This window comes from Paraburkholderia sp. RL17-381-BIF-C (genome assembly GCF_046026435.1).
Classification (GTDB): Bacteria; Pseudomonadota; Gammaproteobacteria; order Burkholderiales; family Burkholderiaceae; genus Paraburkholderia.
Genome location: NZ_JARESX010000012.1, coordinates 1 through 115343, shown reverse-complemented (window position 1 = coordinate 115343; position 115343 = coordinate 1). Strand labels below are relative to the sequence as shown.

The following is a 115343-nucleotide window of genomic DNA, read 5'->3' as shown; positions in this document are numbered from 1 at the left end:
GGATGAAACTGCACGGTAAGGCATGCGAACAGCAACCCAACTTGCGATGGACCTTCAAACCCGAGCCGGAGAAACGTATGCGAACCAGCGCGCGCAATCATTTCGCAGGTCATATCGCAGACGGCGAAAAAATCGTTTCAATCATCACCAACGAAAGCGTGGATCGCCTTGGTCTCGCCGTCGGCAAGCCCGCGACTGCCATCTTCAAAGCCTCGGGCGTCATTGTCGGGGTCGAATGAGGTTGGACGTTCGCGGTCCAGCGTGAACGAGAGTAAACAAGCGAGGAGCAGCCATGAAGCGAGAATCATCCAGTCGACATATGGGTTTCCTAAGCGACCTGAAGTGGATGTTGATCCTCTGGTGCGTAGGAGTCGGAGCCACCGCACTGCTCGTATTACCAATTCGCCTGCTAATAGCAGCGATGATGCGGAAATAGCAGACGCCGGCTCCCGCGCTCGCTGACTCCAATAGATGCTATCGGGCAGACAGACGTTAACAGTGGTTCGACTTATCCATAGAATCAAATCAACCTTACACCTCTGTGCTCTTGATGACATGGCTCCGAACGGCGCTGGAAAAGATCGGCATCGTAGCAGATGCCCTCATCCATCCGCAACGACGACTCAGACCTGTCATTTTCAGCGCGCGTGGACTACTTTGATAGGGATGTCGCGGTCGACAAGGCCCGGGACTCGTATCTGGGATGGATAAGCGAGGAGAGACTTCGGCTTATCTCGATCCGCTACCGTACCAGGTCACGGAGTATGTTTTTGTAGGACGAATTAGCCCAAGAGCTGATCCGCACGAGACCGCCCATTAAGCGCCGGATATTTGCGAGAGAATCATATCCACTTCCATCCGCATAAATACATTATTCTTTGTCACACTGAATACAGAAGCTTTATTTAACCTCCGCTATATACGGCCAAACCTATCGCAATTTTAGTTAGCCCACATGCACGATTATTTTTGCCTTGCGCACCCGATTTGATTAACTAGACTGATTCGCAGAAGTAGCCATATCGCAAGCCGCCAGGCGGCGCAATCCCAGAGCCATACAGGCTATCCCGTCCCTAGCAGGACTACGCTCGTTCATTGGAGGTTCATGTGGCCAAGCTACGCGACGTGCCAGGCATCAGGCCGTACGAAGGTCCCGCCGGCGGTTGGGGCGCACTTAGGGCAACTGCTCAGGCCATTCACGATCAGATGGAGAGCATAGAGGCACCGATCACGCTGCTTCGCACGAATCAGCCAACCGGTTTCGATTGCCCGGGCTGCGCCTGGCCCGACAAGGAGCACCGCTCCACATTTCAGTTCTGCGAGAACGGGGCGAAAGCTGTCACGTGGGAAGCGACTACTAAACGCGTGCCACCGGAATTTTTCGCAAGCAATACCGTCAGCTCGCTTCTCAAGATGTCCGACTATGAACTCGAGGACAAGGGACGGCTCACGCATCCACTCGCATACGACCGCGCGACTGATACGTATCGCGCTGTCGAATGGGAAGATGCGTTCGCGCGCATCGGCGAGATCCTGCGCTCGCTGACACCGGATCAGGTCGAGTTTTATACGTCGGGCCGCGCTTCGAACGAAGCTGCATACCTTTACCAGTTGTTCGCGCGCGAATACGGCACGAACAATTTCCCTGATTGCTCGAACATGTGCCACGAGCCAACCAGCGTGGGATTACCGCAGTCGATTGGAGTTGGCAAGGGTACGGTATCGCTCGATGATTTCGATTCGGCGGAGCTCATCATTGCGATCGGCCACAATCCCGGCACCAATCACCCACGCATGATGGGCACGCTCCACGAAGCCGCCCGGCGAAACGTGCCGATCATCGTGTTCAATCCGTTGCGGGAGCGCGCGCTGGAGCGTTTTGCCGACCCGCAGAGCATGCTGGAAATGGCAACCTTTGGATCGACGCGGATTGCGTCGACCTATTTCCAGGTCGACGCAGGCGGCGACGCGGCGGCGCTAAAAGGTGTCATGAAAGCGTTGCTCCAGATGGAAGCCGAGCAGGGAAACATCCTTGACCGGGAATTCATTGCAACACATACCGAAGGGTTCGATGCCTTCGCGGCGGATCTCGAGGCAACGTCGTGGGACGACATCGAAAAGGCAAGCGGCCTCACTCGCGCCGATCTTGAGCACGTGGCCATCGCTTATGCCAAATCCAATGCGACGATCGTGACGTATGGCATGGGCGTCACGCAGCATAACAAGGGAACCGCCACGGTCCGGCTGATTGCCGACCTGTTGCTTCTACGCGGTAACTTCGGAAAGCCCGGCGCGGGCATCTGCCCGCTGCGCGGACACTCCAATGTCCAGGGGAACCGTACCGTCGGCATTACTGAGAAGCCTTCTCAGGAGTTCCTCAAATTGATCGAAACAGCGTGTGGCTTTACACCGCCCTCCGAGCATGGACACGACGCGGTTCAGGCCATGCAGGCCATGATCGATGGCAAGGCGAAGGCGCTCCTTTGCCTCGGCGGAAATTTTGCCGTTGCGTTGCCGGACCCCGAACAGTCCTTTCCCGCCATGGCCAAACTCGATCTGGCCGTGCATATCGGCACCAAGCTCAACCGTACGCATCTGCTGGTCTCGAAGGAAACGTATCTATTCCCCTGTCTCGGGCGAACCGAGCTCGACATGCAGACTGGCGGACGACAATCGATCACCGTCGAGGACTCGATGTCGATGGTCCACGCGTCGTCGGGCAAGCTCACGCCCGCGTCGGAACACTTGCGCTCGGAGCCCGCAATCGTCGCGGGTATCGCGCGTGCCACGCTACCCAATACGAAATTGCCGTGGATGGAACTCATCGCCGACTACGACAAGATCCGGGATCTGATTGAACAGACCGTTGCCGGCTTCGAGGATTTCAACACCCGTATCAGAGTTCCGGGCGGTTTCCGGCTGCCGCTTCCGCCAACCGAGCGGCAGTGGCATACCCCAACCGGAAAGGCGATGTTCTCCGTGTACAGCGGTGTGAAGGAAGATGCCGACGTGCTCGGTGCTGAAAACGTGCTTCGCCTCATCACGATCCGTAGCCACGATCAGTACAACACCACAATCTACGCGATGGACGACCGCTATCGGGGCGTATTCGGCAGACGAGACGTCCTCTTTATGAACCAGGAGGACATGGCCGCACACGGCATCGAACATGGGGACCTGGTGGACATCGAAACGCTCACTTCTGGCAGGCCGCTCAAACTGAAGAACATTACCGCGATCATCTACAACATCGCGAAAGGTTCGGTCGCGGCTTATTACCCGGAAGCCAATGTTCTGGTTCCACTCGACTATATCGACAAGGAAAGCGGCACGCCCTCATACAAATCGGTGCCGGTTCGGGTAGAACGCGTAGCGACGAGCTGACTTTGTGCGGGCCTGCAGATCCGGTATGCCGGTGCGTTGTCGCCGGCTTATCGGCAATCAGGCGGCCCGATCGCGACTTCGTGCAGCGATAGACAAGAACCGCGCGATAGAGCGTTGCCCCGGCGGGCCGCCTTGTTGGTTTTACCGTCACAAGTAAATACCTTCTAGCAGAGATTAAAATCAGCCACATTGTCGTAGCACCGCCGCATTCCGTTCGTCTGCATACGCTTGCTGTTATCACCTGGAGCTATTGACCGATCATGGAAATCTTCGACGCCTTTCATCTCGCCAGGTTGCAGTTCGCGTTCACGGTGTCATTTCATATCGTCTTCCCGGCGATCAGCATAGGCATGGCCAGCTTCCTCGCCGTTCTGGAATGGCGTTTTTTGCTGACGGGCGACAAAGCCTACAAGGACATGTACCTGTTCTGGTCGCGGATCTTTGCGGTCGGCTTCGGCATGGGTGTCGTCTCCGGGGTCGTCATGGCCTATGAGTTCGGCACCAACTGGAGCGGGTTTTCGTTGATTGCCGGCAATATCACGGGCCCGCTATTGACCTATGAAGTTCTCACCGCTTTCTTCCTTGAGGCCGGCTTTCTCGGGATCATGTTGTTCGGCTGGCATCGCGTGAGTCCTCGTGCTCACTTCTTCGCCACCTTCATGGTTGCCGTGGGGACGCTGATTTCGACGTTCTGGATTCTGGCTTCGAACAGCTTCATGCAAACGCCGCAGGGATTCGCCATGGAAAATGGCCGTATTGTCCCTGTCGACTGGTTCAAAGTCATTTTCAATCCGTCATTTCCCTTCAGGCTCGCCCACATGACCATTGCTGCGTTCATCGTCGCAGCCTTCATCGTGGCCGCCTGCGGCGCCTGGCACCTGCTTCATGGGCGGCGTGACGTGCCGGTCAAGCGCAGCTTTTCAATGGCGCTGTGGATGCTGCTGGTGCTCACACCGATACAGATTCTTGTGGGCGACGCACATGGCCTGAATACACGCAAGTATCAACCGGTGAAGATCGCGGCGATCGAAGGCCTGTGGGAAACCGAGCATGGTGGCACCGCCCTGAACCTGGTCGGCCTGCCCGATATGAACGCGGAGGTCACACGATACGCGATCCAGGTGCCTCATCTCGGCAGCCTGATCCTGACGCACAGTTGGGATGGAGAGATTCGCGGAATGAAAGAGTTTCCGCCAGAGGACCGCCCATATTCTCCCATCCTGTTCTGGACGTTCCGCATCATGGCCGGTCTAGGCATGTTGATGTTATTGACCGCCGTGGTCGGCCTGCTGCTAAGGCGCAATGGCCGGCTCTATGAAACCCGTTGGTATCAATGGTTTGTGTTGTGCATGGGGCCATCCGGCATCGTGGCGCTGCTGGCCGGGTGGATTACGACGGAAGTTGGCCGACAGCCTTGGACAGTTTATGGCGTGGTGCGCACCGTGGACTCCGTGTCGCCAATCGGCAGCCAGCAAGCAGGCGTCACCTTGTTGATATTGGTCATCGTCTATTTCCTTGTGTTCGGCACCGGCGTCTATTACATGCTGAAGATGATGAAGGCAGGTCCTTCTGCAGGCCTCGAAACACGCGAGTCGTTGAAGTATCCCGAACTGCACAATCGTGCCATGGACGCGCTGGAAGGAGAATAACGTCATGCAAATCGATCTTCCTGTTGTCTGGGCGTTCATTATTGGACTCGGCGTTTTTATCTATGTGATGCTCGACGGCTTCGATCTGGGCATCGGCTTGCTGTTTCCATTCTTTGAAGACAAAGGCGAGCGTCACGTCATGCTCAATACGGTCGCCCCGGTTTGGGACGGCAATGAAACGTTTCTGGTGTTGGGCGGAGCCGGGCTCTACGGTGCTTTTCCCGTTGTCTACTCCACGCTCCTACCTGCCAACTATATGCCGCTGATCCTGATGGTGGTGGGTCTGATTTTTCGTGGCGCGGCGTTCGAACTTCGCTCCAAGGCCAAGCGCACGCAGCACGCATGGGATCTCGCATTTATCGGTGGCTCGGCGCTCGCGGCGCTCTGCCAGGGCATCACGCTAGGCTCGCTGCTACAGGGCATCAAGATTGTCGACTCCCGCTTCGTCGGCGATCCGTTCGACTGGCTCTCACCTTTCAGCCTGTTCTGTGGCATAGGCGTATTGATGACCTACGCGACGCTAGGGTGTGGCTGGCTCATCCTCAAGACGGACGGCGAATTGCAGCGCAAGATGCGGGAATTGATGCGGCCTCTCGTCCTCGTGCTGCTGGCAACCATTGGAATCGTCAGCCTGTGGACCGTGATCGGATTGCCCGCGGTAGAAAAACGCTGGTTTGGAAGCGGCCAGCTTGGATGGTTTCTGCCCGTGCCGATACTGGTCGTTCTCTGCGTCTGGGGCATCCTCCGCTCGGTGCGGCTACAACACGAGGCAATGCCATTCCTTCTCACGCTAGCCATCTGTTTTCTCGGCTACACCGGCCTCGTGATCAGTATCTGGCCGTACATCATTCCGCCATCGCTGACGATCTGGGAAGCTTCGTCGAGTCACTCCAGCCAGCTCTTTGCGCTCATCGGCACCGTCATCGTGCTGCCGATCATCCTCGTCTATAACGCCATGCAATATCGCGTGTTCCGTGGGAAGGTACGTGAAGGAGACCCGGGCTACCACTGATTCGCAGCACGCAAGCAGGCGGTCGCCTTCCGCGGGGCTGAGCGGCATTCATACCATTGGGATGGCGCCTCGCGCGGTCGCCTGATATCTGGATGCGCCATTCGGCACATAACAAGAGCACATCATGATCGTAAGGCCAAGTGAAAACTGGCTCCGCCTGCTGTTTGTGTGGAACGGTTCTGTTCTTCAATCGATTATCCCTCAGCTGGTCTTCATGGCGGCCGTCAGCACGCTGGCGGTCTTTACACAGGGGCGGATCTTTGGGGAAAAGATTCCGCTCAACACCGCCCCTTTCACGTTGTTCGGCCTCGCCCTTGCTATCTTCCTCGCGTTCCGCAACAACGCGAGCTACGGGCGGTTCAATGAAGCACGTCATTTATGGGGTAGTTTGCTCATCTCCACGCGAGCGCTGACCTCACAAATACTCTGCTACGTTCCGGAGCAAGCGAACAAGTTTCAGATCGCCCAGACGATGATCGCCTTCATCTACGCGCTCAAGCATGAGTTACGGAACACCGATCCGATGCCGGATCTCGTGCGCTTGCTCGGTCGAGACCAGGCCGAGCTGTTACGCGTGAAGCAGTACAAACCCACGGCGCTTCTAAATGAAATTCGCCGCGAACTCGCGCAAGCAAAACAGCACGCACGAATAGGTGAGACAACGCTCTGGATGCTGGATGCACAGATCAACGAATTAGGCGCAGCCGTCGGAGGCTGCGAGCGCATCGCCTCCACGCCAATCCCGTTTTCGTATAGTGTTCTGCTACACCGAACGGTCTACGCTTACTGCATCATGTTGCCGTTTGGGTTGGTCGATTCGACTGAATTTTTCACGCCTCTGCTGTGCGTTTTCATCTCCTACACACTGATCGCGCTCGAAGCGATCGCCAGTGAAGTGGCCGAGCCGTTTACCGTCGCGCCCAACGCGCTCGCCCTCGATGCCATGTCCCGCAATATCGAACGCTCTATTCTCGAGTTGTGTGGACGACCATTACCGGACGCAGTCACTCCGATTCGCCTTTACCACCTGACCTGAGCGTGGCAAATGCGAGCCTTATGCACCGGTTCGCGTGATAAGGCCCGCTATACGCGACCATCAACCTCGCACCGTGTGGCGTAAAAATCGCCCCCAATCGACAGCGTGTGCAGTTACTCAATCCGCTCAAACTGTACTCTGAGTCGCGACGACGAAGTGTGCGTATGTCAGGGCCGCAAGTACGCGTAACCTTTGGATTCGCGCCTTGAGTGGAAGCCGATGTGAGATACAGCGCATATCGCGTCTCCGCACATTTACCCTTGAAAACTCAAATGCGCTTTCCTATAGCCGTTTGACAGCGACTCTCCATGATCATTCGCCCCGCGCCCAACTGGTTCCGCATGCTGTTCGTCTGGCATGGGTCCGTACTGAAGGCAATCATTCCGCAACTAGTCTTCATGACGCTGATAAGCCTGCTCGCCATGGTCACGCACGGCCGCATTCTCGGCGAAAAAATCCCCTTAAATACCACGCCGTTCACACTGTGCGGTGTTGCCTTGACGATCTTTCTCGCGTTTCGGAACAACGCAAGCTATGAGCGCTATTGGGAGGCGCGCCGACTCTGGGGCAATATGTTGATTGGAGCGCGTGCAATCATTTCGCAGTTCCGCAGTTACATGCCCTCTCCTACCGCTGCGCCGTTCGAGAGCCGCCATCTGCCACGGTTGCTCATCGCGTATGCGTACGCCGTGAAACACCAGCTACGCCGCTCGGACGGCTCTGCCGATCTCGTCCGGCTGCTCGGGCCCGGCCGTGCGGCCGCGTTAGCCCCACGTGTCTTCAAGCCGATCGCGCTGCTCGACGAATTGCGCCATCATCTGGCCGCACTGAATCGCAACCGCGTGCTATCCGACACCCAGCTCTGGATGATGGATCATCAACTGAACGAACTCGGCGCAGCTGTCGGCGGTTGCGAGCGCATCCTCGCGACGCCGATTCCTTTCGCTTATGGTGTGCTTCTGCATCGGACCGTGTACGCATATTGTGCGCTTCTCCCATTCGGTCTGATCGACTCGATCGGATTTGCCACCCCGCTTGTTTGTGTGTTCGTCTCCTATACGTTGCTGGCACTGGAGGCGATTGCCAGCGAGATTTCTGACCCGTTCGGGCTCGCGCCGAACAATCTCGCGCTCGACGCGATGACCCGCAATATCGAGCGATCCGTACTCGAGTTGTGCAACGAAGAGTTGCCGCCGGCGACGCAGCCCGGCCAATTTTTTCAACTTACCTGACCCCACGGTGAGGATCTTATGATGTCTTGTTCAGACGCCAAGGAGAGCAACGGCAGCGTGGTTCGCAACATTGTGCGTCACAAGCGCGGCGAATCGAGCACGACAGTCGATCAAGTGGTGGAAGAGCTGCCTGTCGCGCTTGTCTTCAACGGCATTTCCCATGCGGTGATGATGGTTACCCGAAACAGCCGTGCGCATAAGCAACGACGCTATCGAACGCGCGGCCCGCGAGTTGCCCGTGCATCAGCGGCTCATGCGTGAGACCGGCGGCATCCACGCGGCGGCGTGGTGCGGCACGAGCGGCGAGGTGCTCCATGTTTTCGAGGACGTCGGTCGTCACAATGCGCTAGACAAACTCATCGGCCTGCTCGCGCGTGAGCACATCGACTCGTGGTCGGGATTCGTGTTTCTTTCGAGCCGCGCGAGCTACGAACTGGTGCGCAAGGCCGCCCGCATGCAGATTCATACGCTTGCGACGATCTCCGCACCAACATCGCTTGCAATTTCGATCGCACAGCAGGCGGGAATCCGCCTACTGAGCTTTTGCCGAGGCGACGGCTTCGTCGAGTACCTTGCTGACGACAGCGTGGCCAAAGACAAACAGGCCGCATGAACCGCGCTCGAACCACCTGTTTTTTCAATCCCTATTGCCCGGCATTACGGACAAATCCGCGCAGAGATGCAAACTGCCATGGTCCGCGTCAGGATCAGCGGGCACACGTTGCCGCCAGCTTGCCGACAGTGATGATCGCCTGCTCGAGTTCGCTCGACCACGGGCTGCTGTAGTTGAGCCGGATATAGTTCTGGTAGTTGTCTGGTGAGATTGAGAACATGCATCCGGGGCCAATCGTAATGCCTCGATCCAGCGCCATCTGATAGAGCTTCATCGAATCGACCTTGGCCGGCAGTTCAATCCATAGCACATAGCCACCCGCCGGACTCGACATACGTGTGCCAGCCGGGAAGAACCGCGTGACCATCGCCTTCATCAGATTGGCCTGCTGCGCGTAGCTCTTGCGAAGACGCCTTAAATGGTGCTCGTAACCGTCGCGTTCGAGAAACTCCGCAATGGCCAGTTGGGGAATGAGGGATGTTGTCAGCGTGTTGAGAAACTTCAACTTCTCAACTTGATCGCGATAGCGTCCGGGCAGCGCCCAGCCGATCCGGTAGGCGGCCGTAAGGCTCTTGGAAAAAGAACCGCAGTGCAGCACCATGCCATTCTTATCATACGATTTCAGCGTGGTGGGATGCGAGTCCCCAAAATACAGTTCGTTATAAACGCCGTTTTCAATCACCGGAATCTGCGCCTTGGCGAGCAGTTCGACGAGTTCGCGCTTACGCTCATCGGGCATCTGGAAACCCAGCGGATTCTGGAAGTTCGGCATCACCATGCACGCGGCGATAGACTCGGATTGAATGATCTTTGCGAGCGCGTCGATGTCCATGCCGTATTCCGGATGCGTCGCCACCTCGATGGCTCGCATACCCGAACGCTCAATTGCGTGCAGCATGGCGTAGAACGTCGGTGATTCGACGGCGATCACATCACCCGGTTTCGCAACCGCCTGCAGGCACAGGTTGATCGCCTCCGTGGCGCCCACGGTGACGATGATCTCATTAGGATCCACCGACATTCCGTTTTCCAGGTGACGCCGCGCGATCTGTCGCACGAGTTCAGGCCGGCCCGGCGGCAACGCATTCGTCACGCCCCAGAGCGCCTTGTTGCGACCCACGGCTGACGCATAGCGGTTGAGCTTTTCATACGGGAAAAGCTGTGGATCGGGATACGGCGAGCCGAGCGGCACAGCGTCGTCGGCGCTGATCGACCGCAAAGTGGAGAGCACGAGCCGGCTTATATCGACGGTGGCCGAGACTGCGATTGGCCGGCTCGGCCGCAGTTCGCCCGCGTGACGATTACCTTCGGCCATGCGCAGGCTCACGAAATAGCCGGACTGTGGACGGCTCTCCAACACACCCCGGCTTTCCAGTAGCAGATAGGCGCGAATGACCGTTGTGATACTGATGCGGTGTTGCTGACTTGCCTGCCGAACCGACGGAACACGGTCACCTGGCCGATAGACACCGTTGCGGATCACTGTTTCGATGTCGTCCGCAAGTTTTTCGTAGAGTGTCAATTTTTTCTCCCCAAATGTCCGCGCAGCACACCGATGCCGGCCAACTGTACTGCGCGTAGCGAAACTGTACTCTAAGCAGCACGCGAATTCTGTGTGTCATGGCGACACCCCATAGCTTTTACTCTTGCGCATAACCAAGCACAGCGTCACACCGTCCGGAACAGACCGGGCGGCCGCGCAACGTCAACGGAGCCAAGGGTCATGGACAAAGCGAAGCCGAAGGGCAAAATCGAGGCATATCACCACCCCGCCGCGGGCTGGGGTGCCTTGAAATACGTCGCCATCAATCTCATCAAGGAGCGCGTCTCGGGCGGCAACTATCGGGCGCTGTTCAAGCAGAATCAACCGGACGGCTTCGACTGTCCGGGTTGCGCATGGCCAGATCGTGAGCACGCGTCGACATTCGAATTTTGTGAAAACGGCGTGAAGGCCGTCGCCGCCGAAGCCACCACCAAGCGCGTGACGCCGGCCTTCTTCGAGGCGAATACCGTCGAGTCGCTGATGAAGCAGACAGACTACGAACTTGAACAGCACGGCCGCCTGACCGACCCGATGGTCTACGACGCCGTGACCGACCGCTACAAGCCCATTGCCTGGGACGATGCCTTCGCGCTAGTCGCGAAGCACCTCAACCAGCTCGATTCGCCCGACGAAGCCGCGTTCTACACCTCGGGTCGCGCCAGCAACGAAGCGGCGTTCCTCTACCAGCTGTTCGTACGCATGTACGGCACGAACAATTTCCCCGACTGCTCGAACATGTGCCACGAAGCGACCAGCCGCGGCCTGCCGGCCACCGTGGGTGTCGGCAAGGGCACGGTGACGCTGGAGGATTTCGAACTCGCGGACACCATCATCATCTTCGGGCAGAACCCGGCGACCAACCATCCGCGCATGCTGGGCGAACTGCGCGAGGCGGCCCGCCGCGGCGCGACGATCGTCTCGGTGAATCCGCTGCGCGAACGCGGTCTCGAACGTTTCACCAGTCCGCAGCATCCGGTCGAAATGATCACGTTCGGCAGCACGAAAATCGCTTCGACGTTCATTCAGCCAAAACTGGGCGGCGACTTCGCGCTCATCAAGGGTGTCGCCAAGCATCTCATCGAACTCGACGACGAGGCGCTCGAGAACGGCACGGAGCGGCTGCTCGATCTCGACTTCATCAACCAGCACACGCTCGGCTTCAGCGCCTTCGCCGATGATTTGCGCAACGAAAGCTGGAGTCTTCTGGAGGCGGAGTCCGGCGTGGCGCGCGAGGACATAGAAGGACTCACGCGCATCTATGCGAACGGCAAGCGCGTGATCGCCACCTGGGGCATGGGCATCACCCAGCACAAGCACTCGGTTCAAACCGTGCACATGCTTTCCAACCTGCTGTTGATGCGCGGCAATATTGGGCGCGAAGGCGCCGGTCTGTGCCCCGTGCGCGGCCACTCGAATGTGCAGGGAAACCGCACCGTGGGAATCGAGGAGCAGCCCTCGCAGGCGTTTCTCGATCAGCTCGGCAAGGTGTTCGACTTCGAGCCGCCGCGCGAACACGGCCTCGATGTCGTCGAAACGGTGCACCACATGATCGAGGGGAAAGTGAAGGTGTTCATGGGCCTCGGCGGCAACTTCGCCATGGCGACTCCCGATACGTTGCGCACTTTCGATGCACTCCGCTCGTGCAAGCTGACCCTTCACATCACCACCAAGCTTAACCGCAGCCACCTGGTGCACGGCCAGGAGGCGCTGATCCTGCCGACGCTCGGCCGCACCGAGATCGACGCGCAGAACGGTATCGCGCAAGGCATCACGGTCGAGGACTCGATGAGCATGGTGCATATCTCGTACGGCATGAGCAAGCCAGCCTCGCCGAACCTGATGTCGGAAACAGCCATCGTGGCGAACATTGCGCACGCCACGCTCGGCGACGGCAAGGTGGACTGGCTCGCCTACGCACGCGACTACGCGAAGATCCGCGACGCCATCGAACAGACGATCGAAGGTTTCGACGACTACAACGAACGCATCAAGCGCCCTGGCGGCTTTCATTTGCGTGTCGCCTCGCGCGAACGCGACTGGAAGACCGAGACAGGTAAGGCTAACTTCATGGTGCACGCGGTGCAACAGGACACGCCGATCGTGCGCGCCAAGGCGCAGCATGGCGAGCGCCTGATGACGCTGATGACCACACGGTCCCACGACCAGTACAACACCACCATCTATGCGCTCGACGACCGCTATCGCGGCGTGTTCGGTCAACGCCGCGTCGTGTTCATCAACCCCGCCGACATCGCCATGCTCGGCTTCAAGGACGGCGACTGGGTCGACATGACCACCGTGTGGGACGATGGGATCGAGCGTCGCGCGGATCACTTCCGCCTTGTCGAGTACGACATTCCCCGTGGCTGCATTGGCGCCTATTACCCCGAAACGAACCCGCTCGTGCCGCTCGCGAGCGTGGGCGACGTCTGCAATACGCCGACCTCGAAGTCGATTCCGGTGTTGCTGCACCGCTCCTCCGAGCCACTGGCGCTGCCCGCATTCTGATTATTTCCCAACCAGCCGGAACGCGCCCCTAGCGGGCGCCCGACCGTTTTCAAACCCTGCCTGGTGATCACCATGTCTGTCGAAGCCTTGAATCTGGCGCGCGGTCAATTTGCCATGACCGCGATTTTCCACATACTCTGGCCGATCCTCACGATCAGCCTGTCCGCTTTTCTGCTTGTCGTCGAAACGCTTTGGGTCAAGACGAGCGACGTGGTCTGGTACCGCCACGCGCGGTTCTGGAGCAAGCTGCTCATCCTCAACTTCGCCGTCGGCGTGGTGAGCGGCATTCCGATGGAGTTCCAGTTCGGCACGAACTGGGGGCCGTTTTCGCAGTACACCGGCCAGTTCTTCGGCAACATTCTCGGCTTTGAAGGCGCTATGGCCTTCATGCTGGAGGCCGGCTTCGTGGGCATCATGATGCTCGGCTGGGACCGCGTGCCGAAGGGCGTTCACCTGTTCGCCACCGGGATGGTCGCGCTCGGTTCGTCGATCTCGGCGTTCTGGATCATGGTCGCCAACTCGTGGCTGCAGACGCCGACCGGCGTGGCGCTGGTGGATGGCAAACTCATGGTCACCGACTACGTCAAGGCCATCTTCAATCCCGACATGGCCTGGGGCGTTTCGCACATGTGGTTTGCCGCGCTGGAAACGGGTCTGGTGGTGATCGCGGGCATCTCGGCGTACTACCTGCTCAAGCGCCGCAACCCCGAATTTTTCGTGCGCTCGTTCAAGCTCGCCTTGCTGATCCTCGCCTTCGTTGCCCCCGTACAGATCTGGCTCGGCGACTCGAGCGGTGTGGATGTGTTCGAGACCCAGCCGGCCAAAGGCGCGGCAATCGAAGGTCATTGGGAAACCAACGCTCCGGGTACTGGCGCAAGCTGGTCGCTCCTCGCCTGGCCCAATGCCGCGAAGCAGGATAACGACTGGTCGCTGGAAGTGCCGGGCATGCTGAGCATTCTGGGCACCCATAGCCTGCACGGCAAGGTGACGGGCATGCGCGACATCCCCCGCGCGGATCAACCGCCTATGCTGCCGCTGCTCTATTACGCGTTCCGCGTGATGGCCGGCGTCGGTTTCCTGTTCATGCTGCTCGCCTTCTGGACTCTCCACGCGCTGCGCAAAGCGCGCGGCCGGCTCGACGCATTGCTCGCGCAACGCAAGTTGCTCCTCGCCTGGGTGCTGGCGATCCCGCTGCCGTATATCGCTGTGGAATGCGGCTGGATCGTGCGTGAAGTGGGACGCCAACCGTGGGTCGTGTACGGCCTGCTGCGCACCGACCACGCTGCATCGGCGATTCCGGCCGGCGCAATTACGGGCAGCATGATCATGTTCCTGACGTTCTTCGTCGTATTGATCACATCGTTCTTCGTGTTTGCGCGCCGCTGGCTGCGCCGTGGTCCCGATCTTTCGCTGATGCCGCCGGTCGAGCCGGCTCGCCATACGGCTTCGCACGCGGTCGACTACTAAGCGCCGCACTCCCCGATTTGTACTCATTCCAAGGAAGTCAACATGACCCCCGCATCAACTCAGGACCTGTTGAACCACGCGTGGTTCGGGCTCATTGGCCTGATGCTCGTGCTATACGTCGTCACCGACGGCTTCGATCTCGGCGTCGGCATTCTCACGTTGCTGCGCCCTCGCGAAGCCGACCGTGATCTGATGATCCAGTCCATCGGCCACGTGTGGGACGCCAACGAAACCTGGCTCGTCGCGCTCGGCGGTGCGCTGTTCGGCGCGTTTCCGCAGGCTTACGCGATGATCCTGTCGGATCTCTATGTGCCCGTCATGGTTCTGATCGCAAGCTTCATCATGCGCGGCGCCGCCATTGAATTTCGCCACGCGGCACACACCAGCAAGACCGCATGGGACCGCGTGTTCGGTCTCGGCAGCCTGCTTGCCGCGGTGTCGCAGGGCATCGTGCTCGGCAAGATTCTGACGGGTTTCGTGCCGGGTCTGGCAAATACCGGCTTCGTGGCCATCACGGCATTGGGCGTGGTGTCCGGTTACTGCCTGCTCGGCGCAACCTGGCTTGTGAAGAAGACCACCGGCGCGATAGAAAGCTCGTCACGCCGTCAAGCGATTGTCGCCGTCTTCACCACAGCCGTCGCGGCGCTCGTGGTGTCGTTTGCCACGCTGAAACTGAGCCCGGTCGGCATCACCCGCTGGCAGGAACACGGCGTGTTTCATTTGCTGATCGCGCTCGCCGTACTCGCCGTACTCGCCTTCATCTATGTGCTCTACTCCGTTCACCTGCGCGGCGAACATGGCCCGTTCTTCGGCGCAACGCTGCTGTTCGTGTTTTCGTTTGCCGGGCTGGCGATCAGCATGTTCCCGTATATCGTGCCTGGTCAACTGACTGTTGCAGCCGCAGCGTCAGACAGCGCGACGCTCACATTCATGCTGTTCGGGATCGGCATCGTGTTTCCGATCATGATTGGCTACAACCTCTACCAGTATCACCTCTTCCGCGGAAAAGTAGTGGCGGTCAAGCACTGACACCTTAGCTGTCATTCCGGCGGCAATTATGGCATTCCGCGTCTACAACGATGCGGAATGCTTCTTTGCAGTGTGGCAGCCGCCAGAGTATGTGCACATTCGAATCAGTTTCTCCGGCAACTTTATAGAAAATGGCACGCTTCAAAAGACGCATCGCCTTGCGGCACGCGAATGTTCAGCACCGATAGTGAGCAGTGCGTTCTCGAAGCCCTCCAGGGCCGCTACGTCGGCACACCACGACATGACCGAATTGATTAGCTTCAATGAAGCCCAGCAGCGCTTCATTCAAACCTTCGAATCTGCCGGTGCGCCTGTGCGCGTTCCGCTAGGTGACGCAATAGGCCGCGTGCTGGCCACGCCGATTCAGGCAACGTTCGATCAGCCGCCCGCCAATCAGAGCGCAATGGATGGTTATGCGATCCGCTACGCCGACGCGGCTCCAGGCGTGGCATTACCTATCCAGCAGCGCTGCTATGCCGGGGATGAACCCTTTCCGCTCGAACCTGGCTGCGCGACCCGTATCTTTACGGGCAGCATGATTCCATCCGGCGCGGATACTGTCGTGATACAGGAAGACGCGCGCGAGACCGGCGAATGCGTGATGTTCGAAACGCCGGTTCGGCCGGGTACGCATATCCGTCGTAGAGGCGAAGAATTGCGCATGGGCGAAACGCTCGTTAATGCCGGCACGCGTCTTCAGGCAGCCCATATCGGACTGATTGCGTCACAAGGGATCGCCACGCTCGACGTTCATCCCATGCTGAAGGTCGGTATTCTGACAACCGGCGATGAACTGGCGCCGATTGGCGGAAGTCGTGGCGCAACGCAAATCTATAACAGCAACGGGCCGATGTTGGCGGCGCTCGTAGCCGGCCTGGGTGCGTCCGTCACGCGTGTGGTGCATGCAAAAGACAACGAAGGGGCACTCACGCAACTTCTGAGCGAGTTGCACGACGCATGCGACCTGATTTTGACGACCGGTGGCGCTTCAGTCGGAGAGCGAGATCTGGTGCGCCCTGCGTTGACTTCGCTCGGCGTATCGTTCGTGGTCAGCGGCGTGAGCATGAAGCCCGGCAAGCCAATCTCGCTCGCGCGTTACGGCACTACGCCCGTGGTGCTTCTGCCGGGCAATCCGGGCGCAGTGTTCACCACGTTTGCGCTCCTCGCGACGCCGCTGATCCGACGCCTGCAATGGCGAGCCGAATGTCTGCCGCCGGTAACGCGTTTGCCGATCGATTTCGACGCGAGGCCAGACGAGGCGCGTGAGCGCTTCCTGCGCGTTCGCCTCGATACATCGTCAGGACAGGGGTCTGTGCTCCGCGTTGCCGCCGAACAAGGCGCCGGAAATCTGCTTACGCTGGCCGACGCCAGTGGGTTGAGTCAGCTGGCGCGCGGCCAGTCCATCGCACGGCACGCAACCGTGCCGTACTACGACTTCGCCCAATGGCTAGTCTGAAGGCGCCACCCCGCAAAGCGATTTCGCGCAACTGTACTGCAACCTTCAGGCGCTGACTGTGCATCCGGTGCGTCCGTGCAGCGCTCTATCCTAAGCACGTGCCTGCGACATCGCCCAGTCCGCTGGGCGTCGAGCAGGAAAGGGCCAAGGCCCCTACTTTTTCCGCTTGCTGCTGCTTATTCCACGATCGTGAACGCTACCGCTCAAGCCGTCATCGCCTACCTCGAATCGCCCGGGCACACCCTATCAGGCGCCGCTGCATCCGTCACGGATCGGCTCGGCCGGCCGCTGCGCGATCTCCGTCTATCCGTTATCGACCAATGCAACTTCCGCTGCGCCTATTGCATGCCGCGCGAAGTCTTTGGCGCCGATTATCGTTTCCTGCGCGCGTCGGAGCGGCTTTCGTTCGATCAGATGATGAAGATCGTTCGGGCGTTCGTGGCGCTCGGCGTCGAGAAGGTCCGTATCACGGGTGGAGAGCCTCTTCTGCGCCGCGGGCTCGAATCGTTCATCGAACGGCTTGCCTCGCTGACGAGCCTGAGCGGTCAACCGCTCGACATTGCGCTGACGACGAACGGTTCGCTGCTCGCCGCGCGTGCGCGCGCATTGCGCGACGCCGGTCTGCGCCGCGTCACGGTCAGCCTCGATGCGCTGGACGATCCGGTCTTCCGCCGTATGAGCGATGTCGACATTCCTGTGGCACGCATTCTCGACGGTATCGAGCAAGCGCATGCGGTGGGCCTCGCGCCTGTCAAGGTGAATGCCGTTATTGAGCGCGGCGTAAATGACTGTCAGATTCTCCCGCTTGTCCGCCACTTCAGAGGGACCGATACCGCCGTGCGTTTCATTGAGTACATGGACGTTGGCGGCGCAACCGGCTGGTCGAAGTCGACCGTGCTCACCGCGCGAGAGATCCGCGCGATCGTCGAAAGCGAATATCCCCTCGTAGCGAACGATAGGGCAAACAACGCGGCCACGTCGGTAAGCTATCGCCATGCGGACGGCACGGGCGAGGTCGGCTTTATCGCCAGCATGTCAGAACCGTTTTGTGGGGAATGCTCTCGCGCGCGCGTCTCTGCGGACGGACATCTCTACACCTGCCTCTTTGCCACGCAGGGCGCCGATCTAAAACCTTGGCTAGGCGATGCGGTGCCGACAGCACGCCTGATTGACGAGCTCCATTCACACTGGCAGGCACGCGACGACCGTTACTCGGAATTGCACGCCGACCGACGTCGAACAGGAACGGGAAAAAGCTATCCGACAGTGCGCATGTCGCTGGTCGGCGGCTGAGCTGTTTCCGGTCTCACGAGGAAACCATCAAGGACAGGACATGACGACACCCCATTCAGTCCAGAACGCAAAGCTCGACATTGAATTACCTGCTGGCGCCGAAGGCGGCGCATCAGGCCCGTTGCCCGACGGCTCCATACCCGCGGGTTTCGAAGTTCGGGTCCAGCAGTCGCCTATCGATGCTTTCGCCGAAGTCACGCCGATCATGCGTAATCCGAGAGTCGGAGCGATCGTGGATTTCGTCGGCATTGTGCGCAATAGCGGCGACGGTGACGATATCGTCGCGCTGGAACTCGAACATTATCCCGGCATGACCGAGCATTCGCTCTGGAGCATCGTGGAAGAGGCTTCCGCGCGCTGGGTGCTCGACGCGGTCAAGATCGTGCATCGGGTCGGACGCGTGGCACTCGGTCATCCAGTCGTCCTGGTTGCCGTGGCCGCGCCGCATCGCGCGGCTGCTTTCGAGGCGTGCGAATTCATCATGGATTTCCTGAAGACGCACGCGCCGTTCTGGAAAAAGGAAGTCCGGCGCGACGGCACGGCGCGGTGGGTCGAAGCGAAATCACGCGACGAGCAAGCCATGCTCCGTTGGGGCTAAAGCAAAACGGAACAGACACATGAAACTCACCATCAAATATTTTGCGAGCATTCGCGAGCAACTCGGTGTTGCGCAGGAAATTGTCGACATAGACGCGCAGCACATCAACGTTGAAAGCTTGCGCAAACGGCTCATTGCAAGTAGTCCACGGTTCGCCGAGGCACTTCATGAAGAAAAGCCAGTACGAGTGGCCGTCAATCAGGAAATGGTTACAGGTAGCTTCGTCATTCGCCAGGACAGCGAAATTGCATTCTTCCCGCCTGTGACTGGCGGCTAGCGCTTTCTGACACCCTCTCTCGAATCGAGGCTATACAGCGCCGGTCGGCGCGCGTCGAATACAGTGACTTGAGACGGCAACGGTAGCGTCCTGTTCCCGCATAGCTCGCGCCAGAAGGCAGGAAGGCTATCGCGGGTGTGGTTGTGCAGTTGCGCTACGATCCACTAACCGCCGCGCAAAGCCGCGATAACCAGGCGAACCGCAAGCGATGACTGGCGCCGCGTCGCATAGTACGCGTGATGCCCAGTCAACGTAGGAAACCAGTCTTCAAGAATCCAGCAAAGTCGTCCCGCCTGGACACTCGGTTCCGCGAGCGCCTTTGGAAGGTAAGCGACTCCGAATCCCTTCAAAGCCGCGTCCAGCATCTGGTACGAGTTATTGAAAACGAGCTGGCCGCTCACTTTCACCTCCAGCCGGCGTCTGCCTTTTCTGAGCTCCCACGGCATGAGCGTGCCCCTCGTGGGCAACCTCAAATTGATGCAGTTATGGGTGGTGAGTTCGTGCGGTGCGCTCGGCGGTGGCGTTTCGCGAAGGTATTCCGGTGCCGCGACTATCGCCAGCGTTTCATCCGGCGCAATCCGTACAGCGATCATGTCCTTCTCCACCTGATCCCCCAAACGCACCCCTATGTCAAAACGCTCCGCGACAATGTCCGACAGGCCGTAGTCGTTGATCAGTTCAATGTGCAGCTCTCGATGTTCGCGCAACAACCCTTGCAGCTTGGGCCAGATGTACTGGTTCGCGGCGTAGTCTGTCGCGGAGATCCGCACCGTCCCTACCGGTCGTTCTCGAAGTTCGGCGACCGCCTGCAACTCCGCTTCGATCTCTTCAAGTTTCGGAGCAACGGAGTCGAGAAGGCGTTGACCGGCTTCTGTCGTGGAAACACTGCGAGTCGTGCGATTGAGCAGGAGCATTCCAAGCTTCGTTTCAAGCGAAGTCACCGTTCTACTGAGAGATGACTGCGATACGCCTAGTTGCGCGGCAGCGCGCGTAAAACTCCGCTCGCGTGCCACGGCTAGAAGCGCGACCAGATCATTCAGGTCCGGAGTAGGCATTTATGCACCTGTGCATGAGTGTATGCTCATTTTGCCACCTAGTCGGGAGCCGGCTGAAGAACTAAATTATCTGTCATCGCGCTCCCTGGCCGCACGTGCATCGCGGTCACGCCCCAATACGTCAAAGGATCAGAACCATGACCCAGGAAGCTCAGACCATCGTCCGTAACGGCACCAAGCCGTCCATCAAAGGCCCTGAAAGCTGGTTTACCGGCGCCGTTCGTATCGACAGCCTCTTCCAGGCCGATGCCCCGGCGCGCCTTGGCGGCGCCATCGTCACATTCGAGCCGGGCGCACGCACCTTCTGGCATACGCACCCGCTCGGGCAGACGCTGGTCGTGCTTTCAGGTGTAGGTTGGACGCAGTGCGAAGGCGGCTCGCGAACTGAAATTCGCGCTGGAGACGTCGTCTCGTGTTCGTGCGGCAAGCGGCACTGGCATGGCGCTGCTGCGACAACGGCAATGTCGCATCTTGCGGTCACCGAAATGCTCGATGGCAAAAACGTCGAGTGGATGGAGCCGGTGACTGATGAGCAGTATCACGCGGGCCCGCTCGTCACCGAGTAACTCGGCGTTTTTCGTTTTTATCGTTCTGGGGAAAGCGGAATGAGCTTCATGGGACGCGCTGCACGCAGCTGCAAGTCCCCTTCCCGGTTGAACGGTCGACAGACGCTATACCAAACTCGACATTTCGAGAACTGCCGCCTCTGGGTGTGAACCCGACCTCACACAAAGCAAGTGCGGGCAATTCTCGGAGATACCCGGGTGCCCGCTCTCGCATGAGTGAAAAATGAAACCTTCGTGGTCTCCTGCCAACGCTTCTGGATCTACATTTGCATAACGTCGATCAGTGTCTTCTCGCCCTTCTTGTAGTAGAACAACGAGATCACGCCATGTTGCAAGTCACCCTTTGAATCGAAAGCCGTTTCGCCAATGACGCCCTTGTAGTGGGTCGACGGCATTGCCGCCAAAATCTTCGCGGGGTTGGTCGAGTTTGCCCGCTTCATTGCGTCCACGATGATGTACACGGAGTCGTAAGCGTAGGGCGCGTAGATCTGAATGGGTTGCGCGAAACGCGTCTTATACTTTTCGACAAACGCTGCGCCACCCGGCATCTTCGAGAGTGCCATTCCTGCTTCGGAGCAGACAACGTTATCGGTTGCCGTGCCGGCCAATTGCGCCAGCGACTCCGTGCAGACGCCATCCCCGGCTAGAATCCGCGCGCGAATGCCGAGTTGCGCGGCTTGTTTCGCAAACGGGCCACCGGTTGCATCCTCGCCACCGTACATGATCACATCAGGATGCTCGCCTTTGATTCGGGTAAGGATGGAACGAAAATCGACTGCTTTGTCACTCGTTGCCTCGTGCGAAAGCACCGTCGCGCCTTGTGCTTTCGCACCCTTCTCGAACTGACTGGCGAGACCCTGACCATAGGAAGTCGAATCATCCACGATTGCTACGGTCCGCGCTTTCAGCACCTTGACGGCATAGTTCGCTAGCGCCGGTCCTTGCTGTGCATCGGTTCCGACCACACGGAATGCGGTCTTGTAGCCGAGCAGCGTGTAGTCCGGATTGGTCGCGCCCGGCGAAATCTGCACGATGCCTGCGTCGCTGAAGATCTTGGCGGCGGGAATGGACGTACTCGACATATCGCTGCCGACCACAGCGACCACGCCGTCATCAACCATTTTCTGCGCAACCACTGTCCCCGTCTTTGGGTCGGCCGCGTCGTCCTGCCCATCCAACTCCAACGTGACTTTCTGACCGTCAATGACCAGATGTTTTGCGTTGATCTCTTCGATCGCAAGGCGAGCGCCGTTCTCGTCGTCCTTTCCCACGTGAGCGCTCATGCCGGTCAACGGCGCGAAGTGACCTATCTTGACAACCTGATCGGCCGACGCCGTCGACGCCATCGTGGCAAACAGAAGGGTTGCGGCACTCATGGGGCTCAACTTGCGAAGCACTGCGTCCATATCAATCTCCCGTACTGGTTCATCGAACTTCTTCATTTAGTAACGTCACCGGGCAGCGCGCCTGCTTATACCTTCGCGCCAGAAGACCAGCGACATGTTCGTGTTTATACCGCCGCAATCCACCCTCTCTATTTGCATTCCTTATGTTTCAATTAGCATTATGAGCAGACGAATCACCCTGAAATGGGTAGAAGATCGCGTGTCTGATTCATTGCTCACTCGCGGCATCGAACTGATTCGCCCCAAGGCTTCGTCGAGTTGCAAGGCGTAGAAAAAGTATATCGACGCGCATTGATATCCAAAACGCGCAACGGCCTTTATTTCGCGCATTTTTATCGAAATAACGCCTCGTTCCGCAACAATTTTCATTCGGCGCGCAGCCTCGCCAATTCCGCAATCAAGGTCACGCTGACGACCTCGACCTCGAGCACCCACCGCGAGCACGACTGCGCAGCGTCAGATGCTCAGTTGGCTCACCGTGCATCCGGATCGGATTCGCCCCTGGCGCCATAAGAGGCTCTTCGCGTCAACGGCAAGAATTCTCGTATTCTGCTAATGATCTGCAACGGCGTTGCAAAAGGTTCAGGCATTTTGCGCGAAAAGATAAGGTTGCCCGTACTACCATTTACGCACCACGTTCAGACGCCTATCGCCTGAATGCAAATAAATGGTTCATCAGTTGCTCCGCCTCAACTATTGTCTGGATCGACATTAAATGTTCACATCAAACGAGAATGTTCTGCACTTGCCATATCCCGATGGTCTGAAGGCCATATTGAACATAGCGTCGGCGGCGCAAAGTCGTGAGTGGCTTTCGCACTGGCAGAGCATCAACATGGCCGGGACGCGATTATGGAATCTGCCAGGGCTCGCCCAACAGCTTGGCGTCGCACAGATCAGCCTCAAGGATGAATCCACCCGCTCGCCTCTCGGTAGCTTCAAGGCGCTTGGCGCTCCCATTGCGCTGGTGCGGTTGATCATGCGTCGTTGGCCCGAACACCGGTTGACCGCAAAGGATCTGTTCGAAGGGCGTCACCGCGATCTGCTTGGACACTTCACCGTGATCAGCGCCACTGACGGCAACCACGGCAAGGCGCTGGCCGCAGCAGCACAAGCCGTTGGGTGTGAATGCGTGATCGTGATCCACGCGAACGTGAACGAGGAGCGCGAACGGGCTATCGCCCGTTTCGGCGCGCGGATCATTCGTACCTCCGGCAATTACGACGAGTCGGTCGAGGAGGCCGCCCGGCTGGCAACGAAGAACGGGTGGAACGTGGTGTCGGATACGTCTTACGAGGGATATGAGGACATTCCGCGCGACGTGATGCAAGGCTACAGTGCCATCGCAGCAGAAGTGATCGAGCAGTCAGACTCCACCGTCGACGAATGCGCATTTACCCATGTGTTCGTGCAAGGGGGAGTGGGCGGTCTCGCGGCAGGCATCGTCGGTTATCTTTGGGAGTTCCACCAACTCAACCGCCCGCGTTTTATTGTGGTCGAACCGAACCAGGCGGACTGCTTGTATCAAAGCGCGGCGGCCGGTCGAGTGACAAAGGCCACAGGATCGGTCGACTCCTTAATGGCGGGCCTAGCCTGTGGAGAAGCATCGCCAATCGCATGGAAGATCCTGCAAGCAGGCGCGGATTATTTTATGACTGTGAGCGACACCGCCGCTACAGAGGCGATGCGCGTGGCCGCAACCGGCAACGCTTGCGACGCACCGCTTCTCGTCGGCGAGTCAGGTGCCGCTGGTCTCGCTGGTCTTATTGCGCTGCTTCAACAACCCGCCTGGAAGGCCGAAGCCGGATTGAATGCCGAATCGCGCGTGCTGCTCATCAGCACCGAAGGTGCCACAGCGCCATCCGTTTACAAAGAGTGTGTTGGCGAGACGGCGGAGTCGGTTCTATCAAGGCAAGCCGCCTGGCTTAAACGTGGAGGCTGATTCACTTTCGCGCCGTCGCGCCATCTATGGGCGCGGCGGTGCCGGCAACGTGGACAGCAAAACCGCAGACAGTTTTGCTCTTCGCCCGGAGGCGAATCTCAGGGTTCGACATGAACCGGAACATTCTGCCCGGTCTTCACGCGGTCCATGACCACCAGCGTCTTGAAGCGCTTTACGTTATTGTTGCCGAAGAACAGTTGTCGAGTCAGATCGTTGTACTGGTCCATATTGCGCACGACAAGTACCAACACAAAATCCCATTCGCCGGCAATGTAATAGCACTGCTGGATTTGCGGACAAGCCTCGAACGTTCGCTTCATTGAATCAAGCAGGTCGATCTGCTCGCGTTCGATCTCCACCGTCACAACAATCGTCAACGGATAGCCCACGGCCGCCGGTTCAACCACTGCGGTGTAGCGTTCTATCACGCTGTCATCGCACAAGCGCTTCAGACGCCGGTTGACGGCCGCAGTCGACAGGTTGACGCGCGCACCTAATTCATTCTGCGGAATCCGCGCATCCTTCTGTACCTCAGTGAGCAGCTTCCGATCGTAGTCGTCGAGATGTGCGGTCATTGTTGGAGATATCCATCGTGGCGGCCCTTTCTTGCAATAAATTTGCACCCTTGGGCAAAAGAATCAAAAAATACAAACTCGACGCGAAACATATTGTATCTGGGTATTTGCCACACTGAATGGACGAAACGCTCGCAATGGATGACTCGATTGCTTCAAGTTCGTCGCTTCCCAGCGCATGTCACGCGAAAGAGACTCAATTTTGCCTGGCCATGTCGTTCAGTGCGTGCGCACTGCGGGCGTAACGCCTCGGAGCCATCCCTGACCACCGATGAAATGCTCGCGCAAACGCTTTCTCGGAGGTATAGCCAACCGTTTCCGCGATCTCGATCAGCGTGCGTTTGCCTCGCTTCAATTCACCGCTCGCGAGATACATCCGATAGGCGGTCAGATGGCCGATTGGCGTGTCGCCGACCACGTCCATAAAACGCGCGCTGAAGCGCGAGCGCGACATGCCCGCCGCCGCCGCGAGCCCCGCGACACTCCATTCCCGACACGGCTCCCGATGAATCAGCGCCACCGCGCGTCCGATCTGAGGATCGGCTAGACCGCGCAGCCAGCCGGAATGATTCGCGGTCGACTGCAGATGCGCGCGCAGCAACTGAACGAACAGCACGTCCGAAAGCCTCGAGGCCGCGATCGCCCAGCCGGGTTGGCAGGCCATCGATTCCTGAATGAAGCTTTGCAGTGTGCTGGCGAGCCAGGGCGCCACGGCCGGATCGTCCGCGCGCACGTGGATCAACGTCTGCAACACTGAGAAAAGCGGACTGCGAATGATGTCGCGATAGACCACGATGCCCGTATAGAGTTCGCTGGTCGCGCCGCCGCCGCCCGCGGTGAATTCGAGCGGCGTATCGAAGCGTGGATAAATGCCCTTGTCGGCCATCAGCGAATCGAACGGGACCGGCGGTTCGTCGGGCGCCGATGCCATGATGTGTTCGTTGCCATGCGGCAGCAACACGAAATCCCCCGGTTTCACGTATACCGGTGGCTCGCCTTCGACCATCAGATAAAACGGACTGCCGGTGCACATGCGAAATGCGGCGCCAGACACGGCGGGTTTGCGGATCGCCCACGGCGCACTCAACGTGAACCTCCCGGTGACGACCGCGTCCGCACGCAGGTCAGCAAGAATGTCGCTCAGCAGATCTGTTGCCATAGTGATACTCCGTGGATCGCACCGTGATGCCGACTGCGCGGTGGATCCAGCGGTCAGGTCCTCGCGAAGCGCCGCGCGCTCAGAAACGCTGCTGGATGCCGGCCATCACGCCGAGCTGGTTTTGCCCCGCGCCGACCGACCCGCCCGCGGCGACGGCAGCCGCGCCGCGCGAGCTATTCGTCACGTAGCCGACCGACGTGTACACCGTGGTGCGCTTCGACAGCAGGTAATTCACGCGCCCAACGAATAACGTGGAGTCCGATGTCTCGCGCAGCAAATAACGCAGCGCCTGGGCATCAAATGATAACGCCGGTGTCGCATAGTACGAAGCGCCGAGAAAATAAATATCGGACTGGCTGTGCGCAGCCGCCGACGTATTGCGGCGAATCCAGCCGCCGCCCACTTTTGCGGAACCGAACTTCGCGTACGCATCCACAATCGTGCGCGTATCGGTGTACGCCGCGCTCGACAGTGGCGCGGACGCGCCCGTGCCGCCGCGCATCACGTCATATGAAGCGGCAGCGCCGAATTGCGGCGCGTCGTACGCGAGCATCACGGTGTATTGCCGGCATGCGACCGGGTCGCCCGCCACATTGCCGGCGCAGTTGGTCGCGGACGGACCGGCGGGGCCCGCTGCGTCACGCCCGGTGCTATAAGTTCCACCCAAGGTAAAGCCGTTGAACTTGCCCAGGTAACCCGCTGCATTGTCGCTGCGCGCGTTCGGCAAATAGCTGTCGAAGCTCGCCATGGAATGGATCGACGGGCCGATCACGTCCGCGTTCAACAGCACGTACATCGACATGTTCATCTGCCGGCCGAGCGTCAACGCGCCGTACGGAGAACTGACGCCGACGTTCGCCTGACGCCCGAACAGGCGTCCGCCGTAGTTGAGCGCACCGCTATTGAGCGCAAAGCCATTTTCGAGCACGAAGAACGTCTTGTAGCCGCCGCCGAGATCCTCGGTGCCGCGCAGTCCGAAGCGCGACGGCACTTCACCCGTTAGCGAAGGCATGCCGATGACAGAACCGCCGCTCGCTGCTTTGTTGTAGTACTGGACGCCTGTGTCGACAATGCCGTACAGCGTCACGCCGCTTTGCGCCTGTGCGCCGCCGCTGGCGAATGCTGTCACTGCTGCGAGCCATGTCGCGGAGAGAACCGATCGTGTCACCTTCATTTTTCACCAAGCCTTTTATGCAGCAATGCTTATCATTGTGGGTTTGGAGTCAGTCACGACAACCGGCCTCCCCGAAAATGCGCGACTCGAACAGCTGTGTGTTCTTATGGCCGCACATCGCGCATCGGCCGCCGGCGGTTCGACACGAACCGGCGAGCAGATGGGGGGATTCTTGGCGACGCAAAAAAGCACGCCAAGGACCGTGGCTCCCGAAAAAGTATCCGATCGTCTCGTTTTGAAATTAAGCAACGGCTCCATGGCGGAGCCTGATCCGCATACGGAACAAGGGCTACAGACTCGAACGGGAGAGCGCGTCTGCGGCGGCTTTCACGCTGGCTTCGGCGGTGGCGCGCAGCGTCTCATCGGCGGAAAAAGCGCTGTTCGGGCCCGCGACGCTCAATGCCGCGACCACGATGCCCCGGCTGTCCCTGACCGCCGCCGCGCACGAATCGATGCCCGCTTCGAGGCCGGAGAAACTCCAGGCGCAGCCGTTCGCGCGCACGGTGTCGAGCGCTGCGGCCAGTGTGTCCCAGTCGGGCCGGTCCTCGTCTTCGGGATAGCTCGCGTAGAGCGCGTCGAGCGCCGCCGGCGCGAGGCCGGCGAGCATCGCGAGCCCAGGCGTCGCGCGATGTGCGGGAATCCGGCTACCCACGCGAATCCGGCTCACGAGTGGCATGTCCGGCGTCTCGCAGAGCAGATAGACGATCCGAGGTCCTTCGAGCACCGCGAGATACGCTGACAGGCCGGTTTTCTCCACCAGTCCGGGCAGTATCTGGCGCGCTCGCGCCGTCAGGTCAGAGCCGCCGAGCGCGCTCGCCGCGAGCGTCAGAAACGGCATGCCGAGACGATGTGATCCACCCTGCGGGTTCGCCTCGATCAGCTCTGCGGCCTTGAGCGACTCGAGCAGGCGCATCACCGTCACGCGGTTCACGTTGATCTGTCGCGCCACGTCGCTCAGATTGGCGGTCGAGCCACCTTCGGCGATGAACCGCAGCAAACGGAACGCGCGTTCCACCGGCGAAGCGGAATTGTCGGCGGGCTTTGGGGTGTCGGGTGTCTCTGTCATCGAGGCATGTTCAGTGGTGAGCGGCTACGCCAGTTCGCGAGCCTGTTCCGGCAGCGGTACGGTCCACGCATCGTAGCCGTACACCCAGTCGGCGTTGCCGCCGGCCTTGAGCCAATTATTGCCGCGCGACCCGATCTGGATTTGCGCCGTGCGCGACTGACGCGCCTCGGCATAGCGCGCCAGCGCCGCGCCGAGGCCGTCCGGGCCGATGTCCTTCAGTGCGCGCGAGAGCACTACGGCATCTTCGATAGCCATGCCCGCGCCTTGCGCCATGAACGGCATCATCGGATGGCAGGCGTCGCCGAGCAGCGCCATACGTTGACCGGTCCACTTCGGCAGCGGATCGCGAATATACAACGCCGACGCGAGCACGGTGTCACACGCGGCGAGCAACGCGCGGGCTTCCGGATGAAACGCCGCGTACGCCTCGCGCAACGCGTCCGGGTCGCCGGGCGTGGTCCACGATTCGTGGGTCCAGTCGGCCTGCGACGTGGTCGCGAAGATGAACACGTCGCGGCCACGGTTCAGCGGGAATGTGACGATCTGCAGATCGTCGGTCGGCCCCCACCATTTGACGAACGCGCCAAGATCGCCACCCGAGAGCCGGTCGGCCGGCACGACCGCGCGGTACGACACGATGCCGGTGAACTGCGGGCGTTCGTCGCCGAACAGGAACTTGCGCACACCCGAATGGATGCCGTCCGCACCGATCAGCAGGTCGAATACGTGGGTCGAGCCGTCCGCGAGCCTGACCGTCGCACTGTTCCCGGTTTCGCCGAACGTCTCCGTGCGCTTGCCGAGGTGAAGTTCGCCGGGCAATAGCGCCTGCTCGAGCGCCGCCATCACGTCCGCGCGATGCATGGTCAGTTGCGGCGCGCCGTATTTGCGTTCTGCCTCGTCCGACATCGCCAGCCGCGAGGTTTCCTCGCCGGTGTCCCACATCCGGCTGATCCGCGCACTCGGACGCGCCGCCGTCTCGCGCAACTGCGCGCCGACGCCGAGTCCGTCGAGCGCGCGCACCGCGTTGGGCGTCAGGTTGATGTCCGCGCCGACGCGCCCGAAGCGCTCCGCCTGTTCAAACACGGTGACCTGATGCCCCGCCTTGCGCAATGCGATTGCCGCGGCCAGCCCGCCAATTCCGCCACCGATGATCCCGATCTTCAGCATGTCCATCCTCACGTTATGACGTTCTATATGTTCAATATTGAACATATAGAACGTAAATGAACAGTCATTCTGAGGCGGATTGTTTTTGACAGCAAGCGGGAAAGACCAGGAAAAACCCGCCCCTCGGCGTCAGGCAAGCGGATAGGCACGCGAGACGAACGGCAACCTTTTTGGATTTTGGAGAGGTTGTGCAACGCCGGGCCCGTCGCGAAGAATTCACACATCGCCGGCAGTGCATGGCTCATGCGCCAAGCCGCGTTTCCAACGTTCGAGGACACAGGACATGTTGAGTCAGGAAAAAAACAATCTACTCACCCAGGTGGGTCCGGGCACGCCGATGGGTGACTACTTGCGCCGCTACTGGCACCCGGTCGCGGGCGTCAGCGAGTTCGATCAGAAATCGGTGCGACCGATCCGGTTGTTCGGCGAGGACCTCGTGCTCTTCAAGGACCTGAGCGGCACGTTCGGCCTCGTGCAGCGCCGTTGCCCGCATCGCAACGCCGATCTCGCGTTCGGTTTCGTCGAGCAATGCGGCTTGCGCTGCGCGTATCACGGCTGGGAATTCGATGCGAGCGGCCAATGCACGCACCAGCCGTATGAAGAGATCGTGGACGTCGACGCGCGGCTGCGTCAGAAGACAAAGATCACCGCGTACGAAGTGCGCGCGAAGGCCGGCATGATCTGGGCCTACATGGGCCCCGCGCCCGCGCCGGAATTGCCGGACTGGGAGCCGTTCAACTACACGAATGGCTTCGCGCAGGTCGTGATGGCGGAGGTTCCGTGCAACTGGTTTCAGTGCCAGGAGAATTCGATCGATCCGATCCACTTCGAATGGACGCACAACAACTGGACCGAGCGGCAACAGGACAGCCAGTCCGAACACGTGCCGACGCACTTGCGCACGCTGTACGAAGAGTTCGATTACGGCTTCATCTACAAACGTCTGCGCGCGCACGAAAACGAGGAGAACCCGATGTGGACCACGGGCCGCGTGACTCTGTGGCCGAACGGCTTTTACCTTGGACACCATTTCGAATGGCGCGTGCCTATCGACGATGAAAACACGTTGAGCCTGCTGTGGGTATTCAACAAGGTGCCGAAGGAACAGGAGCCCTATGTTCAGCAACACATTCCTTCGTGGTATGGGCCAGTGCGCGACGAAAACGGCGAGTGGATCACGAGCCACGTGGCAAACCAGGACTTCGCCGCATGGGTCGGCCAGGGCGCGATCACCGACCGCACCAAAGAGACGCTGGGCGCGAGCGATCGCGGCATTGTGATGTTGCGCCGGCGCTTCTTCGAGGAACTCGAAGCGGTGGCCGAGGGCAAGACGCCGAAGGGTTTGATTACCGACAGCGCCGCGAATCACAACGTCTATTTGCCGTCGGCGTGCCGCGACGAAATGCTGAACGGCATGACGCGCGAAGCGCTCGCCGCGCATCCGCTGCTCGGCGCCTATCTGCGCGATTTCATCGGACAGTACGGACAACCCGAAGAAGTTCGGGAAGCGTATGAGGCGGCGATCGGACAGAAGGTCAATCGCGCGCGCTTTTTCTCGGTGCACGGTGCGCGTCAGAAAGACGAGCGCGAAACCGAGACGTCCTGATTGCGCGGCGCAGTCATCTATCGAGAGTATGAACACATGGACGAACAATCAGTTGCCGGCGGCGCGGCGCGCCCTGGCGCGAGCCTCAGTGCACGGGTTCGCACGATCCGCCATGAAGCCGCGCGGGTTCTGAGTATCGAACTCGTACCGGTGGAAGGCACCGTGTTTCCGCCTTTCACACCGGGTGCGCATATCGATCTGCATTTGCCGAACGGCATCACGCGCAGCTATTCGCTCGTCAACTCGCCGGACGAAAGCGCTCGCTATGTAATCGGCGTGCTGGACGATGCAAAGAGTCGCGGCGGTTCGCGCTACGTGCATGAGCAATTGCGTTGCGGCACGACGATCCAGATCGGCAAGCCGCGCAACAACTTCGCGCTCGATGAGCAGGCAAGTGGGACCGTGCTGGTTGCGGGCGGCATCGGCATCACGCCGATGCTGTGCATGTACCGCCGTTTGCGTCAGACGCGCAAGAACGCGTGTCTCGTGTATTGCGCGCGCACTCGTGCGCAAGCGGCGTTTCTCGACGAACTGGCGGCGCTGCGCGGCGACGTGCTTCTGCATTTCGACGACGAACACGACGGACGCCCATTCGATCTCGCCGCATTCCTCGCGCAACAACCGGCTGGCGTTCACGCCTACTGTTGCGGACCGGGCGCGATGCTGAGCGCGTTCGAAGCGGGCTGCGCCGTTGCCGGCATTCGCAACGTGCATATCGAGCGCTTTGCCGCGAGCCTTCCTGTCGCCGATACGCAGCAGCCGGGCTACTCGGTGACGCTCGCGCGCAGCGGCAGAGAGCTCGTCGTACCGGCGGGCAAAGCGCTGCTGGACGTGTTGCTAGAAGCCGGCGTCGATGTCGAATACAGCTGCCGCGAAGGACTGTGCGGCGCATGCGAAACCCGCGTGCTGAGTGGTTGCCCGGACCACCACGATTCCGTACTGACGCAATCCGAGCGAGCCGCCGGCAAGGTAATGATGATCTGCGTCTCCCGCGCGAAGAGCGAATCGCTGACTCTCGACCTGGCCTGAATTTCATCTAAAGCCGCGTTCTTCCCCGCAGTATCCCTTTCGAGGACATGATGGAAATCTCAAGCACAATGAAACAGAACGACGCTGACGTCGTCACGCGCGCAAGCGGTCTGCATGACGCGGCGACCATCTCGGCGAGAATCGAACGTTTGCCGCTCACACGCTGGCATACACGGGTGCTGGGAGTCATCGGCTTCGTCCACATGACCGATGCGTTCGACGCGTTGACGATCGCTTTCGTCATGCCGGTGCTGATCGGCCTGTGGCATTTGACGCCCGCGGACGCGGGTTGGCTGGTCTCGGGCGGCTATGTCGGGCAGACCATCGGCGCACTGTTTTTCAGCGCCGCCGCCGAACGCTTTGGGCGCTTGCGCGTGCTGCGCTGGATTCTCGTGATTCTGGCGCTGGGCAGTCTCGCATCGGCGTATGCGCCCAGCTATGCGGTATTTATCGCGTTGCGGTTCTTCCAGGGCATTGGGCTCGGTGGCGAGTCGCCCGTCTCGGCCACTTACATGAACGAACTGTGCCCCGCGAAAACACGCGGCCGGTTGATTTTCATTCTTCAATCGACGTTTGCGGTCGGCAATCTGATTGCCGCGATTGCCGCGATGTGGCTGATTCCCACCTATGGATGGCAGGCGATGTTCGTGGTCGGCGCGCTGCCTATCGTGCTTGCGGCGATCCTGCCGCGCACCGCGCCTGAATCGCCGCGCTGGCTTGCGATCAACGGACGCGCTGCCGAAGCAAATCAGATCGTCGAACGCATCGAACAATCCATGCCCGCTTCCGACTATGCGCGCCTGCCCGCTTTGCAAATTGTCGAAACCCAACCCGACGGAAAGAAGGAGTCGTTTCGCGCGCTATTCAAGGCTGGTTTTGCGGCGCGCACGTTGGTGGTGTGGGTGATGGCCTGCTGCGCGAGTCTGACGACGTACGGCATTCTGGTCTGGCTGCCGTCGCTGTACCGGACGGTTTATCACTTGCCGCTCAATGTCGCATTGCGCTATGGAATGGTGAGCATGATCGCGACGTTCATCGGCACGGTGATCGGCGTATTCGTGATCGACTATCTCGGCCGCAGAAAGACTTTCGCCATCGCCTTTCTCGGCGCGGCGGTCCCGATGCTCTATCTCGCCTTCAGCGGTGCGCGCGTACCCGCCGAACAGGTATTGGTCCTGGCGTCGATCAGCGTTGCCATGATTGCGATCGTCCAGTGCGGAGTCTATGTCTATGCGCCCGAAGTGTATCCGACCCGAATCCGCGCCAGCGGCGCCGGGGCTGCGTCCGCCATCACAAGGCTTTCGTCGGTGGTCGGTCCGGTCATTATCGGCGGACTGCTGACGTATCTGAGCATTGAAGCGGTATTTGGCTATTTCGCCATCGTCTCGGTGCTCGGGTCGATTGTGGTCGGCGCCTTCGCGATGGAAACGGGCGGCCGCATGCTCGACGAGATTTCAAAGTAGGCGTCGGCCGTTTCGGTCGCTCTCCGACGTCGAAAAAAAAATGGCGCCGCAGGCCTTTCAGCCTGCGGCGCCACTCTGCAGCGCTACGACCCAGAACAACACGTCGTAGCCCGACAGCACGCTTACATCTGCACGGTGTCGGCCACTTCCTTGAAGTCCTCGATCTGGTCGAAGTTCATGTATTGGTAGATCTTGTCGCCGTTGGCGGTGAGCACGCCCATGTCTGCCATGTACTCTTCCTTGCTCGGGATCTTGCCCAGACGCGAGCAAATCGCCGCCAGTTCCGCCGAGCCGAGATACACGTTCGTGTTCTTGCCCAGACGGTTCGGGAAGTTACGGGTCGAGGTCGACATGACCGTCGCGCCTTCGCGCACCTGAGCCTGGTTGCCCATGCACAGCGAGCAGCCCGGCATTTCGGTACGGGCGCCGGCTGTACCGAAGACGCCGTAGTGGCCTTCCTCGGTCAACTGCTTCTGGTCCATCTTGGTCGGCGGGGCCACCCACAGCTTGACGGGGATGTCGCGCTTACCTTCAAGCAGCTTCGATGCGGCACGGAAGTGACCGATGTTGGTCATGCACGACCCGATGAACACTTCGTCGATTTTCGCACCGGCCACGTCCGAGAGCGTCTTCACGTCGTCCGGATCATTCGGGCAGGCCACGATCGGCTCGTGAATGTCGGCGAGATCGATCTCGATCACGGCTGCGTACTCGGCGTCGGCATCCGGCGACAGCAGTTGCGGGTCAGCCAGCCACTGTTCCATTGCCTTGATACGGCGCTGCAGGCTGCGCGGGTCCTGGTAGCCCTCGGCGATCATCCACTTCAGCAGCGTGACGTTGCTGTTGAGGTATTCGATGATCGGTTCCTTGTTCAGGTGGACCGTGCAACCGGCGGCCGAGCGCTCTGCAGAAGCATCCGACAATTCGAACGCTTGCTCGACCTTCAGTTCGGGCAGGCCTTCGATTTCGAGAATCCGGCCCGAGAAGATGTTCTTCTTGCCTTGCTTGGCCACCGTCAGCATGCCTTGCTTGATGGCGTAGAGCGGAATCGCGTTGACCAGATCGCGCAGGGTCACACCCGGCTGCATTTTGCCCTTGAAGCGGACCAGCACCGATTCCGGCATGTCCAGCGGCATCGTGCCGGTGGCGGCGGCAAACGCGACCAGGCCCGAACCGGCCGGGAAGCTGATACCGATCGGGAAGCGCGTGTGCGAGTCGCCGCCGGTGCCCACGGTGTCGGGCAGCAACATGCGATTCAGCCACGAGTGGATCACGCCGTCACCCGGGCGCAGCGCGATGCCGCCACGGGTGCTGATGAAATTCGGCAGGGTATGGTGGGTCTTCACGTCCACCGGCTTCGGATAAGCCGCGGTGTGGCAGAACGACTGCATGACGAGGTCGGCCGAAAAGCCCAGGCACGCCAGGTCCTTGAGTTCGTCGCGGGTCATGGGGCCCGTGGTGTCCTGCGAACCGACCGAGGTCATTTTCGGTTCGCAGTACGCGCCCGGACGGACGCCCTGGCCTTCCGGCAGGCCGCAGGCGCGGCCGACCATTTTCTGGGCCAGCGAGAAGCCTTTGCCGCTGTTGACCGGCTGCTGCGGCAGGCGGAACAGGGTCGACGGGGGCAAGCCCAGCGCTTCACGCGCCTTGCTGGTCAATCCACGGCCGATGATCAGCGGAATGCGGCCGCCGGCGCGCACTTCATCGAACAGCACGTCGGACTTGACCTGAAATTCGGCGATCACTTCGCCGTTCTTCAGCGCTTTGCCTTCGTACGGGCGCAGTTCGACCACGTCGCCCATTTCCATCTTCGACACATCGAGTTCGATCGGCAGGGCGCCGGCGTCTTCCATGGTGTTGTAGAAGATCGGGGCGATCTTACCGCCCAGGCACACGCCGCCGAAGCGCTTGTTCGGGATGAAGGGAATGTCTTCACCCGTGAACCACAGCACCGAGTTGGTGGCCGACTTGCGCGAGGAGCCGGTGCCGACCACGTCGCCCACGTACGCGACCAGGTGGCCCTTTTCCTTCAGCGACTCGATGAACTTGATCGGGCCACGCTTGCCGTCTTCTTCCGGCGTGATACCGGGACGCGCGTTCTTCAGCATGGCCAGCGCGTGCAGCGGGATGTCCGGGCGGGTGGTGGCATCCGGGGCCGGCGACAGGTCGTCGGTATTGGTTTCGCCCGTCACCTTGAAGACGGTGATGGTCAGGCTTTGCGGCACTTCCGGACGGCTGGTGAACCATTCGGCCTCGGCCCAGCTTTGCATCACGGCCTGGGCGTGCGCGTTGCCCTTGTCGGCCAGTTCCTTGACGTCGTGGAACTGGTCGAACATCAGGAGGGTTTTCTTCAGCGCGTCGGCAGCTACGGCGGCCACTTCGGCGTCGGACAGCAACTCGATCAGCGGCTGGATGTTGTAGCCGCCCAGCATCGTGCCCAGCAGTTCGGTGGCGCGGGCGCGCGAAATCAGTGCGCAGGCGGTCTGGCCTTTGGCCACGGCGGCGAGGAAACCTGCCTTCACGCGGGCCGCTTCGTCCACGCCGGCGGGCACGCGGTGGGTGAGCAGGTCGAGCAGGGTCTGCTCTTCACCGGCCGGCGGATTCGCCAGAAGCTCGACCAACTCGGCGGTCTGCTGAGCCGTCAGCGGCAGGGGAGGAATGCCGAGCGCGGCGCGTGCGGCCGCGTGAACACGATAGTTTTCAAGCATGGGGAACCTGCTGGTATTTGCGTTTCAGGGGATAGCTTGCAAGGCACGCCGAGACTGTGCCGGGCACTGTTTTCGGCACGATTTTAATAGGATCCGGCGGCAAGGTCAAATGTCTTATGTCTTATATAAGAGTTGAAAATGCGGGCAGCGGGAAGATGATGTTGGCGGAGTCGCCGAATGGACTGTCAAAACGCCGGTTGCGCGACGGCAGCATGCAACCACTCCGGCCCATCCATGGACACAGACACAATCAGCATCATGAATGCGCTCAAGATGCTCCGCCAATTGCGGCACCGCCTCAATCCGCTCCGCATCAGGCGGGAATCGCGCGAGCACAATGACCGTTTGTATTGCAATGTATCTTTAGAACAGGTTGATACAGCCGTACACAAAAAGCACCGTTCCCGACACATGCGGGATATATCCGTGCGCTCGAATACGGACATCGGGCGTTGGGCTCGTGCGGCAATGCATCTGCGCGTGCCACATCAGGTTGAGCGTGACTCTACGCATGCTTTTGGACCGACTTGCAGGAAGCCGAAGAAGTACCTCCGCGAACCCCAACGCGTCCGTGTCGAGCGCTCTGTGCGTCGAGTGATGCCAGCAGTGGCTCGCAGGAACCACGTCGCCATTGATCAGCAACCTGTCTTCGTCACGATTTAGAGGCCCTATGTCAGACAACACCTCTCCCCAATCGCCGTCTCGCCGTCATTTCGTCGGCGTCGTGGCGGCTACCGTCGCGGCCGGCTCATTGAGCCAGTTCGCGGTTGCAGAAACGAACCCGGCTATCGCTCAGGTCGCTCAAGCGGCCGACGGCGACAAAACAGCTATTCGTCGACTTCGTGTACACGTACCTGAATCGCAGCTTGTCGATTTGCGAAGGCGCATCAACGCAACGCGGTGGCCTGAACGGGAGACGGTTACCGACGACTCTCAAGGCGTGCCGCTCGCGATGGTGCAGGAACTCGCGCGCCATTGGGCAACGGACTACGACTGGCGCAAATGTGAAGCGAAGCTGAATTCCCTGCCGCAGTTCGTAACCGAGATCGATGGGCTGGACATTCATTTCATCCACGTTCGGTCGAAGCACGAGAATGCGATGCCGCTCATCGTCACGCACGGGTGGCCCGGGTCGGTCATCGAGCAGTTCAAGATCATCGATCCGTTGACCAATCCAACGGCCTATGGCGCGAGTGCGTCGGATGCGTTCCATCTGGTCATTCCGTCGCTGCCCGGCTACGGTTTTTCAGGCAAACCGGCCACGACCGGTTGGGGGCCGGAGAAGACAGCGCGCGCCTGGGTCGTGCTGATGAAACGCCTTGGTTACGAGAAATTCGCCGCACAAGGCGGCGACCTGGGCGGCGTTGTCTGCAACGTAATGGGTAAGCAGGCGCCACCGGAATTGTTGGGCATTCATGTCAACTTTCCCGCCACCGTTCCCGCTGAAATAGCAAAGGCGCTTCAGGCCGGCGATCCGACGCCCTCCGGCCTCCCGGATGACGAAAGGCACGCTTATGAGCAGCTGGCCAGTGCGGCCAGGAAGAGACGCGCCTACGCGCTGGAGATGGGGACGCGTCCACAAACGCTATACGGATTGTCCGACTCGCCCGTGGCGCTGGCGAGCTGGCTTCTCGATCACGGCGACGGCTATGTTCAGCCAGCGGCGGCGTTGACCTCGGCCGTGTTTGGGCATCCCGTCAATGGTGAGTCCGCGGGCGAATTGACCCGCAACGATGTCCTCGACGACATCACGCTCTATTGGTTGACGAACACGGGCATTTCCGCCGCGCGCTTTTATTGGGAGTCTCATTTCAACTTTCTGGCCAGCGCCGATGTATCGGTTCCCACTGCCGTGAGCGTTTTTCCTCGCGAGAACTATCAGGCCCCGCGGAGTTGGACCGAGCGTGCGTATCACAACCTTGTCTATTACAACCGGCTCGACAAGGGCGGACACTTTGCGGCCTGGGAACAGCCGCAGTTGTTCGCAGAGGAGGTTCGTGCAGGGTTGAGGCCGCTGCGGCAATAGCGGAGATGTCAGCAAAGGGCGACCGTAGCCGCGCGCTTGAGTTATTCTCCATGAGACCTGAACCGCAGAATTTCGCTCGCTGTGTTTGCGATTCAACCGAACCGTCTCGAGACTCCATGACTACGCTCGTCAATCGCCCGAATACCGCCCTCATCGTCATCGATCTTCAGAACGGCGTCGTCGCTCAAGCCTATCGCCGCCAGGAAGTGCTGCGCGCAGTCAACATGCTCGTCGAGAAAGCGCGCAGCGCGAACGTACCGCTCGTTTGGGTCCGCCACGGTGACGAAGAGCTGGAACCTGGCAGCGGCCCGTGGCAGATCGTCGACGAGCTGTCGCCACGACACTCGGAGGCGATTATTGAAAAGAGCTACCGCGACGCGTTCGAAGGCACTGACCTCGAGCATGTGCTATCGACGCTTGCTGTCGGTAAGCTCATCGTGACCGGCGCGCAAACTGACATGTGTATTCGTTCGACGCTGCACGGCGCGCTCGTGCGTGGCTATGACGCGATTCTGGTCAGCGACGCTCATACGACGGTCGACATGACGCCATGGGGCGCGCCTCCACCGGACGGAGTGATCGCACACACGAATCTCTATTGGAGCAATCAACGCGCGCCGGGGCGTACGGGCGGCGTGGTCGAGAGCAAAGACGTGGATTTCGCGCTCCTGGCAGGCTCCTGAATCCACATAGTGTGTGGCCTGAGCCCAAACACGAGACGGAAATGCCAACCCGCATTTCACGCCGCTATTTGAATGCAAGCGATAAAAGCTAGCGGATCACAGCTCCCGACAAACAGACTCAAGAAAACAGCGACAAAGATTCGACCGCCGTCTGGCGCTGACGCCGCGGATGCGTAGTCCGACTGCATCGTCTCGGCGCTGTCTCGCCGACCGAGCCGAGCGCCCGGTTCAGATCCAGCAGTGCTTTGCAAACCGATTTGCGATCGGGCATTCCCACCAATGCCAGTTCAAGCCGGCTCAGCAGTTCCGGCAGACTCGATCCTCCGCCCATCTTTGCTGCGACCTTCCGTTTCCGCATAAGACCGCTCCCTGATTCTGCTGACACCCGCTCCGGCGTCCGGATCAGAACAACTGCGCGCCGAGTTCACACAGGCTAGCCCACTTCACGGTACTGACGAATGCCCTGCCCGTGGTGTCGAGCGATTCGATCATTGCCCGCTGCCCGCGCGCTTCTGCAACGACGCGGACGATGCGTGTCTGGTAGCGCAGCAGCGCACCGATCGGCGGACACAATATTTGACGGCGAACCCGCGATCGTTTCGTTTCCATACCACCATTGCTATTCGTAGAGATATCCAAACCGCTTGCAGACTCGCGACACATGACGGCATCCGGGCACCCTATTTTGCCAGGTCAACGGCCCTGAGTCCAGGCATACGACGAGAACTTACTCTACTGCCGCCCGCAACCGGCACGACATCACGGCAACGTAATCGGCACGGGTCGCGTCAGCAGATCAACATAAAGGCTGAAAAACCGGTTGTTATCGAACTGCGTCACGTAGGTGATTTTCTGCGGAGAAGCTCCCGCTGCCGGCTGATCGGGATACACCATCACATGCCCCTGATCTTCGCCGCTCGCCGTGTCGATATCGAGGTAGGCGCTTTTGGTTTGCGTGGCGTAACCAGGATCGAGAAAGTACGCAATAGTCAGCGTATCGAACAGATCGGTATGACTCGCGAATGCACCCGCATTGGCAATCCCATACGCCTTCGTCACCGCGGTCTGCCTGTTCGGGTCATTGACGATCTGGTCATACACGCTTTGCGTCAGCGGCACCGTATTCGTCACGTCGAGGGGAATCACGGCTTGGGGAATCGGCGTTTGCAACACCGTGCGTACCGCGAGCGGATCGAACCACCAGTTCAACTCCCCGACGGCGTTAGCATTGCCCGGCACAGCCATCGCGCCGCCCATATAGACGATCCGCTTGATCAGCGGCACGATCTCCGGCGCTTTCATGATCGCTGTGGCGAGGTTGGTAGGGGGTCCCACTTCGAGAATGGTGACCTGGTTCGGATAACGCTTGATGGTCTGAATCATGAAATCCGCAGCGCTCTGCGTCTGCAGTTTCGTCGACACCGCAAAGCCATCCGGCGGAGCCACTAGCTGCGACTGCTGGGTAGGCTCTGGGCGGCTCCATGCCCCAAAATAGCCTTGCGGGTTAGCCGCCTGCTGGGCGCGAATACTGGCCACATCGTAGTGCAACGGATAATCCGCGCCGCCGTAGACACCCACCACGTTCTGCACGCCCATGCGCTCCACTGCCTTGAGCGCATCCGATTCTTCCTGAAGCAGCCAGTCGTTGCCGGTAACGACAGTGAGCCCGAGCAGATTGACCTTGCCCTGTCCCATCAACTGCGTGGTCATGGCGAACAACTGGCCGTCGTCCCCCATCGTATTGAAGTCTGAATCGATGATGATCTTCGGCGCGTTAGCGAGAGGATCCGTGGTCGATATACTTCCTCCGCACGCAGCGAGACCCAACGACATCATCAGTATGCCTATACATTGTGATCTCATGTTTCGTCCATTCGAGAGCGTGATTGATAAGGGAACACCATCGCGAGATGGTGCCGATAAATCAACGTCGAGCCACCGAAAGTGGCAGTACGGACCGCCTCATGTCACAACCGGCATCCGTGTCAGGCGGCGCTATCCACTTCCGCGCGAGTGGGTATTGAAGGCTGCGCGCCGGCACGCGTCACGGAAATCGCCGCCGCGCGTTGCGCGAGGTTGATCGCGCCTTCCAGCGGCTGCCGTGAGGCGAGTTGCGCGGCAAAGACGCCGATAAACGTGTCGCCGGCCGCCGTGGTGTCGACTGCTTGCACTTGCGGCGCGGGAAAATGCATGCCCTCGCCGCCTTCCACGAGGAGGTAAGCCCCCTGCGCGCCGAGCGTGACGATCACATTGCGCGCGCCGCCTCTTTGCAGCTCCGTCGCCGCGCGGCGGGCGCCGCTTTGCGATTCGACCGGCAGGCCGGCCAGGATCGCGGCCTCGACCTCGTTCGGCACGAGGTAATCGACGAGCGGCAGCCATTCCGCCGGCAAGGGCCCCGTTGCCGGCGCCGGGTTCAACACGGTGATCGTGCCGAGCCGCCGAGCCAGTGCGAGCGTCGCATGAACGGAATCCCACGGCGTTTCGAGCTGGCAGACCACGACATCGCACGCCTTGATGGCCGCCTCATGGCGAGCCACGCTCTGTGGCGTGAGTTCGCCGTTGCTACCCGCGACCACGACGATCGTATTCTGTCCGTCGTCCGACACCGTTACCATGGCAACGCCGGTGGGCTGGGTCGGATGAACCTCAACGCCGCTGCAGTCGATACCTTCCGCTTCCAGATCCTTGACCCGCTGCGCGCCGTTCGCGTCTTTCCCGACACATCCGACCATGGCCACCTGCGCGCCGATGCGCGCGGCCGCGACAGCCTGGTTCCCGCCCTTGCCGCCGGCAACCTGCGAGAACTCGTGCCCGCCGATCGTCTCGCCTGGGCGCGGCAAATGCGGCGCACGAGCGACCAGATCCGTATTGATGCTGCCTACCACCAGAACACGACCCTGCTTAGTTTCTTTTGACACTTTTAATTACTCCCATCCCACGCAAGACGATTGCGGCCCACCATTCACCGAATGATCCGATTATGCGGCGCGACGCCGGCTTCGATAAGTATCCAGCACGACCGCGACAACAATGACGGCTCCCGTAATAATGCGCTTGGTCGGCTCAGTCGCGCCGATCTGCGCGAGCCCCGCAGCAAGCACCGAGATGATCAACACGCCAAAGAAGGTACTCGTCACCGAACCGCGCCCGCCCATCAAACTCGTTCCGCCGATAACCACCGCCGCGATCACCTGCAATTCAATACCCTGCCCGGCATTCGGGTCGGCGGCCTCGAGCCGCGAAATCTGGAACAGCGAAGCAAGGCCGGCCAACAGACCCATCATCGCGAATACCGCGATCTTGTAGGGCCTCGGATTGACGCCCGCAAGACGCACCGCCTCCTCATTCGTGCCGATGCCGACCAGATAGCGGCCGAACACCGTGCGCGTGAGCACGAACTGCGCGGCGACCATCACCACAATGGCAATGATGAACGCAGGCGAAATACCGAACGCGATGGGGTTGGAGAGAAAATCGAACGCTTCGCCGATATAGGCCGTGCGCGAGTTGGTCAACTGATACGCGAGACCCCGCGCCGCTTCCAGCACGCCGAGCGACACGATGAACGACGGAATCCGCCAGGCCACCGTGATCGCGCCGGTCACGCAGCCCGTCAGGGTCGCGCCAGCCATGCCGAGCAAGGCCGCGGGCAACGCCGCCCAATGCCACTGCAAGGCCGCGACGCTCGTGAGCGCCGCGCCGAGCGCCAGCACCGAGCCGACCGACAGATCGATGCCGGCAATGATCAGCACGAAGGTCATGCCGATCGACATCACAACGAGATCGGGAATCTGGTTCGCGATCGTGCTGAATGTATCGTAGGTCAGGAAGTGCGAACTCAGCAGCGAGAACAGTACGATCATCCCGAGGAGCGCGCCGAGCAGTCCGATGTAGTTCGAAAAGCCGAGGCGCGCGCCGAGCGGCTTTGCGTGCTTGGGTGGTTCGTTCTGCAACGTAGGCAGGCTGGTTTCTACGGTCATGCTCAATACTCCACAAATTTGCTTTCGTCGGGCGCTTTGGCGTCGGGTTCGATCGGCTCGTGCAGCAGGTCCTCGCGCTTCGCGTAGCCGGCGAATGCCGCGGCCAGCAGCGCGTCCTGGGTCCAGTTGCCGCGTTCGAACAGGCCCGTCATCCGTCCCGCCGACATCACGCCGATCCGGTCGCAAATCGCCATCAATTCGCGCAGATCGCTCGATACGACCACGAGAGCACGGCCTTCGCGAGCCAGCGCGCCCATCAATGCATAAATATCGAACTTCGCGCCGACGTCGATGCCGCGCGTGGGTTCGTCAAATAGCAGCACCGCGCAATCGCGCGCGAGCCACCGGCCGATCACCACCTTCTGCTGGTTGCCGCCGGACAGCTCCGACACCGGCTGCGACGGCCCGGCGCTGCGAATGCGCATGGCGTCGATCTGCTGGTGCGCCAAGGCCGCCTCGCGACGGCCGTCCACCACACCCTTGCTCGACACGGCGCGCAGGTGGCCCAGCGAGATGTTGGCGGCGATCGGCTGGGTCAGCAGAAGCCCCTCGCCTTTGCGATCTTCGGTGATCAGTGCGATGCCGTGCTTCACGGCGTCCGCGGGCGAGGCGATCGCCACGGGTACGGGCGAACCGCCTTCACGTCCGATCGAGACGCTGCCGGCGTCCGCGCGGTCCGCGCCATAAATGAGCCGCATCAGCTCCGTGCGGCCTGCGCCAATCAGGCCGCTGATGCCGAATATTTCGCCGGCCTTGACCTCGAAGGACACGTCGCGCACCACCGGCTCGCGCGTCATGCCGCTGACCTTGAACGCCACCTCGCCGATGCGCCGCTCGCCGAGATCGATCCTGTCGCCGATATCGCGGCCCACCATCAGCGTCACGAGACGATCGGTCGTGAGGTTGGCCATCTCGTCGACATGCACGAGGCGGCCGTCGCGCAACACGGCAGCGTGCCGCGCGATTCGCTTCAATTCTTCGAGCCGGTGCGAGATATACACCAACGCCACGCCGCGCGCCTTGAGCCGCTCGACCTGCTCGAACAGCAGATCGACTTCGCGGGCGGTCAACATCGCGGTCGGTTCGTCGAGAATCAACACGCGGCAGTCGCCGATCAGATTGCGCGCGATCTCGACCATCTGCTGATGCCCGATCCCGAGCGTGCCAACCAACGTGTCGGGATCGATCGCGTCGAGCCCGACTTGCGCCATGGCGTGCCGCGCGTCCTCGCGCAGTTTGGCGCGGTCGATCCAGCCGAACATGCCGCGCCGCGGCAAGCGGTTCAGAAACAGATTCTCCGCCACCGTGAGCGTCGGCAACAGGTTCAACTCCTGCATGACCATGCGCACGCCGAGCGCCTCGGCGTCCTTGCGGCTGGCCGGCGCGTACGCCGCGCCGCCGAGAGTCATCGAGCCGGTAGTCGGCGTGACGAGGCCGCCTATGATTTTGGACAAGGTGCTCTTGCCCGCGCCGTTCTCGCCGGTCAGCGCGAGCACTTCGCCCGCGCGCAGTTCCAGTGATACGTCGGCGAGCACGGGTTCGGCATAGGTCTTGCCGATGCCCTGAACACGCAGCACGGGCGGGGCATCGGCAAGGGAGGGAATGGGAATGGACATCGGATAGATCGAGCTGGACAGAAATCAGTCAGCGTGGCCCCTTGACGCAGCGGGCCACGCGTTGCACCACGCTTACTTGGTGACCAGATCGACGGGCGTTTCGACGACGCCGGACAATTCAGACTGTTTCTTGTGTGCGGAGAGTGCTTTCAAAGCCGTGTCGATACCGAACACAGCCTGCTTCGCGGCGTACTGATTGGCGGTGGCGAGAACGCGGCCGTCGGCGAGCATGGGCTTGATCGCATTGATGTCGTCGTAGCCGACCACCTGCACCTTGCCGGCCTTGCCGGCCGCGCGCACGGCCGATACGGCGCCGATCGCCATGTTGTCGTTGCCGCACAGCAAGGCCTTGACGTCCGGATTCGCGTTGAGGATCTGGCTCGCCACGGCGTTGCCCTTGTCGATTTCCCACTCGCCCGATTGCAGCGAGACGACCTTCATGCCGCCCGACGCCATGGCCTGCTTGAAGCCGGCAGTGCGTTGCTGCGCATTGGTCGTGGTCGAGACGCCTTCGATAATGCCGACGTTGTCACCCGACTTCAGGTGCTTGGCCAGGTAGTCGCCGACCTTCTGTGCGCCCTTCGCGTTATCCGGCCCGACGAACGGGATATTCAGGTCTTTCGATTTGAGGACGTCGCCGTCCAGCTTGTTGTCGATATTGACCACGATGATGCCGGCGTCGACCGCTTTCTTCAGGACCGGCACGAGCGCCTTCGAGTCGGCCGGTGCAATCACCAGCGCGTCGACCTTCGAGACGATCATCTGCTCGACGATGCGGATCTGGTTCGCGGTGTCCGTCTCGTCCTTGATGCCGTTGGTGACCAGGTCGAATTTCGCCGGATTCTGCTTCTGATAATCCTTGGCGCCCGTTTCCATGGTCAGGAAAAATTCGTTCGCCAGCGACTTCATGACAAGCGCGACTTTCGGCTTATGCGCGGCCTGGGCGAATGCCGCCGGCATCGGCAAAATCGACACGGCGAGGAAGGCCGCGCCAGCTGCGATGGCGCGACGCCGCGCCGGTAGAAAATGGCGAATCATTGATGTCTCCGTATCGCTCGTTCGGTCTACTGAGAGCCGATGAGTCGTGTGATGGGCAGGAACGCCGCACTTGCCACGCCGTGCCGGACCTTGCAGGTCTCGTCGTGTGATGCCGGGCAAGTATGGCCAGCTCCAATCCTATCCTCGCGAACTGCGTTATGCTATGCCAAATTTCAAAACCTATCGTTTCAAAAATGGAACACGTCGATTGGGACGACCTTCGAATTCTGGTCGCAATCGCCCGCGAGGGAACGATGCGATCCGCCGCGGCGGCGTGCGACCTGAGCGCGCCAACCTTGTCGCGCCGCCTCACCGAGCTGGAAAGGCGGCTGGGCGAACCGCTCATCGACCGGGTGCCGTCCGGCTGTACCATGACCGCGTTCGGCGCGCGGGTGCTGGCCTGGGCGGAGCAGATGGAGGACCTGGCTCACCAGATCGAACGCGCCGCGGACGTGAACGGCGGCGCGGCCGCGCACGGCACGGTGCGGATCAACGCCGTCGAGTGGCCGTCGTACATTCTGCTGAAGCTGCTCGGCTCGTTTCAGGACAGGCTGCCCGGGCTCGCGATCGAAGTGCTCACTTCGCGCCGCCCCTATAGCCTTGCGCGGCGCGAGGCGGACATCGCCCTGTGGTCCGAGTGCCCGGAAGAAGGTGACCTGTATGTTCGGCGGATCGGGCGGATCCGCTTCGGGCTCTACGGCTCGCGCGACTACTATCTTCGCCACCGCGCGGCGATCGTGAAGAAGGAGTGGGACAAGCTGTCGTTCGTCGGCTACGACGACCGGCAGCCCGATCACCCGGCCACGCAATGGCTGAAAACGCTGCCGGGCGCCCCGGCGCCGTCGCTGCGCAGCAGCTACGGCATGGGCGTATTCGACGGCGTTCTGGGCGGCTCAGGACTCGGCGTCCTTGCCCAACTGGCCGGTGACACGACGAGCGACCTCGTCTGCGTGGAGAAGCATATCAAGTCGCTCGATCAGGACGTGTGGATGGTGCTGCATCCGGCATTGCGCGACAGCGAGCGGATCCGGACCGTGGCTAACCTGATTGCGGAGATTTTCCGCTAGCGTCACTTTATTCCGGCAAGCGCGAGTCGCGCCCTGCCTCAACGCATCGCGTTCTTGCGACCCTCGGCGTTGGTCGCCACGGCGATCTCGTCGAGGTTCTGCGGGTAGGGGAAATTGAGGCCGAGCAACTGACGCATGGTCGGACTCGCCCGTTTGACGAACTCTTCGCCGACCATTGCGCGCAGGTCTTCCATCGGCTTCACGAACTTGGGCAAGTACTGGATCAGCACGGCGCTGCGATCCTGCGTGCTGCGATTGGGCATCGCGCAATGCCAGGTCGCGCCGAAGAACACGATGGCATCGCCCGGCTCGGCCGTCACGCGTTGGCAACGCTCGAAGAACCGGTCGCCTTCCGCCGGATAGCGCAATTCGTGCTGCGTGTGCGGCACGAACGCCGTCGCGCCGGTCTCGGCCGTAAAGGGGTCGAGCGGAATCGTCACCTGTGCATTGAGCGGGAACGACGTGTTGATGCCGAGCGGAAACGTGTCCGGCATGTGGTAGTCCCAGTATGGATAGTCGATGTGCGGTTCCTGGCCGGGCCCGCCGGGCAGAATACGGTTGGCCGCGATCGAGCCCATGATGAAGTCGTCGCCGAGAAAGCGGCGCATCGCATCCACGATCACAGGCTGCTCCGACATCTCGGAGAATACGTCGCCCTTGGCGAGCAGATTCCACACGCGCCGCTGCAAGTGAAGCCGCTGTTCTTCCGCGGCCTGCCCCTGAAAATGCGTGACGGTTTGCGCGCGATCTTCCGAATGAGCCATCACCACGCCGCGTGCCTCCGCCACCTGGCTTTCGCTGAACAGTCCGCGTAGGCATATCGCGCCGGGACCACGCGTCAGAGCCTCGACTACCACGCCCGGTGTCGCGTCATTCGTTTCGATCCTGTCCACGACTGTCTCCTGTGAGCCTCACCGCGTTGCAGCGGCGTTCGAGGTCAAGCATAGAAGACAATCCGGCGCATCTGCAAGAATAATTGCCAAATAAATAATAATAGAATTTATTTTCCATTTCGATGGCGTATTGCGCTCGGTTCCCATGCTGTCGCGCACGCTGTCGACCGTTGTCCGCCATGCCTTTCCGAACATACGTATAACCGACACAACCGGTCGAATTTCACGGATGATGAGGTCCATCGCTTCCCTGTCACATCACAACACGAGCGCCTCACGCTCGTCCGTTTTCAGGAGATACGCATGTCCCGCACCGTCGTCGAGAAGCGCGCCGCTTTCAAGGCATTGCACACCTCCGGCTGTTTCGTCCTGCCCAATCCGTGGGATGCCGGCAGCGCGCGCTATCTGCAATCCCTCGGCTTCCAGGCGCTCGCCACGACCAGTTCCGGCTTTGCATGGTCGACCGGACACGCCGACAACACACTGCCCCGCGATGCCATCCTCGCGCACTTGCGCGAGATCGTCGAAGCAACGGATCTGCCGGTCAACGCCGACTTCGAGAACGGCTTCGGCCGCGATCCGGCGGAGGTCGCAGAAAGTGTCAGGCTTGCCGTCGAGACCGGCGTTGCCGGACTGTCGATTGAAGACTCCACCGGCAATGCCGCCGCGCCGCTGTTTTCAATCGAAGCCGCCGTGGAACGGATCAGCGCGGCGCGCCGAGCCATCGACGAAACCGGCGGCGAGACACTGTTGGTCGGCCGGGCCGAGAACTTCCTCGCCGGCTCGCCCGATCTGGACGATACGATTGCGCGCCTCAAGGCGTATGCCGCGGCCGGCGCGGACTGCCTGTACGCGCCTGGCATCCAGACGCGCGAACAGATCGAAGCCGTGGTGGCGGCGGTGGCGCCGAAGCCCGTCAATCTGCTGATCGGTTCGACGTCGGCGCTCACGGTGCAGGACGTGGCCGCGCTCGGCGTGCGGCGCATCAGTGTCGGCGGGGCGCTGGCGCGTGCGGCATGGGGCGGTTTCATGCAGGCCGCGCAGTCGCTGGTTCAGGGACGCTTCGACGGCTTCGCCGGCGCGGCGCCCGGCTCGCAACTCAATGCTCTGTTCCAGGACCGCACATAGAATGATGACAACGCGGTGACTGACGCGTCGAGCGGTACGCAGACCGAGCGCCGGTGCGAACCGGCCCCCGACGCCACCATGGTTCGCTGACGCACGTACGCTAAAGGCAAGGACGTGAGAGACTGATGACTAGCGAGCGTCCGGCCTGTCGACGCTCGCAGTTCAGGCATGTTAGCCATGGCACCTCGTCCTCTCACCGCAGTTGCAGCTCTACTCGCCTCGAGCGTCGGCTTATATACGCCGGCCTCGCACGCGTACGCGCTCGACGCGCAATTCGACTGCCAGGCGCGTCCCCACGATTTCATCGGGCAGCTCATCGAAGACAAGTACATCGAGCCGAATCCAATGCGGATCGACACGAATTCGGTCAACGCGTTTCGACCGGTGCATGGCAGCGACATGACCGCGTTCGGGTTTCGCGTCTATGCCGTGCTCGGCTACGAACCGGACGACGAGATGTTCAAGAAAGGCCGCGGCCAGGCACTCGCCGGCCCGCTGTACGGCGCCGTGTTATCCGCACCGAGCGAGTCGGTCGAAAAGCGCTTGCGCGCGGCCGGAAGCACCGCCGTTGTACACATGGTCATTCCGTTACTGCTGACGGCGGTGATCTGCACGCATTGACGCAGCGCGTCTGAACATCGCGGTGCTATGCTTTTCGCTCCGCTTCGTTCATGCCGCCCAGGACTTTACGCCGATGCCTTCGTCTGTCCGCAACTCGCTCGTCTGGATCTTCGACGCGTTCGAGCGCGATTCGACCTTCTTCAGCAAGCGTATGTTCGGCAGCGACGCCGCCTATATCGACGGCCTCTTGTGCCTCGTGGCCGCCGATCGCGACGCGCCCTGGAATGGCCTGCTGGTGTGCACATCGCAGGAGCGCCACGCCGCGCTCATCAATGAAATGCCTGCTTTGCGGCCGCATCCGGTGCTCGGCAAGTGGCTCTATGTTCCGCAGGAAGATCCGGCGTTTGAGATCGTCGCCGAAAAACTGACGGCGCTCGTGCTCGCACGCGATCCACGCGTGGGAGTCGAGCCGAAACCGCGCAATCGCGGAAGGAAATCGACTCTGCCGAAGGCGTAGGGCATCGCCACCAGCGGTGGATGTCCAAATCGCCAGGTTGTCCGTATCTGACGCGACGTTCTGAACCATTGCGAAAAAGAAGCGCGCCTATCGGCGCTGCGCGCGCTCTCCAGGATTAAGGAGAGGTTGACCCAGTTCGTCGTTGGTCGGACACGGATTATCTCCGCCGTCACGCCGGCCATACCGTGGCAAAATCAGCGGCACCGCAGCACGTGTCCCGGAGACTTGTCATGGGTAACAAGACGCACGTCGAACGCCAGAGCAACGCAGAAAACGGCCCGGACGGCGTACCGGACATTCCCGGCCAGATCGTCCTGGTCTTTCAGGGGGGCGGTGCCCTTGGTGCTTACCAGGCCGGGGTATATCAGGCACTTCATGACGGCAAAGTCGAACCTCACTGGGTAATCGGCACGTCGATCGGCGCGATCAATGGCGCGATCATCGCCGGCAATCTTCCGGAAAACCGCATGGCGCGCCTGACGCAGTTCTGGAACGGCGTGGCCTGTCATGGCGTCGAGGCGGCAAACTGGTTGCCCGGACTTGCCACCTGGTTGCGCGACGTCGCCACGGTCACTCAAGGCGTGCCGTCGTTTTTCACGCCACAGTGGCAGAGCTGGGCGGGAATTCAGGCACGTGTTCGCTCCGATCAGGCCGCGTTCTATTCGACCGGACCGCTGCGCGACACCTTGTCGTCGCTGATCGATTTCGACTACCTGAATCAGAAAACAACGCGGTTGACCGTGGGCACCGTCAATGTCCGCAGTGGCCGCATGCGGTACTTCACCAATCGCGACGATCTGCTCGACGTCGAACACGTCATGGCCTCCGCCGCTTTTCCACCTGGCTTTCCGGCGGTGCGGCTGGAAGGCGAATCGTACTGGGATGGCGGCATCTATTCGAATACGCCGCTCGAAGCCGTGCTCGACGACCGGCCGCGCCGCGACTCGGTGATTTTTTCGGTGCAGTTGTGGCCCTCCAGCGGTCCGGAACCCGAATCGATCTTGCAGGTAATGAGCCGGCAACGCGACATTCAGTATTCGAGTCGCGCGGAAAGCCATCTCGATCGGCAGAAGCAGATTCACCGGCTTCGTCATGTGATTCGTGAACTCGGCCAGCACCTGCCCGAAGAGCAACGCAACGCGCCGGAAGTGCGGGAACTGCTCGATTGGGGCTGCGGCACGACGATGCAAGTGCTGGAACTCGACGCACCGGCATTCGATAACGATGACCTGAACCGGGACATCGATTTTTCGTCGGCGGGAATCAAGCGGCGCTGGCTCGCGGGCTACGAGGACACGGCCCGTCTGTTGAAGCGCGCACCCTGGCGGGAAACGCTGGACCCGATGGAAGGCATCTCGGTCTTTCGCATGAACTCGGCGGACAGCCAGAAATAAATCGACTCAGCACCGCAAGCGGCAACGCCGGCGCGACGCCGGCCGCAACGCACGCCCGGCGCGGCCGCTCACCGCCCAATCCATTTGTACCTTGCAGGCAAGACTGTTTGTCCATGGCGGGTGTTCGAAATCGGCGCCAATGCGCCTAGATTTCATACCCATCGGAGCCGCTGGCCCGATCAGCATCTGATCAAATCACTTATCTGGAGATTTAGCCATGAGCACCTCACAAAAAGTCGTTGTCGTTACGGGCGCATCACAAGGCATTGGCGCCGAAATCGTCAACGCATTTCGCAAGCTCGACTATCGCGTCGTTGCAACCGCACGTTCGGTCAAGCCGTCGGAAGATCCCAACGTCCTGACCGTGGCAGGCGACATCGCCGACCCGGCCACCGCGCAGCGCGTGGTCTCCGAAGCCGTCGCCCGTTTTGGCCGCATCGACACACTGGTCAACAACGCCGGCATTTTCGTCGCCAAGCCCTTCACCCAATACACGGCCGAAGACTACGCAACCGTCACCGCCGTGAACCTCTCGGGATTTTTCTACATCACGCAACTCGCTATTGCCCAGATGGAAAAGCAGGGTAGCGGTCACGTGGTGAGCGTCACGACGAGCCTGACCGACCACGCAATCGACGGCGTGCCCTCGGTGCTGGCCTCGCTGACCAAGGGCGGCCTGAACTCGGCCACGAAGTCGCTCGCCATCGAATATGCGAAGAAGGGCATTCGCGCAAACGCCGTTTCGCCGGGCATCATCAAGTCGCCGATGCACCCGCAAGAGACCCATGCGGCGCTCGGCGCACTGCATCCGGTCGGGCATATGGGCGAAATGAGCGATATCGTGGGTGCGGTCCTGTATCTGGATTCGGCGCCGTTCGTGACAGGTGAAATCCTGCACGTCGACGGCGGCCAGAGCGCAGGCCACTGATCGCGCCCAGGGCGCCGCTGGCCGGCGCCCTTCACGTCAACCGAGGACAACGGAGAACGACATGCCTATCGTCACGATTCAGGTGACCCGCGAGGGTTCCAAACCCGGCAACGATGCCGTCACGGCCGACGAAAAAGCCCAACTCATCGCGGGCGTCAGTCAGTTGCTGCTGGACGTGTTGCACAAACCGCTCGAATCGACCTTCGTGGTCATCGAAGAGGTGAACACCGAGAACTGGGGTTGGGGCGGATTGCCGGTTCTAGCGTATCGCAAGCAGCTGAGCCAGAAGCCGGGTTGAGCGACAGCACCTCGATCGCTCAATCCGTATAGTCCGTCGGCCCGCAGTTCGCGGATCCATTACTCCGCGAACTGCCGCAAGCGCTGAACGCTCTCCTTCAGTTCGCGCTCCAACTGGGCCACCAGTTCGGCAGCGGGCAACGACCTCGCCAGAGCGGCCGCCTGACCGGCCCACTGCGCGCCGTAGCCGAACTCCCCTTTGGCTTTCGCGGCGGCGTGAAGGGCTTTTCCCGCATCGTAGGCGATCGGATACGCGGGCGGCTCGGGTGAGCGCGCGTCGGCGCCGAGGGCCGTGAAGCGGTTCGCCATGCTTCTCGCGGTCCGCCCGGAGATTGCCGCCGTGAAGGTCGTGCGGCGCGCCGCCTCGCCCAGCATTGCGCGGCGGTAACCGTCGTCGATCGAGCTTTCGGGGCAGGTCACGAATGCCGTGCCAAGCTGCGCGGCCTGGGCGCCGAGTGCGAGCGCCGCAGCAATACCGGCACCGTCCATGATGCCGCCGGAAGCGATCACCGGCAGCCGGCATCGGCTGACCAGCAAACGGGTCAGCGCGAAGGTGCCCAGCCCATCGTCATACGCTTCGGGATCGAAGACACCGCGATGCCCGCCGGCCTCGATGCCTTGCGCCACAATCGCATCGACGCCCGCCTCCTCAACCTGCGCCGCCTCCTCCAGGTTTGTCGCGCTGGCAAGCAGCTTGATACCCGCCGTCTTCAGTTCGGCGATGACATTGGCGGAAGGCAAGCCGAAGTGGAAACTGACGATCGCCGGTTTCTCTTCGAGAAAAACCGCCAGCATGGCCGGATCCGCCGCGAAGCTCGTGTAGATCTCCGAGAGCTTTGCCGGCGGCATCACCCCATACTTTTCGAAATGCGGCGCGAGCCAGTTCAACCATTGCTGCTCGCGTGCCGCGTCCGCTTGCGCCGGTTGATGGCAAAAGACGTTGATATTGAACGGCTTGCCCGTCAGCGCGCGGGTCTCCCGGATCACCTTGCGAGCGCCTTCAGCGTTCATCGCTCCCACACCTAGCGAGCCGAGGCCGCCTGCATTGGAGACAGCCGCAGCCATGGCGGGCGTGCTCACGCCGGCCATGGGCGCCTGAATGATTGGCTTGTCGATACCCAGCAGGTGCAGCAAGGCACGATTGTCTGTCTGGTCGGTCATGTCGCTTCCCCATCGAGTCTCACTACAATATAGTCCTGATATTCCATACGAAGCTCTATCGCGCACCGGACGCGGCCACACCGTCGTTGTGTTCGCGTTGCGGTCGTTCCGGGCGACATTCTGCCTGGACAAGACAGCACGATCAGACAAGTCGCCGAGAGACCATGCAGCGTCAATTTGAAGACGTCCTTCTGGGCAGTATCGAACTGTTCTGTCTCGCGGCCGAACTCGAGAGTTTCACCGAGGCCGCGAACGCGGCGAGCGTCACGCCGGCCGCCGTCAGTCGCACTGTCGCACGTCTGGAGGAACGCCTCGGCGTGCGCCTGTTTGTGCGGACCACACGGCAGATCCGGCTGACGGATGCGGGAAGACGGTACGCCGAACAATGCCGGCAGGCGCTCGCCCAACTCGCCGAAGCCGAACGCGAAGCGACCGGACAACAGACGGCGCCCACCGGCGCGCTGCGAATCAGCATGCCGACGCCATATGGCCACTATCGCGTGCTTCCCCTGCTGGCCGAGTTTCGCAAGCGCTATCCGGGCGTCACGGTCGAAACGCATCTCAGCAACCGCAACATCGACTTTGGCGAAGAAGGCTTCGACCTGGCCATTCGCGGCAGTGCGCCGGGCGACTCCGGTCTGATCGCGCGCAAGATCGAAGACGCGGAACTGGTGGTCGTTGCTTCGCCGGCCTATCTGCGGGGCACAGCCAAACTGAAAACGCCCGACGATCTGGTCCATCACGACTGCATCCAGTTCGCGTTGCCGAGCACCGGCCGCAACATCCCGTGGCTGTTCAAACACGAAGGCGCGGTGGTCGAGACGATGACGCGCGGCGCTTACACGTCTTCGGGCGATGTACTTGCCGGGGCCACGCTCGCGCGTCACGGCGCAGGCCTTTTTCAAACCTATCGATTTATCGTCGAGAAGGATATCGCCGAGGGCACGCTGAAGGAGTTGCTCATTCCTTATGGCGGTTGTTCGCGGCCGTTTGTCCTGCTCTATCCGCATGCGCGACACCTGTCGTCACGCGTGCGCAGTTTCGTCGACTTCCTGATGGAAAGGCTCGGATCGTAGGCGTGGAGGTGTTCGCGCGATGGTCACGGTGTCAGGATCGCAGCGGAAAAATGAACTTCGCGGCGAGCAGTCCGAGCGCTCCGCCGAGAAGCGTCTCCCAGGCGCGCGCGCCAAGAAACGAAACAGAGTGCACGCCGCCGATCGCCAGCGTCACGATCAACGTGAAGGCAAACGCCGCGCAGGCGATATCGTAACGATTGGGCAATGCCATCGCGTAGACGATCATCGCGACCGCCGCGGCGGCCCAGGCGAGCAGCGGAGCATGCTCGACGAGCGGCAGGCAAGCGAGCCCCAGCGGCACGCCGATCAAGGTGCCCACAATCCGTCGACGCACCCGCTCCACCGTCCCGCTTGCCGAGCCGGCCACGACGTACGTGCATGCCGTGATGGCCCAGGCCGACTCCTCGAGTCCTATCGCGCCGTTCAACGCAACGACGGCCAGCGCGCCGCTTGCCGCCTGCAGGCCCATGATCAGTTCAGCCGGGAGTTTCCAGCGATCCGGCACGTCGGCGGGCGCAAGCACCATGGTGGCCGGACGTTCCGCCGGCCCGCTGAGCAGACGCGGCACGACTGACGCGAGCATGGCGATCAATCCGGCGACCGCGACCGCCGGTAGATCGACGGCCGTCAGATGCGCACTGTAGGCCAGCAACTGGCCAATGTAGACCTGCGAGCCGGTTCCCGCACCCAGAATGCCGAAGCGCTTGAGGTAGCCGACGAGAAACGCGCCCGTCACGAGCGTCAGTTCGGGACCTGCGTTGCCGATCGTCTGCAGAAGCGGGGCGAATCCGATAAACATGGCCGCACCGAGCGCAGCGGCCACGCACAGGAGCACCAGATCGCGGCTGGATTCCGCCCGCGAGACGCGCGCTTCCGAGACGCTGGCCCAGAGGGCGAAGCTGCTGGCCAGCGACCCGACCACCGTGGCGCCGGGCAGACCATGCGTGACGTCCTGCAAGGTTCCGAGCGCGGCGGCGATGCCGTAGGCGGTGACGAGTCGCAGCCCCTTGATCCGGCGATGCGTGCCGGGGTCGATCCGTTCCAGCCATGCCCATAGCAACCGGCAGGCGCCGCACCGACCCTTGTCTGTCCGTCCGCCCCCCATGCCGCCGCTCGCCTCGCGATCTTGCGCGTCGGCGCCGACACCCTTGTCGTCGTCCTCGAGGATCACTTCTGGCTTCACGGCGTTGTGCGCTGTCGAATCGGGGTAGCTCGTAGTCTAGTCGAAAGGAACGCAGCGGCTCCGGTCGAAAATCGTCCTCAGCGGCTTGCCGCGCCGGCCTGCCCTGCCTTGGCGCGAGCGCCACTTGCTGAGCGCCATCCGCGAGTCGTGGCTTTCTACCACCCAAAATCGCATGCGATTTAATCGCATACGCTTGACAAAGCCAAACTTCTCGACCATTATTCGACGCATGCGATTACATCGCATGCGATTTAAAGCGATTCGACACCCTGCACTCTTCAAGGAATTCATCATGACCAAGATCGAAACTGTCCTCTCCACCGGCAAAACCCATACGAAAGTCAACGGCCGTGGCGGTCGCGTCGACCTGCAACTCTCCTCGTCCGAAGGCCCTGCCGACAACCTCGCGTTCACGGCCGTTGAGGCCCATCCGACCGCGGAAAAACTGTTCGCGGGCGCATGGTCGTCCTGCTACATCCTGGCGATCGGCCTCGTGGCTCAGGAGAAGAAGGTGAAGCTTCCGGCCGATCTGTCGGTCGAGGTCGAGGTCGATCTGGGCATGACCGGCAACGCCTATTTCCTTCAGGCGCGCTTTAACGTCAGCGTGCCGGGCGTGGCGCGCGAGCTCGCCGAGGCCATCGCGCACGAAGCGCACGAAGTCTGCCCGTATTCGAAAGCCGTGCGGGGAAACATCGACGTCGTCGTCAACGTAGCCTGATCCTGATCGGCCGCTCAACGAATCCGGGGCGCGATCCGGCATGGACTGCGCCTCTCACTCCCCACTTTTCACGGAGCTTCATCATGAAATCCAAACTCATTGCCGCACTGCTCGTCGCCCTGTCTGCTTCCGCCGCCGCGCCCGCGTTCGCGAGCGGCTATGGTCCGGCGCCCTTCTATCGGCCCTCGGCCGGCGCACCGGCGTCGCAACGTGGGCAAAGCGCGCAAACCGTCGCGGCGAGCGCCGATGAAGCGCCCGGCTCGCAAGCGGCATACGGCGGCGTGGTCGCCGGTCATTCCGAATCAGCGGGTGGTGCCGCCGTTGCGCCGCGCGGCGGTCTCTACGCACGTCATTAGGCCGCGTCGCCGACCGCGGCACGGTCCCAGCCGGCTCGGCATGACAATGCCGGCATGATGGGCTTTAGCCGCCGGCCGACCGGCCAGGCCGATCTCTGGCATGCTTGTGGGATCGCATCCGACAACGGCAAACCAACCCACCTGCGAGTGGCGCGGCGCCACTGACAAAAAGGATTGAAATGACGACGCAAACCGAAACCGCCATTCTGGCCGGCGGCTGCTTCTGGGGCATGCAAGACCTGCTGCGGCGTTACCCCGGCGTGCTGTCCACGCGGGTGGGCTACACCGGCGGCGACGTGCCCAACGCCACGTACCGCAACCACGGCACGCATGCAGAAGCGCTCGAGGTCGTGTTCGACCCTGCCCAGATCAGCTATCGTCAGATCCTGGAGTTTTTCTTCCAGATTCACGATCCGACGACCAGGAACCGCCAGGGCAACGACGTCGGAATGAGCTACCGCTCGGCGATTTTCTATCTCGACGACGAGCAGAAGCGAGTCGCCGAAAAAACCATTGCCGACGTCGAAGCATCCGATCTGTGGCCAGGCAAGGTTGTGACCGAGATCGCTCCCGCAGGCCCGTTCTGGGAAGCCGAACCGGAACATCAGGATTATCTGGAGCGTATTCCCAACGGATACACGTGCCACTTCGTCCGGCCGGACTGGAAGCTGCCCAAGCGCGGCTGATGGTGAACCCGGGCGCCCACGGTCGAGCAACACCGCGGCGCAAAAGCGAAAGCCCATAGACGGCGACGTCTATGGGCTTCTTTCATGGGCAAAGCGCTTGAAGAGTCCTTGGATCGCGCGGTCATGGCAACCGCGAGCGACCGCCCCGCTCATTCCCCGTCGTGAACCGCTTTGACGAGATTGTTGCGCAGCGTCACGATCGCCTTCTGCACTTTCGCGAACTCGTCCGGCGCGAGACCGGTCGCTTCGACGAGGTCCATGCTCAGGCCTTTCTCACGCAGCCGCCGGCCGCTTTTCGTCAGGCCGACCAGCACCTGGCGTTCGTCGTTGGGATCGCGCTGCCTTTCCACATAACCCGCCGCTTCCAGCTTCTTCAGGATCGGCGTGAGCGTGTTGGATTCGAGAAAGAGCTTCTCGCCCAGACTGCTGACGGTCTGGTTGTCTTCCTCCCACAGCGCAATGATCGTGATGTATTGCGTATAGGTCAGACCGAGCTCTTCGAGAATGGGCTTGTATGCCTTGCCGAACGCCAGATTCGCGGAATAAACCGCAAAGCACAGGAAGTCGGACAGCTTCACATTCGCGGCGGCTGACGGGTCGGTCGATTTCATCTGCGTCCTCGTTGGGCATAGGCAAGTGCCTCGTAGACGCGATTATATATCGCATGCGATCAAATCGCAATCGCTCTAAAATCGCGCACGGCAATGCTCCGCGATTCAGCGAGCCCAGTTTGGTCAGCCGAGCGATGCCGCCGCGATGGAGGTTCGAGAGTTCTGGCTTATCAACGTCAATGGCGAACGAGCCGGCACGACATCAGGCCGCCGCGCTGACTTGCGCCCGCTGCGTGCCGACCGCCTCCAGAACCGCTTGCACGACCCGCTCGACGCTCGGCCAGTTCCGCGCGTGCTCGCCCGCGACATACTGCTCGGGCGACACGCTGCGATACGGCGGCGGATAGCCCCAGATGGCATCGTGCCGTTCGGGTTTGGTCACGCTGCCGCCGATCACGGCGACAGTCGGACGGCGAAACGCGGCCGCGACGTGCATCAGCATCGTCGAGTTTGTCAGCACGACGCCGGCCTGTTCCGTGAGGGCGAACATGATGCGCATCGGCACCTCGCCTGCCACCGAGCGGACCGGCACGCGCGGCCCCGCCGCGGCGATCGCCTCGGCGGCGCGCGCTTGATCGGCTTTGCTGCCGACGATCACGATATCGCACGCATCGCCGGCTTGTTCGAGCGTCTGCGTGATCTGCGCGAGTGCGGCGCCGACCTGGCGAGCGTCCCACGCCTTGGTCGGAACACCCGCCCCGACACCGACGATCAATCGCACGGTGCGACGGCCCGGCACGCTAGCCGTATTCCAGATCCGCGCGGCGGTTGCGCGCTCGTCGTCGGTCAAAAACAGTTGGGGGCGTGCTTCCGGCAGCGCCGTTGCGCCCAGCAGCTCTCCCTGCGCGAGTGCCGCGCGTCCGCATTGCCGGGCAGCGAATTCGATATGCGCCTGACACCCGCTCCAGCCGCCGCGATAACCGCGCACGCCGATGCGATAACGCACACCGGCGCGCATCAGCAGCAGCGCGCCCATGTAGCTGCCGAGCACATCGATACCGACATCGAAGCCGCCGCGCGCGCGCAGCGCGGCGACTTGCGGCGACTTCCACAGAAAACGCAACACGTTGCGGTGCGAGCGGTCCTCGACCAGCTTGTTATTCCAGGGCGCGTCGATCTCCACGATCTCGTCGACGAAAGGATTGTTCTCGAGAATCGGACGCCCCCAACTGCCGACGCCCGCGATCAGGCGTGTGGTCGGAAAGCGCGTGCGCAGCGCTTCGAAGAGCGGCGTGGTGGTGAGCAGCTCGCCGAAATCGTTCGGACGCAGCACGAGAATCTCGCGCGGCGTGTCGCGATGCGGGTCGAACCGTGGACGGTGAAACCGGCCCATCAACCAGACCGGCGATTCAATCAGCAGGCTTTTCCAACCCATTGCGTCTCCAATCGGCAGAGGGTTATCGCCGTCGCCGTGCATCGACGCGCGGCGGCAGGCGGCCCGGGCGCGCATGGCGCCGGTGCGCCGCAGGCGCCGCCCGGATCTCGCTCCGATTGTGCATGGTTGCCGCAGTGCGCTCTGTGGCCGGGCGTACAGAGCCGTGGACTGCGTGAGGTCCGTCTGCTAGCGGCTCTCTTCTCGCGGACGAGACGAGGCTGGCACAGTCGATCGAAGCCTCACCGTCAGCAGCTCTCGATCGCCTGGCGCCTGGCACGGCCGGCGAACACCAGCAGCAGCCCGGCCGCTGCCAGCACCGCGCCGGCAATCGGCACCGCCGAATAACCCAGCCCCGCTGAAATCACCGCGCCGCCGGCGGCGGCGCCCAGCGCGTTGCCGAGATTGAACGCCCCCACGTTCACCGACGACGCGAGCCCCGGCGCCTCGGCCGCCGCGTGCATCACGCGAATCTGCACCGGCGGCACGATCGCAAACGTGGCCGCGCCCCACACGAGCATGCCGATCAACGCGCCCACGTGGCTGGTGAGAACGAACGGCAACGCCACCATGATGACCGCCAGCGCGCCGAGAAACAGCTTCGTGCTGCCGTCGAGCGACCAGTCGGCGAGCCGTCCGCCCAGGCCGTTGCCGATCGTGAAGCCGATGCCGATCAGCACCAGCGCGATCGTGACGAAGCCCGCGGAGGCGCCCGTCAAATTGTCGAGCACCGGCGCCACATAGGTGTAAAGCGTGAACATCGCGCCGGCGCCCATCACGGTGGTGGCCAGCGCCATCAGCACTTCAGGCCGCGCCAGCACCCGCAACTCGCGGCGGACGTCCGGCATCTTGCCCGCATCGCCTCGCGGCAGCGCAACGGCCAGTGCGGCAATCGCCAGCACGCCGAGCCCCGCGGTGCCGGCGAACGCCATGCGCCAGCCGATCTGCTGACCGATCCAGGTCGCGGCCGGCACGCCGCCAATATTGGCGATCGTGAGTCCCATGAACATGGTGGCGACCGCGCTCGCGCGCTTCTCGCGCGGCACGAGATTCGCCGCGACCACGGAGCCGATGCCGAAAAACGCACCGTGGTTCAGGCTCGTGACAAGCCGTGCGGCGAGCAGCGTCCAGTAGCCGGGCGCCATGGCCGACAGCAGATTGCCGATCACGAAGATCGACATGAGCGCGATCAGCGCTTTCTTTGCGCGCAGTCTGCCGAAGGCGAGCGTCATCAACGGCGCGCCCAGCATGACGCCGAGAGCATAGGCGCTGATCAGCAGGCCGGCGGCGGGAATGGAGACGCCCACGCCGTTCGCGATCACGGGCAACAAGCCCATTGGGGCGAATTCGGTCGTGCCGATGCCGAATGCGCCGACAGCCAGCGCCAACAGTGCCCACGTTGGTTTCATACCCGGTTTCATACCTGGTTTCATACTTATTCTCCCTGCAAATATCGCAATCGACGGATTGTCGGGCAGTGGGCACCTGACAAACACCCTTCGGGCGGCAATTAAGTATTGACGGAGAAGCACGAATGCCGGTTCGCGCCGCCCCGGGCACATGGCGTGCTTCCTCTTGCCTTGGTACGAAGCTGACTGTTCGATAGATAACAAGGAGCCAAAATGAAAGCAAAAACACTCATCTGCGCGACCGCTCTCGCCGCAATCTGTGCGTCGCAAAGCGCCTACGCGCAAATTGCCGGACTGCAGCCGCTCGGCGGCACGGTCGAGCAAACCAATGCGCTGCTAAAAGGCTGGAGCGTGCGGCGCGCCCTGGTCGACGAGCCTGTCTACAACGATCTGAACGACAAGATCGGCAGCATCTATGACGTGATCATTTCGCCGGACCGCAAGGCAACGTATGCCGTCGTGTCGGTGGGTGGCTTCCTCGGCATGGGCAAGCACTTCGTGGCGATTCCGGTCGATCACTTCGAGATCCGCGACGGCAATCTGTTCCTCGCCGGCGCGACCAAGGATGCGCTGAAGTCGGTGCCCGAGTTCGAGTACAACAAGCTCGAAAAAGCGACCAAGCCGCGCAAGGTCAAGGTGGAATAACGGGACGTGGCAGGCTGTGATGCGGGAGTGAGACGGCTCGCTCCCGCAAAGGCCTTACAACAGCCTCGATTCAGCGATTGGCGGCCGTGACCAGTTGCAGCGGCGTTTCGATCACCCTCGACAATTCGCTCTGCTTTTTCTGCTCGGTCACCGCCTTCAACGCCACGTCGACGCCGTAGATCGCCTGGCGAGCGGCGAACTGATTGATCGTGGCAAGCACGCGGCCATCGGCGAGCAGCGGCTTGATCGCGTCGATATCGTTGTAGCCGGTGATGTAGACGCCGCCCGTTCTGCCGGCGTCGCGAACCGCGTCGACCGCGCCCATTGCCATATTGTCGTTGCCGCACAGCAAGCCGCGAATCTGCGGATGCTCGTTGAGCATCTTCGAGGCGACGTCGCGGCCCTTCCCGTACTCCCATTCGCCGGACTGAACGGCGACGATGCCGATGCCCGCCGCATTCATCGCGTCCCGGCAACCTTCCGTGCGTTGCTGCGCATTGCGATCGGCGGGACTGCCTTCAATGATGCCCACCTGATCGCCCGCATTGAGCCGCCCCGCCAGATAATTGCCGACCTGCTGCGCGCCCTTGCGATTGTTCGGCCCGACGAACGGCACGGAAATTCCGGCCGCGTCCTGCGACGCGTCATCGAGCGGATTGTCGATCGCGATCATGATGATGCCCGCCTTGATCGCGCGAGCGACAACCGCGGTCAGCGCTTTCGAATCCGTCGGCGCGATGACGATCGCGTTCATCTTTGCCTTGATCATCTCCTCGACCATGCGGATCTGCCCGGCAGTATCGCTTTCGGTGGCCGTGGCGCGCATCGTCAAACCGAATTGCGACGCGAAATGCCGCTGGTAGTCCTGCGCGGCGCTCGCCATCGCCACCGTGAACGGATCGGTCTGCGACTTCAGCACGAGCGCGATCTTGAGCTTGCCGCCCTGTGCAGCCACGGCGCCCACGGTGCCGGTGATGCCGGCGGCGGCCAACGCGGCGGCAAGCAACACGCGACGGCGCGTCTCCCGATAGGGCTTCCCTCGAGGCGTGTTCTGCATCATTGAATCTCTCCTTCTGGGGCGGGCCGACGAATGGCCGTGCCGCATTCGGATGAAAGCCGCTCGATACGCTCGCCGCGCTGCTGTTTGCCGATCATCAATCGCCCTTCAGCGCCAGCAAACGGGCGACGATGTCGTCGAACAACGGCCGGTTTTCGATCGCCTCGCTCAAGCAATTGTCCTTCAACTCCACCAACGCCGCTGCGGTGTCCGAGTGCGAATCCAGCCAGTCGCATCGTTCGAGCAGCTCTTCGAGCAGACAGCCATATGCCCTGACTTCGAGACGCTGAAGCGCAAGGCCGGTGTTCCGATCGCCGGGCGCATAGAAAGACGCCGCGCCGAAATCTCCCAGCAACGCGCGCCCGTGTCCGCCATACAGAATATTGTGGGCGTACAGATCGCCATGCATGATGCCTTGCTCATGCAGATGACGCGCCGCCGACGCCATACCGTATGCAATGCCCAATGCCGACGCCGCATCGAAACGCGTGTCGGCGCCGTACACATCGCGCGTGCAGGATTCGAGGCTCGGAGGACCGGCGACGTTGCTGAACTGCGGATCGATCAGTTCCATCACGAGGCCATGCGTGCCTGCCGGATGGTCCTTCACCTTTCCCGCTACCGGGATCAGATTCGCATGATCGCCCGCGCGAATGCAGGCCGCCATCTCGCAGTCCGGCAAGCCGTCGCTCGTGACTGCTCCCTTGAACAGCTTCACGGCGACAGCGCGGGACGCATCGCGACGGCCCGCAAGCTCCGCGCGATAGATGACACCGGAGGCGCCCTCGCCCAACGGCGCTTCGAGTTTCAACTCGTGCCATGGAATTGCGGCGATCGGCGTGTCGATCAGCGCCGCCGCCTCGAGCGCTTCGCTGAACGGATTGCCGGCGTACGCCAGCCACGAAAGTCGCGGCAGACCCAGCAACCACGCGGGCAGTTCGCCGAGCTGATTCGCCGCGAGACGCAGCAATTCGAGCCGCGAGCAGTCGGCCAATGCCTCGGGAAGCGTACGCAGGCGGTTGCCTGCCAGCATCAGCTTTTGCAATTGCGTACAGCCGCCGATTTCGGCCGGCAGCGCTTCGATCTCGTTGTCGGTGAGGATCAGCCAACGCAGTTGCGGTGGGAGCGCGTTGCCGGAAACGCGCCGGATGCGGTTTGCCTTGAAGCCGACCATGCTCAATAGCGAACACTGGCCCAGCACTTCCGGCAACTCGGTGAACGGGTTGTCGGAGGCGAAGAGAATGCGCAGCTTGCCCAGTCGTGGCAAATCGTCGGGAAGCGACGTGAGCGCGTTGCCCGACAGGTCGAGAACTTCCAGCGTGTCGGCCAGATCGAAAATCTCCCGGGGAAATTCGGTCAACCCGCATGCCAGTTTGAGCCGGCGAGTACCCGCGAGTTGTCCGGTCCGGAGTTGTTCAAGTGTTGTCGTCACAGTCGTAGTGGAGATGTCCGGTTGCCGGCGCGCTTCGTATCGAAGGTATCAATTCTACTGAGTCGCGAGCCTGACGCGAAAACGGTTGTACAGTGACGCTTCGTTCGCGTTCCCTTCAGCACAGCAGCCCAGCGATGGGCGAACGTTTGCAAGGGACCGGACAGCAAGATTCGGAGCGTCTTCAGAGAGCACAAGGCTGACACTGTTGGATGTCGACCCGCTGCGGCCCGTTCGCCGCGCGCATTCGCAGACTCGCCGTGCAGCATCTGTGCCTCCAAACCGTCAGGAGCAAGCAAAGTGACCTACGCCTACAAGTTGATGGACTCTCCCGTCGGCCAGTTGAAACTCGTTGCGAACGGCGAGCGCCTCGCCGCCATTCTGTGGGAGAACGACAAGCCGAACCGGGTGCGTCTTGGGGAATGGATCGAAGCGAATGATCGTCCAGTTCTGGTCGATACCGAACGGCAATTGAACGAGTATTTCGCCGGCACGCGGCGCGAATTCGACCTGCCGCTTACGTTCCAGGGAACGGACTTCCAGAAACAGGTCTGGGCCGCGCTGTTGACCATCCCGTTCGGCCAGACGCGCAGCTACGCGGAAATTGCCATGCAGATCGGCAACGTCAACGCGGTGCGGGCGGTCGGTGCGGCGAACGGCAGAAATCCGATCTCCATCGTGACGCCGTGCCACCGGGTGATCGGCGCGTCCGGTGAATTGACCGGCTTCGCGGGGGGCCTGGCGAACAAGATGTTTCTGCTGTCGCTCGAAGCCGGCCAGACTTCGCTGGAAGCGGAAGCCGACAGGCAAACCGATATGTTCGCGCTCGAAGAAAAGCCCGCAGTCGAGGCTCGGGCTAAATCCGAAGCCCAGACGAAACCCGCACGCCATGCACCGAGCCGCGGCACGCAAAGTTCACTGTTCGGAAACTAAGCGGGCGCATGCCTTGCGACGAACACGCCGGATTCGTCGTGCCGCGTTGAACGCGTCGTAACAGGCCACGTTGCCATGCGCATAGAAGCACCTATCCTTAAGAGGCCCTTGGGGCGTCAACAGGAGGATGACATGCGCATGCTTCTCAACATACGAATCCCGCACGAGCCGTTCAACACCATGGTGCGCGAAGGCAGCGTCGGGAACGTGATCCGACAAATACTGGAAGAGGCAAAACCGGAGACCGTCTACTTTACCGAGCAGAACGGGGCACGCGGGGCGGTGATGGTGGTGGATATCGACGCCGCATCATCGATTCCCGCACTCGCGGAGCCATGGTTTCTGAAATTCAACGCCGACTGTGAATTGCGTATTGCGATGTTGCCGGAAGACCTGATGAAAGCCGGACTGGAGAATCTCGGCTCGAAGTGGAAATAGCCCATGCCGTTGGCGGTTCCCGATTTGCACCGCCGACGGCTGCGCAACTCCAAATGCACTATCACGCGCGGTCAGCCGAGTTCGAACGAAGTCACGCCGAATATGCGTTCAATGGGAAGAGTGGGCGGTTCCTGCGTGTACATCCGCGCGGTTTCGAATACGCTCGTCATGCCATGCCGTTCGGCCAATGCGACCGCATCTGCGTTGATCTCCGGCACGTCGAAGAAAAACGCTTCGCCCGGAATGCTCGACATCAACCCGGAGAACAGCTCGCTGGCAATCTCCACGTTGTCCGCGAACAATGGGCCGATCTTGCTGCCGCTCCTGCAACGCCGCAATACGCCGTAACCGACAAGCTGCCCGTCGCGCACCGCGACTCGTGCAATCGCATCAGGTTGCGCAAGCCATGCGGCGAGAAAACGCTCACGCGCAGCGGGGAAGCATTGCCGATCGTAGTGGTTCAACACTTCGAAAGGCAGCGCCGAGGCGTTCAGCAATCCGGCATGTGCGTCGCACTGAACGATGCCTTGCGCAATGCCCTGAAAGCGGATGTTGCGATACGCAAGCTGAAATCCGGACTTTTTGTAGTTCGCCTGCTGAGCGACCACGCCATCCAGACCGACGTTACGGTTTCGCAGATACGCCATGCCGTGTTGCCAGACACACATACCTAAACCTCGACCGCGAAACGCCTCCTTCACGATATAAAGCCCGATGAAGCCAAAGGTCTCTCCGTACGCGACAGCGGATAGACAGGCCACTGGCTCGCCGCGCCATTCGCCGATGAAGAACCCGTCCGGATCGGCCGCGCGAAAACAGGCAGCGTCGTGCAGACCGGGGTTCCAGCCTTCCTGCGCGGCCCATTCCACCGCCAAAGCGAGGTCGTCGGCCGACATACTGCGCACGACGAAATCCTCGTGCCCGTTGCGCTTCGTCATGATCGTTTAGCCCACTGTTCCTGGCACATCGCCGCCTCACTCGTGGCGCTCAGAAGCGGGCGAAGAAAGCCCGCGCCGCCAACATGCAGAACGACGCCACCAGTCTGCCGTGATAGGCACGCAATACCGCCGCTGCTCCGCCGTCGGTCGCGCCGCCGGCGACAGCCTGACTCGCGACTTCCGCCTTCGCGCTCGCGAAACCCTGTTTGATCGGCGCGTACGGATCGCCGGGCCCGGCGACGGCGGAATCGACATCCAGCACGGACGTGAGTCCCGCAGGCACCTTGGCGTTCTGCCAGTATGCCTGCTCGATACGCGCGTTGAAAAAGAACACAGTGGGATCGGACTGGCCGCCGCACAAAAGAACGGGGGCGCGTGGCAGCCAGTTGCGTAAGTCGTTGCGCTTGAACGCCTGACGCAATGGATGCCGCGGAGCCGTTGCCGGCTCCATCGCCGCGGTCGAGTTGGGAAATGCGCCGTCGGGATTGGCGGCCGCATCTTCGAGCAGTGTCAGTCGATAAGCGTTGCGCACGAGGTTGGCCTTGCCGAAGCCCGCCGCGAATAGCGGCGTCAGTACAGGCGGCGTCAATGGCGGCACGGCGGGCGGCGTGATCGAGGCAAACTGCGGCGCGGGCGGCAGGCTGCTGAAGAGTTGCGTCGAAGGCAGCTTGCGCGCGGCGATCAGCTGATTGAGCGGCTGTGCGTTCGGCAGCAACGTTTCGATACCGGACGCGTAGGCGGCGTCGTAAAAGTCGCCGGGCCGGCGGTAGATATTCTCGTAAGCGCGCTGGTAACCGGTCACGATCAACGTCGCGAAGAGCGTCGAGCCCAGGTTGACCGCGCCTTCGATCAGCGCGTCGGCAATAGCCGCGAGTGCATACGGACCGGAGCCCGGCGCGGATGCGGTCACGTTGATGCCGGCCGCTTGCAACGCGCGATGCGTCGCCAATGCAACGAAGCCGCCTTGCGAATAGCCGGTGACGAATAGCTTGCCGTTCTCGCGTGCGCTTCGGTCGGGCTTCACGTCGGCTAGCGCGAGGCGCGCCGCCCGCAGCGAATCGATCATATCGGCGGATTGCTGATCGGCGTTCAGATAGGGGTGGTACGGGAGATCGGAGCCGGCGTAGCCCGCGTAGTTGCTCGCCACGACGAGATAGCCGTGCGCCGCATACATGGCCGCCACGCTAATGCCTTCCCCTGCGCCGTCGCCATTGCCCGGATCTGTTTGCGTGAGATCGGCGAGGTTGTAGTTGCGGTACGCAGTGGTGCCGTGCGCGTAGAGCATCAGTGGAAGCGCTCCGCTGCATGCCGCCGCACGTCCCGAAGGGATCATCAACGCGCCGCTTGCATGAGTGGGTTCGCCCGCGCCGCCGATGGTGCGGTAGCGAAAGCTCACGATCTCGATGCCGCATGCGGGCTCGCCGGCAATCCGCGCGAGGTGCCGGCCACCCGCGCTCGAAGCCAGCAATGTCGACAACTCCTGAGCGGTCAGCGTCAACGTAACGTGATGGTCGAGAAGCTCGCCGCGCGCAGTGCATGCTTCGTTGCAACTGGAGTCGGCATGCGCCGTGACACTCGTGCCCAACGTGAACCAGGCCAGCAGTCCGAGGGCCGCGTTTCGCATCGCTACAGACATGTGGAAACTCCGGCTTGTTGGTGTCACGTCGAGTGGGCGGCTTTCCAGAGTGAGATGAGTATAGGTAAACGGAGCGGCACGCCGCCAAGGTCAGGCCGTCCGCTTCGGCAAGACGGGAGGCGTGCCGCTCGTGTTCATCAGCCATTTCCGAGGCACGATGGGCCACTGCGCCCGGCCGTGACCGACGGCTTCGCGCACGCTCGCGAAGTGATCGCCAGCGGTGAGCTTAAGCACTGAACCCGGCGAGGCCGGGTCGGTTGCCGATCTCGCCGCTTACTTCCACAGGGTACGGCCGAAAAACGTCAGTGTGCGGTCCCACGCCAATTGCGACCAGACCGGATCGAACTGCGTCCGCGCGATGCGGCCCGGGCCGACGGCTTGTTCGTTGGCAAAGCCGTGGTGCGCGAGATAGCGGTAAAACTCCACGTCGACATTCGCGCCCTTCAGTTTGGCTTCCAGCGCATCGACCGTTTCTGCCGTGAAGAACTCGTCTTGCGTGGCCCAATGACCGATCACCGGCACCGTGATTTTCGATGCGTCGACGTACTCCAACGGAGGGAAGCCATACCAGACCACCCCGGCCGACACTTCGGGAACATTGCACAGCGCCAGCAAGGTCAGCGCGCCGCCCATGCAAAAACCCGTCACGCCGACTTTCGCCGCATGCTGCTTCAGATACTGAGCCGCGCCGCGCACGTCTTGCGTGGCCGCGTCGCCGAAATCGAGCCCGTCGAGCAAGTGGTGGGCCTCCGCCTCTTCCACCGTGGTTTTGCCGCGAAAAAGATCGGGCACCAGCGCCACGTAACCGGCCTGCGCGAGCCGGTCCGCCACGCCGCGAATCTGGTCGTTCACGCCCCACCACTCCTGAATCACGACGATGCCGGGCGCGCCCTCCAGCTTTTCCGGCTTGGCCAGATAACCCTGGATCTGCTTGCCGTCGGGACGGCTGAACGTGATCATCGAACCCGCTGTCTGTGCCATCAGTTGCTCCTCGAAGTAGACGAAGCCGCTAGCATAGCTCCAGTGCGGGCGGTTCTGCAGACTCGGCGCCAGGTCGGCCTGGCCGCAACGATCAGTAGGATTTGTAGGGAAGGAATTTGCCGCTGAGCACCACCTTGACCCGGTCGCCGTTCGGGTTCGGTTCACGCTGGATATCCATCGAAAAGTCGATCGCACTCATAATGCCGTCGCCGAATTCCTCGTGGATCAGCTCCTTGATCGTCGTGCCGTACACGCTGACGATCTCATACCAGCGATAGATCAGCGGATCGGCCGGAACCGCCGTCGGCAGCGAGCCCTTGTACGGGACGATTTGCAGCCAGGCGGTCTCCTCGTCGGTCAGGTCGAACAGTTCCCGAGCGACGGCGGCCTGTTTCGCATCGAGCGTCATCTGGCCGAGCATGGCCGCGGTCGTCCACTCCTTGCTTCGGCCGATCTTCGCGGCGATCTCTCCCCACGTTAGCTTGCTGTTGACTTTCGCGGCGATGATTTTCTTCGTGACGTCGTTGCGATCCATGATGGAGTCCTCCGTGAAGATCGGGCGATACGCGCATGAGAGACGTTGAGCGATAGTACTCAAGACGAAATAAGCGCGCTCGCCGCGACATGCCGCGCGTCAGGTCTGGAAATAGCGCGGCCGGCCGAGGTCGGCGATCGGCCCCGGCTGTGTCGGCTCCCGGTTCAGCAGCGCCCGCGTCTGCCGGCACGAGGTCGGAACGTCCATCCCGGCGAACAGCGCGAATCAGCCGAAATGGTCTGCTGCGTGTTCGACGGACTGCGCGGCAACGGGGACGGTCAGGCGACGGCCGATCACACCGAAGATCAGCCCGCGGCGTGCCATTTGAACCGCCGCACCGGGCGGCCACGAGCGGCTTGCCCGCTAGAATCGCTCGAGCACGCCGAACTGCACACCCGCGACCGGCGCGCCCGGATAGGCGACCGGCAGCCCGGTCACGTTGACGCCGCGCAGGGTGAAGCTGGCGCCGTCGTGATTCGACAGATACGCCGCACTGAAATAGAACAGTAAGGCGGAAGAAAAGTTATATTCGAACGCCAGGCTGAACTGATCAGCGCTCGCGCCCGCACCGGTGAAGTCGCGCACATGCGCGTAGCCCACCGAGGCGCGCGCATTCGAAGAAAAGCTGTATTGCGCCGAGAGTGCCCCACCCGCGCCGTGATAGAGCGGCGTGCCGCCATCGCCATTGAAGAAGGCGAGCCACACCCGCACTTTGTCGACCGCGTAGGTCGCTCCGCCGAGATTCGCGCGCAGTGCGCCCGCGCCGTGTGTCTGCTGACGCGCGTAGAGCAGCCTGAACTCGTCGAGCTGATAGGCGGCGGTGACGTAGTAGCCGTCGATGCCGTTGCCGTCGTTTTCCGCCGGGTCACGCGTGGCCATCATGACAGTGCCGCTGAATCCGCCGACGAGCGGTGACAGATATGTGATCGCGTTGCTCGCGTAGGGCGTGATCTTCGACAGGTTGTTGAGTCCGGACGCAATCGTGCCGGCGCCGAACGCGTCGAGATCGCCCTTGAACGGGATATAGATCGGCGAGTATTGCCGGCCGAACCGCATCTCGCCCCAGCCGCTGCGCGTGCCGATCCACGCCTGGCGGTTGAACAGAAGACCGGGACTCTGAAGCGAGCCGTCGACCGAGCTGAAGCCGTTTTCCAGCGTGAAGACCAGATCGGTGCCCGCGCCGAGCGGCTCGCTGCCGCGCAAGCCGACCCGCGAGCCGCGATAGGCGCCCGAGTCCAGACGCGGCGTCCACCCGGACCCGGGATCGGTTATTTCGAGGCTGGTGTCGAGCACGCCGTACAGCGTGACGGAGCCCGCGCTCGCGCCCGGCGCGGCCAGGCTCTGCGCGCAAAATAGCAACGCCAAACCGCCGACGCCTGCACGCCAACTCGAGCGGCGGCGCCAGGTAGCAAGCCGTGCCAAAGGCGCCCGCTTTCGTGGTGGCTCATTCAGTGAATATCTCGCGGCGCCGACCAGATGAAGTCCTCCGTAGGGATGTCCAACGTGCGCTCGCGAAACGATAACCTGGCATGTTCAGACAGGCCGCTCGCCGGACCAGTTGCGAACATAACAGACCTGAGCCAGTTTGCAATTTTCGGCTCGATGGTCCGAGCCGTTCTCCGCGTTGCGCGCACGTTGCTGATCCCCGTGGCTCAGTGCTTCCCGTACTCGTCATGGCGGTGCCACCAGACCCCCGTTTCGTTGCGTCCCTTGGGTGCATGGTCGAGCCACTGGTACATGCCCCATAGCGCATCCACACCGCGCCCGTATGCGGAATACGTGTGGTACACGACACCGTCTTCGAGCACGAACGCGCTCATGCCGGGCCTATCGAGCGAATACGTCGGCGCATCGGTTCCGCAGGCAGTCGCAAACTCGACGACGGGCGCCGGGGCCGGCACCACGTCCATGGCATGGCCGCCGCGCTGGAAGTTATAGTCGACGCTGCCTTCGCGTTGTTGCTGCTCGGTGAACGAGACATTCACGTCGAAGTTGAAGTCGCTGCCGGCCGAGGACGCCCACGGAAACGTCCATCCCATGCGCCGCTTGTATGCCTGCAGCTTCGCGAGCGGCGCCCGCGATACCGCCGTCAGCGTGACATCGTGATTCGCGAGGTGGACGACAGACCCGGCGAAGCCGTCCGCGACCGCCGAACACGACGGGCATCCCGCCGTGTAGTCGGGACCGAACATGAAGTGATAGACGAGCAACTGCGAGCGTCCTGCAAAGAGCCCGGCCAGCGAGACGCTTCCTTCATCGGTCTCGAACCGGTATGCCTTGTCGATGCGGACCCAGGGCAGCGCCTGGCGCTGCCGGGCCAGTTCGTCGCTCTGCCGCGTGAGCGCTTTTTCGGCTTCGAGCAATTCGAGCCGTGCTGCTAGCCATGCTTCCCGTGTACCGGTGGTGTGTGTCGTCGCCATGCCTCTCTCCTTGGTTCGCTATACGAAGTCCCGCGCGAAATGCTGCGGGGTGTCGTGCTAGATTAGCCGCGTGCTTCAGACCAAGGGAGTGACAAGTGTGACGGGATTCGCGTAGACCATGGACTCGCTAATGACGGCAGCAGCGCGTGCGCTCGCAGCGGGCGATCCGCTCGGCGCGCTCAATCGTGTGGCGTTGCGCGACGACGCGCCCGCGCTCGCGCTGCGCGGCATCGCCATGGCGCAACTCGGCGATCTGGTTCGCGCGAAGGCGCTCGTGCGTAGCGCCGCGCGCGCCTTCGGTTCAAGAGAGCCGGTGGCCCGCGCGCGATGTGTCGTCGCCGAAGCCGAGATCGCGCTCGTCTCGCGCGATCTGAACTGGCCCACGAAAACGCTGGAAGCGGCACGCGTCACGCTCGAAGCGCACGGCGACCGGCTCAACGCCGCGCATGCGCGCTATCTCGAAGTCCGCCGCCTGCTGTTGATAGCTCGCCTCGACGAGGCCGAACGCGCGCTTGCCGGTCTTGACCCCACGCCATTCCCGCCGGCCTTGAGAGCCGCGCATGAACTGGTCGTGGCCGGTGTCGCGCTGCGCCGCCTGCAGACCCGCGCGGCACGCGCCGCGCTAGAGCGCGCGAGGCGTGCCGCGGGTCTTGCGGGTATCCCCGCACTGATCGCGGAGGTCGACAACGCCGCACTCGTGCTAAACGCCCCTGCGGCGCGACTCCTTGCGCGTGGCGAAGAACGCCCGCTGCTGCTCGACGAGGTAGAAGCGTTACTTGCATCGAAAGCTTTGATCGTGGACGCGTGCCGTCACGTCATACGCGAGACAGGCGCGGTGATCTCGCTCGCCGGCCGTCCGGTGTTGTTCGTGCTCGCACGCGCACTCGCCGAAGCATGGCCGGAGGATGTGCCGAGAGACGTACTCGTCGCGCGAGCCTTCCGGGCCAAGATTGCCGACGAATCGCACCGCGCGCGTCTGCGGGTCGAACTCGGTCGGTTGCGTTCCGTGCTTCGCGCGGTGGCCGGCGTGAGCGCGACGCGGCGCGGCTTCATGCTGATGCCACGACACGCGCAAGAGGTCGTGGTGCTAGCGCGACCTGTCGAGGACAAACACGCGCCCGTGCTCGCCTTGCTTGCCGACGGCGAGTCGTGGTCGAGTTCGGCCCTCGCGCTCGCGCTCGGCGCGAGTCAGCGCACCGTGCAGCGGAGCCTCGATACGCTCGCGGTGCAAGGCAAGGTGCAATCTGTCGGCAAAGGCCGCGCGCGCCGCTGGATGACCCCGCCCATGCCTGGATTCACGACGACCTTGTTACTCCCTGCGCCGTTGCCGATTGATTAGGATGGCAACACGAAAACCACGAGGGAACAGCCATGAAACGATCACCCGCCGAAATCATCAATGAGTACGGTCCCTTTCCGGGCGTCGAAAAAGTGCATGGCGTCACGTACGACGGCCAGCATGTCTGGTTCGCAGCGGGCGACACGTTGAACGCGTTCGACCCGGCGAGCGGCAAGACGCTCCGTTCGATCGATGTCGCCGCGCACGCGGGCACCGCCTTCGACGGCAAGCATCTATTCCAGATCGCCGAAGACCGCATCCAGAAGATCGATCCCGATACCGGCCGCGTGCTCGCCACGATCCCCGCGCCGGGCGGCGGAGGCGACTCGGGGCTCGCATGGGCCGAAGGGTCGCTGTGGGTCGGGCAGTATCGGGAGCGCAAAATCCATCAGGTCGATCCGCACACGGGCGCGGTTTTGCGCACCATCGAATCCAACCGCTTCGTGACCGGCGTTACATGGGTGGACGGCGAACTCTGGCACGGCACGTGGGAAGGCGATGAAAGCGAATTGCGGCGCATCGATCCGCGCAACGGCGAAGTTCAGGAGCGGCTCGAGATGCCGTCCGGCGTCAGCGTGTCGGGACTTGAATCCGATGGCGGCGACCGCTTCTTTTGCGGCGGCGGAAGCAGCGGCAAAGTGCGCGCCGTGCGACGGCCCAAATGAGCCGGCGGATGCGTGCCGATTCCACTCGCGAGCCATGATCGCCCTATGGATCAGCGCGGATTCGGCTCGCGTCCCGGCAAGTCCTGCAACAGGTTCATGAACGCGCGCACCTTGGCGCTCAACAGACGCCGCGAGTTGTAAAGCGCCCAGATTTCAACCTGCGGCCCGTCCGCCACGCCCCAGCAGACGAGCCGTCCTGCCGCCACATCCTGCTCGACCAGCAGCTTGGGCAAAAGCGCCGCGCCCACGCCGTCCACCACCGCGTCACGCACCATCAGCAGCGACGAGAGGCGCAGCACCGGCATCGGCGCGAGCGTCCACAAGCCGGTTTCGGTGCGGACTGTCCAGATCGCGCCCGGCGACGCCGCAGCCAGCACGATTGCGGGCACCGGCACGGCGGCGGCATCGTCGGCCGCCTGGGCAGGCATCGACAAAGTGGGTGCGGCGACCAGGAGCCGGTCGTCGCCGTAAATGCGCCGCCCCATGAGTTGCTCGTCATGCGGTGGATTGATGCGGATCACGAGGTCATAGCCGTCCTCCACCGGATCGACGATCCGGTCTTCCGCTATGACTTCGAGTTCGACCTGCGGATAGGCCAACGCGAAACGCGCCGCGATCCGGCCTAACACCACATGCGAGAACACGATTGGCGCGCTGATCCGCAAGCGCCCGCGCGGCACCGGCGCGCGCGACGCCACCGCTTCGCCCGCCTCCTGGATCTCCGCCATCGGCCCGCGCGTGCGCTCGTGCAGCACGAGACCTTCTTCCGTCAGCCGCAACCTGCGCGAGCCCCGCTCGATCAGCCGCACGCCGAGCGCTTCCTCGAGCTCGGCCACGCGTCGCGACAGCGTGGCCTTGGGACGGTCGAGCGCCCGGCTGGCTGGCCCGAATCCGCCATGCAGCGCAACAGCGTTGAAATCGGCAAGCGACGTCAAATCCATGATCGTTCCAAATATGAGACGAGGTGTCTGAATTTTTGCACTATCGCCACTGAAATGGAACACCTATTGTGTGTCTACGGGCTGACTCACAGTCCATCCAACCTTAGGAGAAAGATCATGGCAATCCTCGTAACTGGCAGCACCGGCGTAGTTGGCACTCAGGTTCTCGACCATCTGGCCGGCAGCGGCGCGCAGGTCCGCGCGCTGACCCGCACGCCGGAGAAAGCGCAATTTCCGGAGGGCGTCACGGCGGTTCAGGGTGACCTGTCCGACGTGGACGGATTGCGGCGCGCGATGAACGGCGTCAGCACACTGTTCCTGCTCGCGCCCAACGCCGCCGACGAACTCACGCAAGCGCTGCAAGCACTGAGCGTGGCGCGCGAGGCCGGCGTGAAAGGCGTGGTGTATCTGTCGGTGTTCAAAGGCGCCGACTATGTCGACGTGCCGCATTTCACCGGCAAGCACACAGTCGAGCGGATGATCGAACACTGCGATCTGCCGGCCACCGTATTGCGTCCCGCGTATTTCATCCAGAACGACGTGCGCCAGAAAGAGCCTTTACTGACGCACGGCGTGTACGGCATGCCGATCGGCGCCAAAGGTATTTCCATGGTCGATGTGCGCGATATCGGCGAGGCGGCGGCGCGCGAACTGCTGCGCCGCGAGCGTGCCGCGGACCGTTTGCCGCGCGAAACGTATGAGCTGGTCGGCCCTGAGGCGATCACCTCGGAAAGCGTGGCGTCGATCTGGGCCGACGTGCTCGGGCGCGCGGTGCGCTATGGCGGCGACGATCTCGACCTGCTGGAACAACGTATGAAGGCGGTTGCGCCGGGCTGGCTCGCGTACGACATGCGCCTGATGATGAACCGCTATCAGCAGGACGGCGCGGTCGCATCGAAAGCGGAAATCGATCATCTCGCGGCGTTGCTGGGCCGCCAACCGCGATCGTATCGGGACTTCGCGGTGGAGACGGCGGCGGCCTGGGCGAATGGGTAAGCGCTAGCGCGCACGTCGCTTGCCTACGCGCGTCTGCAAACGAGCCGATAATCGCATGACCGACAGGAAGGAGACGCCACGGTCATGCGCAATCTCGACGAGAACACGATCACGGAAGCGGTTCTGGCACGCCACGCCCACGCGGATGATGAGCGTCTGAAGACCATCGTCACGAGCCTCGTGCGGCATCTGCATGCCTTTGCGCGCGAAGTGAACCTGACCGAGAGCGAATGGGAACAGGGCATCCGCTTCCTGACCGACGTAGGCCATATCACCGACGACAAGCGCCAGGAATTCATCCTGCTCTCCGACACGCTGGGCTTGTCGATGCTCGTCACGGCCATGGCGAACCGCAAGCCGCCGGGCTGCACGGAAGCAACGGTATTCGGGCCGTTTTTCGTCGAAGACGCGCCCGTCTATCGAAATGGCGACGACGTGTCCAACGGCGCGCACGGTGAGCCCTGTTTCGTCTCGGGGACCATCAGGGGCGCGGACGGCGAAGCGGTGGCCAACGCTCGCATCGACGTCTGGCAGGCCGACGCAGACGGCTTCTACGACGTCCAGCACGGCGGCGACGATACGCATCGGGCGAGAGGCGTGCTCCATAGTCTCGCGGACGGGCGCTATCACTTTCGCTCCATCGTCGCCGAGCCTTATCCGATTCCTCACGACGGACCGGTCGGGCGCATGCTCGAAGTGCTGGGGCGGCATCCGTGGCGCCCGGCGCATCTGCATTTCATGATCACGGCGCCTGGCTACGAGCGCCTCGTGACCCACGTGTTTCGCGAAGGCGATCAATATCTCGATTCGGATGCGGTGTTCGGCGTGCGCTCGTCGCTGGTCGCGCAGTGGAACCGCCATGAGGCAGGCACGGCGCCGGACGGGACGTGTATGGACACGCCGTTCAGCACGCTTGAATTCGATTTCGTGTTGAACCGATCCGTTTGACGCGAGTCACTTTCGTGGTACAGCAATTTTCTTGCATGGGACATGCAGGCGCGTTCAGCTCGCGGGGCACATCGGTCGCAGAACCGCTCCGCGTCAACAGGCATTCAATTTTCGGGCACGACTCTCATGGAAAAACGAGCACTCATCATTGGCGCGAGCGGCATTGTCGGCGGCAATCTCGCCGACCGGCTGCTTTCGAGCGGCTGGCACGTCGCCGGACTCTCGCGCGGCCGCACGCCGGTGTCGCCGGCCATCGAATCGATTACGGCCGATCTGCAATCGGCCGAGTCCGTTAGCGAGGCGCTCGCCGGCCAGCAGTTCAGTCATGTGTTTCTGACCGCGTGGTCGCGCCAGGCCACGGAGAAAGACAACATTCGCGTGAACGGCGCCATGGTGCGTCACGTGATGGACGCGGTGGGTCCGGCAGGCACGCTCGAACACGCCGCGCTCGTGACAGGACTGAAGCATTACCTCGGCCCATTCGAAGCCTATGCGACCGGCGCCGTGCCGATCACGCCGTTTCGCGAGGAACAAGGCCGCCAGCCCGTGGATAACTTTTACTACGAGCAGGAAGACCGTTTATTCGACGCTGCGCAACGCTACGGTTTCAGTTGGAGCGTGCATCGTCCGCATACGATCATCGGCTTTGCGCTCGGCAATGCAATGAACATGGGCGTGACGCTCGCCGTCTACGCGACGCTGTGCAAGCAGACCGGCCAGCCGTTCATCTTCCCCGGCTCGGCGGCGCAATGGAACAGCCTCACCGACATGACCGACGCGCGGCTGCTCGCGCGCCACCTCGAATGGGCCGCCACGTCCGCGAACGCGCGCAACGAAGACTTCAACGTGGTCAATGGCGACGTGTTCCGCTGGAAATGGATGTGGTCGCAAATCGCCGGTTACTTCGGCATAGAAGCCTTACCGTTCGATGGCGAGGTGCGTCCACTCGAAGGCCGCACGCAGGACGCCGGCCAGGCATGGGCCGAGATCGCCACGCGCTTCGGCCTGAAAGAAGCCGACATCGGCAAACTCGCCTCGTGGTGGCACACCGACGCGGACCTCGGCCGTCCGATGGAAGTGCTCACGGATATGACCAAGAGCCGCAAGGCCGGCTTCCTCGATTATCAGAGCACGCCCGATTCCTTCTTCGCGTTGTTCGACCGGTTGAAGGCGGAGCGGATCATTCCGCAATGACACCGCAGTAACACCGCAGTAACACCGCAGTAACACCGCAGTAACACGCGCGGGCGGTCTAGCGCCTTCGATCGAACAGGGGCGACGCGTGGCTCGCGGCGGCGAGTTCCGAGGCCGCCGCAAGCAACGTCGGCCCGAGGCTCGCCATGCGTTTTTCGTCGAGCCTCACGAGCGGTCCCGCAATACTGATCACCCCCATTGCCGGATAGCCGCGCCGCTGCACGGGCGCGGCCATTGCTGTCATGCCAGGCGCAAAGACTTCGTTGATCGTTGCGTAACCTCGTTCACGCGCGGCGTGCACGAACTTCAGCAGTCCGTTGATCGTGGTCGGCGCGTTGGGACCGTATTGCTTCGGCTGTCCGAACCCCTGCCGCGAGACGAGTTCGAGCGCGCGCTCGTCGGTCATGGTCATCATCCACGCGTGGCCGGTGGCGCTGCATGAGAGGATCGTGTCCATGCCCATGTCCGGGTCGTAGCGCAAGCCCTTCAGCGCGCCCTGCGCCTTAGCGACCCACGTCAGCCGGTCGCCGTCCACGATCGCGAGCCTCACCAGTTCGCCGGATGTCTCCGCGAGCCTGTCGAGCATGGTCTGCGCGATGTCGACAATGCCGGAGGTCGCGAGAAAGCCGAGCCCGAGGCCGACGAGCTTGGTGGTGAGCACGTAATCGCCATGCTCGCGCAACTGCCGCACATAACCGCATTGCTTCAGATCGACGAGCAGTCGATGACATGCGCTACGCGGAATATCGAGTTCATCCGCGATCATCGCGAGTGGCGTTCCCTCCATTTGCGTGGCGAGAAATTCGAGTACCGCGAGGGTACGCTCCGTGACGCCGGGCATATCGGTCTCCATGTTCTTTCAACTGCTTCGCGCAGCAGTCTTGCACATTATGAGATGAAATTCCACCCTGGAACGGCATCCCACCTAGGGGTGCTAACCTTGATTCCAAGGCGGCGCGACGTGCACAGCGCGACGAAAACGCCCCGAGTTCATCGATCAGACAAGAGAGCGGGAAACGGTAGGCGGCGACCATCGCTCGCGACCTGCATCCCGTGCGGCGACGGTTAAGGAGACAACATGATTCAGGAAACGCAGCAAGGCACGCATGCCGCGATGCGCACGCGAGCAGTCACGGCGGCGGCCGTCGGCACCGCGCTCGAGTGGTTCGACTTCACGCTTTATGGCGCATTGGCCGCCACGGTTTTGCCCAAACTGTTTTTCCCGTCGATGGATTCGACGTCCGCCCTGCTCGCTTCGCTCGCGACCTTTGGCGTAGGGCTCGCCGCGCGGCCGCTCGGTGCGATCATCTGCGGCCATTTGGGCGACAAGCTCGGACGGCGCAACCTCATGCTGGGCACCGTCACGGTGATGGGTCTCGCCTCGATGCTGATGGGTCTGCTGCCGACCTACGCGAGCATCGGCGTATGGGCGCCGGTTCTGCTGGTGCTGCTGCGTATTCTGCAAGGCTTCGCGCTGGGTGGCGAGTCGACCGGCGCGCAATTGATGGCGATCGAACACGCCAGCCCCGACCGGCGCGGCAAGTACTCCGGGCTGCTGGGCCTGTGCTCGCCGCTCAGCCAGATCATGGCCAACGGCGTGCTGCTGCTACTGTCGTCCACGATGTCGGCGCAGGCATTCGATTCGTATGGCTGGCGCATCCCGTTCGTGCTGAGTTTTGTCCTCGTGGTGGTCGGCGTGTATATCCGCTTGCGCGTCAGCGAGACGCCCGCCTTTGTCGCGCTGCGCAAAACGGAGGTCGTGCATGTGGGCAGCCCGTTGCGCGATGCGCTGCGTTTGCACTGGAGAACCGTTCTGCGCTGGATGCTGTTCTTCTGTGGGCCTGCGGCGATCTTCTATCTGATCGTGGTGTTCTCGCTCAGCTACATCACGAAGACACTCGCGATCCCGAAGCAAACCGGCTTTCTTCTGCTGATGGGCGCCAATGTCTGTGCGATCGTCGGCGCGCTTGCCGGCGGCATGCTCAGCGACAAAATCGGCCGCAAGAAGGCGCTCGCGATCGGTTCCACCGCGACCCTGCTGATGCTCTTCGTGTACTTCCAGATTCTGGACACCAAAAGCTTCGTGCCGATGCTCGCGGCGATGGGCTTCTTCCTCGGCTTCACGCAGTTTCAAAGCGGCATTCAGCCGGTCGCTTTCGCCGAAGCGTTTCCGACCAACGTGCGTTATTCCGGCTCCGCGCTCGCCTATACCGGCGCGAATCTGGTGGCGGGCGGACCGATGCCGGTGCTGGCCGTGTGGCTTTTCTCCGTGTGCAATGGCTCGCCGTGGGGGGTCGTCGCGGTCTGTGTGGTCTTCAACGTGATTTCGCTCGTGATGATCCTGACCGCGCGCGAAACGCTCGGCATCGACATGAACCGCGCCGACTCGACGGCGGCCGTCACGGGCGCGGCGGACTTTGCGCCGGCGGCCGTGGGCAACAGCCACCGCACGTGATTCACACGGCGCCGAGGCGTCACGGTGAACATCGAATTTTTGCAAACAGGCGACAGAACAATGACTGACCTCGTATATGTATTGAACGGCTCGAACCTCAACATGCTCGGCAAGCGCGAGCCGCACCTGTATGGGACGACCACGCTGGCGCAAATCCAGCAGCAGGTGGAGACGCTCGCGGCGCGGCTGGAACTCAAATGCGAGTTTCGCCAGACCAACAGCGAAGCCACCATGGTCGACTGGTTGCAGGAAGCGTTCGAGCGCGACGCCGCGGTGATCATCAATCCGGCGGGCTTTTCGTTCGCGTCGGTGCCGGTCTTCGACGCGGTCAAGCTGATCGAGCAACCGTTGATCGAGTTGCACATCACGAACATTCATAAACGCGATGAAACGTATCGTCACTCGCTGATCTCGCGCGCGGCGACCGGCGTGATTTGCGGACTCGGCGCAAACGGCTATCTGGTTGCGCTGCAAGCGATGGCGATGGCACTCGGCAAGAGCCCGAGCTTCGGCTAAGGCAGCCGGCGCGGATGGACGCGCGGAACGCAAGCGCGCCTTTCTTTTCCGCCCCGAATTTCACCAATCAGGCCGCGCCACTGTGCGCGGCTTTTTTTGCCAAAAATTCCTGCGATTAGTTTCGCCCAGGGAAAACCCGTATAATCCCCACCAAGAGGTCAGACAACTAGAGGACGTGGTTCGTCAAGACCCTGACCTGCGCCATTCGCGCAGCGCCGACCTTGCAAAGCTTTCTCTCTCAAGCCCGTGAATCCGACCGCCACCGCCCTGCCGTTCCGCAACGCCCTGTTCGCCATGCTCGGCATCGGCCTCGTCAACATGCTGGTCGCACTCGACCAGACCGTCGTCAGCACCGCACTGCCTTCCATCGTCGCCGAGTTGCACGGCTTCGAGTACTACGCGTGGATCGCGAGCGCCTACCTGCTGGCCTCGGTCGTGACCGTGCCGGTATTCGGGCGGCTCGGCGACTACTTCGGCCGCAAGCGTTTCGTGATTGCCGCGGTCATCACGTTCACGGTGGCGTCGGTGCTCTGCGGCGTCGCGAACGACATGCTGTTTCTCGTGATCGCGCGCGGCCTGCAAGGCGTGGGTGGCGGGATGATGGTCGGCACGGCATTCGCTTCGATACCCGATCTCTTTCCCGATCCCCGGGCGCGCGTGCGCTGGCAAGTGGTGATGGCCGCCGCTTACGGCATCGGCACCGCGGCGGGACCGTCGCTCGGCGGCTGGATGAGCGAACACTGGGGCTGGCGCTCCACCTTCCTGATCAACTTGCCGGTCGGCGCGGCGGCGCTCTATTTCATCTGGGCGCATCTGCCCGCCTTCCGGCGTCCGCATGAAGGCGAAGTGAAGATCGACTGGCTCGGCGCGGCGCTGGTCGCCGCCGTGCTCGGCGGTCTGCAGGCTTTCATCGAAGCCGTGCCGAAAGACGGCCTCACCGCAGGCACGCTCACGCTGGCGGCCTGCGTGATCGTCGGCGCGATTGCCTTGCTGATATGCGAAAAGCGCGCCACGCATCCCATCATTCCGCTCGACCTGTTCAAGGACCCGCAACTCGTCACGCTGTTTACGCTCGGCATGCTGTCGGGCTTCGTGATGTTCTCGCTGATCTTTTTCGCGCCGCTGTTGCTGCAAGGCGGCTTCGGATTGTCGCCGCAGCAGGCCGGCCTGCTCGCCACGCCGATCGCCGCCTGCATCGCGCTCGGCAGTCTGCTGAATACGCGTATCGTCATTCACATGAAGAAGCCCACGCAGATCCTGTCGATCGGCTTCGCGTTGCTGTTGTTCGCCTCGATTGCGCTGGCGTTTGCGAATCCGGACACCCCGCATGTATGGATCGAATTGCCGATGGCCGCGGTCGGCATCGGCCTCGGCTTCATCCTCAACAATCTGAACGTGTTCGGCCAGGAGATTGCCGGGCGCGAGCGCTTCGGCATTACGACGGCGCTGCTGCAATCCACCCGCATGGTGGGCGGCATGCTCGGCACCAGCATTGTCGCAACCGTGGTGCAACATCATTACCGCGACGTAGTCACGCGCACGATGAGCGTGCTCGGCGAACCGGCCGCGTCGCAATGGCGGCCTCGTTTCGTCGACCTGCGCATTCTGATCGACGAAGCCTCGCGTCTGAAGCTGATCGCGGATATGAAACCGTCAGGGCTCAATACGCTCGCGCTGATCGACACCGCACGCGATGCGCTCGTGCAGTCGATTCATATCGGCGTGTGGCTGACGGCGGTGGCGGCGCTGGCGGCCGCGCTGCTGGTGCAGCGCATCTCGCATGTGGTGTTTCGCAAGAGTTAAAGGCGCCGCCCATATTGCCGCTGGTTAGCGCACCAGACACGGGCGCTTGTTATCGAACGTCCAGTTCGGGATCAGGTATTGCATCGCCACGCCATCGTCGCGGGCGCCCAGGCCGTGCTGCTGATACAGCGCGTGCGCCTTCTCGATCTCGTCCATGTCCAGCTCGACACCGAGCCCCGCGGCCTGCGGCACCCTGACCTTGCCGCCGACGATCTGCAGCGGCTCACGCGTCAAACGCTGACCGTCCTGCCAGATCCAGTGCGTGTCGATCGCCGTGATCTTGCCGGGCGCGGCAGCCGCCACATGCGTGAACATGGCGAGAGAAATGTCGAAGTGGTTGTTCGAGTGCGAGCCCCAGGTGAGACCCCAGTCGTTGCACATCTGCGCGACGCGCACCGAGCCCTGCATGGTCCAGAAGTGCGGATCGGCTAGCGGAATGTCCACGGATTGCAACTGGATCGCGTGGCCCATCTGGCGCCAGTCGGTGGCGATCATATTGGTCGCCGTCGGCAAGCCGGTCGCGCGGCGGAACTCGGCCATCACCTCGCGGCCCGAATACCCGTTTTCCGCGCCGCACGGATCTTCCGCATAGGCGAGCACATCGTGCTGGTCACGGCACAGGCGCACCGCTTCCGCCAAGGACCACGCGCCGTTCGGGTCGAGCGTCACGCGGGCCTTGGGAAACCGTTCGGCGAGCGCGGTCACAGCTTCGATTTCGGCGTCGCCGGACAACACGCCGCCCTTCAGCTTGAAGTCGTTGAAGCCGTAGCGCGCCTGCGCGGCTTCGGCCAGACGCACGACGGCCTCGGGCGTCATCGCCTCTTCGGTGCGCACGCGCTCCCAGTCGTCGCGGCCCTCCGCGCCGCTCGCGTATTCCAGGTCGGTCTTCTTGCTGTCGCCGATATAGAACAGATAGCCGAGCATTTCGACTTCGTCGCGTTGCTGGCCTTCGCCTAGCAACGCGGCAACGGGTACGCCCAGATGCTGGCCGAGCAGGTCGAGCAACGCGGCTTCGAGCGCGGTCACCGCATGAATCGTGGTACGCAGATCGAACGTCTGCAAACCACGGCCGCCGGCGTCGCGGTCGGCGAATTGCGTGCGCACCTTGTTCAAGACTGCTTGCAAATTGCCGATCGACTGACCGACGACGAGCGCGCGCGCGTCGTCGATGGTCTTGCGAATACTTTCGCCGCCCGGTACTTCGCCCACGCCGGTATGCCCGGCGCTATCGCGCAGAATGACGATGTTGCGCGTGAAGAACGGGCCATGCGCGCCGCTCAGATTGAGCAACATACTGTCACGGCCGGCGACGGGCACGACGCGCAGTTCGGTGACGACAGGCGTGGCGTTCGATTGGGAAGGTTTCGTGGACATGAGGTTGGACCAGATGAGTTAATGAGCCGGGTGCCGCAAGGCGAGGCGCAGTGCGATCGCACTCGGCACGGGCACCGGACGGAAACTGGAAAGTACGTGACGCATGATCGGCGACGCTGTTAGTCAGTGTAGTCAGTGGGCTCGATGCCGCAGCGATTCCGGCAACGGGTCGTGATTCACACGGCGATTGCGGGTCAGAAAGCCAGCCGCTGCCGCAATCAGCGAAGCCACGGCCAGACCGTACAGCCCACCCGTGATCGAACCGGTGTGCTGCTGCAGATAACCGAACGCGGCCGGCGCGAAAAATCCGCCGAGGTTGCCCACCGAGTTGATCAGCGCAATGACCGCGGCGGCCACGCGTGCATCCAGATAACCCTGCGGGATCGGCCAGAACAGCGAAGCCGCTGCCTTGAAGCCGATCGCCGAGAAACAGATCGCCACGAACGACAGCACCGGATTGCCAGAAGTCGAAGCGAACAGCCCGCACGCCGCGATGACGAGCGCCACGGCCAGCCACGCCTGCTGAAAGCGCCATTTCGCCGACAACAGCGCGAAGCAGTACATCGCGACCATGGCAATGAGCCAGGGAATCGCGTTGAGCATGCCGACTTCGAAGTCGGACAGGCCGCCCATTTTGCGAATGATGGTGGGCAGCCAGAAGGTGGCCGCGTAGATGGTCAGTTGAATCGCGAAGTACAGGAAGCAGAACAGCAGAATCTGCGGGTCCTTCAACAGCTTCATGGCCGGCAGATGCGCGCCGCCGTGCGCCTCGCGCTCGGCCTGCTCCGCCGCGATCGACGTGGCGAGCACGCTCTGTTCTTCGGCGGAGAGCCACGAGGCATCGCTGATACGCGACTTCAGCAGCATCCAGCTCACCGCGCACAGCACTATCGAAAAGCCGCCTTCGACGAGAAACATCCATTGCCAGCCGTGCAAGCCGAAGCCACGAATGGACAGCAGGCTGCCGGTGATCGGACCGGACAACACAGACGCGAGCGCCGAGCCGCCGAGAAAAACCGCCACCGCCTTGCCGCGTTCCTTCTGCGGCAGCCATTGCGTGAAGTAAAAGACCACGCCGGGAAAGAAGCCGGCCTCGGCGATGCCAAGCAGAAACCGCAGCACGTAGAACGAGGTGTCGTTCCAGACGAACGCCATCGCTGCCGCGACGAGTCCCCACGTACCCATGATGCGGGTGAGCCACGCGCGCGCACCGTACTTCTGCATCAACACGTTCGAGGGCACCTCGAACAGCGCGTAGCCGATAAAGAACAAACCGCTCCCGAGACCGTAGGCCGCGGCGCCAATGCCGAGGTCCGTCTGCATGTGGGAATTGACGAAGCCGATGTTCACGCGGTCGATGTAGTTCGCGATGAACATGATCAGAAACAGCGGCAGCACGTGCCGCTTGACCTTGGAGACCGCTGATCCGAGCGGGTCGGCGGCGGTGGTGAGGGCAGATGTCAAGATTGTCTCCAGTTTCGGCTGTCATGCAGGCAAATCAATGCAACGCAGCGCATTTAGGCACGCCGATTTTTCGCACCCAACTCTGTGATACGTCGTCTGATGACAGTCTACCGTTGTTTCGTGCGCTATTCCAATGCCGTGTTTACCCTGCAGAACTGCGGCCCATCTGCGTATCATTGCGCACGGCGCGCGCCGGCAACCATTTCGACAATCGAACTAGGATGTCTGATGACCGTAAAATAGCGGACATATACGTCCGATCAACCCAACCCTGACACCTCTTTTCCGCCAACCATCCCAAGCGCGCGATTGAAATCGTTCCCGGCCGGACAACCGCTATGATGGCTATACCGAGGCGACACACGACACCATTCGCACGCGCCATGTGTGCATTTCCAGCCGAACAACCGACCAGCCCCAGAAATGAGCAGCCTAACTGAGAAGGTGGTGGCCACCCTTTCCGATGAAATTCGCCGCGGCGCCCTGAGGCCGGGCGATCGCATTCCCACCGAAGTCGCGATGATGAAGCAGCTCTCGGTCAGCCGCTCCGTGGTGCGTGAGGCGATTTCGCGCCTGCAAGCGGCCCAGGTGGTCGAGACGCGTCACGGCATCGGCACCTTCGTGCTGGCGCCGCCGTCGGAACAAGCCATGAAGCTGCCGACCGCCGACCTCTCCAGCATGCTGGACGTCATGGCGATCATCGAATTCCGCATCGATGTCGAGGCTGCCTCCGCCGCGCTCGCCGCGGCGCGGCGCACCGACCAGAACCTCAAGCAGATCCGCGGCGCACTGGACCGCTTCGAGTCCGAACTCGAGCGCGGCAGCAGCGATACGGTCGCGCACGACATCGAGTTTCATTTGCAGATCGCCCGCGCGAGCGGCAACCGCTATTTTTTCGACGTGCTGAGCCAACTCGGCCGCGCGGTGAGCCCGCGTACGCGGCTCGGCACGGCGGAGATCGCGGAACTCGACCATATCGAGCATCTGCGCAACGTGTTGAACGAGCATCAGATGATCTATCGCGCAATCGAACGGCAAGACCCGGACGACGCGCGCGCCGCCATGCGCATGCATTTGAGCAATAGCCGCGAACGGCTGCGTCGCGCTCACGAACTGAGCAAAGCGGGTGAATGAGTCGATTGAGCTGATTGAGCCGCCAGTCAGAAGGCGGCCGCAACGAATGAGCGATCTACGACGCAGGCGCCTCGACATCGAGATCCATCAACGCCGAGCTCAGCGACTTGCCGTGCGCGTCGAGTGCGAGCGAACGCGTCACGCCGCCGCCGAGCGCATGGCCGAGCACGAAGTTGAACGCGCCGATCCCGGGCAGTTCATGGCGCACCACGTCGCCTTGCACGACATCGCGCAGATGCGCTTTGACCCGTTCCGGGGTGAGCACCGCGCGCAGATGCTCGTAGTTCTTCGCGTCGTAGCAGATCACCGAGATGTTCAGCGTATTGCCTTTGTCGCCAGTACGCGAATGAGCCAGCTCACGTAATTTCATCTCACGCCTCCACCATCGAAAACGTCGGCGTCACATGCCTGCGCGGCAGCAAAACCGATTGCACCGCGACGACTTCGCGGGCCGATTTGGTGACGCCGCCTCCGCCAGCGGGACCATTGGTGTACAGCGTCTCCACCTCGTTGCCGATCCGCACGGCTTGCGCAAGCGAGGCCGTGCGCCCCGCCACTCTCGCGCGCACCTCGTACGGTTCGGCATAACCGGCTGCCGCCGTCTCGCCATGCAACGAGTTCACGCCGATCAGATCGAAGCGCAATTCACGCGTCTCCACGCCGGTCAACACGAGCCGCTCCCGCACGATATCGAGTGCGAGCCGCGCACGCGCCAACGCACCGGGACCGCCGTACGAAATCTGCCCTTCGCCGATAAAACCATCGAAATACGCAACCGACACCTTCAAGGTATCCGTACGCGGCGTGCCTCGCCCGCCGCTCACGCGAACGCGATCCGGTGCGTCCTGCGCGACACGCACCTGCGAAAAATCCGCGACCACGTCCGGTTGCAGATAACGCTGCGGATCGTGAATCTCGTATAGCAACTGTTCTTTGCAGGTCGCTTCCGTGACTCGCCCGCCGGCTTGCGCGAGCTTGGTGATGACCACCGCGCCGCCCTGCCCGACTTCGGCAATCGGGAAGCCGAGCCTCGCCAGTTCAGGAACATCCTTGAAGCCCGGATCCGCGAAATAGCCACCGGTAATCTGCCCCGCGCATTCCAGCAGATGACCGATCACGGTCGCCTGGCCAAGCGTCTGCCAGTCGTCCATGCGCCAGCCGAATTCGTGAATCAGCGGTGCGACGAACAGCGACGGATCGGCCACGCGTCCGGTCAGCACGATCTGTGCACCGGCCGCGAGCGCATCGACGATCGCGCTCGCGCCGAGATAGGCGTTCGCGGACACCAGCCGGTCCTGATAGTCCGACACACGTTCTCCGGATTCGACGAAACAGAAATCGCCGTGGCGCACGACGTCGAGCACATCGTCGCCGGTGACCGCCGCGATCTTCACCTCGCCGAGACCGAGCTCGCGCGCGATCTCAACGGTTTTGCGCGCCGCCGCGAGGGGGTTTGCCGCCCCCATGTTCGAAATGATGCGCACGCCGTTGCGCAGCGCAGCCGGCAGCACGGCCCGCATGCGCGTTTCGAGCAACGGGTCGTAGCCGAGTTCCGGGTCTTTGCTGCGCGCCTGCTGCGCGATAGCAATCGTGCGTTCAGCGAGGCACTCGAACACGAGGTAATCGAGCGCGCCGTGCTCCGCCAGTTCGACGGCGGGTTCGATCCGGTCGCCCGAATAACCCGCGCCCGCGCCGACGCGCACGCTGCGTTGAGATTGAGTGGCTGTCATGCTGGTCACATCCGTTCGTTCAGTGAAGCTCACAGTGAGAATATCCCCAGCGCGACGCAGGCAATCGTCATGACGACCGACGCGCCGAACAGCAAGGGGAACGTGAATTTCTGATGGTCGGCGAGATCGATGCCGCACAGGCCGACCACGAGGAAGGTGGCGGGTGTCAGCGGGCTCACCGGAAAGCCCGTGGTCATCTGGCCGAGCAACGCGGCCTGGCCGACGTGCACCGCGGGCACGCCGAGCTGGCCGGCTACTTCGGCGATCACCGGCAGCACGCCGAAATAGAACGAGTCGGGATCGAACAACATGCTGAGCGGCATCGAGAGCAAGCCGAGCGCGACGGGAATATGACTGGCCATCGCCGGTGGTACGAAACCGACCGCCGCCTGCGCCATCGCCTTCAGCATGCCGCTGCCTTGCATCACGCCGGTGAACACGCCGGCCGCGAGCAGAATGCCGGCCATCATCAACGCGGCTCGCGCATGGGCGTCGATCCGTTTGCGCTGCATGTCGACGTTCGGATAGTTCACCATCAGCGCGATGCACAGGCCGACCATGAACATGATCGCCGGCGGGATCTTCTCGCCCATCACGACCATGGTGCCGAGCACCACCAGCGTCAGCACGATGTTGAACCAGAAGTTCTTCGGCCGGCGCAGCGCCTGTTCGTCGGGCGTGAGTTCGCGTTTCGGCATGGGCACCGAACCGCTCGCGGCCGTGAGGCCGAGGCGTTTTTCCTCGCGCCGACCGAGCCAGAACGCCATGCTGAACACGAACACGAGGCCGATCGCCTGCACGGGAATCAGCGGATTGAACAGCGCCGAGATCGGCAGATGCAGCGACGCGGAGGCGCGAATCATCGGGCCCGTCCACGGCAGGAAGTTGATGCCGGCGGCCATCGAAACCGCCGCGGCCAGCACGCGCCGATCCATCTTCAGGCGATCGTAGAGCGGCAGCATGGCGGGAATCGTGACCAGAAAGCAGACGGCGCCGGAGCCGTCCAGATGGATCAGCAGCGCAAGCAGCGTGGTGCCCATTACGATCCGCGTGGGCCGCGTGCCGACCGCGCGCAGAATGCGGTCGATGATCGGATCGAGCGTGCCGGCGTCGGTGATCGTGCCGAAGTACAGAATCGCGAACACGAACATGCCGACGACCGGCGCGAGATTCTTCAGCCCCTCGATCACGAACTTGCTGGTCTGAAAGCCGAAGCCGCCAATGAGCGACGCCGCAATCGGCACGATGATGAGCGCGACCAGCGGCGACATGCGTTTGGACAGAATCGCGCCGAGCAATACGACGATGGTGGCGAGCCCCAGTAATGGCAGCATGTGCTTGTCTCCGAGATTGTTTTTTACTGCGATCCAGCGTAAGTTCGAAGCGCTTATAAATCAATTGAAATGATTTGATCGCAGCGATTACAAACCATCATGGATCTGAATCTTCGGGACATTCGCGCGTTTATCGCCGTGGCGCAAACGGGCAGCTTCACGCGAGCGGCGACGCGGCTGCATCTGTCGCAACCGGCGCTGACGGTGCAAATTCGCCGGCTTGAAGAAACGGTCGGCATGCGCCTCTTCGACCGCAACAGCCGCAACGTCGCGCTGACGCCGACCGGCCGCGAATTGCTGCCGCTCCTGCAGAAGTCGCTGCATGACATGGAGCACGTGCTGATCGACGCACGCTCGCTCGGCGAAGGCGCGAGCGGCACGGTGCGGATCGCGTGCCTGCCAACGTTCGCGGCCAGCGTGCTGCCTGAACTCGTACAGGACCTCAAGAAGGCCGTGCCGCGCGTGAGCTTTCATGTGCGCGACGTGGTCGCCAGCATGGTCAATACGCTCGTTCGCAATGAAGAGGCCGATATCGGGCTGACCGGCGGCCAGCTCGACGATGCCGCGTTCGAGGTGCTGCATGCGGGCATCGACCGGCTGGTTGCCGTGTTTCCGAAGCGCCATGCACTGGCCCGGCGGCGGCGCATCACACTCGCCGATCTCGCCGCCGTGCCGCTCGTGCTGACCGCACCGGGTACGAGCGTGCGGGCCGTTGTCGACAGCGCTTTCGCGAACGCCCGTTGCACGCCGGAGATCGCGTGCGAGCCCACCTACATGATGACCGCTGTCGCGATGGCGCGCGCCGGGCTCGGCGTGACCATCCTGCCGGCGTCGGCCCGCGAAGTCAGAGCGGAGCCCGAACTGATCGTGCGCGCGGTCGACGATCCCGCGTTCACCCGGCCTATCGCGCTCATCAAGAAGCGCGGCCGGACCTTGCCGCCGGTGACGGAGACCTTCGTTTCAATGCTGATCGAGAAACTCGGCGAGGATTGAACCACGCGCAATATGCGCTTTACCTTTCATTTTCAAACAGCGCCCGATTATCGCCATTAATCGTCTGATTTACTTCCACGTGCTCGCGCTAGTATCGGCTTCGCGCGAGTTCGAGGGATAAGAAAGCCGCTCGCGTGTTTCCAAAAACTCCAAAACTTCGAAAACGAAAAAATGATAATGAGCCAATTTCGAATGCTCGCGGTGGCCGCGGCGTCGTTCGCTCTGATTGCACCGGCGTATGCGGCATTGGGCGGCGCACCGACCTATCCGGTCACGGCGAGCAGCACGAGCGCGGGGGCGGCGAGCCAGAATAGCGCGGCGGTGGCGCGCTTCGCCGCCAGTGGCAGCGCGGCAGCGGCGAGCTACACCGTGAGCCAGACAACGCTTTCATCGGGGACGGTGGTGAGCGAATACATCGGCCCGGGCAACAGCGTCTTCGCGTTGAGCTGGCAAGGCCCGACCATGCCGCCGCTCAAAACGCTGCTCGCCACTTACTTCCCTTCCTACGTCCAGGCACTCACCGACGCCCACGCCACGCAAGGCGGCGGCTATGGACCCGCCGTCGTGCATCAGTCGGGGCTGGTCGTTGAGACCGGCGGCCATATGGGCGCCTTCGTGGGCCGCGCCTATTTACCGCAAGCGCTGCCGCAAGGGGTCAGCGCTGACGATATCAAATAACTCATTAAAATCATTAGAGAGAATAACAGTGCGCAAAATCGCAAGAATTATTGCCGCGGCGCTTGGGCTCGCGCTTGGGCTCGGATTGGCATTCGGTCTTGCCGGCTGCGGCGGTGGTGGTGGCGGCGGCAACAGCACCACGACGGCCAACGCGCCCACCGCAGCGAGCGCGCCCGCGGCATCGGGCGGCTCGGCGAACACGCCCCTTACCAGTGACTCGACACCCAATGTGCTCGCCGTCGACGCGTCGGCCGTGCCCACACCCGTGGGCGCGGGCAACACGATGCTGGTAACGGTAAGCGGAACGGGCATTCATAACCAGCCGATGGTCAGCGTCAAGATCTGCGCGCCCGGCTCCAACGCGGCAACAAGTTGCGCGACGATTCCCAACGTGATCGTCGACACGGCGTCGTTCGGGCTGCGTCTGATTCGCTCGGCGATTCCTGACGCCACTTTCAGCGCGCTCACTGCCGAAACGGCTCATACGAGCGGCCTGCCGCTCGCCGAATGCGCGTTGTTCGGCAGCGGCTATGCATGGGGTTCGGTGCATCTCGCGGACGTGGGTTTATCGAGCGAGATTGCGCCGTCGGTGCCGATCCACGTGATCGGCGATCCGGCGCTGACCGTGGCCGCGCCGAGCGAATGCCAGGTGGGAAGGCAGTTGGCGAGCGTTGCCGATATTGGTGCAAACGGCATTCTCGGCATTGGAGTGAGTCCGACGGATTGCGGCTCGGCGTGTGAATTGACGGCGCGTCCGCAGTTCTATTACACCAACGCCGGCAACGTCACCTCGGTGCCGGTCAGCGGCCAGATCACCAACCCGGTGTCGCTCTTCGCGCAAGACAACAACGGCGTGATTCTGGAGATGGCGCAAGTGTCGGATAGCGGCAGCGCGACGGCTCAAGGCACGCTCGTGTTCGGCATCGATACTCAGGCGAATAACGTGCTGAACGGCACAGGTGCGCCGATCTTCCGGACGAATCTGAACGGCGACTTCACGTCCAGCTATAACGGCACTGTATTCACGCAGACCTTCTTCGATTCGGGCTCGACCGTGCTGTTCTTTCCGGACACCACGATTGCGCGCGACACGTCGTCCGGGTACTACATTCCGGCCGCGACGGTGGGCCGCACCTCGACCCTCGTGGGGACCAATCCGGCGAGCGTGACGCTCGGCTTCAATATCGCAAACGGCGCGACGCTGAACGCATCGGGGAATAACGCGTTCAACAACCTCGGTATCTACATGACCCGGCAGTTCGACTTTGGCCTGCCGTTCTTCTATGGCCGCCATGTCTACTACGGCATCTCGGGCCGCGCCTCGAGCGGCGGCGGGACGGGGCCGTATGTCGCGTACGTTTCGAGTTGAGTGTCGGTGACTATGAGCGGTGGGTATCGTGAAGGCCGTCGATATCCACTGTTCGTGTGACATGCGAACTTCGCTCGATAGAGGAGCAATCAAAACAGTGCCACGTGCACGCCTTATTACGATGTCTTCGGGGACCTGATGAACAAGATTTCAATGATTTGCCTGAGTGCTGCTCTGGTCGGCATGCTGAGTGGCTGCGCCGGGACGAACTTCGTCCGTCCTGATGACTCGGCTTTGCAAAACGGCAAAACGACCGTTGCCGAGGCGCGAGCAAAATACGGTAGCCCGTTTCGCCAGAGCACCGTCACCAAAAACGAAGAGGACGTGACGCTGCTTTCCTATGCGTATGCGTCGACTGGCGGCACGCCGCTGGAAACCGGCGTGATACCGGCGCGTTCGCTGGAATTGGGCTTCTGGAAGGACGTGATGGTGTCGAACGTATTCGTCTCCACGTTCAAGGACGACGCCAGTTCCTTCGACGCGTCGAAACGCTCGGCCATCGTCAAAGGCAAGACCACCCGCGACGAGGTTATCGCGTTGCTGGGCAGACCCGCCGGCTATGCGGTATATCCGATCATCAAGGACAAGAAGGGCCAAGCCCTCGTTTATGCGTACCACACGACGAGCGGCTCGGCGTTCAACCTCAAGTTCTCCAAGCGCGATCTGACCGTCACGATCGATCCGAACGGCGTGGTGTCGGATGTGAATTACGAGTCGTCCGGGATGCAGTGATAGATGTGTTATCGCCAGTGCGGCGATAGAACGGAACCCGGCCTTTGCGCCGGGTTTTGCTTTTAGTGCGCCGTCGTTGCGCAGACCCACTGGACACAAAAACTCGTAGGTGCGTTGATCGCTGTGCGGAACGCTGGCAACCTAGCGAATCCTCCAGGCAACCTTGTTGCGTGGTACCGCAACGGGTGCATGGGACCGCAGCAGGTGCATGGGACCAGAGTAAGGCGCTAAAGCGCCAACTCTGGTCGACCGCAGCAGGTGCATGGGACCAGAGTAAGGCGCTAAAGCGCCAACTCTGGTCGACACCGGAGACGACGGCGATGGAACCCACCAGCAAATCGCACGACGACGACCTCGAACACTTCGAAGCCGCTGGCGCCGCGCCGCTGCCGGTCCCGAACGAAGAAGCCTACGTCGAGCACGAAGGCGCGCGCATCTGGTACGCGTCGTATGGCACCGGCGCACCAGTGATTCTGCTGCACGGCGGTCTCGGGCATAGCGGCAATTGGGGCTACCAGCTTCCGGCGCTGCTCGGCGCAGGGCATCGCGTGGTGGTCGTCGACAGTCGCGGCCACGGTCGCAGCACCCGCGACGCACGGCCCTACTGCTACGAACTGATGGCCTCGGACGTGCTCGCCGTCATGGACGCCTTGCGGCTCGATCGCGCGGCGCTGGTGGGCTGGAGCGACGGCGCCTGCGTCGCGATGGTATTGGGCATCACCGCCCCGAAGCGGGTGGCGGGCGTGTTTTTCTTCGGCTGCAACATGGACCCGAGCGGCACGAAGCCATTTGTGCCGACGCCTACGATCGAGCGCTGCTTCAGCCGCCACGCAAAAGACTACGCGCAGCTATCGGCGACACCGGACGACTTCGAAGCATTCGTTTCCGCCGTCAGCACGATGATGAAAACCGAGCCCAACTACCGCGCCGACGATCTGGCCCGAGTCCGTGTGCCGGTCGCCATCGTGCAAAGCGAACACGACGAGTTCATCAAGCCGGAACACGCCGCATACCTCGCCCGCACCATTCCCGGCGCGGAGCTGATTCTATTGCCCGGCGTGAGTCACTTCGCCCCGCTGCAACGGCCGGCGCAATTCAATCGTGTGATGCTCGATTTCCTGCGCCGGATTGCCGGCTAAGCGGGTCGTGCCGACGCGTCGGCCGCTTGCGATCCTGCCTCGAATAGAACGACCGCACTTAAACCCTCGAAAATTTCACGATGTGGAACGATCGATTGCTTCGTAAAAAATCGTGGTACGTGGCACAAATCCGGCATTTCGCAATGTCGCCCCACGTTGCACATCGTGAAACAAAGACGATAAGCTTTTATTTTTAAACACAATTTTTTACTCGAACGAAGCATCTAACAACCCCTTGCGCCACTGCCTGCTGACGTAGACTCTTTTACAAGAGCCGGCGCTTCAGTAGCCGAGTGAGTTGGACGAGACGGAAACACTGTCTGACGGTCCCCAACCTCTCGCACGAAGCCGCCACGGCACCGCGGTTTTTAATTGGCAATTGGGAGACTAAAAATGAAAGGCTTTCGTTTTGGTTCGAATCAAGGCGCGTTCTACATTTTGCCGGGACAGGACGGTTGGGAAGCAACCTACGGCAATGAAACGCTCGGCGAGTTTGCCAGCCCGCAGCAGGCCGCAGACGACCTCGCACGCGGCTTGATCTGCCCGCATCTCTCGGAAGGCGACGACACGGCGACGCTCGAAATTCCCGAGAAGCTCAGCGATTGGGAAATCGTTCACGTGTGATGGCAGTTATGGCGGCGACTCACGTGGAAACAAAAATGACGATGGCGCTCGAGAGCGCCATCGTCATGCTTACCGCCTACTTCAGTACAGCACGTTTCTTCAGTGCATCAAGCAACCGCGTCCACGATCTTGTTCAGCGTGGCGCTCGGGCGCATAGCCTTGCTCGTCAGTTCGACGTTCGGGCGATAGTAACCGCCGATGTCCACCGGCTTGCCCTGCGCAGCACCCAACTCCTCGACGATCTTCGCTTCGTTCTCGGCCAGTGCCTTCGCCACGCCGGCGAACTGCGCCTGCAGCGCCGCATCTTCGGTTTGCGCGGCCAGAGCTTCCGCCCAGTACAGCGCGAGGTAGAAGTGGCTGCCGCGGTTGTCGATACCGCCAACCTTGCGCGCCGGCGACTTGTCGTTGTCGAGGAACTTGCCGGTTGCCTGATCCAGCGTCTTGGCCAGAACCTGCGCCTTCGGGTTGTGATAGGCGCCGCTCAGATGTTCGAGCGAGGCGGCCAACGCCAGGAATTCACCCAGCGAATCCCAACGCAGGAAACCTTCTTCGACCAGTTGCTGCACGTGCTTCGGCGCCGAACCGCCCGCGCCGGTTTCGAACATGCCGCCACCTGCCATCAGCGGGACGATCGACAGCATCTTCGCGCTGGTGCCCAGTTCCATGATCGGGAACAGGTCGGTCAGGTAGTCGCGCAGCACGTTGCCGGTGACCGAAATCGTGTCCTTGCCGGCGCGGATGCGCTCGACCGAGAACTTCGTCGCTTCGACCGGCGTCATGATGCGAATGTCCAGACCGCTGGTGTCGTGGTCCTTCAGGTAGTGCTCGACCTTCTTGATGATCTGGGCGTCGTGCGCGCGCGCTGCATCCAGCCAGAACACGGCAGGCGTGTTGGAGGCGCGAGCGCGGTTCACCGCGAGCTTGACCCAGTCCTGAACCGGCGCGTCTTTGGTCTGGCACATGCGCCAGATGTCGCCCGCTTCCACCGGCTGCTCGAGCAATACCGTGCCGGCTGCGTCCGTCACGCGAACCACGCCGTTCGCCGGAATCTGGAACGTCTTGTCGTGTGAACCGTATTCCTCGGCGGCTTGCGCCATCAGGCCGACGTTGGGCACCGTGCCCATCGTGACCGGGTCGAACGCGCCGTGCTTCTTGCAGTCTTCAATCACCGCCTGATAAACGTCCGCGTAGCAACGGTCCGGAATCACGGCCTTGGCGTCGTGCAGCGCGCCATCCGCACCCCACATCTTGCCCGACTCGCGAATCATGGCCGGCATGGACGCGTCGACGATCACGTCGCTCGGCACGTGCAGGCTGGTAATGCCCTTGTCCGAATTGACCATGGCCAGCGGCGGACGCTCTGCGTATTGCGCCTTGATGTCGGCTTCGATCGCGGCAACCGTTTCAGCCGGCAGGTCTTTCAGGCGCGCGTACAGATCGCCGATACCGTTGTTCGGGTTGAAGCCGGCCTTCGCCAGCACGTCCGCGTGCTTGGCGAGCACGTCTTTGTAGAACACCGACACCACGTGACCGAAGATGATCGGATCCGACACCTTCATCATGGTGGCCTTCAGGTGCACCGAGAACAGCACGCCCTTCGCCTTCGCGTCGGCGATTTCCGCTTCGATGAAGCTGCGCAGCGCGTTCTTCGACAGCACCGAAGCGTCGATGATCTCGCCCGCTTGCACCGGCGTCTTTTCCTTCAGGACCGTCTTCGAGCCGTCCGCGGCCGTCAGTTCGATCTTCACAGCGCCGGCCGCTGCGATCAGCGCCGATTTTTCGCTGCCGTAGAAGTCACCGCCGCTCATGTGCGAGACGTGCGACTTCGAGTCCGCGTTCCACGCGCCCATCTTGTGCGGATGCTTGCGTGCGTAGTTCTTGACCGACAGCGGCGCGCGACGGTCCGAATTGCCTTCGCGCAGCACCGGGTTGACCGCGCTGCCCTTGATCTTGTCGTAGCGAGCCTTGACGTCTTTTTCGGCGTCGGTCGTTGCGACGTCCGGGTACGCCGGCAGCTTGTAGCCCTGATCGCGCAGTTCCGTGATCGCGGCCTTCAGTTGCGGCACCGACGCGCTGATGTTCGGCAGCTTGATGATGTTCGCTTCCGGACGCGTGGTGAGTGCACCCAGCTCCGCCAGATCGTCGGAACCCTTCTGTTCCGCGCTCAGGTAGTCGGGAAATGCAGCGATGATCCGGCCGGCCAGCGAAATGTCGCGCGTTTCAACGATCACGTCGGACGAGCGCGTGAACGCCTTGACGATCGGCAGCAGCGAGTAGGTCGCCAGAGCAGGCGCTTCGTCAGTCAGGGTGTAGATGATCTTCGGCGGTGTGGACATGTTCGATGCTTTGCTAGGTGAAGTGATAGACAGAGCGTTTGGTAGCGCTGAGCCGGCGAGGTTGCGACGAAGCAGCAAAACGCAGCGCGCAGGCTCGGCACTACTTTTTACGGCCAGAGCGTGAGTATATGCGTGTTTTCCTCTATTCGCTGCGAAACAAACATATCCCGCAAGCGCGCCCAATGGGCTCCAGCCCCGCCACATAAGGCTTACAGCCCCATGACCCGTGGGTTGAAACAGATGTCTTATAGATGACCTAAGACACAAAATAATTTGTGAATGCGAATCAGATGCATTACCATTCGATCGTATCTTTCAGTTTCACCCAGTCGTCTAACAACCACTCGCTAGCACGGCGTCGTTTTTGCACAGACTTGGTGCGCGCCGCCGCCACCTGCCTAATTCAAACAACATGCAGAATTTATTTGTCGCCGGCCGCCCAACTTTTGCGCGCGGCCAACGTCGGACCCCATCGCTGCTCAGCGCGGGGCTTTTCGCCAGCGTCGGCTTGACGCTTTCCACGCTGTCGTCGCCGGGGTGGGCGCAGGTCGCGGCAAGCGACACCGCCGCCACCTTGCCGGCGGTGAGCGTCACGGCGTCGAAAGACAGCACCGTGGCGCAAGCCGACACGGTCAGCGCAGGCGCGCTGGGTTCGCGCAAGCAGGTGGACACGCCGTTCTCGACCCATGTGGTGACGAGCGACGAAGCGCAGGACCTTTTCGCGACCACCGCCAACGATCTGTATAAATACGACCCGGCCGTGTCGGTCACCAGCGAAAACGCGATCAGCGAAAATTCGATGTTCACCGTGCGCGGCATGCCGATCGACACGTTGAACAGCATCAAGGTGGACGGCCAGACCTTCCCGTCGTGGGACACCGATCTCTCGCTCGAACCGTTCGAGCAGGTGGAACTGCTCAAGGGCCTGTCCGGCTTCATGTACGGCTTCGGCTCGCCGGGCGGGATCGTCAATTACGTGTTGAAGCGGCCAACCGACACGCCCTACCGCAGCGTCTCGATCGGCTACAAGTCGGCCGGCGTGTTCAGCGAAGCGGTCGATCTGGGCGGCCGCTTCGGCAATGACGATCGTTTCGGCTACCGTCTGAACCTCGTCAACGAAAACGGCAACACCGCCGAGGACCACGGCCACATTCGCCGCCAGGTGGCGTCGCTCGCGTTCGACTTCCGCATTACGCCCGACCTGACGTGGAGCGCCGACGCGTTCTATCAGAAGCGCAGAACCAACGGCACGCTGTTCGGCCTGATGTTCAGCGGCGACGCCGGCGGCATTCCCGATGCGAGCAAAGTCACCCATGCGCTCACGCAACCGCAGAACTACTACGAGACCGAAATGGCCTCGTTCGGCACGGGCCTCGATTACCGCATCTCCGAAAATTGGCACGCGAGCGTGAAATACCGCTTCGCCAAGGAGAATCGCACCAATTCGGACAGTCTGCTGTATGTCACGGACTCAGCAGGCAACTACAGCAACACGCTCTATGCGGCAATGACGCGCTACTTCTACCAGAACGTCGACGCGATGGTGCAAGGGCATTTCAACACGGGCAGCATCAAGCATGACGTGGTGGTGGGTGCTGGTTTCCAGACGCAAACCAGCGAGTACAGCAACAGCACAGGTTGGAACGAAGGCTACTTCCTCGGGTACGGCAATCTGTACAACAGCACGTTGCTGACCAACGACGAAGTCAGCATCGGCTCCGACCTGTACCGTCAGCAGCGCACCACGCAGGCTGCCGTGTACGCGAGCGACACCGTGCAGCTCACCTCACGCCTGTCGGCACTGGTCGGTCTGCGCTATACGCAATATCGCCAGCACGTGTACGACCCGAGCGGCGCGGTGGCGTCGCAATACGAAGCGGATCCGGTCACGCCGACCTTCGCGCTGATGTTCAAGACCGATCCTTACTCGACGGTGTATGCGAGCTACGTGGAGTCGCTCGAACAGGGCGGCGCGGCGTCGAACACCAACGTCAACTACCCGGCGACATTCGGTCCGCTGAAGAGCAAGCAGTATGAGATCGGCTTCAAATCCGACCACAGCAAGTGGGGCGCCAACCTCGCGCTGTTCCGTGTAGACCAGGGCTACAACTACACGAACTCGGCCAACGTCTTCGTGCAGGACGGCACGAAGCGCTATCAGGGCGTCGACGCCAGCGGCTGGCTTGCGCTGACGAGCGAATGGCGCGTGCTGGGCGGCGTGATGTGGCTCGACACGAAGGCCATGGACGTGGACGATGCGAGCGTGGAAGGCAAGCGCATTTACGGCGCACCGCGCTTCACCGTGACGGGCCGGATCGAATACAACCCGTCGTATCTGCGCCCGCTGACGCTCGCGTTCGGCGGCAAGTATGTCGGCAACCAGGCCGTGGACGCGCAGAACACGCAGTTCGTGCCGGCTTACACCACCTTCGATCTGAGCGGCCGGTACGAGACGAAGATCGCCGGCAAGGACGTGACGTTCCGCGCAGGGATCAACAACCTCTTCAATCGCCGTTACTGGACGACGGCGTGGGGCTACTACGTGGCGCCGTCGCCGACGCGTACCGCCGTCGCCAGCGCCACGCTGCAGTTCTAGGCGTCTTGTGAACCAGGGGCGCCCGCTGCGGGCGCCCCGATCATCGGCGGAATCTGCGCCACCAGCGCGTCGATCGCACAGCGCGTTTTCAGCGGCAGATAGCGGCTCTTCGGCCACACCAGATGGATCTCCTGAGTCGGCCGGAAACAATGCTCCATCACCGTCACCAGCTCGCCGGTTCGCGCATAGCGGGCCAGTAGCCAAGCCGGCAGCCACGCGAGGCCGAACCCGGCGAGCGCGGCATCCACAATCCCCGTCATGTCGTCGAAACCGAGCTGCGGCTGAACCTGCGCGCGGCGAATCTGCCCGTCGACGTCGACCACATCCCACGGCTGCGGCGATCCTCCCCGCAAATAGGCGATCACGGCGTGCCCGCGTAATTCGTCCACACTGCGCGGCGTGCCATGCCGCTCCAGATAGGCAGGCGCGGCGCCGATGCTCGCGTGCTGCACGCCGAGCTTGCGCGCGGCGAGACTCACGCTGTCGGCCAACGGACCCACGCGCACCACCAGATCGAAACCCTCCTCGATCACGTCGACGAAGCGATCCGTAATCGAAATGTCGATCTTCAATTGCGGATGCTTGCGCGCCAGTTCAAGCAGCACCGGCGCGACGCAGTAGTGACCGAAAGCCTGCGGCACGCTCACGCGCAAACGCCCTTTCGGCTCGCGCCTTCCTGAATCGAGGTCGGCCTCGGCCGCTTCGAGTTCGGCCAGCGCGCGCACGCAGCGGTCGTAGTAGGCCTGCCCGTCTTCAGTGAGGCTCTGACTGCGGGTCGTGCGATTGAGCAGGCGCACGCCAAGCCGCTTTTCAAGCCGCACGATCACTTTGCCGACCGCGGAACGCGTCAGGTTCATGCGCTCCGCGGCCACGGCGAAACTGCCCGTTTCGACCACGCGAACGAATGTCGTTACACCGTCGAGGATGTCACTCATATCTTTACCCGATTGATTCCTCAATGGACACATTTCTGGGATTTCTGCGCGTCAATAGGGACACAGATTCCCCCTATATTACACAGTCCATGTGTGGGCCGAGCTCATCGACTATCGAGGTGAATATCCATGAACAATGATCCGATCGCGCCGCCACGGCGCGAAGAACGGCCACGTACGGCTGCGGCAGAACGCCGGCCGGGCTCACGCGAGGTGCGTCCCGAGCAGACCGCCGATGACAAAACACCGCGCGCGTTCCTCTCACTCCGAAAAAACACCCTGGCGTTGGGCGCGGTGTGTCTTGCGTCGCTGATGTTCGGCCTCGAAATCTCCAGCGTGCCGGTGATCCTGCCGACGCTCGAGCGCGTGCTGCACGGCGATTTCAAAGGCATGCAGTGGATCATGAACGCCTACACGCTCGCCGTGACCACGGTGCTGATGGCGACCGGCACGCTGGCGGACCGCTTCGGCCGCCGACGCGTCTTCGTGATCGGCATCGCGCTGTTCGGCATCACCTCGCTGGTCTGCGGACTCGCGCAAAGCGTGCCGACGCTGATCGTCGCGCGTTTGCTGCAAGGCGCAAGCGGCGGCGCCATGCTGATCTGCCAGGTGGCCGTGCTCTCCCATCAGTTCCACGAGGGCCCGGAACGCGCTCGCGCATTCAGCGCGTGGGGCATCATCTTCGGCATCGGGCTCGGGTTTGGGCCGATCATCGGCGGGACGATCGTCGCGCTCTCTAGCTGGCAGTGGGTCTTCTGGGTGCACGCGCTGCTCGCCGTCGCGACCTTGACGTTCGTGTTCGGCGGCGTGCAGGAATCGCGCGACCCGCATGCGCATACGCTCGACGTGGCGGGCATCGTCACGCTGTCGCTCGCGGTGTTCGGCCTCGTGTATTTCATCACGCAGGTTCCGGCGCTCGGCTTCGGCAATCCTCGCGCGCTCTTCATCATCGCGGCGACGCTGCTCGCCTTCGTGGCCTTTGTGGTTGCCGAGAAACTCAGTGCCCGCCCCATGTTCGACTTCGCGGTCTTCAGGATTCCGCAGTTTTCCGGCGCACTGATGGGCTCGGCGGGCATGAACTTCAGCTTCTGGCCATTCATGATCTATTTGCCGATCTATTTCCAGATCGGGCTCGGCTACGACAGCGTGAGCGCCGGCCTCGCCTTGCTCGCCTACACGCTGCCGACCCTGCTCTTCCCGCCGCTCGGCGAACGTCTCGCGCTGCGTTACGGCTCGGGAATCGCCATACCCGTGGGCCTGTTTACGATCGGTCTCGGCTTCATGCTGATGCGATACGGCAGCGCCGCCGTGCATGCGAACGCGTGGACCATGCTGCCCGGTTGCGTGATCGCCGGCGCGGGCCTCGGCCTCACCAATACGCCCGTCACCAATACGACGACCGCCGCGGTTCCCGCCGAACGCGCGGGCATGGCGTCCGGCATCGATATGAGCGCGCGGATGATTACGCTCGCGATCAACATCGCATTGATGGGGGCGATCCTGGTAGGCGGCGTTCTCTTCAATCTGAAGACGCGGCTGCCGCAGACGCTCGACACCGCGCCCCTCGGCGCACTGGCCGAGAAAATTGCCGCGGGAGATGTCGAAGCGGTGAGAGCGGGGATTCCCGCGTTAGCGCGCATCGATCCGTCGGGCAGCATCGTCCATGCTGCGTTGATGCAAGGTTTCGGCTGGGTAATGCTCTACGGCGGCATTGGCGTGTGGGTGCTCGCCGCGCTCAGTTTCGTGATTTCCGGCAGCGCGTCGCGAAGGCTGGGCCACCGGGAACGCGCGCCTGCGCCCCGACAGGCGAGCCGATGCGACGCGTGCTGAATAGCGCGTCATCAAATGGCTTACCCCCTCGTTCTCGCCCAATAGCCACTTCGAGCGGCGCGTGCGCGCTGCTCCTCACCGCATCACGCCTCGACTTGCACCGGCTGCCCGGCCATGATCGCGAGCCCTTCGTTCAAAGCCGGGAAAAGGCTTCGGTTGAAATTGTTCCAGCGTAGTTCGAGGATCGTATCGTCCTTATCGATTTCGGTATTCAGCACGTCGTGAATCACCTCGCCGGAGTCGATCCCGTTGTCGACATAGTGAAACGATGCGCCCGTCAGATACAACGGTTCGACCGCCACGGTTTCCATCGTCTTCCAGTTGACCACTTTCTTGCCGCGCGCACCGTAGAGCGCGTCGAGCGTCGCGTAGGCGCCGCGCCGCTCGTAGGGCGAATCGGCACGCGTCACGCCCGGGTGAATATTCACGATCTTGCGATAGAACGGCGCGCCGGGCCGAACCAGTTCGTCGAGAATGATCAGCAGACCGTCGAGTACGACAATATCGGCTTTCAATGCCACCAGCGTATCGAGCAGGTGCTTTTCAAAGCGGCTCTTGCCTGCCGCGCGGCCCGGTGCATCGAGCGGCTCACGCCGGTACGTCGATGGAATCGCGAGTAGCAGATCGTTGACCCGCTTGCCCTGCACGCGCAAGTTCGGCGGATAGAACCAGCGCTTGCCCGGCTCGTAAGCAAATCCATATTCCTTCAGTTTTTCGCGGTCCGTGCCGGATCCGGCATCGTCGTCGTAGACAACTTTTTCGAGCGAGTATTGATCGCCGAGCGCGGTTTCATTGAGCGCTTCGACAAGCGACTCCAGTACCGACTTCATGTAGCGCGCGCCGCTTTTGTACGCGATGTCCTGACCCGCCTTGTCGGCGGCCGCGTTTCGTAATGACCAGATATAAACGAGTTTTTTCTTCGGCATAGTCGATTCCTATGTGTGTGTGTGTCGTGGCGCCGCTTTCTATCAAAGCGCGAAAGTCATGCGGTCCGCGCGAGTCGCGTTTGCGTGCGTCTGTCTCGACCGGTCAGCCGAACGGTCGCGCGATGCGTAATGCGCAAGCGAAGCGGCGATTTCGTCGGAGCGCAACGCGAGAACCGACAGCAGCGTGTCGGACAGTCCATGGCTGTCTTCACAGCAGCCTTGCAGGTAAATGCGTGGTTTGAAGGTCACCGGCGTGGCGAGCCTGTAATCGCGCTCGACATTGCCTTGCGTGAGCGCATCGCCCAGATGCGGCGCAAGCCCCTCCAGCAACTCGGCATGCGTGTCGCGGCGATATCCTGTCGCGAGCACCAGCGCGTCGAATTGCTCGGCGCGGGCCTGGCCGCTCAAACGGTCACGCAGCGTGAGCTCAATCCGGCCGCCGCCCGTGCGCGCCGCCGTTTCGATGCCGGTATTCGCGAGCAACCGGTGGCGCGGTTCGGCGCAGACGTTTTGCAGGTAAAGCATTTCGTAGATCTGCTCGATTAGCGGACGATCGACCACCGCGTAATTGGTGTCGCGAAAACGCTCGATCAGCGCGCGCCGGCCGTCGCGCGGCTGCGCGTAGACGACATCGGTAAAGGCGGGGTTGAAAATCTCGTTGACGAACGGGCTGTCGTCGGCGGGTTTCAGCGCGCTCGAGCGAATGATAAGGCTCGCATCCACATGCGGATAGCGGCGCGTCAGATCGACGAACACTTCGGCCGCGCTCTGCCCCGCGCCGATCACCGCCACGCGTTTTCGCGCGCCGTTCGCAGGTTCGACGACGCGATCGATGGACGTGAGGTACTGCGACGAATGCACGATGTTATGCGTGCCGAGCGCGGCAAACGCCTCCGGCACCTGAGGCCCTCCACCGATGCCGACCGACAGAGCCCGTGTCACACGTTGCCATTCACGGCCTTCGTGATCGCGCGAGAAAACGCGTAACGCTTCGACGTCGTTGGTATTGTCAGCGCTCTTGATCGCTTCGATACCGGTCACGGTCTGGCCGTAGTTCACGCGATCGTCGAACGACGCCGCCACCCAGCTCAGGTAATCGTGGAACTCCACGCGCGTCGGATAGAAATTCTTCAAATTGACGAAATCCGCCAGACGTCCGCGTTCGAACAGATAGTTGATGAACGTGAACCGACTTTTCGGATCGCGCATGGTCACGAGATCCTTGAGGAAGGAAATCTGCATCCGGCAGTCGTCGAGCAGCATGCCGCGATGCCAGCCGAATTCCGGCTGTCGCTCAATGAAGCAATGCGTGAGGTCCGACACGCCGGCTTCTTCGGCGAGGCGCACGGCAAGCGCCAGATTCGACGGTCCGAAGCCGATTCCGATCAGATCAAATACGGTGTCTCTGTGCATGTCGCAGGTCCTTATCGGTGGAAGCCGGCACGCCAAATGCGCGGGCCGGCGAAAAATCTTTCGTGATTGATGCGGTTTTTATTCACTGCCTTTTTTGCCGGGCTGTGTGTTCGACTCCGGGTTCAAGCGCCGTCGCGCAACTCGGCAACGCAAGAAGCTCGCGCATCGAGCCGAGCGCCCAGTTGCGTGAAGGTTGGCGCGGCGAACACGTCGGCAATCTCCAGTGCGTGACCAGCGGCTCGCGCGGCATCGACAAAGCGCACGACATCGAACGAACTTGCGCCCGCTTCGAACAGATCGTCATGAAGCGCGGGCGTGTTGCCTTCGAACAGATCGCTCCATACGCGTTCGAGTGCCGTGGCGCGCCGCGTTGCTTCAGTGTGAGATACCGGGCTCGCTTGCGCGCTCGTTGCAACGCCGGCTGACTCCAGGGTGAAGCGCGCTGAAGCAACGCCCAGTTGTGCATGCGGCGCGTCGACGAACCGTTGCACCACGTCCAGATAGTCGGCGGACAGTGCCTCGACGAAGCGGCCGTCCACCAACTCGTTCGCATACGAGAAGGCGCCCGTCACGCGTCCGTCGGCATGTTCGACCACGTCCAGTTCCAATTCGAACACGACCCGATGCCGCACGTCGTTGAAATCGTCGAGCGTGAGGCCGGCCCAGTCGCGTCCCGCTGTTCCGGCCGGTCGCAGGTAATTGAACATCACGGAAAAGAGCGGATTGCCGGCTTCGGTGCGCGTGGCGCGCAATGCCGCCACCACGTCGGCGAACGGCGTGTCCGCATGCGCATAAGCGGCGAGCGCGGCGTCTCGCACTTCGGCGAGCAGCGTGACCGGTGTATGCGTTTTGGCGAGCCGCGTCCGCACGACCACCGCGTTGATGAAAAGTCCCAGTGCGTGGCGTGCGGCTTCGCCCGTCAGTTCGCGCGTGGAAGCGAGAACGCCGACCGGCTGATCCGTTGCGCCCGTCGCGCGATAAAGCGCGACGTTCAGCGCGGCATGCAACACCATGGGCAAGGTGGCGTGAACTTCAAGCGCCATCGCACGGGCACGGCGCACGAGAGCCGGGGTCAATTCGAACGCGAGGCGTCCGGCGCGCCAGGTGGGCGACGCCACGCGGCCCGAAGGCGGCGAAGGCAGCACTTGCGACGGCGCATCGGCCAACGCATCGCGCCAGAACGACAGGCGCGCTCGCGGCGCGGCTACAGGCAAGACGAGTTGTCGAGCCGAAAGCGATCCCGTCGCCGAGGCCGCCGGCGACGCGCCACGCACGATCGCGACATAAGTGCCGCGCACATCTTCGAGCCACAGATCGATCGACTGCCCGTCCGACACGATGTGATGCACGACCAGCGACAGCACATGATCCCGCTCGGCAAGGCGTATTAAGCGCACGCGCCAGAGTGGCGCATCGTCGAGCAGGTGGAACGGCGTGAGTGCGTCGTGGTCGCTGAGCGTGACGGCGGCCTTCTCGCGTTCGGCTTGCGAAGGGTCGCCAGAAAGATCGATCACCGGCAGTTCGAACGCCGCCGAGTCCACGACTTTTTGGCCCGGCAGTTGCCCGTCGCGTTCGACGATCTGCACGCGCAGCGCGGGATGTCGCGCGGCGGCTTGAGCAAACGCGTCGCGCAATGCAACGCTATCGAGCGGCCCACGCAGACGCAGCGCGACAGGAATGTTGTAGGCCGCGCTGTCCGGTTGCGAGCGCCAGAGGAACCACAAGCTCAATTGCGCGGAAGACAGCGGCGGGGTGCCGTTCGCGTCCGGCGCGATAAGTGAATTGGAACCGCCTCCCGGCTGTCGTTCTCCGGTATCCGCCACCGTTTCGCTGCGCGCCGACGCCATCACGCGCTGCGCGTATTGCGCGAGCGTCGGCGCTTCGAAGAGCGTGCGCACCGGCACATCGCGCGCGAGACGTTCGGCCACGCGCGTCGCCACGCGGACCGCCGCAAGAGAATGTCCGCCGAGTTCGAAGAAATGATCGGCACGGCCGACACGCTCCACACCCAGCACTTCGCAGAAAATCTGCGCAAGCGTGGTTTCGAGTCCGGCAGCGGGCGCCTGATAGGCCCGCTCGATGCGCTGCGGTTCGGGCAACGCCGCGCGGTCCACCTTGCTATTGGCATTGCGCGGCAACGCGTCGAGCACGACGATATGCGCGGGCACCATGTAGTCAGGCAACGTATGACGCAGATGCGCATCGAGTTCCGCTACATCCGCACGTGTGCTGCGCTCGCGCGCTTCGGCGCTCAATTCGACATACGCCACCAGCGCTGCTTGCGCGCCCTTGCCATGCACGATCGCCACAGCTTCGCGCACGTCGCCGTGCGCGGCGAGTTGCGCTTCGATCTCACCCAGTTCGATCCGCAAGCCGCGCAACTTCACCTGATGATCGACACGGCCGATAAAGTCGAACACGCCGTCCGCGCGCCGCTTGACGAGGTCACCCGTGCGATAGAGCCGCGCACCCGGTGCGCCGAAAGGATCCGGCACGAAGCGCTCGGCCGTGAGTGCCGGCCGTTCGAGATAACCACGCGCCACGCCTACACCCTCGCCACCCAGATACAACTCGCCGATCACACCGACCGGCAGTGGATTCAAGCGCGCATCGAGCACATGTGCCGAACGCGCGCCGACCAGCGTGCCGATTGGCAGATACGCGCTGTCCGCGAGCTTCGCGGTGTCGTCGGTCGGATAGAACATCCACAGCATTGGCGTGATGACCGTTTCGGTCGGCCCGTATCCGTTGACGATCCGCGCCTTCGGAAACGCCCGGCGCAGCAGAGCAAACGCTTCACGCGAAGTGGCTTCACCGCCTACCGTCAACGAGCGCAAGCTGGGCGGCGCACCGTGCGCGAGCGCCCATTCGGCGAGCTGGGTTGCGCAACCGGGCGGCACATAGGTCATGGTCACGCCTTCGCGAACCATCATCCGGCAGGTTTGCGCGGGCGGCCACAACGTATCCGCGGTAATGGCGACGGCTGCGCCGGACATGTACTGCGAGAACCAGCCTTCATGCGCGCCGTCGAAATTGACCGACTGGAACAGCAGGAAAACGTCACGCTCACCGGCGCCGTAGCGCTCCGCAATTGCCGCGCAATGCAGGGCAAACGAACCGTGATCGACCACCACGCCCTTCGGCTTGCCGGTCGAGCCCGATGTATAGATCACGTAAGCTGCCTGATGTGGCGACACGCGTGGCAACTCGACATCCGCCGCGCATTGAACCTCAGGCTGCGGCTCCTCGTCGATCGGCCACAACCGTAAACGATCCGACGCCGGCAACGCAGCGAGACTCGCGCGTTCCGTGATGACGTGCGTGATTTGCGCGTCATCGAGAATCTGCGCGAGGCGCTCGCGCGGATGGCTCGGGTCGAGCGGTACAAACGCGCCGCCCGATTTCAACGCGGCAATCAGGCCGACCAGCAGGTCGACCGAGCGGCTCAACGCCACGCCCACCCGCATTTCCGCACGCACGCCTGCCGCGACGAGGCGCTGCGCCAAACGTGTTGCGCGCGCATCCACTTCGCCGCGCGTGAGCGAGCAGTTCATGTCGGCGACGCCGCGCGCTTCCGGCCGCGCATGGGCATGGTCGGCCACGCGCTGATGCACCGGCCTGAACGTTGCTTCGCGCGGTAGCGCCGTGCTGTTCCATGCATCGAGTTGCACGCGCTCGGCCTCAGGCAGCCACCGCACATCTCCGATCGCAATGGCGGGTGCCGCCGCCGCGTTCGACAGCAACTCGATAAAGCGCGCGGCAAGGCGCTCTATCGCGTCGGCGTCGAACAGATCGAGCGCATAAATGAAGGTCGCGTCGATCGAACCATCGTCGCGCTCCTCGAAACTCAGCGTCAGATCGAATTTGGCGAACGGCGCGCCCGATGGCAACTCCGTCATGCGCACGTCGGCAAGTGAAGGCAAACGCCGACGCGCGCCATAAGCGGCCATTACCTGAAACAACGGATGATGACTCGCGCTGCGCACCACACCCAGCGCTTCGACCACCTGTTCGAACGGCACATCCTGATGCGACTGGGCGTCGATCAGCGTTTGTCGCGTCGCGCTGACCAGCGCGGCGAACGGTTGCGTTGCCGAAACGGGCGTAGCCAGCGTCAACGTATTCACGAAGAACCCGACGAGACCCGCCACTTCGCCGCGCTCGCGATTCGCCGCGGGCACACCGATCTGAATCTGCGTTTCCCCCGACGAGCGCGCGAGCAACGCGCTCAGTGCCGCCAGCAATACGGCGAACGGCGTCGCGCGCTGCGCATTGGCCAAGGTCTTCACGCGCTGAGCGAGCGCGGTATCGAGAACGAAACGATGCCGTGCCCCACGCGCGCTACGCTGAGCCGGACGCGGCGATGCGCCCGGCAACATCAGTACGTCGCGATTCGCGTCCAGCCGCTCGCGCCAGAAAACCAATTGACGCTCACGCTCGCCCGCGTCGAGCCAGCGGCGCTGCCACAGCGCGAAGTCGGCGTACTGGATCGGCAATGGCGCGAGTGACACCGCTTCGCTCTTCGCATACGCGCGATAGAACGACGCGAGTTCGGCAAGCATGACGTCCGCGGACCAACCGTCTGACACGATGTGATGCGTCGTCAACGCGAGCCAATGGGTGCTCGCGTCGAGGCGAATCAGGTGAGCGCGCACCAACGGCCCGAGCGACAGATCGAAGGGCTTCGCTTCATCGGCGCGTGCAATCTCGGCAGCGCGTGCCTCGCGCTGATCGGCGGGCAGTGTGCTCACGTCGCTCGCGCGCCACGGGCAGCGCGACGGCGCATGCACCGTTTGCAGTACGCCATCGCCGCTTTCAGCGAAGGTGGTGCGCAACGCTTCGTGGCGCGCAACCAATGCATCGCACGAAAGACGCAATGCGTTGGCATCGAGCGCGCCGTCGAGCCGCAGGCGTTCGGTGATGTGATACGCCGCCGGTTCATCGATCATCCGCGCATGCAGCCACAGACGCGTTTGCGCAAACGACGCCGGCACGCTCGCGGTCCGCTCGGTGCGCGGCGGAATCGGCAGCACGCGAAAATCAATGCCGGCTGCGGCGAGCTTCGTGAGAAAGGCTTTGCGCTGCGCGTCCGGCAACAGCGCGAAGCGTGACGCAAGGGAAAGCAGATCCGGTTTGGCTGTGGTCATGCTCAGGTGTCTCAGTGCGGGTCGGCGGGTCGATCGGTCGATGTGGTGGGCTTATTGCAGTTCGAATTCGTCGAGCAGTGCATCGATCGCGCTCGCGGTATCGCCTGCTCCATGAGCCTCGCGTTCGGCGAGCGCACGATCGATCGCGGCGGCACAGCGCTGCAACGTGCGTTCGTCGAACAAGGTGCGTAGCGGCAAGATGAGCGCCCAGTGCAGATTCGCCTGCGCGTTGGCTTGTGTCGCAAGCAGCGAGTGGCCGCCTAACACGAAGAAATCTTCGTCGCGGCCAATCGTGTCGACGCGCAGCACGCGCTTCCAGATCTCGGCGAGTTCGCGTTCGGTCTCGGTGACCGGCAAGTCCAGGGCGTGTTCGCCGACAGAGCCGCGCACGGGTGCGGGCAGCGCGTGACGGTCGCATTTGCCGTTCGGCGTGACCGGCAGCGCGTCCATCGCGATCAGATGCGAAGGCACCATGTACGACGGCAGTTGCGCTCGCAAGCCATCGAGCAGCGCCTGCGTGTCGAGCGCGTTGTTCGCGCTGCGCGCCACGTAGCCAATCAGTTGCTCGTCACGCACGATCACCACGGCATCGTGCACGCCCGGTGCCGCCCGCAGCAGCGCTTCGATTTCGCCCGGCTCGACGCGCTGGCCACGCAGTTTCACCTGCGTATCCATACGGCCGAGATAGTCGAGCGCCCCGTCCGCGCGGCGGCGTGCAAGGTCGCCGGTTCGATAGAGCCGCGCGCCGTGCGAGAACGGATCGGGAACAAAGCGATCGGCTGTCAGCGCGGCACGGCCAAGATAGCCGCGCGCAAGTCCCACGCCGCCCAGGTACAGTTCGCCGATCGCGCCTTGCGGCAACGGTTGCAACGCCGCGTCGAGCACGTGTAGTTGCAGGTTCGCAATCGGATGACCGATCGGCATGGAGGCCGCGTCGGCGTCGCGCACATCGCAAGTCCAGTGCGAAACGTCGATGGCCGCTTCGGTCGGGCCGTAGAGGTTGTAGAGCCGCGCATGAGGCAGTTGCTTTGCTACGCGCGCCGCCAGTTCCGGCGCAAGCGCTTCGCCGCTCGCGACAATCCGCTCGATACTCGCGCAGCGCGCCGCCGCGTGGAAATCTTCCAGGTGAGCGACGAAGGCCGCGAGCATCGACGGCACGAAATGCAGCGTCGTAACGCGGTGCGCTTCGATCGCGGCGACGAGGCGCGCCGGATCGCGATGCTCGCCAGGCGCCGCGATCGCGAGCTTCGCGCCGACGGCGAGCGGCCACACGAACTCCCATACCGACACGTCGAAACCGAACGGCGTCTTGTGCAACACGACGTCGCGGGCGTCGAGGCGATACGCGTCCTGCATCCACGCAATCCGGTTCGCCAGTGCGCGATGCGTATTGCCCGCGCCTTTCGGCTTGCCAGTCGAACCCGAGGTGTAGATCAGGTAAGCGAGCTGATCGGGCGCGACTGCGACCGGAGCGCTGAGCGTGAAGTCCGCGCCGCGTAGTGCGTCGACGGTCAGGATTTTCGCGCCGGTGCTGTTGACTGCGTTCGTGACCCGTTCCAGCAGATTGGGCTGTGTCAGCACGACGGCCGGTTTCGCGTCGTCGAGCAGATACGCGATGCGCTCCGCCGGATAGTCGGGATCGATCGGCAGATAAGCCGCGCCCGCTTTGAGCACGCCGATCAGCGCCACCACCATGTCGAACGAGCGCTCGACACACAGCGCCACCGCCGTGTCCGCGCGCACGCCTGCTTCGATGAGCGCGGCGGCGACGCGATCGGCGTTCGCGTCGAGTTCGCCGTAGGACATCTGGTGCGTGCGTCCTTGCGGATCGGCGAATTCCAGCGCGATAGCCTCTGGCGATATCAACGCCTTCTGTTCGAACTGCCGATGCAGGGCCTGTTGCTGCGTGAGCGGCCACGCTTGCGCCGTCGCGTTGAAGCGGTTCAGCGCGGCGAGGTCGTCCGCCGTGGCAATCGAAATCGTGCCGAGCCGCGCGTCCGGATTTGCGATCAGGCCCACGAGGCACGAAGCGAACGCGCGATGCAACGCGGCGACACGCGCGTCATCGAGTTGCGCGGCGTCGTAACCGTAGTCGATCGTAAGCGTGGTGCCCGCTTCGATCACCAGCGTGAGAGCGAAGTCCGTCGCTTCGATATTGCGCAGCTCACGCAGCTTCAGCGCTCGCTCGTCGCGGCCCTGCCAGGCTTCGTCCACGGGGTAGTTTTCGAACACGACCAACGTGTCGAACAGCGCGCCGCCACCCTGCCCCGCCCATTGCTGGATTTCAGACAGCGGCGTATGCGCGTGCTCGGCGGCCGCGGCGTTATCGCGCTGCAGGTCGTGCAGCCATGCCGAGGCCCGGCGTTGCGGCAACGGCGCGGTGATCACCGGCAGCGTGTTGATGAACAGACCGAGCACGGTATCGACGTCCGGCAGCGCGTCGGGACGGCCCGCGACGGTCGCGCCGAAGGCGACTGCCGTGTGATGCGTCATACGTTGCAGCGCGAGCGCCCACGCGCCTTGCACCATCGTATTGAGCGTGACTTTCAGACGGCGCGCGGTGTCGATTAGACGCGCCGTCGTGGCTGCGTCGACGGTTTCACGGCGCGTGAGATGGCGCGATTCGCGGCGACCGCTTGCGGACTCCGGCGCGGCAACCAGCGTCGGCTCGTCGAGCAGCGCGAGGCGTTGCAGCCAGAATGCGCGCGCGCTGTCGGCATCACGCGCGGCCAGCCACGCGATGAAGTCGCGATAGCGCGTCTTCGCGGGCGCAGCGAACAGCTGCGGACGCGGCGGCTCGATGTAATCGCGCAGCACATCCGCAAAGAAGCGCGCGGTGCTCCAGCCATCGAGCAGCAAATGGTGACGCGTCCAGACGAGACGCCATGCATTGTCCGTGATGCGGATCAGCGTGACGCGCATCAGCGGCGGCGATGTCAGATCGAAACCGCGCGAGCGGTCGGCGCTAAGCCAGTTTTCGAAAGCATCCATCGCACCCGCGCCGCGCTCGCGCCAGTCGAGAATCTCGACGGGCATGCGCGCCTGGCGATGCACGATCTGCATCGGCGCCGCTTCATCCGGCGTGAAGCTCGTGCGCAAAATGTCATGGCGCGGCACCGCCGCCTCGAATGCCGCACGCAGGCGCTCCACATCCGGGTCGATCAACGTCGCGACCAATTGATTCACATAAGTGGACTGCTCGGGCGCGAATAGAGAGTGAAACAGAATGCCGTGCTGCATCGGCGAAAGCGGATAGATATCGTCGATCGTGCGCAAGTCGAGCGGCATGCGTTCGATAGCAGCCTGTGTCAGGCCGCCCGCCCGCGCGAGCGGATAATCGCCAGGCGTTGCGCCGCCGCCTCGTTGCGCAAGACGCCCAGCGCATGCGCCAACCAGTTGAGCGAGCGCGCCCTCGAAGCGCTGCGCGAGTGCCTCCACAGTGGCGCGCTCGAATTGCGTCGCGCCGTAGACCCAATGGACTTTGAGCGTGCGCGTGGCGTCGCCGTCGATATAGGCGTGAATCGCCAACGCGTTGCCGATCGGCCCCGCCGGATCGCGCTCGCGGCCCGCGCCACCGAAACGCGGTACGAGCGCCGCCTCGCGAGGGGCGTCGAACTGGCCGAGGTAGTTGAAGGTCACATGCGGACGCGGCACGGCGGCGAGCGCCGCACGCGTCGCCGTGTCGCCGTAGTGGCGCAGCACGCCGAAACCGAGGCCTTTGTTCGGCACCGCGCGCAACGTGTCCTTGACCGCGCCGAGCGTAGCGGCCGGGGTGCTTTCAAGCGAGAACTGCACCGGATAGTGACTCGTCAGCCAGCCTGGCGTGCGGCTCACGTCGACGTCGTCGAACAAGGCCTCGCGGCCATGGCCTTCGAGTTCGATGCGGCACACCGGCAAGCCGAGCGACTGCGTCAGCGCGGCAATCAGCAGTTCGATCGTCTGCGTTCGATAGGCGGCATTCGCCTGCGTCAACGCGGCGCGCGTGAGATCGGCGCCGATCGTCTGGATCACGGATTGCGCGTCGGCGTTGGTCGCCCTGGCGTGCGGACGGTCGAGCGGCAGATCGTCGTACGGCGCGGCGAGCGCGGTCCAATACGGTATTTCGGCGGCGAACGGCGAGTGCGTCGTGTCGCGTGCGGCGCGCGCGAGGCGCGCCGCCCATTCCTGCGCGCTCGTTCCCGTCGACGCGAGCCGCACGCTGCGGCGCTCGCAAGCGGCACGATAGACCGCATCGAGATCGTCCAGCAGCACGCGCCACGACACACCGTCGACGACGATGTGATGGATCGCCAGATAGAGTTTGGTGGCACCGTCAGGCAGCAGCGCAGCCAAGGCGCAGACGAGCGGGCCGCGTGTCAGATCGAGCGTGCTTTGCAACGCGTCGAACTGAGCGAGCGCGTCGGCCTCGTCGCGTGCGCAGACCGCTGCTAGCGGCAGTGTTTCGAACGCTTGCGCGGCCAGCGTGAGCCGCCATTCGCCATGCGATCCGACCGGGGCGAAACGCTGGCGGAAAATGTCGTGGTGCGTCAGCAGCGTTTCGAAGGCGCGGGCGAATGCGTCGAAGTCGAACGGCGCTTGCGCGTCGAGTTCAATGGATTGATTCCAGTGGCCACGCTGCGGAATATCCAACGCAAAGAAGCGCAGTTGTGCGGGCGTGAGCGTGGTGGCCTCGTCCGTTTTGGGTGGCGTGCCTTGCGCATTCGGGATAGTGGGAGCCGCTTGCAAGGCGAGTTCCACCGTTGTCGCGACGCGCGCGAGTTGCGCAAGCGTTGGCGCATCGAATAGTTGCTTGGGCGTAAAGCGCACGCCGCGTTTGCGCGAACGGGCGATCACCTGCAACACCAGAATAGAGTCGCCGCCCAGTTCGAAGAAGTTGTCGTCGCGGCCCACACGTTCGGCTTTGAGCACGTCCTTCCAGACGGCGGCGAGGGTTTCTTCGGTCGGGCCTTGCGGCGCGTCGGCGGGGGGCCCATGGGGGGGGGGGGGGGGCCCCCCCCCCCCCCCCCC

At 62.4% G+C, this 115343-nt stretch carries 93 protein-coding genes and 2 pseudogenes; 52 read left to right on the top strand and 43 right to left on the bottom strand.

All coding sequences use genetic code 11. The annotated features are described in order from the left end of the window. Positions 1-131 precede the first annotated feature (131 nt). From P0D70_RS10695 to P0D70_RS10665, 7 genes and pseudogenes are all read left to right on the top strand, one after another. Positions 132-239 (top strand): annotated as a pseudogene (locus tag P0D70_RS10695) (TOBE domain-containing protein); the annotation flags it as partial. 868 nt (positions 240-1107) lie between these two features. Further along, entirely contained in the window at positions 1108-3384 is a 2277-nt protein-coding gene (locus tag P0D70_RS10690; RefSeq protein WP_408184433.1) for an FdhF/YdeP family oxidoreductase, read from the top strand. 260 nt (positions 3385-3644) lie between these two features. Further along, positions 3645-5033: a cytochrome ubiquinol oxidase subunit I gene (locus P0D70_RS10685; RefSeq protein ID WP_408184432.1), complete on the top strand. Its 1389-nt coding sequence runs from the start codon at positions 3645-3647 to the stop codon at positions 5031-5033. A 4-nt stretch (positions 5034-5037) separates the two neighbouring features. Continuing rightward, the gene (cydB, locus tag P0D70_RS10680) at positions 5038-6045 is read left to right on the top strand and encodes a cytochrome d ubiquinol oxidase subunit II (protein ID WP_408184431.1); all 1008 of its coding nucleotides are present in this window, start codon (positions 5038-5040) and stop codon (positions 6043-6045) included. 124 nt (positions 6046-6169) lie between these two features. After that, positions 6170-7081, top strand: coding sequence for a bestrophin family protein (locus tag P0D70_RS10675; RefSeq protein ID WP_408184430.1), 912 nt, complete (start codon positions 6170-6172; stop codon positions 7079-7081). Positions 7082-7389: 308 nt separating this feature from the next. Next, positions 7390-8313 carry a bestrophin family protein gene (locus P0D70_RS10670; protein ID WP_408184429.1) on the top strand — a complete coding sequence of 308 codons (924 nt, stop codon included), beginning with the start codon at positions 7390-7392 and terminating at the stop codon, positions 8311-8313. Positions 8314-8331: 18 nt separating this feature from the next. After that, positions 8332-8926: pseudogene (locus P0D70_RS10665) on the top strand (formate dehydrogenase accessory sulfurtransferase FdhD). 94 nt (positions 8927-9020) lie between these two features. On the opposite strand, the gene P0D70_RS10660 reads toward P0D70_RS10665, so the two are convergent. Next, entirely contained in the window at positions 9021-10448 is a 1428-nt protein-coding gene (locus P0D70_RS10660) for an aminotransferase-like domain-containing protein (RefSeq protein WP_408184428.1), read from the bottom strand. A gap of 201 nt (positions 10449-10649) precedes the next feature. Between P0D70_RS10660 and P0D70_RS10655 the strand changes: the two genes are divergently transcribed. The 7 genes from P0D70_RS10655 to moaD all read left to right on the top strand — a co-directional run bounded on the left by P0D70_RS10655 (position 10650) and on the right by moaD (position 19097). Beyond that, entirely contained in the window at positions 10650-12977 is a 2328-nt protein-coding gene (locus tag P0D70_RS10655) for an FdhF/YdeP family oxidoreductase (protein WP_408184427.1), read from the top strand. Positions 12978-13049: 72 nt separating this feature from the next. Next, positions 13050-14444, top strand: a complete 1395-nt coding sequence (locus P0D70_RS10650; RefSeq protein WP_408184426.1) for a cytochrome ubiquinol oxidase subunit I — start codon at positions 13050-13052, stop codon at positions 14442-14444. Positions 14445-14486: 42 nt separating this feature from the next. After that, positions 14487-15473, top strand: coding sequence for a cytochrome d ubiquinol oxidase subunit II (locus tag P0D70_RS10645; protein ID WP_408184425.1), 987 nt, complete (start codon positions 14487-14489; stop codon positions 15471-15473). A gap of 241 nt (positions 15474-15714) precedes the next feature. Continuing rightward, the gene (locus P0D70_RS10640; RefSeq protein WP_408184424.1) at positions 15715-16929 is read left to right on the top strand and encodes a molybdopterin molybdotransferase MoeA; all 1215 of its coding nucleotides are present in this window, start codon (positions 15715-15717) and stop codon (positions 16927-16929) included. Positions 16930-17118: 189 nt separating this feature from the next. Then, entirely contained in the window at positions 17119-18222 is a 1104-nt protein-coding gene (moaA, locus tag P0D70_RS10635) for a GTP 3',8-cyclase MoaA (RefSeq protein WP_408184423.1), read from the top strand. 40 nt (positions 18223-18262) lie between these two features. Further along, positions 18263-18820: a molybdenum cofactor biosynthesis protein MoaE gene (locus P0D70_RS10630; protein ID WP_408184422.1), complete on the top strand. Its 558-nt coding sequence runs from the start codon at positions 18263-18265 to the stop codon at positions 18818-18820. Between the two features lie 19 nt (positions 18821-18839). Then, on the top strand, positions 18840-19097 hold the full coding sequence (gene moaD, locus P0D70_RS10625) for a molybdopterin converting factor subunit 1 (RefSeq protein WP_408184421.1): 258 nt from the start codon (positions 18840-18842) through the stop codon (positions 19095-19097). A gap of 164 nt (positions 19098-19261) precedes the next feature. Here moaD and P0D70_RS10620 read toward each other — a convergent pair whose 3' ends face one another. Next, a complete protein-coding gene (locus P0D70_RS10620) occupies positions 19262-20152 on the bottom strand; it encodes a LysR family transcriptional regulator (protein ID WP_408184420.1) in 891 nt (296 codons plus the stop codon). A gap of 137 nt (positions 20153-20289) precedes the next feature. Here P0D70_RS10620 and P0D70_RS10615 point away from each other — a divergent pair, with 137 nt between their 5' ends. Then, entirely contained in the window at positions 20290-20718 is a 429-nt protein-coding gene (locus P0D70_RS10615; protein WP_408184419.1) for a (R)-mandelonitrile lyase, read from the top strand. A 260-nt stretch (positions 20719-20978) separates the two neighbouring features. Here the strand turns inward: P0D70_RS10615 and P0D70_RS10610 are convergent, their stop codons facing one another. Then, positions 20979-22124 carry a branched-chain amino acid ABC transporter substrate-binding protein gene (locus tag P0D70_RS10610; RefSeq protein ID WP_408184451.1) on the bottom strand — a complete coding sequence of 382 codons (1146 nt, stop codon included), beginning with the start codon at positions 22122-22124 and terminating at the stop codon, positions 20979-20981. Between the two features lie 715 nt (positions 22125-22839). Here P0D70_RS10610 and P0D70_RS10605 point away from each other — a divergent pair. Then, a complete protein-coding gene (locus tag P0D70_RS10605; protein WP_408184418.1) occupies positions 22840-24066 on the top strand; it encodes a diaminopropionate ammonia-lyase in 1227 nt (408 codons plus the stop codon). A 98-nt stretch (positions 24067-24164) separates the two neighbouring features. Here P0D70_RS10605 and P0D70_RS10600 read toward each other — a convergent pair whose 3' ends face one another. The 5 genes from P0D70_RS10600 to P0D70_RS10580 all read right to left on the bottom strand — a co-directional run bounded on the left by P0D70_RS10600 (position 24165) and on the right by P0D70_RS10580 (position 29207). Continuing rightward, positions 24165-24641: an Lrp/AsnC family transcriptional regulator gene (locus tag P0D70_RS10600; protein WP_408184417.1), complete on the bottom strand. Its 477-nt coding sequence runs from the start codon at positions 24639-24641 to the stop codon at positions 24165-24167. Between the two features lie 196 nt (positions 24642-24837). Further along, complete coding sequence (locus P0D70_RS10595) at positions 24838-25800, bottom strand: AraC family transcriptional regulator (protein WP_408184416.1); 963 nt, start codon at positions 25798-25800, stop codon at positions 24838-24840. 79 nt (positions 25801-25879) lie between these two features. Continuing rightward, complete coding sequence (locus P0D70_RS10590; protein ID WP_408184415.1) at positions 25880-26974, bottom strand: porin; 1095 nt, start codon at positions 26972-26974, stop codon at positions 25880-25882. A 289-nt stretch (positions 26975-27263) separates the two neighbouring features. Continuing rightward, a complete protein-coding gene (locus P0D70_RS10585) occupies positions 27264-28040 on the bottom strand; it encodes an IclR family transcriptional regulator (RefSeq protein ID WP_408184414.1) in 777 nt (258 codons plus the stop codon). 24 nt (positions 28041-28064) lie between these two features. Beyond that, positions 28065-29207, bottom strand: a complete 1143-nt coding sequence (locus tag P0D70_RS10580) for an FAD-dependent monooxygenase (protein WP_408184413.1) — start codon at positions 29205-29207, stop codon at positions 28065-28067. Positions 29208-29490: 283 nt separating this feature from the next. Here P0D70_RS10580 and P0D70_RS10575 point away from each other — a divergent pair, with 283 nt between their 5' ends. The 3 genes from P0D70_RS10575 (at position 29491) to P0D70_RS10565 (ending at position 33305) form a co-directional block, all read left to right on the top strand. Further along, positions 29491-30813 (top strand): aromatic ring-hydroxylating oxygenase subunit alpha, encoded by a 1323-nt coding sequence (locus P0D70_RS10575; protein WP_091806544.1) that lies wholly within the window; start codon positions 29491-29493, stop codon positions 30811-30813. A gap of 36 nt (positions 30814-30849) precedes the next feature. Next, a complete protein-coding gene (locus P0D70_RS10570; RefSeq protein WP_408184412.1) occupies positions 30850-31842 on the top strand; it encodes a PDR/VanB family oxidoreductase in 993 nt (330 codons plus the stop codon). 68 nt (positions 31843-31910) lie between these two features. Beyond that, positions 31911-33305: an MFS transporter gene (locus P0D70_RS10565; RefSeq protein ID WP_408184411.1), complete on the top strand. Its 1395-nt coding sequence runs from the start codon at positions 31911-31913 to the stop codon at positions 33303-33305. A 122-nt stretch (positions 33306-33427) separates the two neighbouring features. Here the strand turns inward: P0D70_RS10565 and acnB are convergent, their stop codons facing one another. Further along, entirely contained in the window at positions 33428-36013 is a 2586-nt protein-coding gene (acnB, locus tag P0D70_RS10560; protein WP_091806536.1) for a bifunctional aconitate hydratase 2/2-methylisocitrate dehydratase, read from the bottom strand. Positions 36014-36683: 670 nt separating this feature from the next. On the opposite strand from acnB, the gene P0D70_RS10555 reads away from it, so the two are divergent. Further along, positions 36684-38039, top strand: a complete 1356-nt coding sequence (locus P0D70_RS10555) for an epoxide hydrolase family protein (protein ID WP_408184450.1) — start codon at positions 36684-36686, stop codon at positions 38037-38039. Positions 38040-38155: 116 nt separating this feature from the next. After that, positions 38156-38722 (top strand): isochorismatase family protein, encoded by a 567-nt coding sequence (locus tag P0D70_RS10550; RefSeq protein WP_408184410.1) that lies wholly within the window; start codon positions 38156-38158, stop codon positions 38720-38722. Between the two features lie 402 nt (positions 38723-39124). On the opposite strand, the gene P0D70_RS10545 is transcribed toward P0D70_RS10550, so the two are convergent. From P0D70_RS10545 to P0D70_RS10520, 6 genes are all read right to left on the bottom strand, one after another. Next, positions 39125-39385, bottom strand: a complete 261-nt coding sequence (locus tag P0D70_RS10545) for a hypothetical protein (RefSeq protein WP_408184409.1) — start codon at positions 39383-39385, stop codon at positions 39125-39127. Between the two features lie 96 nt (positions 39386-39481). Beyond that, positions 39482-40585, bottom strand: coding sequence for a nucleoside hydrolase (locus tag P0D70_RS10540; protein WP_408184408.1), 1104 nt, complete (start codon positions 40583-40585; stop codon positions 39482-39484). A gap of 122 nt (positions 40586-40707) precedes the next feature. Beyond that, on the bottom strand, positions 40708-41640 hold the full coding sequence (gene rbsK / locus P0D70_RS10535; RefSeq protein ID WP_408184407.1) for a ribokinase: 933 nt from the start codon (positions 41638-41640) through the stop codon (positions 40708-40710). A gap of 60 nt (positions 41641-41700) precedes the next feature. Continuing rightward, on the bottom strand, positions 41701-42702 hold the full coding sequence (locus P0D70_RS10530; RefSeq protein ID WP_408184406.1) for an ABC transporter permease: 1002 nt from the start codon (positions 42700-42702) through the stop codon (positions 41701-41703). Between the two features lie 2 nt (positions 42703-42704). After that, positions 42705-44318, bottom strand: coding sequence for a sugar ABC transporter ATP-binding protein (locus tag P0D70_RS10525; protein WP_408184405.1), 1614 nt, complete (start codon positions 44316-44318; stop codon positions 42705-42707). Positions 44319-44390: 72 nt separating this feature from the next. Continuing rightward, complete coding sequence (locus P0D70_RS10520) at positions 44391-45356, bottom strand: sugar ABC transporter substrate-binding protein (protein WP_408184404.1); 966 nt, start codon at positions 45354-45356, stop codon at positions 44391-44393. Positions 45357-45550: 194 nt separating this feature from the next. Here P0D70_RS10520 and P0D70_RS10515 point away from each other — a divergent pair, with 194 nt between their 5' ends. Continuing rightward, complete coding sequence (locus P0D70_RS10515; RefSeq protein WP_408184403.1) at positions 45551-46423, top strand: LysR family transcriptional regulator; 873 nt, start codon at positions 45551-45553, stop codon at positions 46421-46423. A gap of 38 nt (positions 46424-46461) precedes the next feature. Here the strand turns inward: P0D70_RS10515 and P0D70_RS10510 are convergent, their stop codons facing one another. Then, positions 46462-47316, bottom strand: a complete 855-nt coding sequence (locus P0D70_RS10510; RefSeq protein WP_408184402.1) for a phytanoyl-CoA dioxygenase family protein — start codon at positions 47314-47316, stop codon at positions 46462-46464. An 18-nt stretch (positions 47317-47334) separates the two neighbouring features. Next, positions 47335-47559, bottom strand: a complete 225-nt coding sequence (locus tag P0D70_RS10505) for a hypothetical protein (RefSeq protein WP_408184401.1) — start codon at positions 47557-47559, stop codon at positions 47335-47337. A gap of 60 nt (positions 47560-47619) precedes the next feature. Here P0D70_RS10505 and P0D70_RS10500 point away from each other — a divergent pair, with 60 nt between their 5' ends. From P0D70_RS10500 to P0D70_RS10475, 6 genes are all read left to right on the top strand, one after another. Continuing rightward, complete coding sequence (locus tag P0D70_RS10500) at positions 47620-48444, top strand: isocitrate lyase/PEP mutase family protein (RefSeq protein ID WP_408184400.1); 825 nt, start codon at positions 47620-47622, stop codon at positions 48442-48444. Between the two features lie 177 nt (positions 48445-48621). After that, on the top strand, positions 48622-49065 hold the full coding sequence (locus tag P0D70_RS10495) for a hypothetical protein (protein ID WP_408184399.1): 444 nt from the start codon (positions 48622-48624) through the stop codon (positions 49063-49065). A 73-nt stretch (positions 49066-49138) separates the two neighbouring features. Beyond that, complete coding sequence (locus P0D70_RS10490) at positions 49139-49522, top strand: hypothetical protein (RefSeq protein WP_408184398.1); 384 nt, start codon at positions 49139-49141, stop codon at positions 49520-49522. A 230-nt stretch (positions 49523-49752) separates the two neighbouring features. After that, complete coding sequence (locus P0D70_RS10485; protein WP_091806489.1) at positions 49753-50916, top strand: patatin-like phospholipase family protein; 1164 nt, start codon at positions 49753-49755, stop codon at positions 50914-50916. 217 nt (positions 50917-51133) lie between these two features. Beyond that, on the top strand, positions 51134-51844 hold the full coding sequence (locus tag P0D70_RS10480) for an SDR family NAD(P)-dependent oxidoreductase (RefSeq protein WP_091806487.1): 711 nt from the start codon (positions 51134-51136) through the stop codon (positions 51842-51844). A gap of 61 nt (positions 51845-51905) precedes the next feature. Continuing rightward, positions 51906-52142: a tautomerase family protein gene (locus P0D70_RS10475; RefSeq protein WP_091806485.1), complete on the top strand. Its 237-nt coding sequence runs from the start codon at positions 51906-51908 to the stop codon at positions 52140-52142. Between the two features lie 59 nt (positions 52143-52201). On the opposite strand, the gene P0D70_RS10470 is transcribed toward P0D70_RS10475, so the two are convergent. Next, on the bottom strand, positions 52202-53302 hold the full coding sequence (locus tag P0D70_RS10470; protein WP_408184397.1) for an NAD(P)H-dependent flavin oxidoreductase: 1101 nt from the start codon (positions 53300-53302) through the stop codon (positions 52202-52204). Between the two features lie 164 nt (positions 53303-53466). Between P0D70_RS10470 and P0D70_RS10465 the strand changes: the two genes are divergently transcribed. Beyond that, positions 53467-54378, top strand: coding sequence for a LysR family transcriptional regulator (locus P0D70_RS10465; RefSeq protein WP_408184396.1), 912 nt, complete (start codon positions 53467-53469; stop codon positions 54376-54378). Positions 54379-54409: 31 nt separating this feature from the next. Here the strand turns inward: P0D70_RS10465 and P0D70_RS10460 are convergent, their stop codons facing one another. After that, positions 54410-55483: an FUSC family protein gene (locus P0D70_RS10460; RefSeq protein ID WP_408184449.1), complete on the bottom strand. Its 1074-nt coding sequence runs from the start codon at positions 55481-55483 to the stop codon at positions 54410-54412. A 370-nt stretch (positions 55484-55853) separates the two neighbouring features. On the opposite strand from P0D70_RS10460, the gene P0D70_RS10455 reads away from it, so the two are divergent. The 3 genes from P0D70_RS10455 to msrA all read left to right on the top strand — a co-directional run bounded on the left by P0D70_RS10455 (position 55854) and on the right by msrA (position 57321). Beyond that, on the top strand, positions 55854-56279 hold the full coding sequence (locus P0D70_RS10455) for an Ohr family peroxiredoxin (RefSeq protein ID WP_408184395.1): 426 nt from the start codon (positions 55854-55856) through the stop codon (positions 56277-56279). A gap of 83 nt (positions 56280-56362) precedes the next feature. Beyond that, positions 56363-56635, top strand: a complete 273-nt coding sequence (locus tag P0D70_RS10450) for a hypothetical protein (protein WP_408184394.1) — start codon at positions 56363-56365, stop codon at positions 56633-56635. A 179-nt stretch (positions 56636-56814) separates the two neighbouring features. Then, complete coding sequence (gene msrA / locus P0D70_RS10445) at positions 56815-57321, top strand: peptide-methionine (S)-S-oxide reductase MsrA (protein ID WP_408184393.1); 507 nt, start codon at positions 56815-56817, stop codon at positions 57319-57321. A 149-nt stretch (positions 57322-57470) separates the two neighbouring features. Here the strand turns inward: msrA and P0D70_RS10440 are convergent, their stop codons facing one another. The 3 genes from P0D70_RS10440 to P0D70_RS10430 all read right to left on the bottom strand — a co-directional run bounded on the left by P0D70_RS10440 (position 57471) and on the right by P0D70_RS10430 (position 60713). After that, positions 57471-57932, bottom strand: coding sequence for a MarR family winged helix-turn-helix transcriptional regulator (locus tag P0D70_RS10440; RefSeq protein ID WP_091806467.1), 462 nt, complete (start codon positions 57930-57932; stop codon positions 57471-57473). A 202-nt stretch (positions 57933-58134) separates the two neighbouring features. Then, positions 58135-59307, bottom strand: coding sequence for a glycosyltransferase family 9 protein (locus tag P0D70_RS10435; RefSeq protein WP_408184392.1), 1173 nt, complete (start codon positions 59305-59307; stop codon positions 58135-58137). 245 nt (positions 59308-59552) lie between these two features. Next, positions 59553-60713: an MFS transporter gene (locus P0D70_RS10430; protein WP_091806461.1), complete on the bottom strand. Its 1161-nt coding sequence runs from the start codon at positions 60711-60713 to the stop codon at positions 59553-59555. Between the two features lie 213 nt (positions 60714-60926). Here P0D70_RS10430 and P0D70_RS10425 point away from each other — a divergent pair, with 213 nt between their 5' ends. Next, positions 60927-61358 carry a PRC-barrel domain-containing protein gene (locus P0D70_RS10425; protein WP_408184391.1) on the top strand — a complete coding sequence of 144 codons (432 nt, stop codon included), beginning with the start codon at positions 60927-60929 and terminating at the stop codon, positions 61356-61358. Positions 61359-61428: 70 nt separating this feature from the next. Here P0D70_RS10425 and P0D70_RS10420 read toward each other — a convergent pair whose 3' ends face one another. Beyond that, positions 61429-62418, bottom strand: coding sequence for a substrate-binding domain-containing protein (locus P0D70_RS10420; RefSeq protein ID WP_408184390.1), 990 nt, complete (start codon positions 62416-62418; stop codon positions 61429-61431). 94 nt (positions 62419-62512) lie between these two features. Further along, positions 62513-63847 carry a leucine-rich repeat-containing protein kinase family protein gene (locus P0D70_RS10415; protein WP_408184389.1) on the bottom strand — a complete coding sequence of 445 codons (1335 nt, stop codon included), beginning with the start codon at positions 63845-63847 and terminating at the stop codon, positions 62513-62515. 297 nt (positions 63848-64144) lie between these two features. Here P0D70_RS10415 and P0D70_RS10410 point away from each other — a divergent pair, with 297 nt between their 5' ends. Together P0D70_RS10410 and P0D70_RS10405 are read left to right on the top strand one after the other, a co-directional pair. After that, positions 64145-64777, top strand: a complete 633-nt coding sequence (locus P0D70_RS10410; RefSeq protein WP_408184388.1) for a methylated-DNA--[protein]-cysteine S-methyltransferase — start codon at positions 64145-64147, stop codon at positions 64775-64777. A 132-nt stretch (positions 64778-64909) separates the two neighbouring features. Continuing rightward, the gene (locus P0D70_RS10405) at positions 64910-65215 is read left to right on the top strand and encodes a panthothenate synthetase (protein ID WP_091806445.1); all 306 of its coding nucleotides are present in this window, start codon (positions 64910-64912) and stop codon (positions 65213-65215) included. Between the two features lie 71 nt (positions 65216-65286). On the opposite strand, the gene P0D70_RS10400 is transcribed toward P0D70_RS10405, so the two are convergent. The 6 genes from P0D70_RS10400 to P0D70_RS10375 all read right to left on the bottom strand — a co-directional run bounded on the left by P0D70_RS10400 (position 65287) and on the right by P0D70_RS10375 (position 71725). Next, a complete protein-coding gene (locus tag P0D70_RS10400) occupies positions 65287-66153 on the bottom strand; it encodes a GNAT family N-acetyltransferase (protein ID WP_408184387.1) in 867 nt (288 codons plus the stop codon). A 49-nt stretch (positions 66154-66202) separates the two neighbouring features. Further along, positions 66203-67789, bottom strand: coding sequence for an alpha/beta hydrolase family protein (locus tag P0D70_RS10395; protein WP_408184386.1), 1587 nt, complete (start codon positions 67787-67789; stop codon positions 66203-66205). Positions 67790-68062: 273 nt separating this feature from the next. Further along, positions 68063-68770, bottom strand: coding sequence for a dienelactone hydrolase family protein (locus tag P0D70_RS10390; protein ID WP_408184385.1), 708 nt, complete (start codon positions 68768-68770; stop codon positions 68063-68065). 91 nt (positions 68771-68861) lie between these two features. Beyond that, a complete protein-coding gene (gene cynS / locus P0D70_RS10385; RefSeq protein ID WP_091806434.1) occupies positions 68862-69305 on the bottom strand; it encodes a cyanase in 444 nt (147 codons plus the stop codon). Between the two features lie 363 nt (positions 69306-69668). Next, positions 69669-70727, bottom strand: a complete 1059-nt coding sequence (locus P0D70_RS10380) for a porin (RefSeq protein ID WP_408184384.1) — start codon at positions 70725-70727, stop codon at positions 69669-69671. A gap of 230 nt (positions 70728-70957) precedes the next feature. Next, positions 70958-71725: a DUF899 domain-containing protein gene (locus tag P0D70_RS10375; RefSeq protein WP_408184383.1), complete on the bottom strand. Its 768-nt coding sequence runs from the start codon at positions 71723-71725 to the stop codon at positions 70958-70960. A 118-nt stretch (positions 71726-71843) separates the two neighbouring features. Between P0D70_RS10375 and P0D70_RS10370 the strand changes: the two genes are divergently transcribed. Together P0D70_RS10370 and P0D70_RS10365 are read left to right on the top strand one after the other, a co-directional pair. After that, positions 71844-73064, top strand: a complete 1221-nt coding sequence (locus P0D70_RS10370; RefSeq protein ID WP_408184382.1) for a helix-turn-helix domain-containing protein — start codon at positions 71844-71846, stop codon at positions 73062-73064. 32 nt (positions 73065-73096) lie between these two features. Next, a complete protein-coding gene (locus P0D70_RS10365; protein WP_408184381.1) occupies positions 73097-73729 on the top strand; it encodes a Vgb family protein in 633 nt (210 codons plus the stop codon). A 50-nt stretch (positions 73730-73779) separates the two neighbouring features. Here P0D70_RS10365 and P0D70_RS10360 read toward each other — a convergent pair whose 3' ends face one another. Further along, on the bottom strand, positions 73780-74670 hold the full coding sequence (locus tag P0D70_RS10360; RefSeq protein ID WP_408184380.1) for a LysR family transcriptional regulator: 891 nt from the start codon (positions 74668-74670) through the stop codon (positions 73780-73782). Positions 74671-74787: 117 nt separating this feature from the next. On the opposite strand from P0D70_RS10360, the gene P0D70_RS10355 reads away from it, so the two are divergent. The 3 genes from P0D70_RS10355 (at position 74788) to P0D70_RS10345 (ending at position 77808) form a co-directional block, all read left to right on the top strand. Beyond that, a complete protein-coding gene (locus tag P0D70_RS10355; RefSeq protein ID WP_408184379.1) occupies positions 74788-75666 on the top strand; it encodes an SDR family oxidoreductase in 879 nt (292 codons plus the stop codon). Between the two features lie 84 nt (positions 75667-75750). Next, positions 75751-76614 (top strand): intradiol ring-cleavage dioxygenase, encoded by an 864-nt coding sequence (locus P0D70_RS10350; protein WP_408184378.1) that lies wholly within the window; start codon positions 75751-75753, stop codon positions 76612-76614. A gap of 126 nt (positions 76615-76740) precedes the next feature. Next, positions 76741-77808, top strand: a complete 1068-nt coding sequence (locus P0D70_RS10345) for an SDR family oxidoreductase (RefSeq protein ID WP_408184377.1) — start codon at positions 76741-76743, stop codon at positions 77806-77808. Between the two features lie 58 nt (positions 77809-77866). Here the strand turns inward: P0D70_RS10345 and P0D70_RS10340 are convergent, their stop codons facing one another. Further along, complete coding sequence (locus tag P0D70_RS10340) at positions 77867-78649, bottom strand: IclR family transcriptional regulator (protein WP_091806405.1); 783 nt, start codon at positions 78647-78649, stop codon at positions 77867-77869. Between the two features lie 237 nt (positions 78650-78886). On the opposite strand from P0D70_RS10340, the gene P0D70_RS10335 reads away from it, so the two are divergent. The 3 genes from P0D70_RS10335 to P0D70_RS10325 all read left to right on the top strand — a co-directional run bounded on the left by P0D70_RS10335 (position 78887) and on the right by P0D70_RS10325 (position 82582). Beyond that, positions 78887-80263 (top strand): MFS transporter, encoded by a 1377-nt coding sequence (locus tag P0D70_RS10335; protein ID WP_091806402.1) that lies wholly within the window; start codon positions 78887-78889, stop codon positions 80261-80263. Positions 80264-80323: 60 nt separating this feature from the next. Then, complete coding sequence (locus P0D70_RS10330; RefSeq protein WP_091806399.1) at positions 80324-80779, top strand: type II 3-dehydroquinate dehydratase; 456 nt, start codon at positions 80324-80326, stop codon at positions 80777-80779. 294 nt (positions 80780-81073) lie between these two features. After that, a complete protein-coding gene (locus P0D70_RS10325; protein ID WP_408184448.1) occupies positions 81074-82582 on the top strand; it encodes an MFS transporter in 1509 nt (502 codons plus the stop codon). A 24-nt stretch (positions 82583-82606) separates the two neighbouring features. On the opposite strand, the gene gudD is transcribed toward P0D70_RS10325, so the two are convergent. Together gudD and P0D70_RS10315 are read right to left on the bottom strand one after the other, a co-directional pair. Further along, positions 82607-83956 carry a glucarate dehydratase gene (gene gudD, locus P0D70_RS10320; RefSeq protein WP_408184376.1) on the bottom strand — a complete coding sequence of 450 codons (1350 nt, stop codon included), beginning with the start codon at positions 83954-83956 and terminating at the stop codon, positions 82607-82609. Positions 83957-84088: 132 nt separating this feature from the next. Next, positions 84089-85420 (bottom strand): MFS transporter, encoded by a 1332-nt coding sequence (locus P0D70_RS10315; RefSeq protein ID WP_408184375.1) that lies wholly within the window; start codon positions 85418-85420, stop codon positions 84089-84091. 423 nt (positions 85421-85843) lie between these two features. Between P0D70_RS10315 and P0D70_RS10310 the strand changes: the two genes are divergently transcribed. Continuing rightward, a complete protein-coding gene (locus tag P0D70_RS10310; protein WP_408184374.1) occupies positions 85844-86554 on the top strand; it encodes a FadR/GntR family transcriptional regulator in 711 nt (236 codons plus the stop codon). A 55-nt stretch (positions 86555-86609) separates the two neighbouring features. On the opposite strand, the gene P0D70_RS10305 is transcribed toward P0D70_RS10310, so the two are convergent. From P0D70_RS10305 to P0D70_RS10295, 3 genes are read right to left on the bottom strand one after another with little or no spacing between them, the layout of a single operon-like run. After that, positions 86610-86924, bottom strand: coding sequence for an AtuA-related protein (locus P0D70_RS10305; RefSeq protein WP_408184373.1), 315 nt, complete (start codon positions 86922-86924; stop codon positions 86610-86612). A gap of 1 nt (position 86925) precedes the next feature. Beyond that, positions 86926-88284 carry an acyclic terpene utilization AtuA family protein gene (locus tag P0D70_RS10300; protein ID WP_408184372.1) on the bottom strand — a complete coding sequence of 453 codons (1359 nt, stop codon included), beginning with the start codon at positions 88282-88284 and terminating at the stop codon, positions 86926-86928. A gap of 29 nt (positions 88285-88313) precedes the next feature. Beyond that, positions 88314-89618 carry a CitMHS family transporter gene (locus tag P0D70_RS10295; protein ID WP_408184371.1) on the bottom strand — a complete coding sequence of 435 codons (1305 nt, stop codon included), beginning with the start codon at positions 89616-89618 and terminating at the stop codon, positions 88314-88316. A gap of 99 nt (positions 89619-89717) precedes the next feature. On the opposite strand from P0D70_RS10295, the gene P0D70_RS10290 reads away from it, so the two are divergent. From P0D70_RS10290 to P0D70_RS10265, 6 genes are all read left to right on the top strand, one after another. Then, a complete protein-coding gene (locus P0D70_RS10290) occupies positions 89718-90611 on the top strand; it encodes a LysR family transcriptional regulator (protein WP_408184370.1) in 894 nt (297 codons plus the stop codon). Between the two features lie 171 nt (positions 90612-90782). Next, positions 90783-91289 carry a DUF2844 domain-containing protein gene (locus P0D70_RS10285; protein ID WP_408184369.1) on the top strand — a complete coding sequence of 169 codons (507 nt, stop codon included), beginning with the start codon at positions 90783-90785 and terminating at the stop codon, positions 91287-91289. A 28-nt stretch (positions 91290-91317) separates the two neighbouring features. Next, entirely contained in the window at positions 91318-92658 is a 1341-nt protein-coding gene (locus P0D70_RS10280) for a DUF3443 domain-containing protein (protein WP_408184368.1), read from the top strand. 138 nt (positions 92659-92796) lie between these two features. Next, complete coding sequence (locus P0D70_RS10275) at positions 92797-93390, top strand: hypothetical protein (protein ID WP_408184367.1); 594 nt, start codon at positions 92797-92799, stop codon at positions 93388-93390. A gap of 320 nt (positions 93391-93710) precedes the next feature. Continuing rightward, entirely contained in the window at positions 93711-94529 is an 819-nt protein-coding gene (locus tag P0D70_RS10270) for an alpha/beta fold hydrolase (protein WP_408184366.1), read from the top strand. A 393-nt stretch (positions 94530-94922) separates the two neighbouring features. Next, on the top strand, positions 94923-95153 hold the full coding sequence (locus P0D70_RS10265; RefSeq protein WP_091806363.1) for a hypothetical protein: 231 nt from the start codon (positions 94923-94925) through the stop codon (positions 95151-95153). A gap of 107 nt (positions 95154-95260) precedes the next feature. Here the strand turns inward: P0D70_RS10265 and P0D70_RS10260 are convergent, their stop codons facing one another. Then, positions 95261-97489: an NADP-dependent isocitrate dehydrogenase gene (locus P0D70_RS10260; protein ID WP_408184365.1), complete on the bottom strand. Its 2229-nt coding sequence runs from the start codon at positions 97487-97489 to the stop codon at positions 95261-95263. A gap of 412 nt (positions 97490-97901) precedes the next feature. Here P0D70_RS10260 and P0D70_RS10255 point away from each other — a divergent pair, with 412 nt between their 5' ends. Then, positions 97902-100085 carry a TonB-dependent siderophore receptor gene (locus P0D70_RS10255; protein ID WP_408184364.1) on the top strand — a complete coding sequence of 728 codons (2184 nt, stop codon included), beginning with the start codon at positions 97902-97904 and terminating at the stop codon, positions 100083-100085. On the opposite strand, the gene P0D70_RS10250 is transcribed toward P0D70_RS10255, so the two are convergent. Then, on the bottom strand, positions 100082-101020 hold the full coding sequence (locus P0D70_RS10250) for a LysR family transcriptional regulator (protein WP_408184363.1): 939 nt from the start codon (positions 101018-101020) through the stop codon (positions 100082-100084). The two genes, P0D70_RS10255 and P0D70_RS10250, sit on opposite strands and share 4 nt — an antisense overlap. Before the next feature lie 129 nt (positions 101021-101149). Between P0D70_RS10250 and P0D70_RS10245 the strand changes: the two genes are divergently transcribed. After that, a complete protein-coding gene (locus P0D70_RS10245) occupies positions 101150-102850 on the top strand; it encodes an MFS transporter (RefSeq protein WP_408184362.1) in 1701 nt (566 codons plus the stop codon). An 83-nt stretch (positions 102851-102933) separates the two neighbouring features. On the opposite strand, the gene P0D70_RS10240 is transcribed toward P0D70_RS10245, so the two are convergent. The 4 genes from P0D70_RS10240 to P0D70_RS10225 form a co-directional block, all read right to left on the bottom strand. After that, positions 102934-103776 carry a N(5)-hydroxyornithine transformylase PvdF gene (locus tag P0D70_RS10240; protein ID WP_408184361.1) on the bottom strand — a complete coding sequence of 281 codons (843 nt, stop codon included), beginning with the start codon at positions 103774-103776 and terminating at the stop codon, positions 102934-102936. Between the two features lie 42 nt (positions 103777-103818). Further along, a complete protein-coding gene (locus P0D70_RS10235) occupies positions 103819-105189 on the bottom strand; it encodes a lysine N(6)-hydroxylase/L-ornithine N(5)-oxygenase family protein (RefSeq protein ID WP_408184360.1) in 1371 nt (456 codons plus the stop codon). 122 nt (positions 105190-105311) lie between these two features. Then, positions 105312-110336 carry a non-ribosomal peptide synthetase gene (locus tag P0D70_RS10230; RefSeq protein ID WP_408184359.1) on the bottom strand — a complete coding sequence of 1675 codons (5025 nt, stop codon included), beginning with the start codon at positions 110334-110336 and terminating at the stop codon, positions 105312-105314. Positions 110337-110387: 51 nt separating this feature from the next. Continuing rightward, on the bottom strand, positions 110388-115343 hold a 4956-nt coding region (locus tag P0D70_RS10225; protein WP_408184358.1), incomplete at its 5' end, for a non-ribosomal peptide synthetase.

What these genes read in the sequence shown, in the direction of transcription:
- P0D70_RS10685 (WP_408184432.1), top strand. Translation starts at nt 3,645, where the DNA reads ATGGAAATCTTCGACGCCTTTCATCTCGCCAGGTTGCAGTTCGCGTTC.
- P0D70_RS10555 (WP_408184450.1), top strand. Translation starts at nt 36,684, where the DNA reads ATGTCAGACAACACCTCTCCCCAATCGCCGTCTCGCCGTCATTTCGTC.
- P0D70_RS10570 (WP_408184412.1), top strand. Translation starts at nt 30,850, where the DNA reads ATGGACGAACAATCAGTTGCCGGCGGCGCGGCGCGCCCTGGCGCGAGC.
- P0D70_RS10290 (WP_408184370.1), top strand. Translation starts at nt 89,718, where the DNA reads ATGGATCTGAATCTTCGGGACATTCGCGCGTTTATCGCCGTGGCGCAA.
- P0D70_RS10350 (WP_408184378.1), top strand. Translation starts at nt 75,751, where the DNA reads ATGCGCAATCTCGACGAGAACACGATCACGGAAGCGGTTCTGGCACGC.
- P0D70_RS10580 (WP_408184413.1), bottom strand. Translation starts at nt 29,207, where the DNA reads ATGCTGAAGATCGGGATCATCGGTGGCGGAATTGGCGGGCTGGCCGCG.
- P0D70_RS10300 (WP_408184372.1), bottom strand. Translation starts at nt 88,284, where the DNA reads ATGACAGCCACTCAATCTCAACGCAGCGTGCGCGTCGGCGCGGGCGCG.
- P0D70_RS10285 (WP_408184369.1), top strand. Translation starts at nt 90,783, where the DNA reads ATGATAATGAGCCAATTTCGAATGCTCGCGGTGGCCGCGGCGTCGTTC.
- P0D70_RS10485 (WP_091806489.1), top strand. Translation starts at nt 49,753, where the DNA reads ATGGGTAACAAGACGCACGTCGAACGCCAGAGCAACGCAGAAAACGGC.
- P0D70_RS10465 (WP_408184396.1), top strand. Translation starts at nt 53,467, where the DNA reads ATGCAGCGTCAATTTGAAGACGTCCTTCTGGGCAGTATCGAACTGTTC.
- P0D70_RS10520 (WP_408184404.1), bottom strand. Translation starts at nt 45,356, where the DNA reads ATGATTCGCCATTTTCTACCGGCGCGGCGTCGCGCCATCGCAGCTGGC.
- P0D70_RS10585 (WP_408184414.1), bottom strand. Translation starts at nt 28,040, where the DNA reads ATGACAGAGACACCCGACACCCCAAAGCCCGCCGACAATTCCGCTTCG.
- P0D70_RS10545 (WP_408184409.1), bottom strand. Translation starts at nt 39,385, where the DNA reads ATGTGTCGCGAGTCTGCAAGCGGTTTGGATATCTCTACGAATAGCAAT.
- P0D70_RS10575 (WP_091806544.1), top strand. Translation starts at nt 29,491, where the DNA reads ATGTTGAGTCAGGAAAAAAACAATCTACTCACCCAGGTGGGTCCGGGC.
- P0D70_RS10275 (WP_408184367.1), top strand. Translation starts at nt 92,797, where the DNA reads ATGAACAAGATTTCAATGATTTGCCTGAGTGCTGCTCTGGTCGGCATG.
- P0D70_RS10375 (WP_408184383.1), bottom strand. Translation starts at nt 71,725, where the DNA reads ATGGCGACGACACACACCACCGGTACACGGGAAGCATGGCTAGCAGCA.
- P0D70_RS10540 (WP_408184408.1), bottom strand. Translation starts at nt 40,585, where the DNA reads ATGAGATCACAATGTATAGGCATACTGATGATGTCGTTGGGTCTCGCT.
- P0D70_RS10600 (WP_408184417.1), bottom strand. Translation starts at nt 24,641, where the DNA reads ATGACCGCACATCTCGACGACTACGATCGGAAGCTGCTCACTGAGGTA.
- moaD (WP_408184421.1), top strand. Translation starts at nt 18,840, where the DNA reads ATGAAACTCACCATCAAATATTTTGCGAGCATTCGCGAGCAACTCGGT.
- P0D70_RS10515 (WP_408184403.1), top strand. Translation starts at nt 45,551, where the DNA reads ATGGAACACGTCGATTGGGACGACCTTCGAATTCTGGTCGCAATCGCC.
- P0D70_RS10640 (WP_408184424.1), top strand. Translation starts at nt 15,715, where the DNA reads ATGACCGAATTGATTAGCTTCAATGAAGCCCAGCAGCGCTTCATTCAA.
- gudD (WP_408184376.1), bottom strand. Translation starts at nt 83,956, where the DNA reads ATGTCCACGAAACCTTCCCAATCGAACGCCACGCCTGTCGTCACCGAA.
- P0D70_RS10630 (WP_408184422.1), top strand. Translation starts at nt 18,263, where the DNA reads ATGACGACACCCCATTCAGTCCAGAACGCAAAGCTCGACATTGAATTA.
- P0D70_RS10360 (WP_408184380.1), bottom strand. Translation starts at nt 74,670, where the DNA reads ATGGATTTGACGTCGCTTGCCGATTTCAACGCTGTTGCGCTGCATGGC.
- P0D70_RS10420 (WP_408184390.1), bottom strand. Translation starts at nt 62,418, where the DNA reads ATGATGCAGAACACGCCTCGAGGGAAGCCCTATCGGGAGACGCGCCGT.
- P0D70_RS10335 (WP_091806402.1), top strand. Translation starts at nt 78,887, where the DNA reads ATGATTCAGGAAACGCAGCAAGGCACGCATGCCGCGATGCGCACGCGA.
- P0D70_RS10240 (WP_408184361.1), bottom strand. Translation starts at nt 103,776, where the DNA reads ATGCCGAAGAAAAAACTCGTTTATATCTGGTCATTACGAAACGCGGCC.
- P0D70_RS10260 (WP_408184365.1), bottom strand. Translation starts at nt 97,489, where the DNA reads ATGTCCACACCGCCGAAGATCATCTACACCCTGACTGACGAAGCGCCT.
- P0D70_RS10235 (WP_408184360.1), bottom strand. Translation starts at nt 105,189, where the DNA reads ATGCACAGAGACACCGTATTTGATCTGATCGGAATCGGCTTCGGACCG.
- P0D70_RS10670 (WP_408184429.1), top strand. Translation starts at nt 7,390, where the DNA reads ATGATCATTCGCCCCGCGCCCAACTGGTTCCGCATGCTGTTCGTCTGG.
- P0D70_RS10590 (WP_408184415.1), bottom strand. Translation starts at nt 26,974, where the DNA reads ATGAAGGTGACACGATCGGTTCTCTCCGCGACATGGCTCGCAGCAGTG.
- P0D70_RS10480 (WP_091806487.1), top strand. Translation starts at nt 51,134, where the DNA reads ATGAGCACCTCACAAAAAGTCGTTGTCGTTACGGGCGCATCACAAGGC.
- P0D70_RS10435 (WP_408184392.1), bottom strand. Translation starts at nt 59,307, where the DNA reads ATGGGTTGGAAAAGCCTGCTGATTGAATCGCCGGTCTGGTTGATGGGC.
- P0D70_RS10645 (WP_408184425.1), top strand. Translation starts at nt 14,487, where the DNA reads ATGACCCCCGCATCAACTCAGGACCTGTTGAACCACGCGTGGTTCGGG.
- P0D70_RS10650 (WP_408184426.1), top strand. Translation starts at nt 13,050, where the DNA reads ATGTCTGTCGAAGCCTTGAATCTGGCGCGCGGTCAATTTGCCATGACC.
- P0D70_RS10310 (WP_408184374.1), top strand. Translation starts at nt 85,844, where the DNA reads ATGAGCAGCCTAACTGAGAAGGTGGTGGCCACCCTTTCCGATGAAATT.
- P0D70_RS10495 (WP_408184399.1), top strand. Translation starts at nt 48,622, where the DNA reads ATGGCACCTCGTCCTCTCACCGCAGTTGCAGCTCTACTCGCCTCGAGC.
- P0D70_RS10265 (WP_091806363.1), top strand. Translation starts at nt 94,923, where the DNA reads ATGAAAGGCTTTCGTTTTGGTTCGAATCAAGGCGCGTTCTACATTTTG.
- msrA (WP_408184393.1), top strand. Translation starts at nt 56,815, where the DNA reads ATGACGACGCAAACCGAAACCGCCATTCTGGCCGGCGGCTGCTTCTGG.
- P0D70_RS10400 (WP_408184387.1), bottom strand. Translation starts at nt 66,153, where the DNA reads ATGACGAAGCGCAACGGGCACGAGGATTTCGTCGTGCGCAGTATGTCG.
- P0D70_RS10525 (WP_408184405.1), bottom strand. Translation starts at nt 44,318, where the DNA reads ATGTCCATTCCCATTCCCTCCCTTGCCGATGCCCCGCCCGTGCTGCGT.
- P0D70_RS10345 (WP_408184377.1), top strand. Translation starts at nt 76,741, where the DNA reads ATGGAAAAACGAGCACTCATCATTGGCGCGAGCGGCATTGTCGGCGGC.
- P0D70_RS10530 (WP_408184406.1), bottom strand. Translation starts at nt 42,702, where the DNA reads ATGACCGTAGAAACCAGCCTGCCTACGTTGCAGAACGAACCACCCAAG.
- P0D70_RS10390 (WP_408184385.1), bottom strand. Translation starts at nt 68,770, where the DNA reads ATGGCACAGACAGCGGGTTCGATGATCACGTTCAGCCGTCCCGACGGC.
- P0D70_RS10250 (WP_408184363.1), bottom strand. Translation starts at nt 101,020, where the DNA reads ATGAGTGACATCCTCGACGGTGTAACGACATTCGTTCGCGTGGTCGAA.
- P0D70_RS10330 (WP_091806399.1), top strand. Translation starts at nt 80,324, where the DNA reads ATGACTGACCTCGTATATGTATTGAACGGCTCGAACCTCAACATGCTC.
- P0D70_RS10370 (WP_408184382.1), top strand. Translation starts at nt 71,844, where the DNA reads ATGGACTCGCTAATGACGGCAGCAGCGCGTGCGCTCGCAGCGGGCGAT.
- P0D70_RS10430 (WP_091806461.1), bottom strand. Translation starts at nt 60,713, where the DNA reads ATGAAACCAACGTGGGCACTGTTGGCGCTGGCTGTCGGCGCATTCGGC.
- P0D70_RS10500 (WP_408184400.1), top strand. Translation starts at nt 47,620, where the DNA reads ATGTCCCGCACCGTCGTCGAGAAGCGCGCCGCTTTCAAGGCATTGCAC.
- acnB (WP_091806536.1), bottom strand. Translation starts at nt 36,013, where the DNA reads ATGCTTGAAAACTATCGTGTTCACGCGGCCGCACGCGCCGCGCTCGGC.
- P0D70_RS10490 (WP_408184398.1), top strand. Translation starts at nt 49,139, where the DNA reads ATGCCTTCGTCTGTCCGCAACTCGCTCGTCTGGATCTTCGACGCGTTC.
- P0D70_RS10270 (WP_408184366.1), top strand. Translation starts at nt 93,711, where the DNA reads ATGGAACCCACCAGCAAATCGCACGACGACGACCTCGAACACTTCGAA.
- P0D70_RS10565 (WP_408184411.1), top strand. Translation starts at nt 31,911, where the DNA reads ATGAAACAGAACGACGCTGACGTCGTCACGCGCGCAAGCGGTCTGCAT.
- P0D70_RS10550 (WP_408184410.1), top strand. Translation starts at nt 38,156, where the DNA reads ATGACTACGCTCGTCAATCGCCCGAATACCGCCCTCATCGTCATCGAT.
- P0D70_RS10440 (WP_091806467.1), bottom strand. Translation starts at nt 57,932, where the DNA reads ATGAAATCGACCGACCCGTCAGCCGCCGCGAATGTGAAGCTGTCCGAC.
- P0D70_RS10475 (WP_091806485.1), top strand. Translation starts at nt 51,906, where the DNA reads ATGCCTATCGTCACGATTCAGGTGACCCGCGAGGGTTCCAAACCCGGC.
- P0D70_RS10255 (WP_408184364.1), top strand. Translation starts at nt 97,902, where the DNA reads ATGCAGAATTTATTTGTCGCCGGCCGCCCAACTTTTGCGCGCGGCCAA.
- P0D70_RS10460 (WP_408184449.1), bottom strand. Translation starts at nt 55,483, where the DNA reads ATGGGGGGCGGACGGACAGACAAGGGTCGGTGCGGCGCCTGCCGGTTG.
- P0D70_RS10425 (WP_408184391.1), top strand. Translation starts at nt 60,927, where the DNA reads ATGAAAGCAAAAACACTCATCTGCGCGACCGCTCTCGCCGCAATCTGT.
- cydB (WP_408184431.1), top strand. Translation starts at nt 5,038, where the DNA reads ATGCAAATCGATCTTCCTGTTGTCTGGGCGTTCATTATTGGACTCGGC.
- P0D70_RS10355 (WP_408184379.1), top strand. Translation starts at nt 74,788, where the DNA reads ATGGCAATCCTCGTAACTGGCAGCACCGGCGTAGTTGGCACTCAGGTT.
- P0D70_RS10365 (WP_408184381.1), top strand. Translation starts at nt 73,097, where the DNA reads ATGAAACGATCACCCGCCGAAATCATCAATGAGTACGGTCCCTTTCCG.
- P0D70_RS10325 (WP_408184448.1), top strand. Translation starts at nt 81,074, where the DNA reads ATGCTCGGCATCGGCCTCGTCAACATGCTGGTCGCACTCGACCAGACC.
- cynS (WP_091806434.1), bottom strand. Translation starts at nt 69,305, where the DNA reads ATGGATCGCAACGACGTCACGAAGAAAATCATCGCCGCGAAAGTCAAC.
- P0D70_RS10295 (WP_408184371.1), bottom strand. Translation starts at nt 89,618, where the DNA reads ATGCTGCCATTACTGGGGCTCGCCACCATCGTCGTATTGCTCGGCGCG.
- P0D70_RS10395 (WP_408184386.1), bottom strand. Translation starts at nt 67,789, where the DNA reads ATGTCTGTAGCGATGCGAAACGCGGCCCTCGGACTGCTGGCCTGGTTC.
- P0D70_RS10230 (WP_408184359.1), bottom strand. Translation starts at nt 110,336, where the DNA reads ATGACCACAGCCAAACCGGATCTGCTTTCCCTTGCGTCACGCTTCGCG.
- P0D70_RS10605 (WP_408184418.1), top strand. Translation starts at nt 22,840, where the DNA reads ATGTTCACATCAAACGAGAATGTTCTGCACTTGCCATATCCCGATGGT.
- P0D70_RS10405 (WP_091806445.1), top strand. Translation starts at nt 64,910, where the DNA reads ATGCGCATGCTTCTCAACATACGAATCCCGCACGAGCCGTTCAACACC.
- P0D70_RS10615 (WP_408184419.1), top strand. Translation starts at nt 20,290, where the DNA reads ATGACCCAGGAAGCTCAGACCATCGTCCGTAACGGCACCAAGCCGTCC.
- P0D70_RS10455 (WP_408184395.1), top strand. Translation starts at nt 55,854, where the DNA reads ATGACCAAGATCGAAACTGTCCTCTCCACCGGCAAAACCCATACGAAA.
- P0D70_RS10470 (WP_408184397.1), bottom strand. Translation starts at nt 53,302, where the DNA reads ATGACCGACCAGACAGACAATCGTGCCTTGCTGCACCTGCTGGGTATC.
- P0D70_RS10675 (WP_408184430.1), top strand. Translation starts at nt 6,170, where the DNA reads ATGATCGTAAGGCCAAGTGAAAACTGGCTCCGCCTGCTGTTTGTGTGG.
- P0D70_RS10655 (WP_408184427.1), top strand. Translation starts at nt 10,650, where the DNA reads ATGGACAAAGCGAAGCCGAAGGGCAAAATCGAGGCATATCACCACCCC.
- P0D70_RS10610 (WP_408184451.1), bottom strand. Translation starts at nt 22,124, where the DNA reads ATGGACGCAGTGCTTCGCAAGTTGAGCCCCATGAGTGCCGCAACCCTT.
- P0D70_RS10505 (WP_408184401.1), bottom strand. Translation starts at nt 47,559, where the DNA reads ATGGACCTCATCATCCGTGAAATTCGACCGGTTGTGTCGGTTATACGT.
- P0D70_RS10450 (WP_408184394.1), top strand. Translation starts at nt 56,363, where the DNA reads ATGAAATCCAAACTCATTGCCGCACTGCTCGTCGCCCTGTCTGCTTCC.
- P0D70_RS10595 (WP_408184416.1), bottom strand. Translation starts at nt 25,800, where the DNA reads ATGGCAACAGATCTGCTGAGCGACATTCTTGCTGACCTGCGTGCGGAC.
- P0D70_RS10245 (WP_408184362.1), top strand. Translation starts at nt 101,150, where the DNA reads ATGAACAATGATCCGATCGCGCCGCCACGGCGCGAAGAACGGCCACGT.
- P0D70_RS10340 (WP_091806405.1), bottom strand. Translation starts at nt 78,649, where the DNA reads ATGCCCGGCGTCACGGAGCGTACCCTCGCGGTACTCGAATTTCTCGCC.
- P0D70_RS10305 (WP_408184373.1), bottom strand. Translation starts at nt 86,924, where the DNA reads ATGAAATTACGTGAGCTGGCTCATTCGCGTACTGGCGACAAAGGCAAT.
- P0D70_RS10620 (WP_408184420.1), bottom strand. Translation starts at nt 20,152, where the DNA reads ATGCCTACTCCGGACCTGAATGATCTGGTCGCGCTTCTAGCCGTGGCA.